Source organism: Compostimonas suwonensis (assembly GCF_002797855.1).
GTDB lineage: Bacteria > Actinomycetota > Actinomycetes > Actinomycetales > Microbacteriaceae > Compostimonas > Compostimonas suwonensis.
The window spans coordinates 627,900-742,547 of sequence record NZ_PGFB01000001.1; the positions used below are offsets into that span (position 1 = coordinate 627,900).

At 69.9% G+C, this 114,648-nt stretch carries 98 protein-coding genes and 3 tRNA genes (2 of these 101 running past the window's edge); 71 read left to right on the forward strand and 30 right to left on the reverse strand.

Annotated elements, in window-relative coordinates:
- Positions 1 to 2,461: the 3' portion of an efflux RND transporter permease subunit gene (locus tag CLV54_RS02740; RefSeq protein ID WP_100343404.1), read on the forward strand. It extends 1,241 nt beyond the left edge of the window; the window shows 2,461 of its 3,702 coding nt (coding positions 1,242–3,702); its start codon lies beyond the left edge, outside the window; it ends in the stop codon at positions 2,459 to 2,461.
- 4 nt (positions 2,462 to 2,465) lie between these two features.
- On the forward strand, positions 2,466 to 2,933 hold the full coding sequence (locus CLV54_RS02745) for an NUDIX hydrolase (protein WP_100343405.1): 468 nt from the start codon (positions 2,466 to 2,468) through the stop codon (positions 2,931 to 2,933).
- Between the two features lie 132 nt (positions 2,934 to 3,065).
- On the opposite strand, the gene CLV54_RS02750 is transcribed toward CLV54_RS02745, so the two are convergent.
- The gene (locus CLV54_RS02750; RefSeq protein WP_100343406.1) at positions 3,066 to 4,253 is read right to left on the reverse strand and encodes an alpha/beta hydrolase; all 1,188 of its coding nucleotides are present in this window, start codon (positions 4,251 to 4,253) and stop codon (positions 3,066 to 3,068) included.
- Positions 4,254 to 4,694: 441 nt separating this feature from the next.
- On the opposite strand from CLV54_RS02750, the gene CLV54_RS02755 reads away from it, so the two are divergent.
- Positions 4,695 to 6,875, forward strand: coding sequence for a DEAD/DEAH box helicase (locus tag CLV54_RS02755; RefSeq protein ID WP_100343407.1), 2,181 nt, complete (start codon positions 4,695 to 4,697; stop codon positions 6,873 to 6,875).
- Between the two features lie 126 nt (positions 6,876 to 7,001).
- On the opposite strand, the gene CLV54_RS02760 is transcribed toward CLV54_RS02755, so the two are convergent.
- Complete coding sequence (locus tag CLV54_RS02760; protein WP_100343408.1) at positions 7,002 to 7,439, reverse strand: nitroreductase family deazaflavin-dependent oxidoreductase; 438 nt, start codon at positions 7,437 to 7,439, stop codon at positions 7,002 to 7,004.
- A 6-nt stretch (positions 7,440 to 7,445) separates the two neighbouring features.
- Positions 7,446 to 8,219, reverse strand: a complete 774-nt coding sequence (locus CLV54_RS02765; RefSeq protein WP_100343409.1) for a TetR/AcrR family transcriptional regulator — start codon at positions 8,217 to 8,219, stop codon at positions 7,446 to 7,448.
- A gap of 107 nt (positions 8,220 to 8,326) precedes the next feature.
- On the opposite strand from CLV54_RS02765, the gene CLV54_RS02770 reads away from it, so the two are divergent.
- Both CLV54_RS02770 and CLV54_RS02775 read left to right on the forward strand, forming a co-directional pair.
- Entirely contained in the window at positions 8,327 to 8,722 is a 396-nt protein-coding gene (locus CLV54_RS02770; RefSeq protein WP_211294418.1) for a DUF952 domain-containing protein, read from the forward strand.
- A gap of 436 nt (positions 8,723 to 9,158) precedes the next feature.
- Positions 9,159 to 10,514, forward strand: coding sequence for a homocysteine S-methyltransferase family protein (locus CLV54_RS02775; RefSeq protein WP_100343410.1), 1,356 nt, complete (start codon positions 9,159 to 9,161; stop codon positions 10,512 to 10,514).
- A 149-nt stretch (positions 10,515 to 10,663) separates the two neighbouring features.
- On the opposite strand, the gene CLV54_RS02780 is transcribed toward CLV54_RS02775, so the two are convergent.
- On the reverse strand, positions 10,664 to 11,569 hold the full coding sequence (locus CLV54_RS02780) for an EamA family transporter (protein WP_100343411.1): 906 nt from the start codon (positions 11,567 to 11,569) through the stop codon (positions 10,664 to 10,666).
- A 140-nt stretch (positions 11,570 to 11,709) separates the two neighbouring features.
- Between CLV54_RS02780 and CLV54_RS02785 the strand changes: the two genes are divergently transcribed.
- The 3 genes from CLV54_RS02785 (at position 11,710) to CLV54_RS17660 (ending at position 13,998) form a co-directional block, all read left to right on the forward strand.
- On the forward strand, positions 11,710 to 12,342 hold the full coding sequence (locus tag CLV54_RS02785) for a hypothetical protein (RefSeq protein ID WP_100343412.1): 633 nt from the start codon (positions 11,710 to 11,712) through the stop codon (positions 12,340 to 12,342).
- Between the two features lie 97 nt (positions 12,343 to 12,439).
- A complete protein-coding gene (locus CLV54_RS02790; RefSeq protein WP_100343413.1) occupies positions 12,440 to 13,276 on the forward strand; it encodes a YcnI family copper-binding membrane protein in 837 nt (278 codons plus the stop codon).
- A 2-nt stretch (positions 13,277 to 13,278) separates the two neighbouring features.
- Entirely contained in the window at positions 13,279 to 13,998 is a 720-nt protein-coding gene (locus tag CLV54_RS17660; RefSeq protein ID WP_100343414.1) for a copper resistance CopC family protein, read from the forward strand.
- Positions 13,999 to 14,416: 418 nt separating this feature from the next.
- Here the strand turns inward: CLV54_RS17660 and CLV54_RS02800 are convergent, their stop codons facing one another.
- Positions 14,417 to 14,818: a sortase gene (locus CLV54_RS02800; protein ID WP_100343415.1), complete on the reverse strand. Its 402-nt coding sequence runs from the start codon at positions 14,816 to 14,818 to the stop codon at positions 14,417 to 14,419.
- A gap of 55 nt (positions 14,819 to 14,873) precedes the next feature.
- Positions 14,874 to 15,269: a DUF3224 domain-containing protein gene (locus tag CLV54_RS02805; RefSeq protein ID WP_100343416.1), complete on the reverse strand. Its 396-nt coding sequence runs from the start codon at positions 15,267 to 15,269 to the stop codon at positions 14,874 to 14,876.
- Positions 15,270 to 15,452: 183 nt separating this feature from the next.
- Here CLV54_RS02805 and CLV54_RS02810 point away from each other — a divergent pair, with 183 nt between their 5' ends.
- The 5 genes from CLV54_RS02810 to CLV54_RS02830 all read left to right on the forward strand — a co-directional run bounded on the left by CLV54_RS02810 (position 15,453) and on the right by CLV54_RS02830 (position 22,062).
- Positions 15,453 to 15,989: a hypothetical protein gene (locus CLV54_RS02810; protein WP_100343417.1), complete on the forward strand. Its 537-nt coding sequence runs from the start codon at positions 15,453 to 15,455 to the stop codon at positions 15,987 to 15,989.
- Between the two features lie 161 nt (positions 15,990 to 16,150).
- Complete coding sequence (locus CLV54_RS02815) at positions 16,151 to 16,516, forward strand: DoxX family protein (protein ID WP_100343418.1); 366 nt, start codon at positions 16,151 to 16,153, stop codon at positions 16,514 to 16,516.
- A gap of 175 nt (positions 16,517 to 16,691) precedes the next feature.
- Positions 16,692 to 18,809, forward strand: a complete 2,118-nt coding sequence (gene recQ / locus CLV54_RS02820; RefSeq protein WP_245861250.1) for a DNA helicase RecQ — start codon at positions 16,692 to 16,694, stop codon at positions 18,807 to 18,809.
- Positions 18,810 to 19,259: 450 nt separating this feature from the next.
- Positions 19,260 to 19,463: a hypothetical protein gene (locus CLV54_RS02825; protein ID WP_100343419.1), complete on the forward strand. Its 204-nt coding sequence runs from the start codon at positions 19,260 to 19,262 to the stop codon at positions 19,461 to 19,463.
- A gap of 316 nt (positions 19,464 to 19,779) precedes the next feature.
- Positions 19,780 to 22,062, forward strand: a complete 2,283-nt coding sequence (locus tag CLV54_RS02830; protein ID WP_245861252.1) for an acyl-CoA dehydrogenase family protein — start codon at positions 19,780 to 19,782, stop codon at positions 22,060 to 22,062.
- 226 nt (positions 22,063 to 22,288) lie between these two features.
- Here the strand turns inward: CLV54_RS02830 and CLV54_RS02835 are convergent, their stop codons facing one another.
- On the reverse strand, positions 22,289 to 23,881 hold the full coding sequence (locus CLV54_RS02835) for an MFS transporter (protein ID WP_100343420.1): 1,593 nt from the start codon (positions 23,879 to 23,881) through the stop codon (positions 22,289 to 22,291).
- A gap of 346 nt (positions 23,882 to 24,227) precedes the next feature.
- On the opposite strand from CLV54_RS02835, the gene CLV54_RS02840 reads away from it, so the two are divergent.
- From CLV54_RS02840 to CLV54_RS02860, 5 genes are all read left to right on the forward strand, one after another.
- A complete protein-coding gene (locus CLV54_RS02840; RefSeq protein ID WP_100343421.1) occupies positions 24,228 to 25,175 on the forward strand; it encodes an ABC transporter ATP-binding protein in 948 nt (315 codons plus the stop codon).
- Positions 25,172 to 26,002 carry an ABC transporter permease gene (locus CLV54_RS02845; protein WP_100343422.1) on the forward strand — a complete coding sequence of 277 codons (831 nt, stop codon included), beginning with the start codon at positions 25,172 to 25,174 and terminating at the stop codon, positions 26,000 to 26,002. Before CLV54_RS02840 ends, CLV54_RS02845 begins: the two co-directional genes overlap by 4 nt.
- Before the next feature lie 2 nt (positions 26,003 to 26,004).
- Entirely contained in the window at positions 26,005 to 27,411 is a 1,407-nt protein-coding gene (locus CLV54_RS02850) for a sensor histidine kinase (protein ID WP_100343423.1), read from the forward strand.
- A gap of 89 nt (positions 27,412 to 27,500) precedes the next feature.
- Positions 27,501 to 28,100: a response regulator gene (locus CLV54_RS02855; RefSeq protein ID WP_100343638.1), complete on the forward strand. Its 600-nt coding sequence runs from the start codon at positions 27,501 to 27,503 to the stop codon at positions 28,098 to 28,100.
- An 84-nt stretch (positions 28,101 to 28,184) separates the two neighbouring features.
- Entirely contained in the window at positions 28,185 to 28,715 is a 531-nt protein-coding gene (locus CLV54_RS02860) for a HEAT repeat domain-containing protein (RefSeq protein ID WP_100343424.1), read from the forward strand.
- A 518-nt stretch (positions 28,716 to 29,233) separates the two neighbouring features.
- On the opposite strand, the gene CLV54_RS02865 is transcribed toward CLV54_RS02860, so the two are convergent.
- On the reverse strand, positions 29,234 to 30,160 hold the full coding sequence (locus tag CLV54_RS02865; protein ID WP_100343425.1) for an NAD(P)/FAD-dependent oxidoreductase: 927 nt from the start codon (positions 30,158 to 30,160) through the stop codon (positions 29,234 to 29,236).
- Positions 30,161 to 30,225: 65 nt separating this feature from the next.
- Here CLV54_RS02865 and CLV54_RS02870 point away from each other — a divergent pair, with 65 nt between their 5' ends.
- The 7 genes from CLV54_RS02870 to CLV54_RS17765 all read left to right on the forward strand — a co-directional run bounded on the left by CLV54_RS02870 (position 30,226) and on the right by CLV54_RS17765 (position 39,833).
- Positions 30,226 to 30,780: a helix-turn-helix domain-containing protein gene (locus CLV54_RS02870; protein ID WP_100343426.1), complete on the forward strand. Its 555-nt coding sequence runs from the start codon at positions 30,226 to 30,228 to the stop codon at positions 30,778 to 30,780.
- A gap of 41 nt (positions 30,781 to 30,821) precedes the next feature.
- Positions 30,822 to 32,048, forward strand: a complete 1,227-nt coding sequence (locus tag CLV54_RS02875; protein ID WP_100343427.1) for a M23 family metallopeptidase — start codon at positions 30,822 to 30,824, stop codon at positions 32,046 to 32,048.
- A 281-nt stretch (positions 32,049 to 32,329) separates the two neighbouring features.
- A complete protein-coding gene (locus CLV54_RS17760; protein ID WP_211294419.1) occupies positions 32,330 to 35,323 on the forward strand; it encodes a metallophosphoesterase in 2,994 nt (997 codons plus the stop codon).
- Positions 35,324 to 35,437: 114 nt separating this feature from the next.
- Positions 35,438 to 36,415 carry a prolyl aminopeptidase gene (gene pip, locus CLV54_RS02885; protein ID WP_100343428.1) on the forward strand — a complete coding sequence of 326 codons (978 nt, stop codon included), beginning with the start codon at positions 35,438 to 35,440 and terminating at the stop codon, positions 36,413 to 36,415.
- A gap of 20 nt (positions 36,416 to 36,435) precedes the next feature.
- The gene (locus tag CLV54_RS02890; RefSeq protein ID WP_100343429.1) at positions 36,436 to 36,906 is read left to right on the forward strand and encodes a MarR family winged helix-turn-helix transcriptional regulator; all 471 of its coding nucleotides are present in this window, start codon (positions 36,436 to 36,438) and stop codon (positions 36,904 to 36,906) included.
- A 114-nt stretch (positions 36,907 to 37,020) separates the two neighbouring features.
- Entirely contained in the window at positions 37,021 to 38,112 is a 1,092-nt protein-coding gene (locus CLV54_RS02895; RefSeq protein ID WP_100343430.1) for a hypothetical protein, read from the forward strand.
- 89 nt (positions 38,113 to 38,201) lie between these two features.
- Positions 38,202 to 39,833 carry a hypothetical protein gene (locus tag CLV54_RS17765; RefSeq protein ID WP_100343431.1) on the forward strand — a complete coding sequence of 544 codons (1,632 nt, stop codon included), beginning with the start codon at positions 38,202 to 38,204 and terminating at the stop codon, positions 39,831 to 39,833.
- A 580-nt stretch (positions 39,834 to 40,413) separates the two neighbouring features.
- On the opposite strand, the gene CLV54_RS02905 is transcribed toward CLV54_RS17765, so the two are convergent.
- Complete coding sequence (locus CLV54_RS02905) at positions 40,414 to 41,109, reverse strand: FadR/GntR family transcriptional regulator (RefSeq protein WP_245861254.1); 696 nt, start codon at positions 41,107 to 41,109, stop codon at positions 40,414 to 40,416.
- A 111-nt stretch (positions 41,110 to 41,220) separates the two neighbouring features.
- Here CLV54_RS02905 and CLV54_RS02910 point away from each other — a divergent pair, with 111 nt between their 5' ends.
- Positions 41,221 to 42,501, forward strand: a complete 1,281-nt coding sequence (locus CLV54_RS02910) for an MFS transporter (RefSeq protein ID WP_100343432.1) — start codon at positions 41,221 to 41,223, stop codon at positions 42,499 to 42,501.
- A 58-nt stretch (positions 42,502 to 42,559) separates the two neighbouring features.
- Here CLV54_RS02910 and CLV54_RS02915 read toward each other — a convergent pair whose 3' ends face one another.
- Complete coding sequence (locus tag CLV54_RS02915; protein WP_245861256.1) at positions 42,560 to 43,480, reverse strand: aminoglycoside phosphotransferase family protein; 921 nt, start codon at positions 43,478 to 43,480, stop codon at positions 42,560 to 42,562.
- A 150-nt stretch (positions 43,481 to 43,630) separates the two neighbouring features.
- Between CLV54_RS02915 and CLV54_RS02920 the strand changes: the two genes are divergently transcribed.
- A complete protein-coding gene (locus CLV54_RS02920) occupies positions 43,631 to 43,855 on the forward strand; it encodes a hypothetical protein (protein WP_100343433.1) in 225 nt (74 codons plus the stop codon).
- Positions 43,856 to 44,012: 157 nt separating this feature from the next.
- On the opposite strand, the gene CLV54_RS02925 is transcribed toward CLV54_RS02920, so the two are convergent.
- Entirely contained in the window at positions 44,013 to 44,837 is an 825-nt protein-coding gene (locus CLV54_RS02925; protein WP_100343434.1) for an SDR family NAD(P)-dependent oxidoreductase, read from the reverse strand.
- 96 nt (positions 44,838 to 44,933) lie between these two features.
- Between CLV54_RS02925 and CLV54_RS02930 the strand changes: the two genes are divergently transcribed.
- Entirely contained in the window at positions 44,934 to 45,488 is a 555-nt protein-coding gene (locus CLV54_RS02930) for a TetR/AcrR family transcriptional regulator (protein ID WP_100343435.1), read from the forward strand.
- A 53-nt stretch (positions 45,489 to 45,541) separates the two neighbouring features.
- Here the strand turns inward: CLV54_RS02930 and CLV54_RS17665 are convergent, their stop codons facing one another.
- The 4 genes from CLV54_RS17665 to CLV54_RS02945 all read right to left on the reverse strand — a co-directional run bounded on the left by CLV54_RS17665 (position 45,542) and on the right by CLV54_RS02945 (position 50,992).
- Positions 45,542 to 45,685, reverse strand: a complete 144-nt coding sequence (locus CLV54_RS17665) for a hypothetical protein (protein ID WP_170061944.1) — start codon at positions 45,683 to 45,685, stop codon at positions 45,542 to 45,544.
- 202 nt (positions 45,686 to 45,887) lie between these two features.
- Positions 45,888 to 46,562, reverse strand: coding sequence for a GntR family transcriptional regulator (locus CLV54_RS02935; protein WP_100343436.1), 675 nt, complete (start codon positions 46,560 to 46,562; stop codon positions 45,888 to 45,890).
- Positions 46,559 to 47,494, reverse strand: coding sequence for a DMT family transporter (locus CLV54_RS02940; RefSeq protein ID WP_100343641.1), 936 nt, complete (start codon positions 47,492 to 47,494; stop codon positions 46,559 to 46,561). The genes CLV54_RS02935 and CLV54_RS02940 overlap by 4 nt, the downstream gene beginning before the upstream one ends.
- 102 nt (positions 47,495 to 47,596) lie before the next feature.
- Positions 47,597 to 50,992 carry a chitinase N-terminal domain-containing protein gene (locus tag CLV54_RS02945; RefSeq protein WP_211294420.1) on the reverse strand — a complete coding sequence of 1,132 codons (3,396 nt, stop codon included), beginning with the start codon at positions 50,990 to 50,992 and terminating at the stop codon, positions 47,597 to 47,599.
- A 495-nt stretch (positions 50,993 to 51,487) separates the two neighbouring features.
- On the opposite strand from CLV54_RS02945, the gene CLV54_RS02950 reads away from it, so the two are divergent.
- Both CLV54_RS02950 and CLV54_RS02955 read left to right on the forward strand, forming a co-directional pair.
- Positions 51,488 to 52,009 (forward strand): hypothetical protein, encoded by a 522-nt coding sequence (locus CLV54_RS02950; protein WP_100343437.1) that lies wholly within the window; start codon positions 51,488 to 51,490, stop codon positions 52,007 to 52,009.
- Between the two features lie 2 nt (positions 52,010 to 52,011).
- Positions 52,012 to 52,434, forward strand: a complete 423-nt coding sequence (locus CLV54_RS02955; protein ID WP_100343438.1) for a hypothetical protein — start codon at positions 52,012 to 52,014, stop codon at positions 52,432 to 52,434.
- 46 nt (positions 52,435 to 52,480) lie between these two features.
- On the opposite strand, the gene CLV54_RS02960 is transcribed toward CLV54_RS02955, so the two are convergent.
- Positions 52,481 to 53,137 carry a pentapeptide repeat-containing protein gene (locus CLV54_RS02960; protein ID WP_100343439.1) on the reverse strand — a complete coding sequence of 219 codons (657 nt, stop codon included), beginning with the start codon at positions 53,135 to 53,137 and terminating at the stop codon, positions 52,481 to 52,483.
- Positions 53,138 to 53,530: 393 nt separating this feature from the next.
- On the opposite strand from CLV54_RS02960, the gene CLV54_RS02965 reads away from it, so the two are divergent.
- The 3 genes from CLV54_RS02965 to CLV54_RS02975 all read left to right on the forward strand — a co-directional run bounded on the left by CLV54_RS02965 (position 53,531) and on the right by CLV54_RS02975 (position 57,989).
- Positions 53,531 to 54,733 carry an EfeM/EfeO family lipoprotein gene (locus tag CLV54_RS02965; RefSeq protein ID WP_100343440.1) on the forward strand — a complete coding sequence of 401 codons (1,203 nt, stop codon included), beginning with the start codon at positions 53,531 to 53,533 and terminating at the stop codon, positions 54,731 to 54,733.
- A complete protein-coding gene (efeB, locus tag CLV54_RS02970; protein WP_245861258.1) occupies positions 54,730 to 56,025 on the forward strand; it encodes an iron uptake transporter deferrochelatase/peroxidase subunit in 1,296 nt (431 codons plus the stop codon). Before CLV54_RS02965 ends, efeB begins: the two co-directional genes overlap by 4 nt.
- A 98-nt stretch (positions 56,026 to 56,123) precedes the next feature.
- On the forward strand, positions 56,124 to 57,989 hold the full coding sequence (locus tag CLV54_RS02975) for a phospholipase C (RefSeq protein ID WP_100343441.1): 1,866 nt from the start codon (positions 56,124 to 56,126) through the stop codon (positions 57,987 to 57,989).
- Between the two features lie 59 nt (positions 57,990 to 58,048).
- On the opposite strand, the gene CLV54_RS02980 is transcribed toward CLV54_RS02975, so the two are convergent.
- The gene (locus tag CLV54_RS02980; protein ID WP_100343442.1) at positions 58,049 to 59,002 is read right to left on the reverse strand and encodes an AraC family transcriptional regulator; all 954 of its coding nucleotides are present in this window, start codon (positions 59,000 to 59,002) and stop codon (positions 58,049 to 58,051) included.
- Positions 59,003 to 59,082: 80 nt separating this feature from the next.
- Between CLV54_RS02980 and CLV54_RS02985 the strand changes: the two genes are divergently transcribed.
- The 6 genes from CLV54_RS02985 (at position 59,083) to CLV54_RS03010 (ending at position 67,096) form a co-directional block, all read left to right on the forward strand.
- Positions 59,083 to 59,922, forward strand: coding sequence for an NAD(P)H-binding protein (locus tag CLV54_RS02985; RefSeq protein WP_100343443.1), 840 nt, complete (start codon positions 59,083 to 59,085; stop codon positions 59,920 to 59,922).
- Between the two features lie 2 nt (positions 59,923 to 59,924).
- Complete coding sequence (locus CLV54_RS02990; RefSeq protein WP_211294421.1) at positions 59,925 to 60,410, forward strand: anthrone oxygenase family protein; 486 nt, start codon at positions 59,925 to 59,927, stop codon at positions 60,408 to 60,410.
- A 47-nt stretch (positions 60,411 to 60,457) separates the two neighbouring features.
- Positions 60,458 to 61,738, forward strand: a complete 1,281-nt coding sequence (locus CLV54_RS02995) for an alpha/beta hydrolase (RefSeq protein WP_245861260.1) — start codon at positions 60,458 to 60,460, stop codon at positions 61,736 to 61,738.
- Positions 61,735 to 64,233, forward strand: a complete 2,499-nt coding sequence (locus CLV54_RS03000) for a bifunctional lysylphosphatidylglycerol flippase/synthetase MprF (RefSeq protein WP_100343445.1) — start codon at positions 61,735 to 61,737, stop codon at positions 64,231 to 64,233. Before CLV54_RS02995 ends, CLV54_RS03000 begins: the two co-directional genes overlap by 4 nt.
- A gap of 181 nt (positions 64,234 to 64,414) precedes the next feature.
- Positions 64,415 to 65,926 (forward strand): FAD-dependent oxidoreductase, encoded by a 1,512-nt coding sequence (locus tag CLV54_RS03005; protein ID WP_100343446.1) that lies wholly within the window; start codon positions 64,415 to 64,417, stop codon positions 65,924 to 65,926.
- 150 nt (positions 65,927 to 66,076) lie between these two features.
- The gene (locus tag CLV54_RS03010) at positions 66,077 to 67,096 is read left to right on the forward strand and encodes a ParA family protein (protein ID WP_100343447.1); all 1,020 of its coding nucleotides are present in this window, start codon (positions 66,077 to 66,079) and stop codon (positions 67,094 to 67,096) included.
- Between the two features lie 39 nt (positions 67,097 to 67,135).
- On the opposite strand, the gene CLV54_RS03015 is transcribed toward CLV54_RS03010, so the two are convergent.
- Entirely contained in the window at positions 67,136 to 68,104 is a 969-nt protein-coding gene (locus tag CLV54_RS03015; protein WP_100343448.1) for a sugar phosphate isomerase/epimerase family protein, read from the reverse strand.
- A gap of 209 nt (positions 68,105 to 68,313) precedes the next feature.
- Here CLV54_RS03015 and CLV54_RS03020 point away from each other — a divergent pair, with 209 nt between their 5' ends.
- From CLV54_RS03020 to CLV54_RS03055, 8 genes are all read left to right on the forward strand, one after another.
- Positions 68,314 to 69,015: a GntR family transcriptional regulator gene (locus CLV54_RS03020; RefSeq protein WP_245861262.1), complete on the forward strand. Its 702-nt coding sequence runs from the start codon at positions 68,314 to 68,316 to the stop codon at positions 69,013 to 69,015.
- Positions 69,016 to 69,164: 149 nt separating this feature from the next.
- On the forward strand, positions 69,165 to 70,232 hold the full coding sequence (locus tag CLV54_RS03025; RefSeq protein ID WP_100343450.1) for an isocitrate/isopropylmalate dehydrogenase family protein: 1,068 nt from the start codon (positions 69,165 to 69,167) through the stop codon (positions 70,230 to 70,232).
- A 31-nt stretch (positions 70,233 to 70,263) separates the two neighbouring features.
- Positions 70,264 to 70,695, forward strand: coding sequence for a VOC family protein (locus tag CLV54_RS03030; RefSeq protein ID WP_100343451.1), 432 nt, complete (start codon positions 70,264 to 70,266; stop codon positions 70,693 to 70,695).
- Between the two features lie 47 nt (positions 70,696 to 70,742).
- Complete coding sequence (locus tag CLV54_RS03035; RefSeq protein WP_100343452.1) at positions 70,743 to 71,474, forward strand: haloacid dehalogenase type II; 732 nt, start codon at positions 70,743 to 70,745, stop codon at positions 71,472 to 71,474.
- Positions 71,475 to 71,556: 82 nt separating this feature from the next.
- A complete protein-coding gene (locus tag CLV54_RS03040) occupies positions 71,557 to 72,588 on the forward strand; it encodes a Bug family tripartite tricarboxylate transporter substrate binding protein (protein ID WP_100343453.1) in 1,032 nt (343 codons plus the stop codon).
- Positions 72,581 to 73,111, forward strand: a complete 531-nt coding sequence (locus tag CLV54_RS03045) for a tripartite tricarboxylate transporter TctB family protein (RefSeq protein WP_100343454.1) — start codon at positions 72,581 to 72,583, stop codon at positions 73,109 to 73,111. The genes CLV54_RS03040 and CLV54_RS03045 overlap by 8 nt, the downstream gene beginning before the upstream one ends.
- A 2-nt stretch (positions 73,112 to 73,113) precedes the next feature.
- Positions 73,114 to 74,802, forward strand: a complete 1,689-nt coding sequence (locus CLV54_RS03050; RefSeq protein ID WP_100343455.1) for a tripartite tricarboxylate transporter permease — start codon at positions 73,114 to 73,116, stop codon at positions 74,800 to 74,802.
- A gap of 203 nt (positions 74,803 to 75,005) precedes the next feature.
- A complete protein-coding gene (locus CLV54_RS03055) occupies positions 75,006 to 75,284 on the forward strand; it encodes a hypothetical protein (RefSeq protein ID WP_100343456.1) in 279 nt (92 codons plus the stop codon).
- A gap of 83 nt (positions 75,285 to 75,367) precedes the next feature.
- On the opposite strand, the gene CLV54_RS03060 is transcribed toward CLV54_RS03055, so the two are convergent.
- From CLV54_RS03060 to CLV54_RS03070, 3 genes are all read right to left on the reverse strand, one after another.
- Positions 75,368 to 75,844 (reverse strand): SRPBCC family protein, encoded by a 477-nt coding sequence (locus CLV54_RS03060; protein ID WP_100343457.1) that lies wholly within the window; start codon positions 75,842 to 75,844, stop codon positions 75,368 to 75,370.
- Entirely contained in the window at positions 75,841 to 76,266 is a 426-nt protein-coding gene (locus CLV54_RS03065) for an ArsR/SmtB family transcription factor (protein ID WP_100343458.1), read from the reverse strand. Before CLV54_RS03065 ends, CLV54_RS03060 begins: the two co-directional genes overlap by 4 nt.
- A 444-nt stretch (positions 76,267 to 76,710) precedes the next feature.
- Positions 76,711 to 77,898 (reverse strand): Fic family protein, encoded by a 1,188-nt coding sequence (locus CLV54_RS03070; protein WP_245861265.1) that lies wholly within the window; start codon positions 77,896 to 77,898, stop codon positions 76,711 to 76,713.
- Positions 77,899 to 78,198: 300 nt separating this feature from the next.
- On the opposite strand from CLV54_RS03070, the gene CLV54_RS03075 reads away from it, so the two are divergent.
- Positions 78,199 to 78,375, forward strand: a complete 177-nt coding sequence (locus CLV54_RS03075) for a YegP family protein (protein WP_100343460.1) — start codon at positions 78,199 to 78,201, stop codon at positions 78,373 to 78,375.
- An 83-nt stretch (positions 78,376 to 78,458) separates the two neighbouring features.
- On the opposite strand, the gene CLV54_RS03080 is transcribed toward CLV54_RS03075, so the two are convergent.
- Positions 78,459 to 79,403 carry an SDR family NAD(P)-dependent oxidoreductase gene (locus CLV54_RS03080; RefSeq protein WP_100343461.1) on the reverse strand — a complete coding sequence of 315 codons (945 nt, stop codon included), beginning with the start codon at positions 79,401 to 79,403 and terminating at the stop codon, positions 78,459 to 78,461.
- 109 nt (positions 79,404 to 79,512) lie between these two features.
- Between CLV54_RS03080 and CLV54_RS03085 the strand changes: the two genes are divergently transcribed.
- Complete coding sequence (locus tag CLV54_RS03085) at positions 79,513 to 80,082, forward strand: TetR/AcrR family transcriptional regulator (protein ID WP_100343462.1); 570 nt, start codon at positions 79,513 to 79,515, stop codon at positions 80,080 to 80,082.
- A gap of 133 nt (positions 80,083 to 80,215) precedes the next feature.
- Here CLV54_RS03085 and CLV54_RS03090 read toward each other — a convergent pair.
- From CLV54_RS03090 to CLV54_RS03100, 3 genes are all read right to left on the reverse strand, one after another.
- Positions 80,216 to 80,288: transfer RNA gene (locus tag CLV54_RS03090), tRNA-Phe, on the reverse strand.
- A gap of 91 nt (positions 80,289 to 80,379) precedes the next feature.
- Positions 80,380 to 80,453 (reverse strand) — tRNA-Asp (locus CLV54_RS03095).
- A gap of 44 nt (positions 80,454 to 80,497) precedes the next feature.
- Positions 80,498 to 80,570: transfer RNA gene (locus tag CLV54_RS03100), tRNA-Glu, on the reverse strand.
- A 374-nt stretch (positions 80,571 to 80,944) separates the two neighbouring features.
- Between CLV54_RS03100 and CLV54_RS03105 the strand changes: the two genes are divergently transcribed.
- On the forward strand, positions 80,945 to 82,267 hold the full coding sequence (locus CLV54_RS03105; RefSeq protein ID WP_245861267.1) for a M23 family metallopeptidase: 1,323 nt from the start codon (positions 80,945 to 80,947) through the stop codon (positions 82,265 to 82,267).
- Complete coding sequence (locus tag CLV54_RS03110) at positions 82,260 to 83,597, forward strand: C40 family peptidase (protein WP_245861269.1); 1,338 nt, start codon at positions 82,260 to 82,262, stop codon at positions 83,595 to 83,597. Before CLV54_RS03105 ends, CLV54_RS03110 begins: the two co-directional genes overlap by 8 nt.
- A 105-nt stretch (positions 83,598 to 83,702) precedes the next feature.
- On the opposite strand, the gene CLV54_RS03115 is transcribed toward CLV54_RS03110, so the two are convergent.
- A complete protein-coding gene (locus CLV54_RS03115) occupies positions 83,703 to 84,197 on the reverse strand; it encodes an inorganic diphosphatase (RefSeq protein ID WP_100343464.1) in 495 nt (164 codons plus the stop codon).
- A 366-nt stretch (positions 84,198 to 84,563) separates the two neighbouring features.
- Here CLV54_RS03115 and tilS point away from each other — a divergent pair, with 366 nt between their 5' ends.
- From tilS to CLV54_RS03195, 16 genes are all read left to right on the forward strand, one after another.
- Positions 84,564 to 85,532 (forward strand): tRNA lysidine(34) synthetase TilS, encoded by a 969-nt coding sequence (tilS, locus tag CLV54_RS03120; protein WP_245861271.1) that lies wholly within the window; start codon positions 84,564 to 84,566, stop codon positions 85,530 to 85,532.
- A 47-nt stretch (positions 85,533 to 85,579) separates the two neighbouring features.
- Positions 85,580 to 86,131, forward strand: coding sequence for a hypoxanthine phosphoribosyltransferase (gene hpt, locus CLV54_RS03125; RefSeq protein WP_100343466.1), 552 nt, complete (start codon positions 85,580 to 85,582; stop codon positions 86,129 to 86,131).
- Between the two features lie 181 nt (positions 86,132 to 86,312).
- Positions 86,313 to 88,319 (forward strand): ATP-dependent zinc metalloprotease FtsH, encoded by a 2,007-nt coding sequence (gene ftsH / locus CLV54_RS03130; RefSeq protein WP_100343467.1) that lies wholly within the window; start codon positions 86,313 to 86,315, stop codon positions 88,317 to 88,319.
- Between the two features lie 8 nt (positions 88,320 to 88,327).
- Positions 88,328 to 88,903: a GTP cyclohydrolase I FolE gene (gene folE, locus CLV54_RS03135; RefSeq protein ID WP_100343468.1), complete on the forward strand. Its 576-nt coding sequence runs from the start codon at positions 88,328 to 88,330 to the stop codon at positions 88,901 to 88,903.
- A gap of 17 nt (positions 88,904 to 88,920) precedes the next feature.
- A complete protein-coding gene (folP, locus tag CLV54_RS03140) occupies positions 88,921 to 89,712 on the forward strand; it encodes a dihydropteroate synthase (RefSeq protein WP_100343646.1) in 792 nt (263 codons plus the stop codon).
- On the forward strand, positions 89,705 to 90,607 hold the full coding sequence (gene folK / locus CLV54_RS03145) for a 2-amino-4-hydroxy-6-hydroxymethyldihydropteridine diphosphokinase (RefSeq protein WP_245861274.1): 903 nt from the start codon (positions 89,705 to 89,707) through the stop codon (positions 90,605 to 90,607). The genes folP and folK overlap by 8 nt, the downstream gene beginning before the upstream one ends.
- On the forward strand, positions 90,604 to 91,071 hold the full coding sequence (locus tag CLV54_RS03150; RefSeq protein ID WP_100343470.1) for a DUF3180 domain-containing protein: 468 nt from the start codon (positions 90,604 to 90,606) through the stop codon (positions 91,069 to 91,071). Before folK ends, CLV54_RS03150 begins: the two co-directional genes overlap by 4 nt.
- Positions 91,068 to 91,601, forward strand: coding sequence for a PH domain-containing protein (locus CLV54_RS03155; RefSeq protein WP_425430254.1), 534 nt, complete (start codon positions 91,068 to 91,070; stop codon positions 91,599 to 91,601). The genes CLV54_RS03150 and CLV54_RS03155 overlap by 4 nt, the downstream gene beginning before the upstream one ends.
- Positions 91,598 to 93,286 carry a PH domain-containing protein gene (locus tag CLV54_RS03160; RefSeq protein WP_100343471.1) on the forward strand — a complete coding sequence of 563 codons (1,689 nt, stop codon included), beginning with the start codon at positions 91,598 to 91,600 and terminating at the stop codon, positions 93,284 to 93,286. Before CLV54_RS03155 ends, CLV54_RS03160 begins: the two co-directional genes overlap by 4 nt.
- A complete protein-coding gene (locus CLV54_RS03165) occupies positions 93,283 to 93,999 on the forward strand; it encodes a Rossmann-like and DUF2520 domain-containing protein (RefSeq protein WP_100343472.1) in 717 nt (238 codons plus the stop codon). The genes CLV54_RS03160 and CLV54_RS03165 overlap by 4 nt, the downstream gene beginning before the upstream one ends.
- A 53-nt stretch (positions 94,000 to 94,052) precedes the next feature.
- Positions 94,053 to 94,910 carry a pantoate--beta-alanine ligase gene (gene panC, locus CLV54_RS03170; RefSeq protein ID WP_100343648.1) on the forward strand — a complete coding sequence of 286 codons (858 nt, stop codon included), beginning with the start codon at positions 94,053 to 94,055 and terminating at the stop codon, positions 94,908 to 94,910.
- Between the two features lie 116 nt (positions 94,911 to 95,026).
- The gene (lysS, locus tag CLV54_RS03175; RefSeq protein ID WP_100343473.1) at positions 95,027 to 96,544 is read left to right on the forward strand and encodes a lysine--tRNA ligase; all 1,518 of its coding nucleotides are present in this window, start codon (positions 95,027 to 95,029) and stop codon (positions 96,542 to 96,544) included.
- A 44-nt stretch (positions 96,545 to 96,588) separates the two neighbouring features.
- Complete coding sequence (locus CLV54_RS03180; protein ID WP_100343474.1) at positions 96,589 to 96,789, forward strand: hypothetical protein; 201 nt, start codon at positions 96,589 to 96,591, stop codon at positions 96,787 to 96,789.
- A gap of 64 nt (positions 96,790 to 96,853) precedes the next feature.
- Positions 96,854 to 98,317, forward strand: a complete 1,464-nt coding sequence (cls, locus tag CLV54_RS03185) for a cardiolipin synthase (protein ID WP_100343475.1) — start codon at positions 96,854 to 96,856, stop codon at positions 98,315 to 98,317.
- A gap of 7 nt (positions 98,318 to 98,324) precedes the next feature.
- Complete coding sequence (locus CLV54_RS03190; protein ID WP_100343476.1) at positions 98,325 to 98,909, forward strand: DUF1349 domain-containing protein; 585 nt, start codon at positions 98,325 to 98,327, stop codon at positions 98,907 to 98,909.
- A gap of 487 nt (positions 98,910 to 99,396) precedes the next feature.
- Positions 99,397 to 102,513, forward strand: a complete 3,117-nt coding sequence (locus CLV54_RS03195; RefSeq protein ID WP_100343477.1) for a M14 family zinc carboxypeptidase — start codon at positions 99,397 to 99,399, stop codon at positions 102,511 to 102,513.
- Positions 102,514 to 103,150: 637 nt separating this feature from the next.
- Here CLV54_RS03195 and CLV54_RS03200 read toward each other — a convergent pair.
- Genes CLV54_RS03200 through CLV54_RS03210 form a run of 3 tightly spaced genes read right to left on the reverse strand, consistent with a single transcriptional unit; the run spans position 103,151 to position 105,031 of the window.
- Entirely contained in the window at positions 103,151 to 104,137 is a 987-nt protein-coding gene (locus tag CLV54_RS03200; protein WP_100343478.1) for a pirin family protein, read from the reverse strand.
- Positions 104,138 to 104,147: 10 nt separating this feature from the next.
- Entirely contained in the window at positions 104,148 to 104,378 is a 231-nt protein-coding gene (locus CLV54_RS03205) for a helix-turn-helix domain-containing protein (protein ID WP_100343479.1), read from the reverse strand.
- A complete protein-coding gene (locus CLV54_RS03210; protein WP_100343480.1) occupies positions 104,378 to 105,031 on the reverse strand; it encodes a hypothetical protein in 654 nt (217 codons plus the stop codon). Before CLV54_RS03210 ends, CLV54_RS03205 begins: the two co-directional genes overlap by 1 nt.
- 197 nt (positions 105,032 to 105,228) lie before the next feature.
- On the opposite strand from CLV54_RS03210, the gene CLV54_RS03215 reads away from it, so the two are divergent.
- The 4 genes from CLV54_RS03215 (at position 105,229) to CLV54_RS03230 (ending at position 114,342) form a co-directional block, all read left to right on the forward strand.
- Positions 105,229 to 107,754, forward strand: a complete 2,526-nt coding sequence (locus tag CLV54_RS03215) for an ATP-dependent Clp protease ATP-binding subunit (protein ID WP_100343481.1) — start codon at positions 105,229 to 105,231, stop codon at positions 107,752 to 107,754.
- A 268-nt stretch (positions 107,755 to 108,022) separates the two neighbouring features.
- Complete coding sequence (locus CLV54_RS03220; protein ID WP_100343482.1) at positions 108,023 to 108,532, forward strand: amino-acid N-acetyltransferase; 510 nt, start codon at positions 108,023 to 108,025, stop codon at positions 108,530 to 108,532.
- Between the two features lie 191 nt (positions 108,533 to 108,723).
- Positions 108,724 to 113,646, forward strand: coding sequence for an ExeM/NucH family extracellular endonuclease (locus tag CLV54_RS03225; protein ID WP_100343483.1), 4,923 nt, complete (start codon positions 108,724 to 108,726; stop codon positions 113,644 to 113,646).
- A 51-nt stretch (positions 113,647 to 113,697) separates the two neighbouring features.
- Entirely contained in the window at positions 113,698 to 114,342 is a 645-nt protein-coding gene (locus CLV54_RS03230; protein ID WP_100343484.1) for a hypothetical protein, read from the forward strand.
- A gap of 32 nt (positions 114,343 to 114,374) precedes the next feature.
- On the opposite strand, the gene radA is transcribed toward CLV54_RS03230, so the two are convergent.
- On the reverse strand, positions 114,375 to 114,648 hold the 3' end of the coding sequence (gene radA / locus CLV54_RS03235) for a DNA repair protein RadA (RefSeq protein ID WP_100343485.1). The gene runs 1,079 nt beyond the window's last position; 274 of the gene's 1,353 nt are visible here — the last part of the coding sequence; its start codon lies beyond the right edge, outside the window — the gene reads right to left on this strand; the stop codon is at positions 114,375 to 114,377.

The following is a 114,648-nucleotide window of genomic DNA, read 5'->3' on the forward strand; positions in this document are numbered from 1 at the left end:
CGCGGGGGCCGACCGCGCCAAGACGATCATCGAGGCCGTGCGCGAGGTGGCCGGCGCGATCACCGCCTCCACGATCACGACGGTCGCCGTCTTCCTGCCGATCTCCTTCGTCGAGGGCACGACGGGCGAGCTGTTCCGGCCCTTCGCCCTCACCGTCACGATCGCCCTGCTCGCCTCGCTGCTCGTGGCGCTCACGATCGTGCCCGTGCTCGCCTACTGGTTCCTGCGGCCGCCGAAGGCCCGCGCGCACTCCGCCGACCCGGCCGAGACGCCGATCGTCGAGCACGCTCCGGCGCTCGTCGGTGCTGGTGCCGGCGTCGGTGCGGGCGCCGCCGCCGCGGGCTCGGCGGATGCCGGCACCCGCCTGCTCGCCCAGACCGCGAACCCGGCCACGGGAGCCATCCCGACCGCCGGTTCTGGCGCGGGTGCTGCCCCCTCGCGCCGCGCACGCCGCGCGAGCCCGGCCGGCGCCGTCGACCTCGACGAGGTGCCCACCCGACTGCAGCGCGGCTACCTGCCGATCATCCGCTGGACCCTCAAACACGCCGCCGTCACCCTCATCCTCGCGGTGCTCGTGCTCGGCGGAACCATCGCCCTCGTCCCGAGCATGAAGACCAACTTCCTCGGCGACTCCGGCCAGAACACGCTGTCGGTCACGCAGACCCTGCCCGTGGGCACGAGCCTCGAGGCGCAGGATGCCGCGGCATCCGTCGTCGAGGGCAAGCTGCGCGACATCCCGGGCATCGAGACCGTGCAGCTGTCGATCGGCTCGAGCGGGAGCTCGCTGCGCGACGCCTTCGTGGGAGGCGGCTCGGGAACGATCAGCTACTCGATCACCACAGACCCCGACGTCGACCAGGTCGCGCTGCAAGACACCGTGCGCGCCGAGCTCAACGGCATCCAGGGCGCGGGCGAGGTCACCCTCGCGGCGTCGGGCGGCTTCGGCGCCTCGGGCGACATCGCGATCGACATCACGGCCAGCGACCAGGCCGATCTGCAGACCTCGGCCGACGCCATCCTCGACGCCGTCTCCGGCCTCGACGGCGTCAAGCAGGCCACGAGCAACCTGAGCGAGTCGCGCCCCTACATCGCCGTGACGGTCGACCGGGATGCCGCGGCCGCCGCCGGGCTCAGCGAGGTCGCGCTCGGCAGCATCGTCTCGCAGATCATGCAGCCCACGACGATCGGCTCCATCGTGATCGACGAGACGACTCTCTCGATCTATCTGCAGACGGAGAACCCGCCGACGACCGAGGACGAGCTGGCGTCCGCCCAGATCCCGACCATCGCCGGGCCCGTCGCCCTCGACACGCTCGCGACGGTCGAGCAGGTCGACGGACCCGCGACGATCACGACCTCGCGCGGCCTGCGCACCGCGACCGTCTCGGTGACGCCCAACAGCGAAGACCTGGGAACCGCGAGCGCCGAGGTCTCCGACGCCATCGCCGGCGTCGAGCTCCCGGGCGGCGCCTCGGCCGAGCTCGGCGGCGTCACGGCCGACCAGGACGAGGCCTTCCAGCAGCTCGGCATCGCGCTGCTGGCCGCCATCCTCATCGTCTACATCGTGATGGTCGCGACCTTCCGCTCGCTCCTGCAGCCGCTGCTGCTGCTCGTCTCGATCCCCTTCGCGGCGACCGGCGCGATCGGCCTGCAGGTCATCACGGGTGTTCCGCTCGGCGTCTCCTCGCTCATCGGCGTGCTTATGCTCATCGGAATCGTCGTGACGAACGCGATCGTGCTCGTCGACCTCGTGAACCAGTATCGAGACAAGGGGCTGGAGGTGCGCGAGGCGCTCGTGCTCGGCTCGTCGAGACGTCTGCGGCCCATCCTCATGACGGCGCTCGCCACGATCTTTGCGCTGCTGCCCATGGCGATCGGCCTCACGGGCCACGGCGGCTTCATCTCGCAGCCGCTCGCGCTCGTCGTGATCGGCGGGCTCGTGTCGTCGACGCTCCTCACCCTCATCGTGCTGCCCGTGCTGTACTCGGTCGTCGAGGGCCCGCGCGAGCGCCGCCGGATCCGCCGCGAAGAGCGCGCCGCCGCCGCTGCCCGGCAGGACGCCCCGAAGCCGCCGCAGCTCGCGATCGCCGCGGGTGTCGGCGCCGCCGCCGGTTCGGGTGCCGGTGCCGGTGCTGGTGCCGTCGCCGCCGGTTCCCCGACTGCTGATACGGCGATTCAGGCCGGCGTTTCCGATCCCTCGTCGGCCTCGTCGGCGATTCGGGCCGGCGACAACGGTGCCGATGTCACAAAGCCGGTATCAGAGGCATCCGAGGCGGCTGCCGGCGCAAGCCGGTCTGAATCGTCGTCGGAGCCGTCGGAGCCGTCGGAGCCGTCGGAGCCGTCGAGCCTTCCGGTCTCCGAGCCCGAGCTGCCGTCGGGTGACGGCGGCGAGGCGCCGGACGAGCCCGAATCGCCGTCGGACGGGTTCTCCGCTTCGCCCGACGAGAACCCGGAGAGGTAGCGCGATGGCGACACCCGATTTTGTGCTCGCCCTGCGCGAGAAGATCGGCAACGACCCGCTCTGGCTGTCGGGGGTCACAGCGGTGGTCGTCCGCGATGCCGAGGTGCTGCTCGTGCGTCGCGCCGACAACGGCGAGTGGACTCCCGTCACCGGCATCATCGACCCGGGCGAGCAGCCGGCGACCGCCGCGGCGCGCGAGGTGCTCGAGGAGGCCGATGTGGTCGCGGAGCCCACCCGCCTCGCCTGGGTGCAGGTGACGCATCCCGTCGTCTACCCCAACGGCGACCGCTCGCAGTACATCGACCTCGTCTTCCGCTGCGACTACGTCTCGGGCGAGCCCCACCCCGCCGACGGCGAGAACACGGATGCCGCGTGGTTCCCGCTCGACGCCCTGCCGCCCCTGTCGCCCAACATGCTCGAGCGTGTGCGCCGCGCGCTGCCCGCGACGGGCGAGGCCGCCTTCCTCCGCTGAACCGCGCGCCGGCCCCGCCGGCTCGGCGCGCCCTGTCCCGAGGTGTACTCGCCTACCCTCGTGGCACGCACGAATCCTCGTGGCACGCACAAATCCCCGTGGCACGCGACTTTCCACGTGCCCTGAGTGCTTTCACGTGCCCCGAGGGCGTTCGCCTGCGGCGAGGGCTCGGTGCAGGAACTCGGCGACGGCCGCGCGCATCGTCTCGTCGAGGATGCCGATCGAGTGGTCGGCGCCCGGGACGACCATCAGGCGCGATTCGACGCCCGCGGCGCTCAGGGCCGCCGCGAAGTCCTTCGACTGCGAGAGGGGCACGAACTCATCGAGCGAGTGCCCGATGAAGACGGGCGGGTCGCTCGCGTCGATGTGGGTGAGGGGAGAGGCATCCTTCGCCGCGGGGCAGTCGTCGAAGCTCTCGCAGCCGAGGTAGCTGAGCACGCTCAGCACGAGGCCGTCGGGGGCGTTCTCGAGGGCGGCGGCGCTCAGCTCGACGGGGCCGGAGAGCTCCGCGACGGCCGCGACCCGCGAGCCCTCGGTGAGCTCGCCCTCGCCGTCGAGCCCCAGGAGCGCGGCGAGGTTGCCGCCCGCCGAGCCGCCGAACGCCGCGATGCGGGTGGGGTCGATGCCGTACTCCTGCGCGTTCGCGGGCTCGCGCGCCCACTCGAGCGCGAGGCGCAGGTCGTCGAGCGCGGCGGGGAAGACGGCGTGGGGTGCGAGGCGGTAGTCGACCGAGAGCGCGACGAAGCCCTCGGAGGCGAGCCACTCGCAGACGCTGCGCCAGTCGGGGTTGCCCTTGTCGCCGCGCGCCCAGCTGCCGCCGTGGATCGACAGCACGGTCTCGCGGGCGATGCTCTGCTCCGTGTCGCCCGTGTCGCCCGTGTCGCCGGTGTCGCCGGTGTCGCCCGTGGCTGCGTCGCTTCGGTCTGTGCCGGCCTGTTCCGTATCGCCCGTGTCCGCGTCGCCGGGCCCGGGCGTCGACGATCCGCCCGGGCCTGCCGCAGATGCGTCGGTCGCGGGTGCGTTGGTCGCGGATGCGTCTGCCGCGACATCCGGGGGCGTGCACACGTCGAGGGTCAGCAGCACGCCGTCGTTCGAGGTGCCGTAGACCACGTCGGGGTCGACGGTGATCCCCGCGGGCGGTTCGAAGGTGCGGATGCCGATGCGCTCGCTCGTCGTGAGCTCGCTGTTCTCGGCCCCGGCCGCCGGCTGCTCGAGCTCGCGCACGCCCGTGTGGAAGCCGGAGAGCGCGATGACGCCGACCGCAGCGGCGAGGACGGCCGCGCTCGTCACGAGGACGGTACGTCGGGTTCGGGTCTTCATCGGGCTCCGTGGGGCGAAGGAAACTCCGGTTGCTCGCGGGGCGTCAGGAGTGTGACGAGCGTGGAGTGTGTGACGAGAGTAGATCACGTTTCGTCCGCGGCCAACTTTTCGCGGCATCCTGTGTGCTGTGGGGCTCTCAACAGGGATTCCGGGTGGTGGTGGAGGGTCGTGTCGTGCCCGCCCGCACGGCTGCCGCGAATCCCGTGCTGGTGTTCGGCGCCATGATCCGGTAACGTAGGTCGGTCGGCTCTAGACACCGCGAAATGTATCGCGGATGGGTTTGTAAGTCTGGTGGGCCGGTTTCGCAGCATTTCGCTGGCGAATAGTCACTGTATGTGAAACGGCCCCGGTCGAGGACTGCCCGGGATCTCAGTTGCGCAGCACCGAGAGTGCGTTCGCGTAGTTCTGCCATGTACCAAATCCCAACCCAGGAATATGTCTATGCCCAAGAACAAGAAGCCCGCCGGCGCACGCCCGGCCAAGAACTACGATCCCTCCTACGCCCGCGGCGGTCGCGGTGCGGCCAGCGCGGCCCCGAAGTCGGGAGCCCGCAGCCCCGGCCACCGTGGCTACCGCCCGGTGGAGGAGGTTCCGAAGAAGGCCCGCTGGAGCGCCGAGGAGCGCGCCGCGACCGGTCGCGGACCCCGCCGTTCCGACGGCGCCGCCGCCGAGACGCGCGCCCCGCGTCGCGAGTACGACGACCGCCCCGCACGCGGTGGCTACGACCGCGACGATCGCGCGCCCCGCCGCGACTACGGCGATGCCCGTCCGGCCCGCCGCGAGTACAACACCGCCGAGCGCCCGACGCGCAGCTTCGACCGCACGGACCGCACGGACCGCCCGGCCCGCACGGACCGCGCCACTGGTGGCGACCGCCCGGCTCGCGGCTACGATCGCGACGACCGCGCGCCTCGCCGCGACGCCGGCGCCGACCGCCCCGCCCGCGGCTACGATCGGCCCACGCGCAGCTTCGACCGCCCTGACCGTACCGATCGCCCGGCGCGCAGCTTCGATCGTGACGACCGTGCCCCGCGCCGCGACGCCGGCACGGATCGCCCCGCCCGCGGCTTCGACCGCGACCAGGCCCCGCGCCGTGACTTCGGCGCCGACCGCCCCGATCGCCCGGCCCGCCGCGAGTACAACACCGATCGCCCGGCGCGCGGCTTCGACCGCGACCAGGCTCCCCGCCGCGACTTCCGCGCCGACCGCCCGGCGCGCAGCTTCGATCGTGACGACCGTGCCCCGCGCCGCGACTTCGGCGCCGACCGCCCCACGCGCAGCTTCGACCGCGACGACCGCGCGCCCCGCCGTGACGGCGATCGCCCCGGCTTCCACAGCAGCGACCGCAGCTCCTCGCAGTTCTACCCGAGCCGCGACGAGAAGGCGCGTTTCACTCCGCAGGATGACGTCGTGCTCGAGCGCCTCGAGGCCGACGCGATCCTCGCGACCGACGTCGAAGGCGTGACCTTCGCCGACCTGGGCCTCGGCGGCAACATCGTGCGCGAGCTCGCCGAGCTCGGCGCCGCCCTGCCGTTCCCGATCCAGGCCGCGACGATCCCCGATGTGCTCGCCGGCAAAGACGTGCTCGGCCGCGGCCGCACCGGATCCGGCAAGACCATCGCCTTCGGCGCCCCGACCGTCGAGAAGCTCATGGAGAACGGCGGCGGCAAGCGCCGCCAGCCGGGCCGCAGGCCCCGCGCGCTCATCCTCGCGCCGACCCGTGAGCTCGCGCTGCAGATCGACCGCACCGTGCAGCCGATCGCTCGCGCCGTGGGCCTCTTCACGACCCAGATCTACGGCGGCGTTCCCCAGCACCGCCAGGTGGGCGCGCTGCAGCGCGGCGTCGACATCGTGATCGGCACCCCCGGCCGCATCGAAGACCTCATCGAGCAGGGCCGCCTCGACCTCAGCGAAGTCACCATCACGGTGCTCGACGAGGCCGACCACATGTGCGACCTGGGCTTCCTCGAGCCGGTGCAGCGCATCCTGCGTCACACCGCGGAAGGCGGACAGCGCCTCCTGTTCTCGGCCACCCTCGACAAGGGCGTCGCCACGCTCGTTCACGAGTTCCTCGTCGACCCGGCGGTGCACGAGGTCGCCGGCGAAGACCAGGCCTCCAGCACGATCGACCACCGCGTGCTCGTGATCGAGCACCGCGACAAGGGCGCCATCATCGAGCAGCTCGCCGACCGCAACGGCAAGACTCTCGTCTTCGCCCGCACACGCGCCTTCGCCGAGCAGCTCGCCGAGCAGCTCGACGACGCCGGCATCCCCGCCGTCTCCCTGCACGGAGACCTCAACCAGTCCCGCCGCACGCGCAACCTCGAGAAGCTCACCTCGGGTCGCGTGAACGTGCTCGTCGCCACGGATGTCGCAGCCCGCGGCATCCACGTCGACGACATCGACCTCGTGATCCAGGCCGACGCGCCCGACGAGTACAAGACCTACCTGCACCGCTCGGGCCGCACGGGCCGCGCCGGCAAGCAGGGCACGGTCGTGACCCTCATCCCGAAGCAGCGTCGTCGCCGTATGGACGAGCTGCTCGGCCGCGCCGAGATCGAGGCGGACTACGCCTCCGTCGTGCCCGGCGACGCGGTGCTGAGCGAGCTCGCTCGCCTCTAGCCGACCGTCGTCGCGCTGCGCGGCATCCTCGCGGCACGTAAAAGTCCCGCCGGCCCCTGAAATTTCACGGGCCGGCGGGACTTTTACGTGCCGCGACTTCTGCCGGGCGGGGGCGTGCCGCGCGACTCAGGCCATACGCGTGAGCACGAAGATCGGGATCGGCCTCTCGGTCTTCGTCTGGTAGTCGTCGTACGAGGGCCAGGTCGCGGCAGCCCGCTTCCACCAGAGCGCCTTCTCCTCGCCCGTGACCTCGCGGGCGGTGTAGTCGTGCTTCTCCGCGCCGTCCTGCAGCTCGACGTGCGGGTTCGCCACGAGGTTGTAGTACCAGACCGGATGCTTCGGGGCACCGCCGAGGGAGGCCACGACCGCGTACTCGCCCTCGTGCTCCACGCGCATGAGCGCCGTCTTGCGCAGCTTGCCGCTCTTCGCGCCCACCGAGGTCATGACGATGATGGGGCGGCCCTGCAGCGTGTTGCCTGCGGCGCCGTTGCTGCTCTCGAAGGTCTCGACCTGTTTGCGGGACCATTCGGCGGTTCCCGGCTCGTACTCTCCAGTCAATGGCATGGCTGTTCAGCCTTTCGTTGTGGTGTCAGCTCTATCCTCTCTCGAATCGTCGAGATCGAGGAGCCTCAGCACCTGTCGGGCCCGCCGCCGCGATGCCGGCAGCCCGGGTGCGGGGTCGAGGCCGAGCAGCCGTCTGCGGTGGGGCTCGCCGAGCAGCAGGGAGTAGAGCTGCTCGGCGGTGGCGGTGGCGGTGGCGGTGGCGGTAGTGGTGGTGGCGGCGCTGGTGCTGGCGGCGGTGTCAGCGGCGGTGGCGCGGTCGCGGGAGCCGCGGTCGCCGTGCGGCCCGAGGTGCTCGTGCAGCAGCGCGATCGTGCGCTCCGGCCCGTTCCGGTAGAAGTCGGCGGCGAGGGCGGGCGAGCGCACCGACTCGGCGACGATCAGCCGGTGCAGGCCGATGGCGTCGTCGGAGAGCAGTGTGTGCACGACGTGAGCCGCGACATCCTGCAGGGAGTCGTGATCGGCCGACGCGCGCAACCCGTCTTGCAGCGCGCTGATGGCCGCCGTGAAGATGCAGGCCTTGTCGCCGAAGTAGCTGTAGATCGTGCGTTTGCTCACATGGGCCGCCATCGCGATGTCGTCGAGGGTCGTCGCCTCGAAGCCCCGTTCGAGAAAGAGCCGCACGGCTGCGTCGAGCACGATCTGCCGTCGTCGAGCACGATCGCCGGATGCCGGCCGCCCCCGTTTCACGACCGTGGGAGCCGTGTGCGGGGCGGCGGTCGCCGCCGGGGCGCGGGTCGCGGGAGTGCCGGTCGCGGGAGTGGCCGCGGGTGCTCTGTCCATGAGTACAATGATACCGTTCAGTGTTATTAACCGTCACCACGGCCATCGACCGCCACCGAGCCCGACGGGCTCGCGCGACGCGGTCTCGCCGCAGACCGGGAGGAATCGTGCGCATACTGCATGTCGCCATCGCGGACGACTGGGAGGCCTGCCGCCAGTTCGGCGAGTACTCCGTGTCGACGAGGCACAAGACCTTCGACGACGTCGGGTTCATCCACGCCTCGACCGCCCGACAGCTCCGGGGCACGGTCGACCGGGTCTTCGGCGATCTCGGCCTCCCCCTCGTGGTGGCCGTCATCGACCTCGACGCGCTCGCGGCCGACGGCATCGAGGTGCGGTGGGAGGCGTCCGACGACGAGGTCTTCCCGCACATCTACTCGCCCATCCCCATGGATGCCCCGACCGTCGTCGCGGAGCTTCACGCCCTCCGCGGCCCCGACGGCTACGTGCTTCCCGACGTCTCGGCCTACGACGTCGTGGAGGAGGCGCCCCGGCTCGGCTGAGGAGGCCTGGTTGCCTGATTGTCTGGCGGCCTGGTTGCCTGGCGGCCTGGTTGCCCGGGAGGCGTCCGGCCGCTCCGGTGAAGTGCGGCCGGCCACGGTGATGGCGCACGAGACCCGGCGTCCGCTCCGGCGGGCTGCACTGCACGGCGTCCCGTTCCATCCGGGTGCGGCAGAGCTCGGTCCAGGTGCGGCAGAGCTCCGGCGGACGCCCGCGCGAACCCGCTGCCCGCCCGTCGCGAACCCACCGTGAACCCGCCGCGCGCCCACTGCGCACTCATCCCGCGCCCATCGCGAACCCACCGTGCACCCACTGCGCACCCACTCCGCCCCCCCACATCCGCCGAAAGTCGGCGGTTCCCGGGGGTTGTCCGCGGATTCCCCGAGGGTTACTCTGTGCGTGTCGGCGCGATGAGGCGCCGCTCACCCGATTCGGATCATGACTGATGCGCGCGGCATCCAGCCGCTTCTCGACGACGAGACCCTCGCTCTCAGCGACGGGGGCCTCGAAACCGCGCTCATCTATCTGCGGGGCATCGAGCTGCCGCTGTTCGCCGCCTGCGAGCTGCTGCTCACGCCCGAGGGGCGCCGCGAGCTCGCCGACTATTACGTGCCCTATGCGCAGCTCGCGGCAGACACCGGTCTCGGTTTTGTGATCGACACCGCGAGCTGGCGCGCGAACCACGACTGGCTCGAGCGGCTCGGCCACGACTCCGACGACGTGCGGAGGGTCAACCTCGCGGCCGCCGCGTTCGCGCGAGCCGTGCGCGACTGCTTCGCCGAGCGGGTGTCGCCTCTGCTGATCGCCGGCGTCGTGGGGCCGCGCGACGACGGCTACCGCCCGGGCCGGCTGCAGTCCACCGACGAGGCCGAGTGCTACAGCGCCGAGCAGATCCGTGCGCTCGCCGACGGAGGGGTCGACTTCATCAGCGCCCTCACCGTGAACTACGTCGACGAGGCGATCGGCATCGTGCGCGCCACCCGAGCGGTCGGCCTGCCCGCGGTCGTCTCGTTCACGGTCGAGACCGACGGCGCACTCGCCGGCGGAGCGTCACTCGGCGCCGCGATCAGAGCGGTGGATGTCGCGACCGACGCCTATCCCTCGTTCTACCTGGTCAACTGCTCCCACCCCACCCACCTTCCGCCCGAGCTGTGGCGGGGCGAGCCGTGGACGCACCGGGTGCGCGGCTTCCGGGCCAACGCCTCCCGGCGCAGTCACGCCGAGCTCGACGAGGCGCACGCCCTCGACGCGGGCGACCCGGCCGAGCTGGGCGAGCAGCTGCGGCGGCTGCGGCGGGCCATGCCGTGGCTCAGCTACCTCGGAGGCTGCTGCGGCACCGACATCCGTCACCTGACCGCGATCGCGCAGGCCTGCGTGCCTGCCGTGCCTTCGTCTGCGTCGGTCTCGCCCGGTGCTGCTCCGGCGTCCGCCTCGTCCGGTGCTGCTCCTGTCGTCGGTCCTGCTCCTGTCTCGTCTGACGCTGCTCCGGCGTCCGTCTCGTCTGGTGCTGCTCCTGTCGTCGGTCCCGCTTCTGTCTCGTCTGGTGGTGCTGCTCCGGCGTCCGCCCCGTTCGGTGCGGCTCCGGCGTCCGCATCGTCTGACGCTGCTCGGGCGTCCGCATCGTCTGGTGGTGCTCCTGTCGTCGGTCCCGCTCCTGTCGTCGGTCCCGCCCCCGTCTCGCCCGCCGCCCCCGTTTCTGTCGGTCCCCTCTCGTCCACTGCTGTTCCCGTTCCCGCCCCTTCTTCTCCTTCCCCTGCCGTTCCCACTTTCTCCCGCCCTTCGTCTGGTCGCTGATCCTGCCGCTGGGCTCACCGCTCACGACGGCGTGCCGACCAGGGCGGATTCCGTGACACGCGAGCTCGGCGGCATCCCTGTCGGGATGTCGCCGAATCGAGCCTGTTCCGTCGCCCGGCCGGGCCGAGCGCGGGCGTCGCGGATAGGCGTCAGGCGGTGGCGAGCAGCCCCGCGGCGCCGATCGCGAGAACGAGCCCCACCCATTGCACCGGGGCCACGCGCTCCTTGAGCACGATGCCGGCGAGGATGATCGTGCCCGCCGGGTAGAGCGCCGTGAGCACCGAGACGACGCTGAGGTCGCCCGAGCGCAGAGCGATGAGGAACACGACGTTCGCGAGGGCGTCGACGAGCCCGCAGCAGATCGCGAGCAGGAGGCCGGGGCGCCAGCCGCCCGACGCGGCAGCCGGTGCGGCGTCGGCCTCACCCGGCGACGCGAGCACGCGCGCCCGAGCTCGCAACCGCGCGACGAGCGCGAGCACCGCGACCGTGCCGAACATGATGACGCCGTTGACCGCGCGGTTGAGCACGAGAGGCACGAGCCCCGAGTCGGTGGGCGTCAGGTCGATGAGGATGAGGAAGACGCCGATCATCGCGCCCGAGCCGATCGCCATCAGGATGCCGCGCAGACTCGGTCGCACGGCTCCGCGTTCCGGCACGAACCCGACGAGCACAACGGCGACGAGCGCGACGCCGAGGGCCAGATAGCCGAGCGGCCCGAGCGTCTCCCCGCCGGCAAGCCCCCAGGTCATGGGCACGATCGCCGACACGACGGCGGTGAGTGGCGAGAGGATGCTCATCGGCCCGATCGCGAGGGAGGCGTAGAGCAGCGAGATCGCGAGCGCGCCGCTCACCCCCGACAGCCCGCCCCAGAGGACGGCGGCGGGCGACCAGGCCCCGCCGATGAACGCGAAGGCGATGAGCAGGCCCACGAGCCCGGATGCCGCGCCGATCGCCGTGACCCGGATCGGGCTGATGCGTTTCGACGCGAGGCCGCCCAGGAAGTCCGCCGCGCCGTAGACGAGGGCGCCGGTGAGTCCCAGCACAGCGGTGAACATCGGCTCAGCCTATCGGCGGCGGCTCGCTCCGGCCCGCCGCGGCCCGCTCGGGCTCGCTCCGGCCCGCTCCGGCCCGCTCGGGTCGCGTCGCGCGGAGTCACCCCAGTACGATGGGGGTTCTGACGAGCGGAGGTGAATCGATGGCCACACGGTGGGCGCGGTTCGCTCGCGGCTGGCTGGCCGCCGTCGTCGCGACGTTCGTCGCCGCCTTCTCGCACGCCGTCGCCGGCGGCGGGGTGCCGAGCGCCCTGGCGATCGTGCTCTCGCTCGCCTTCTCGGGCATGGTGTGCGTGGCGCTCGCCGGCCGCACGCTCTCGAGGGTCCGGCTCGCGGCATCCGTTCTGCTCAGCCAGCTGGCCTTCCACAGTCTTTTTATGCTCGGCGGTTCGACGCTGCGCATCGGCGGGGCGGTCGCGCACGACCACACCGACCCGATCGGCTCGTTCGAGAGCCAATTCGCGGCGCACAGCGCGGCGGCCGAGCACTCGCAGCACCTCGGGGGCGATCAGGGCATGGTGATGGCCCACGTCGTCGCCGCGATCCTCACCTTCTTCGCGCTCCGTCACGGCGAGCACGCCTTCTGGAGCCTCTTCGCGTCGGCGCGGCTGAGCCTCGGTGTGCTGCTCGACGCGTCGTTCGCGAACGCGCCGGTCGACGTTCCGCCGTCGGTGCCGTCCGCCGGCTTCCGGGTCTTCGTGCCCCGGGAGCTGCGTCTCGTTCTCTCCCGGTTGCGTCACCGCGGTCCGCCGCTCCGGCTCGCGCTCAGTCTCTAGCGCGCGCCCGTCCGTCATCCGTCGGCCGGGCGAGCGCCTGCGCGCAGCCCTCCGAACTGTTTGTGACGACCCCTTTACCTGGAATGAGACCCTTCCGATGACTGAATTCATCAACCCTGCTGCCTCCGCCAACCCGTCCGGCCCTGCCGGCGACCGCCCCGTCCGTCCGTCCCGCCGGGCGAAACGCTCCGGCCTGTCCACGAGCGTGAAGGTCGTGTCCGCTCTCGGCGCGGGTGCCGCTCTCGCACTCGCCGCACCGCTCGCCGCGAGCGCGCACGTCTCCGTGTCACCGTCGTCGACGGCTGCCGGCTCGAGCTCGATCCTGACCTTCTCGGTCGGGCACGGATGCGAGGGCTCGCCGACCACGAAGCTCACGATCGACATCCCCGAGGACATCCTCTCGGTGACACCGGTGATCAACCCGGGCTGGGACATCGAGAAGGTGACCGTCGATCTCGAGGTTCCCGCGACCGACAGCCACGGCGAGGCGGTCACCCAGCGCACGGGCCAGGTCGTCTACACGGCGAAGACCCCGTTGAGCGAGGGCTTCCGCGACTCGGTCGCCATGCAGGTCACACTGCCGGAGGGCGAGGCCGGCGACACGCTCGTCTTCCCCGCCCTGCAGACGTGCGAGGTCGGCGAGACCGATTGGGCCAACCTGCCCGAGGCCGGCTCGACCGAGGAGCCGGAGGATCCGGCCCCCATCGTGACGCTCACGGCTGCCGAGGCCGAGGGTGACGGCCACGGCGGCGGCCACGGCGGAACCGCCGAGACGGTCTCCGACGACCACGGCGACGAGGATGCCGCGGCCGCGACCAGCACGAGCACCGACGACGTGCTCGCCCGCGTGCTCGGTCTCTCCGGTCTCGTCGTCGGCGTCGTGGGTGTCGTCATCGCGATCGTCGCGACCCGTCGCCGCCCGGAATCGCGCTGATCGTGGGCGTCCCCGGAAAGCGCGCGACCATCGTCGGCGTCCTGACCGCGATCGCGGCCGCCGCCCTGCTGGGGCTCTCCGCGAGCCCTGCGCAGGCGCACAACTCCCTCGTCTCGTCGACGCCCGCCGCGGGCTCGGTCGTGACCGAGCAGCCGGGCACCTTCGTCATCACGACGAACGATACACTGCTCGATCTCGACGGCACGGGCGGCGGCTCGGCCATGCAGGTGAGCGGGCCGAGCGACGACGTGCGCTATTACGGGGACGGCTGCGCCTCGGTCGAGGGCGCCTCGCTCCTCGCCGACATCCAGCTCGGGCAGCCGGGCGAGTACACGCTCATCTGGCAGGTGGTCTCGACCGACGGGCATCCCGTCTCGAACGAGTTCACCTTCACCTGGGCGCCGGCGGCGGGCGTCGAGCTCGCCGAGGGGTCGGCGACGCCGCCGGTGTGCCCGGGATCCGAGGGCGAGGCGGGGGCGTCGAACGGCTCCGGCGACACGGATGCCGCGAACCCGGGCGATTCGGCGAACTCGGGCTCCACGGCCGAGCAGCCGTCGAGCGACGTGTTCTGGATCCTGGGCGCGATCGTGCTCGTGATCGTCGCGGGCGGTGTGACGCTGCTCGCGCTGCGTCGCAAGCCCGATGACCGCGCCTCAGGCGGCGCGCCGACGGGCCGAGGCCCCGAGGGGAGCGCCTCCGGAGGCACACCGCCCGAGGGGTGATCTGCGGGTCATCCGCGCCCGTCGAATGCGCCGATGTGTGCCGAGCGCGGGTTTGTTCTCGAGCGACGAGCATCTACGAGCCGCGCTCGAGAACAACCCCGCGCCCGACGTCTGACGTCCCGGTCGAGCACGGTTGGATGCCGAACGCGCGGGTGTGCCGGGCGCCGGTGTGCCGGGCGCGGGTGTGCCGGGCGCGGGTGTGTTCTCGAGCGACGAGCGTCTACGGGCTGCGCTCGAGAACAACCCCGCGCTCGAGAACAACCCCGCGCTCGGCGGTTACCCCGCGCTCGGCGGCAGCCCCGACCCCGAGCGCGAGCCCGACCCCGACCCCGAGCGTGAGACCCGAGCGCGAGACCCAACCCCGAGCGCGAGACCCGACCCCGAGCGTGAGACCCGAGCGCGAGGCGCGAGCGCCCTCCTATTCGGCGAAGAGCAGCGCGATCGAGGCGGCCCCGGCGAGCACTCCCGTGATGATGAGCACCCAGCCCGTGATGCGCACGGCGCGGCCGTCGTGGGTGGGGGTGTGGAAGCGGCAGCGCTCGGGATGCCGGTCGTCGTAGAAGATGACGAGGTCGTCGACATCCGGCAGCTCGGCGAGCTGGATCGGCGTGATCGGCAGCTCGTACAGCTCGCGGTCGGTCGCGAGCCAGCGCACCCGGAGGCCCTCCTCGTCGTCGATCACGGCGGCGCTCGTCTCGACCCAGCGTCGAGCGCCGATGCCGATCGAGATGCCGATGATCAGGAAGAGGGCTCCTGCGACGAGGCCGATCCAGGTGAAGAGCTCGACGATGAGGGATATCGCTGCCAGCCCGCTCGTCACCCTTCCGAGTTTAGGTCGTGCGAGGCAGGGGTCGCGTCAGCGCGCAGCCGTCGTGTCAGGAGTCCAGCGTGAAGACGAAGTAGGCGCCGCGGTCGTCGTGCACGATCCGGGCCCGGCCGGCGAACGCCGCGAAGTCGCCCGTGCCCGCGTTCGGGATGATGTAGCCGAACGCCGAATCATCGCTCGGATGCTGCAACGCCCCGTGATGCACGGTGAACGAGCCGCTCCGGCCGTCGTCGAGTGCCCCCGTGATGCGTTCCGCCGCGAGGTATCCGCGGCTCTCCTCGTCGCCCGAGTGGACGAAGTGCGCGATGCTCTCGCCCACGAGCCCTTCCGTGTAGCTCTTGCGCATCGTGACGGCGCCGATCCAGTCGCCGTCGAGGGCGGGCAGCTCCGCGTCATCCCAGCCGGTGACCTCGAAGCGCGCCGTGATGGTCTCTGTTCCGCTCATGCTCCTCACGGTACGTGCGCCGTTTTTTCGCGTCTTGAACTTTCACGACGACGCCCCGCCCCCGTCGCCGAGATGACGCGAATCGTTGCACAGCGGCTCGCCGGACGCGTTTTCACAACGATTCGGGTCATCTCGCTGACTCGGCTGAGGAGGCGGAGGTACGGTCGAGGGGTGTGGAGGCGGATGGCTGCGGCAGCGGGCGCGACGGGCGTCGCCCTGGCGATGACGTCGTGCATCGGGCTGCCTCGGGCGGCCTGCCCCGCGATCGGCTGGCTGAACACGGCGACCGTCGTCGTCGAGGATGCCGGCCACCTGGTCTCGCGCCTCGAGTTCTGCATCGACGAGGCCTGCCATTCCGCGCAGGGGCCCGAGGAGACGGTCCGTGGCGCGACGGGCGGTCCCACCACGACCGGCGCCCCCGGCGCCCACGCGGGGGACGACGCGGATGCCGCGACGGGGCCGGGTGCCCAGGCCGACTCGGGTGCCCAGGCCGACCCGGATGAGCAGGCCGACCCGGATGCGCCGGCCGCCGGCTCCACGCGGGTGTGGACGCTCGACCTCATGATGACGGCCCCGGACGAGGTGCTCGTGTGGGCCCTCGACGCGGGCGGCGACATCCTGCACGAGCAGAGTTTCGCGCTCGACTGGGCCCGCGTCGGCGGCTCGGAGGAGTGCGGCGGCCCGGCGCGCGCGGATCCGCTGTTCCTGACCGTCGGGTGATCGCCGAGTGGTCGCCGCGTGACGATCGGATGCCGGTCTCCCCGGTCGATCGAGGGCGTCGACGGTCGACGAGGGTGACGTGTCATCCGTGGTGTTCGTGATGCTGTAAGAAGGGATGGTTGCGGCAACCCGGCGCATCCCTCTCTCAACGAAAGGCGACCATGCTCATCGCAGCCTGGATTGTCACCGCTCTGCTCGCACTCGTCTTCCTCGGCTCCGGAGGGGCCAAGGCCTTCATCGCCAAGCCGAGGCTCCAATCGCAGATGGGCTGGGTGAACGACTACTCGGCGACCTCGGTGAAGGCGATCGGCATCCTCGAGATCATCGGCGCCTTCGGGCTCGTGCTGCCCGTCGCGACGGGCATCGCCCCGATCCTGACCCCGATCGCCGCTCTCGCCCTCGTCGTCATCATGATCGGCGCCACCGTCGTGCACGCGCGTCGCGGAGAGACGGCGCTCGCCATCTCCAACTCGGTGCTCGTGCTCCTGCTGCTGTTCGCGGCGGCCGCCTGGCTGTTCTGGGTCTGAGCGCGACGGGCGCGCTGGGCGCCGAGCGCGGTGGGTGCCGGGCGCGCTGGGTGCCGAGCGCGCTGACGACGTCTCCCCGCCGGTCGGGACGCTCCCGGTTTCCACAGGCTCGAGCGGCGGCCGGCCCGCCTGTGAGTGGCGGCCGGCTGTCAGCCGCGCTCGATAGACTCGCCCAGTGAGTTGGAACGCAGGCCAGTCGAGCGGGTCAGACCCCTGGGAAGACATCCCGTGGAACCCCGACGAGCTCGTGCCGCCCGACGAGTTCGAGCCGCCGCCCCCCGACGACGAGCAGTTCGCGGCATCCGGCCCTCGTGGTTCCTCCGGTCGCGCGGGGTCGCCGGGTCGTGCAGACTCGTCGAGTCGTGGCGGGTCGCCTGATCGCACGACGTCGAACCGCACAGCATCGAATCCCGCGGCGTCGAACCTCTACGAGCCGCACATCCCCGAGCCCGTCGAGCGCCTGCCGCGCCCGTCGACCCCGCTCGAGGCGCTCACGACGATCTTCGGCTACGACTCCTTCCGCGGCGACCAGGCCGCGATCATCGACCAGCTCGTGGGCGGCGGCGACGCGGTCGTGCTCATGCCGACCGGCGGCGGCAAGAGCCTCTGTTATCAGATCCCGTCCCTCGTGCGCGAGGGCACGGGCGTCGTCGTCTCGCCGCTCATCGCGCTTATGCAAGACCAGGTCGACGCCCTGCGCGCGGTCGGCGTGCGCGCCGCCTTCCTGAACTCGACGCAGGATGCCGCGACCCGCGGCCAGGTCGAGCGCGACTTCCTCGGCGGCGAGCTCGACCTGCTCTACGTCGCGCCCGAGCGGCTCTCCTCCGAGTCGACCAAGAAGCTCCTCGACCGCGGCACGCTCGCCCTCTTCGCGATCGACGAGGCGCACTGCGTCTCGCAGTGGGGCCACGATTTCCGCCCCGACTACCTCGCCCTCTCCGAGCTGGCCGAGCGCTGGCCGGCCGTGCCGCGCATCGCGCTCACGGCCACGGCCACGGCGGCCACGCACACCGAGATCACCGAGCGGCTGCGGATGAGCGAGGCGAAGCATTTCGTCGCGAGCTTCGACCGCCCCAACATCCAGTACCGCATCGTTCCGAAGGCCGAGCCGCGCAAGCAGCTGCTCGACTTCATCAAGACCGAGCACGCCGGCGACGCGGGCATCGTCTACGGGCTCTCGCGCAACACGGTCGACAAGACCGCGGAGTTCCTGAAGGCTCAGGGCATCGACGCCATGCCCTATCACGCGGGTCTCGACGCGGCGACGCGGGCAGCCACCCAGTCGCGGTTCCTGCGGGATGACGGCGTCGTCATCGTCGCGACGATCGCCTTCGGCATGGGCATCGACAAGCCCGACGTGCGCTTCGTCGCCCACATCGACCTGCCCAAGTCGGTCGAGGGCTACTACCAGGAGACCGGCCGAGCGGGCCGCGACGGCCTGCCCTCGACGGCGTGGCTCGCCTACGGGCTGCAAGACGTCGTGCAGCAGCGTCGCATGATCGACGAGTCGCCGGGCGACCTCGCCCATCGCCGCAAGCTGTCCGCGCATCTCGACGCGATGCTCGCCCTCTGCGAGACGGTCGGATGCCGCAGGGTCAACCTGCTCAGCTACTTCGGTCAGGCGAGCGAGCCGTGCGGCAACTGCGACACCTGCCTGGTTCCGCCGGAGACGTGGGACGGCACCGTTCCCGCCCAGAAGTTCCTCTCCACGGTCGTGCGCCTCAAGCGCGACCGCAACCAGAAGTTCGGCGCGGGTCATCTCATCGACATCCTGCGCGGAAAGCAGACCCCGCGCGTCGAGCAGTACGGGCACGACACGCTCACGACCTGGGGCATCGGCCAAGACCTGAGCGATGCGCAGTGGCGCGGCGTCGTGCGCCAGCTGCTCGCGCAAGACCTGCTCGCGGCATCCGGCGAATACGGAACGCTCGGCATCACCGAGGCGAGCACCGAGGTGCTCTCGGGTGCGCGCTCCGTGCACCTGCGTCGCGAGCCCGAGCGTACCGCGCGGTCGTCGCGCTCCTCCGGGTCGTCGCGCTCGCTCGCCACCGCCGACCTCTCGGCCGACGATGCCGAGCTGTTCGAGAAGCTGCGGGCCTGGCGCGCCGGCGAGGCCCGTGAGCAGGGCGTCCCGGCGTACATCGTCTTCGGCGACGCGACGCTGCGGGCCGTGGCATCCGCTCGCCCGTCCTCGCTCGACGAGCTCGACGGCATCACGGGCATCGGGGCGAAGAAGCTCGAGTCGTACGGCCAGAAGCTCCTCGACGTGGTCGGCGAGGGCTCGGAGTCGTGAATCGGATCGGTACCCGGCCGCGAGCCGCGCTACGGGCGATCGGCGAGCCGGGTCGTGGGGCGCACGCCGCATCGTGGTACGGCCGGCGAGCCGCACAGCGGGGCGATCGGCGAGCCGGATCGTGGGGCGAGCGATGAGCCGCGCCGCCGGTGGGCCCGCGAGGCGGTCAACGGGCGGGGTTGCGAGTCGGGCCGTGAGCCGGGCCGTGAGCGGACCCGTGAGTCGGGCTGTGAGTGGACCCGTGAGTCGGGCTGTGAGTGGACCCGTGAGCCGGGTCGTGAGTCGGACCGTGAGTCGGGCCGTGAGCGGACCCGCGAGTCGGGCCGTGAGCCGACCCGTGAGCCGGCCCGTGAGTCGAGCAGTGAACGGACCCGTGACTCGGGCTGTGAGCCGACCCGTGAGCCGGGCCGTGAACCGACCCGTGAGCCGGGCTCCGAGGAGAGGGACGCCGTGAAGAGCTGGAGCTTCGAGCGTCTTGCGCTCGTGGGGTTCGCGAGCAGCGCGCTGTGCGTGCTGCTGCTCATCGTGAACGCGGTCACGGGCAACGCCGCCGTCGCGGTGCTGCTGCCGATCGCGATCCTCGCCCTCGCCTTCGGCGGGTTCTGCTCGGTGCGCGCCCAGATCGTGCGCTCCCGCAACCGCCGCGGGTTCTGAACGGGCGGCTTTTCGGGCTGCTGCTGCGCTCGGACGCGACCCCAACCCGTCGCACCCTGCGTCGAGTCGCGCCGAATCGTCGTTCGGAGGCGCCGCAGACGACGATTCGGCGCGACTCGCGACGGGGTGGCGGGCATCCGGGCGGCTGTGGCATGTGCACAAACGTTCGGGCGGCGGTGGGCGGCTCGCTTGTCGTTTGCGCACGGGGGAGTTGGGCGCGCGCGGCATCCGTCTTAGCGTGGGAGGCACGGCATGCCGGTAGAGCCGTGCGTGCGCTGTGCCGTTGAGAACTGCGCTGTTCAGAGGAGAGTTGACGATGGTCGACGCCACGACGAAGAAGACCGCCACTCCGCGCCAGAAGGCCGGGCGGAAGACGAGCCCGGACGCGGCGAGCCCCGCGAAGGCGAGCCCCGAGAAGGCGAGCCCGCAGAACCCCGACGAGGCGACGGCCGCGGCCCCGAAGACCGCGGCGGGCCTCGCCCCGGCCCGCACAGCCGCGGATCGCGAGACCGCCGCGAGGCAGACGGCCGTCGAGAAGAGCGTGGATCGCGAGCTCGCGCGCACCGAGCCCGCCGCCCCCGCCGACGAGCCCCGCGTCGACGTCGAGGCGCTCGGCCGCCAACTGCTCGGCCGCTGGGCCGACATCCGGATCTCCGCCCGCGAGGTCGCCGGCCGGCCCGAGATGCAGAGCGTGCCCGGGCTGTCGATGGCCGAGCACCGTGAGCGCGTGCTGGGTCAGCTCAAGCTGCTCGTCGACAACGGGCAGGTGCACCGCGCCTTCCCGGTGAGCGTCGGCGGCCAGGAGGATCACGGCGGCAACATCGCCGGCTTCGAGGAGCTCGTCGTCGCCGACCCGTCGCTGCAGATCAAGTCCGGTGTGCAGTGGGGGCTCTTCGGCGCCGCCGTTATGCACCTCGGCACGCAGTCGCACCACGAGAGGTACCTGCCCGCGATCATGAGCCTCGAGGTCCCTGGCGCGTTCGCGATGACCGAGACGGGCCACGGCTCGGATGTCGCGAGCATCGCCACGACCGCGACGTACGACCCCCAGGCGCAGGAGTTCGTCCTCGACACCCCGTTCCGCGGCGCCTGGAAGGACTACCTCGGCAACGCCGCGCTGCACGGCAAGGCCGCCGTGGTCTTCGCGCAGCTCGTGACGCAGGGTGTCAACCACGGGGTCCATGCCTTCTACGTGCCCATCCGCGATGCCGACGGCGTCTTCCTGCCGGGCATCGGCGGCGAGGACGACGGCCTCAAGGGCGGTCTCAACGGCATCGACAACGGGCGCCTGCACTTCAGAGGCGTGCGCATCCCCCGCACCGACCTGCTCAACCGCTACGGCGACGTCGCGGAAGACGGCACCTACTCCTCCCCGATCGCGAGCCCGGGCCGGCGCTTCTTCACGATGCTCGGAACCCTCGTGCAGGGACGTGTCTCGCTCGACGGCTCGGCGGTCGCGGCATCCAAGGTCGCCTTGCAGATCGCGATCACCTACGGCAGCCAGCGCCGCCAGTTCACGGCCGCGAGCGACACCGACGAGGAGGTGCTGCTCGACTACCAGCGCCACCAGCGCCGGCTCTTCCCGCTGCTCGCGACGACCTACGCCGCGAGCTTCGCGCACGAGCGCTTCCTCGTGAAGTTCGATGAGGTCTTCTCGGGCAAGGCCGACACGGATGACGACCGCCAAGACCTCGAGACGCTGGCCGCCGCGCTCAAGCCTCTGTCGACCTGGCACGCCCTCGACACCCTGCAAGAGGCCCGCGAGGCCTGCGGCGGCGCGGGTTTCCTCGCCGAGAACCGGCTTACCGGGTTACGAGCCGACCTCGACGTCTACGTGACGTTCGAGGGCGACAACAACGTGCTCCTCCAGCTCGTCTCGAAGCGCCTGCTCACCGACTTCAGCAAGAAGTTCGCGAAGGCGGACACGGGCGCGCTCGCCCGCTACGTCGTCGAACAGGCCGCCGACCGCGCCTACCACGGCACGGGCCTGCGCAGCCTGGCCCAGACGGTCAAGGACTTCGGGTCGACCGCGCGCTCGGTCGAGCACCTGCGCGAGCCGGGCGTTCAGCGCGAGCTGCTCACCGACCGGGTCGAGACGATGATCGCGGATGCCGCGGCCAAGCTCCGTCCGGCATCCAAGCTGTCCAAGAAGGATGCCGCCGCGCTCTTCAACTCGCAGCAGAACGAGCTCATCGAGGCCGCCCGCGCCCACGGCGAGCTGCTGCAGTGGGAGGCGTTCACGGAGGCGCTCGACGAGGTGGCCGACCCGCCGACCAAGCGCGTGCTCACCTGGGTGCGCGACCTCTTCGGCCTGGGCCTGGTCGAGAAGCACCTCGCGTGGTACCTCGTGCACGGACGGCTCTCGCCGCAGCGGGCCCAGGCCGTCTCGGCGTACATCGATCGCCTGATCGCGCGGCTGCGTCCGCACGCGCTCGATCTCGTCGACGCCTTCGGCTACCGCCAGGAGCACCTGCGCGCGGCGATCGCCTCGGGTGCCGAGGCCGAGCGCCAGTCCGAGGCGCGCGAGCACCAGCGCGCCCAGCGCGAGAGCGGCACGGCCCCCGTCGACGAGAAGACCCTGCGCGCCGCGAAGCGCTAGCGCGCGGCATCCGCTGCCCCTCCTCCCCCGCCCTACCCACCTACGCACGTACATACTCAAAACGACGGAGATTTCCACCGTAACGGCCCGTTTTCGCCCGAAACGCGACAAAACAGCGGGAATCTCCGTCGTTTTGAGTAACGGACGAGGAGAAAGGGTCGGAGGGGTCGGAGGGGTCGGGGTGTTGAGCGCGCGAGCCGTCGTGCGCGTTCGGCATCCGTGAGCGCTATGAGTCCGCGCGTGTGTAGCTTTCGCGCAACTCGGCCTCCTTCTGGCGGCTGGGGAGGCCGAACCAGACGACGACCGCGCCGATGACGATCGCCACCGCGCCGATGAGGTAGGCGCCGAGCGATCCGGCGACCAGGCTCTGGCGGGCGGCTTCGAGGATGTCGTCGGAGTACTGGGGGTATTGGGTCGCGACGTGCGCGGCGGAGGCGAAGGATGCCTGAAGCGCGCGGGTGACATCCGGGCCTATGCTGCTCGCCGCCCCGCTGGATGTGAGCACGTCGGCGAACGCCGTGGCGAAGCCCCCGGCGAGCACCGCCCCGAGGAGGGCCTGCATGATCGAGCCGCCGAGGTCGTTCTGAAGGTCGGATGTCGCCGACGCCATCCCGACGCGGCGCACGGGGGTCGTGCTCGTGAGCGAGCGCGAGGAGGCCGTGATGACGAACGCCGCACCGGCGCCGATGACGAAGAAACCGATCCCGATGAGCCAGTACGGCGTGCCTTCGCGCCACGCGAGCATCGTGAGGAACGCGACGATGATGAAGGCATAACCGACGAGCATGGTTCCTCGTGTGCCGGACGTGATGACGATGCGAGCCGACACCGGGGCCATGAGGATGAGGCCGACGGCCGCGGGTATGACGGCGGCGCCGGCGCCGAGCGGTGTGTAGCCGAGGATGTTCTGCATGAACTGCTCTCCGACGAACATCGCGCCGATGAGGGACCCGAACGCGATCGTTCCCGCGAGTGCCGGCACCCAGAACAGGCGCCGTCGGGCGACCGACAGGTCGTAGAGCGGGTTCTTCGCGACCCTCTGCCGCCACAGGAAGAGCCCGATGAACACTACGGCGCCTCCGATGAGCACGCCCCCGACCGTGCCGCCGCCGGGAGCGAGGACAACGCCGATTCCGAGCACCAGCGCGGCGATGCCGATCGTCGAGAGGATGCCGCCGAGGTGGTCGACGGGCTCGGTGGACTCGTCGACGTGCGACGGCACGGCTGTCATGATGAGGATGATCGCGACGATCGCGACGGGGATGCTCAGCAGGAACGCGACGTTCCAGCTGGAGATCGCGAGGACGCCGCCCGCGACGACGCCGCCCGCGACACTCGCCATGCCGCCGAGGCTCGCCCACAGTGCGATCGCGCTCGTGCGCTTGGGGCCCTCCGCCCAGAGCGCCGTGATGAGCGACAGGGTCGTCGGATACGCCATGCCCGCGGCGAGGCCCGTGAACACGCGCGCGCCGATGAGGATCTCGATCGTCGGCGCGAAGGCGGACAGGAGGCTCGCGACGATCGTGAGCACCATGCCGATCAGCAGGAGCTGCTTGCGGCCGAAGCGGTCGGCGACCGCGCCGAAGTACAGCACGGACATGGCCAGCCCGAGCCCCGTGCCGAGGCCCACGAGATTCAGCGCCGTCTGGGACGCGTCGTAGCTCATCCCGATCGCGGGAAGGGCGACGGTGGCCGCGGCGAAGTTGATGTTGCAGACCACGGCTGCGATGAGGAGCGCAGCGAGCACGAGTCCTGCGCGAGGGGGGACACCCGCCCGGGGACCGTCGGCGTTGCGTGCAGAGACGGCAGCGGTGTTCACGGCGGAAGGCTCCTCGATGATCGGATGCGGCGCACTGTTTTCTCCTCGAAAGATAGCGTATTTCCGCCCGAGGGAACGATCTCGCCTCGATGATCCCGCCCCTCTCCTCCCTACTCAAAATGACGGAGATTCCCGCCGCAGCGGCTCGTTTTCGCCCGAAATGCTCTATGACGGCGGGAATCTCCGTCGTTTTGAGTAGGCACGGGGAGGGAGGGGCGGGCGGTGGTACCTGAGTACCAGCGGATGCCGCGAGGAGGGGCCGCGCGACGGACGCGGTGCGGCATCCATTCTCCGTACTGTCGAAGAGTGCCACGAACGGCACTCTCGCAGAAACGAAGGTGATCGAATGATCGAGGCTGAGCTGCTCAGCAAGAGGTACGGGTCGAAGACGGCCGTGGACGGCGTGACGTTCACGGTGCAGTCCGGCAAGGTCACGGGCTTCCTCGGGCCCAACGGCGCCGGCAAGTCGACGACGATGCGGATGATCGTGGGGCTCGACCGGCCCACCGCCGGCCGGGTGACCGTCAACGGGCGCCCCTACGTGGAGAGCCGCGCCCCCCTGCGCGAGGTCGGTGTGCTGCTCGACGCCAAAGCCGTGCACACCGGTCGCAGCGCCTACAACCACCTGCTCGCGATGGGCGCGACCCACGGGATCGGCGCGGCCCGCGTTCGCGAGGTCATCGAGCTCACGGGGCTGCAGTCCGTCGCGCGCAAGCGGGTCGGCGGCTTCTCGCTCGGCATGGGACAGCGCCTCGGGATCGCGGCCGCCCTGCTCGGCGATCCCCAGACGCTCATCCTCGACGAGCCCGTCAACGGACTGGACCCCGAGGGCGTGCGCTGGGTGCGCACCCTCGTGCGATCCCTTGCGGCGGAAGGCCGCACGGTGCTGCTCTCCTCGCACCTCATGAGCGAGATGGCCCAGACCGCCGACCACATCATCGTGCTGGGGCGCGGCCGGATCATCGCCGACGCCCCCGTCGGAGACATCGTGGGCGGCGCGAGCCAGCTCACCGTGCGCGTGCGCACGCCCCACGCGAGCGAGCTCACGGCTCTGCTCGCCCTCCCGGAGGTGCGCGTGACGAGCGTCGAGCAGGGTCTGCTCGACGTGAGCGGCATCTCCGCCGCCGACATCGGCGACCGCGCCGCTCGTGCGGGCATCGCCCTGCACGAGCTCACCCCTGTCACCCGTTCCCTCGAGGAGGCGTACATGTCGCTCACGGAAGACGACGTCGAATACCGCACACAGTCCATGCTCGAGACGCAGGACCTCCCGTCGCAGGGGGTGGCACGATGACCGCCGCGGTGGGAGTGCAGCCCCGGGTCGCGGCATCCGCCCGCCCGTGGCGACTGAGCTTCGGGGGCGTGCTGCGCTCGGAGTGGATCAAGATGCGCAGCCTGCGCTCGACCGTCTGGTCGTACGTCATCATCATCGCGATCTCGATCGGCATGGCTGCGCTCATGAGCTCGACGGCGGGATCGTTCGCCTCCGAGGTTCCGGCCTCGGAGTACAACACCTTCGTGCTGCAGGCGTCGACCTTCGGGATCTTCTTCGGGCAGCTCGTCGCCGCCGTTCTCGGTGTGCTCGTCATCAGCGGCGAATACTCGACCGGCATGATCCGCTCGACGCTCACCGCCGTGCCGGGGCGGCTCGCCGCCCTGTGGGCCAAGGCCATCGTGTTCGCGGTCGCGACCTTCGTCGTCGGCCTCGTGAGCGTCGGTCTGAGCCTCGTGATCGCGGCTCCGATCCTCGGCGGCTTCGGCATCGAGGCGGATCTCTCCGACCCGGCCCTCTACGGCTCGCTCGTGAGCGCCGCCGCGTACCTCGCCCTCATGGGCGTGCTGTCGCTCGGGATCGGCACCGTGCTGCGTGCGGGGGCCGGCGGCATCGCGGCATCCCTCGGCCTCATCCTCGTGGTGCCGATCATCGTCTCGATGATCCCGGCCGACTGGGCGAGCGATCTGTCGCCCTATCTGCCCTCGAACGCGGGGCAGGAGATGTTCGGCCTATCATCGATGGGTGGTGGCAACCTCGAGGTCTGGCAGGACTGGCTCGTCGTTCTCGGCTGGGTCGCCGTCTCGATGATCGGCGCGGCCGTCGCGCTCAAACGGAGGGATGCCTGACCGTGGTCTCCAGCGAATCCCCGACGGCCCGGCTCGCGGCGAACCCCGCAGCCGACGCCGCCGGGGATTTGCGGCTTCCCAAACCACCGGGGGTCATCCGGCAGTTCTTCGCGCGGCATCCGTGGCTCGTCGACTGGGCCCTCGTCGTTCTGTACTACCCGCCGGCCGCCATCACGATCCTGGTGCTGAGCACCGACGTCTCGGCCGGCGTGGCGCTGCTCAACCTCGTCTACATCACCGGCGGCGCGGCGGCGCTGCTGTTCCGCCGCGCCCTGCCCGTGCTCGCGCTCGCCGTCTCGACCGTCGTCTTCCTGATCGCTGACCCCGACTTCAGCTCGCTCGCCATCCTGCCCTTCGCCATCGCCCTCTACGCGGTCGCCGTGTACGAGAGCGTGCGCGCCGCGTGGTGGGGCTTCGGGGCGTCGTCGCTCGCCGTCATCCTGGGCACGATCCTGCAGTCGCTCCACAAGACCGCGCCCTGGGTCGGCGACGCCGGCCCGATGATCATCGTGATGATCATCGCCACGCTCGTGGGCATCAACATCGGCAATCGCAAGAGATACGTCATGGCCCTGCTCGACCGCGCCGCGCAGCTCGCGCGCGAACGCGACCAGCAGGCCGAGCTCGCCGCCGCGGCCGAACGCGCCCGCATCGCCCGCGAGCTGCACGATGTCGTCGCGCACAGCCTCTCGGTGATCGTGGCGCTCTCCGACGGCGCCGAGGCGATCGCCGATCGCGACCCCGCACGATCCCGGGCCGCCATGCGCCGGGTGTCGGATGCCGGCCGCACCTCCCTGCAGGAGATGCGACGCCTGCTCGGGGTCATGGGCGGAACCGACGACGAGGGCGGTCAGCCGCTGCGGCCCCAGCCCGGCATGGTCGACCTCGGCGACCTGCTGCAGACCTACCGCTCGGCCGGTCTCCCCGTGCGCTTCGAGACCGAGGGCCACACCCCCGAGGAGCCGGGCCTGCAGCTCGTCGTCTACCGCATCGTGCAGGAGTCGCTCACCAATGTGCTCCGCTACGCGAGCGGTGTGAGCGCCGTCGTCGTGCGCGTCGTGTCGACCGAGGCGAGCATCATGGTGTCGGTGCGGGACGACGGCACGGGCACGGCGCAGCTGTCGCAGGGGCTGGGGCGGGGCATCCTGGGCATGACCGAACGTGCGGCCCTGTACGGTGGAACGCTCACGGCAGGACCGGAGCCCCCGCGGGGTTGGCGGGTGTATGCGGCGATACCGCTGCCGGGCGGGGCGGGTGCGGGGGATGGCGCCGGCGAGACCGGCGATGCGGACGCGGATGCTCCTGCGGCGTCGGCGGCGGCCGCTGCCGCTGAGATCGAGGCCGCTGGGGCCGCGACCGACGTCGACGCCGACGTCGCGACGCAAACGGACGGGAAGGGCGACGAGTGAGCGATCGACGAGAGACACACGAGCCGGAGGGTCGCGACATCCGCGTGCTGCTGGTCGACGACCAGGCGCTGCTGCGGGTGGGGTTCCGGATGGTGCTCGACGCGGAGGAGGGCATCGACGTGGTCGGCGAGGCGTCCGACGGGGTCGAGGCCGTCGAGCTCGCGGCGCGCCTGCGACCCGACGTCGTGCTCATGGACGTGCGGATGCCGCGACTCGACGGCATCGCGGCGACCGAGCGCATCGTGGCCGCCCAGCCTGCCGCCCGCATCATCATCCTGACGACCTTCGACCTCGACGAGTACGCCTTCGGCGGGCTGCGGGCTGGCGCGAGCGGGTTCCTGCTCAAAGACGCCCGGCCGGCCGAGCTCGTGGCCGCGATCCGCTCGGTCGACCGCGGCGACGCCTCGATCTCGCCGCGGATCACCCGCAAGATGCTCGACCTCGTGGTTCCCCAGCTCGCCGGCGAGGAGCCCGACTCCGAGCAGCTGCGTCTGCTGGCCACGCTCACGGAGCGCGAGCGCGAGGTCCTCGTCGCGGTCGCGGGCGGCCTCTCGAACGCCGAGATCGCGGAGCGCTTCTTCCTCTCCGAGTCGACGGTCAAGACCCACGTGAGCCGCGTGCTGCTCAAACTGGGCCTGCGCGACCGGGTGCAGGCCGTCATCTTCGCCTACGAGCAGGGCCTCGTCTGACCCCGAGTAGACGCGAATCGGGGGTCCAGAGGCCTCTGGACCCCCGATTCGCGTCCACTCGGGGGGAGGGTAAGTTGGGGGACCATGGATGAAACCGAGTTCCTCGACCTTCCGCTCGCCGATCGTCTCGCCGTGGCGGTGGAGGGGTCGAGCGAGATCGCGGTGGTCCGGCGCGCGCTGCAGCTGATGGCGGGGCGGAACCCGGGCGACGACTTCCTGCTGCTCGTCGGCGGGCACCACGCGCAGGGCATCCTCGACGGCGCACCGCCGCTGTACTGGCCGGAGGTGTGGGGCACGCGAGCGCTGTTGTACGTGTGGGCGGAGTCCGCGGCATCCGCTGTGATCGCGGGCCTCGGCAACCAGGCCTGGCGGGTGCGCGAGATGAGCGCCAAGGTGATCGCGGAGCGCGGCGTCGAGGCCGCTGCCGAGCTCGCCGAGGCGACGACCGACGCGAACGCCCGTGTGCGTGCGGCGGCCGTGCGCGGTCTGGTCGCGCTCGGCGCCGACGACCAGCGCGACGCCATCACGGCACGGCTGCGCGACCCTGACAAAGAGGTCAAGCAGGCGGCCCGCCAGGCGCTCGACGCCTTGCGCCGCATTCAGGGCGACTCATAGAAAACACAAGCCCGTGTAAAGAACGGAACAGAAACCAGGCCTATTCAATCCGGTTCGGAGGTCCTGGACTCTGCTTCAGAACTTGTGATCCTTGAAGGACCGCGGGAAGTGGCGAGGATGGCTCTCAATGACGTCGCGCACTTGGAATGAGTGGTCGGACGTCCGTGTCGAGTATGGGCGGAGTCCCGCGCCACTAGGTGAACTCGTTGATTTTCGGGCGCGCCGGGTTCTCAAATTTCACCATGATCTTGAGGAGCCGATCCGAATGCTTGGGATGTCTGGTCTCTCGATGACCTGATCGGGGCATATGTGCTCAGAGGCACTATTCACGATGGGATCGACGTCCTCCCGCAGAAAGGCTGCGACGCTTGATGGGCGGATCGAAGCAGATCGCTGTATCGCACTCGGACGCTGCGGGGATCCATGGTCCAGCCAGGGAGGCGCGCGGTCTTATCTCCTTCAAGCCCGGCCAGTCGGCGCTACACCAGATGCGTGTGCGGCGACCGTCGCTTAAGCCCCTACCTGAGGTCGGCGACGGCGCGGTCGAAGTCCTCGGATGCCAGCATCGCGTTCGCGCCGGCCCCGGCCATGGATCCGGCGCCCATCGATACGGGCACGTTCGCGAACGGGGCGATGACGTTCCCCGCGGCGAAGACGCGCGGATGGCTCGTCGCGCCGCGCAGGTCGACCTCCAGTGGCGCGCCGGGCTGGTCGGTGCGTGCCAGCGACAGATCCGCCGCGAAGTCGAGGTCGATGGCGGGGGCACCGCCGGTGAAGAGCGCGTCGAGCGTGTGCTCCTCTCCGATGTCGGTCGTGATCACGAGCGCGTCGTCGCGGCGGCTCGCGTCGCGCACCGCCGCAGGGACGAGACGGACGCCCCGGGCGGTCAGCCGAGCAGACGCCTCGTCCGTCAGCGGGTCGACGCCGGCGGTGAATGCGGTCACGTCGTCGGAGAGCTGACGCACGAGTTCGATCTGGTGCAGGCTCATCGGCGACGTCGCCAGCACCCCGAGTCGGCCGCCGGCGACCTCCCAGCCGTGACAGTAGGGGCAGTGCAGCACGGTCCGTCCCCATTCGGCGTGGAGCCCGGGCACCTCGGGGAGGTCGTCGAGGATGCCGGTCGCGATGATGATCACGCGGGCGAGGTCGACCGTGCCGTCCATCTGCGAGATGCGCAGGCGATGGCCCTCATCGGCTATGCCGGCCACGGCGCCGGTGGCGATCTCGACGCCGTACGCGCGCGCTTCGGCGCGGCCCTTCTCGAGCAGCCGAGCCGGGTCGAGGCCGTCGTGGCCCAGCACGCCGTGCATCTGCGCGGCGAAGCGATTGCGCGGCAGCCCGGCGTCGATCACCAGTGTGCGGCGGCGCGAACGCCCCAGCATCTGCGCCGCGCTGAGGCCCGCAGCTCCGCCGCCGATGATCACGGCATCCCATTCGTTCGTCATGGACCTAGACTCGTTCGGAGCGATGAACATGGCAAGCCTACTTGCGGAAATGGCAAGATTGATAAATGGATGCCTCGCTCGAACAGATTGGACCCCGCCTCCGTGCCGCACGCAGGGGGCGCGGATGGACGCTGGAGGAAGCTGCGGCACGGGCCGGAATGTCGTCGAGCACGCTGTCGCGCCTGGAGTCGGGCAAGCGCCAGGCGTCGCTGGAGCTGTTGCTCCCGCTCACTCGGGCACTCGGCATCCGCATCGACGATATTCTCCCCTCGACCACCGGCGACCCACGCGTCCGCCGGGCGATCGAGCGGCGAGACGGGATGGTCGTCGCCCCGCTCACGCTCGAGAGCTCACCGGTGCAGACCTACAAGGTCACCTTCCCGCCCGTGCCCGAAGCGCCGTCGCCCCGGATCCACGACGGATACGAGTGGCTGTACGTCCTCAGCGGCCGTCTCCGCCTCGCCCTCGACGACCACGAGCACATCATCGCGCGTGGCGAGTCGGTCGAGTTCGACACCCGTGTCCCGCACAGCCTCAGCGCGACGGAGGACGGGCCGGCCGAGGTGCTCAGCATCTTCAGCGCCGCGGGAGAGCGGATGCATACACACGGGACCTCGTGAGTCAACTCGCCGGGCGTTGCCCCGGCTGGGACAATGGGCGGATGAGTTCGCGCGGCCGCTACCGAGGTGTCGCCCTCGTCGCACTGGCCACGGCCCTCACCCTCACCGCCTGCACCACCGACTCGCAGCCGGCGCCGCCCACGCCCTCACCCACGCAGGCCGCCTATTCGGCCGAGCAGGACGCCTACTCGCCCATCACAGTCGATGTGACGAATGATCCCGTCCCGGTGAAGGCGACCGACGGCCGCATCCACATGGCTTACGAGCTGCTGATCACGAACGCCACGTCGGGCGATGTCACGATCGAGTCGGTGGATGCCGTGGCCGGCTCGAGCACGCTGCAATCACTCTCGGGCGACCAGCTACCGGCGCTCTTCCGCACGATCGGCACCGGTGGCAGCGCGCCCGTTCTCGCCGGCGGCCAGCGGGGCATGGTGTGGATGGACGCCGTCGTCGACACGGAGGCCGATGTGCCGCTGTCGATCGACCACGTCATCACCGTACGGGCGGCTGAGGCGCATCCGCCGGTCTTCGACACGGTCACCGAGGTGCGGGCCCCTCGAGTGCCGGTCGATTCGACGCCGGCGGTGCGCATCGGCCCGCCCTTGAGCGGACCGAACTGGCTCGACGCCAACGGCTGCTGCGAGCTCACTCCGCACCGCGCCGCCGTGAGCCCCATCAACGGCGCCTTCAACGTGCCCGAGCGCTGGGCGATCGACTACGTGCAGCTCACCGACACGAATGCGCTCTTCAACGGCGACCCCGCGAGCCTCGACAGCTACCCGAGCTACGGCCGCGACATCCTCGCCGTCGCCGACGGCCCGATCGTGGCGATGACGACTGATCGCCCCGAACAGGTGCCCGGCACTGCGCCGACCGGTCTCACGCTCGACGAGTACGGCGGCAACTACATCGTGCAAGACATCGGCGGTGGCCGCTTCGCGTTCTACGCCCACCTGCAGCCCGACAACCCCCAGGGTCTCGCAATCGGCCAGACGCTGCGCCGCGGCGACGTGATCGGCCTGCTCGGCAACACCGGCAACTCGGATGCCCCTCACCTGCACTTCCACGTCATGAGCTCACCGAGCCCGCTCGCCTCCAACGGCCTCCCTTTTGTCATCGACGGCTTCACGCTCCAGGGCGAGGTGCCGACCGCGGACGACCTCGACAAGGCCTACGACGGAACGCCCTACCCGATCGACACGGCCCACGCGGGCGAGCGCACCGACGAGGCGCCCCTCGTGCGCACCCTCATGAGCTACGAGTAGCTCGACGTCGCCACTGAGACGTCGCCACTGGAACGTCGCCATTGAGAGGACTTATCCCCTCTCCTCTCGGCGCGAAACCGGCGCACGAGCAACGGTGTGCGTCATCTCGCCGCCTGGCGACGAGTAAGGCGTGATATATCACACGAGCGTGACGGGGAGACCGCAGACCGTTCACCTGTGGCTCACCCGGTCTTCGTCTAGGGGTTCCCTATGAAGCGCAGTGTGGACAGTCGGCCGCATCATGGCCGACACCACCACGCTATCGAGAGGACCCTATTCACATGGGTACACCCCGCACGACACCGCGACGCCCCGCATGGGCCGCGGCGGCCGTCGCAGCGACACTGGTCGCCGGACTGGTCCCGGTCGTGGCGGCTGCGCCGGCATCCGCCGCAGTCGTTCCCACCTTCGCCTCGGCGGTCAGCGCCTCCGACGCGAAACCCGAGCGAGTCATCCTCACCCCGAGTGAGCACGCCGATGTCTCGCAGTCGTTCACGTGGCGCACCGGTGCATCCGTGATGGACGGCACGGTCAGCATCCGCAAGGTCGGCGAGACCACCTGGCGCACCGTCGACGCCCGCGTCAACGAGGAGCTGCAGAGCAACGGCGTGCCGACCCGCACGCACTCGGCCACGATCGACGGCCTCACCGCCGCGACCGAATACGAGTACTTCGTCGGCACCGGTGTCGTCGACGGCCCCACCGCGAGCGAGGCCTACACCTTCACGACGGCCGGCAAGGCCGGCGACGAGTTCCAGTTCATCTACTTCGGCGACGCGCAGAACGAGATCGAAGAGAAGTGGGCTCCTGTCGTCAAGCAGGCCTTCGACCGCTTCCCCGAGGCCGTCGGCACCGTCAACGCCGGTGACCTCGTCAACACGGGCGGCAACGACGGCGAGTGGACCGAATGGTTCGGCGCCATGGACGGCTACAGCCAGACCCGCAACGTCATCGCCGCACCCGGAAACCACGAGTACGGCGGAGACGACTTCCTCAAGGTCTGGAAGTCGAACTTCGAGTACGACGCCAACGGCCCGCGGGCGGATGTCGCGACCACGCCCACAGAGGGCATGAGCGACGGGCAGAAGCAGCTCGCCGCCTACGAGGCGCAGATGGAGAAGGCGCTCGCCGAGACCGCCTACTACACCGACTACCAGGGCGTGCGGTTCATCTCGCTCAACGCCAGCCGCGAGCAGGCCGTCGCGCTCATGACGCCGGCCGACCTGCCCGAGTGCAAGATCGCGTGCCCGAACCCCACCCAGCTCTGGCTCGACATGCAGGCGAAGTGGCTCGACTCGATCCTCGTCGACAACCCCAACAAGTGGGCCGTCGCCGTCTTCCACCAGCCCGTCTTCTCGACGGCCGAGGGACGCGACGAGGTCGACGTGCGCGAGACCTGGCTTCCGGTCTTCCAGCGCAACGACATCGACCTCGTGCTCATGGGCCACGACCACACCTACGGCCGCGGCTTCGTCGACGCGGATGCGACCGACACCCCCGGAATGACCACCGGCCCGGTCTACACCGTCGCCGTCTCGGGCCCGAAGTACTACGAGATGCAGCCGGAGGACAACAACGTCTGGACGCAGAACGGCGCCTCGATGGTCACCCGTGCGGCCCACACCTCCACCTTCCAGGGGATCACGGTCTCGAAGGACCAGATCCGCTACGAGTCGATCATCGGCGCGAAGTGGGACGACGAGTCCACCACCGACAAGGCCGTGGGCGACACGCTCGACGCCTTCACGATCACCAAGTACGACAACGGTGAGAAGTACGTGACCGAAGACGGCGTGGCGATCCCGGAGCCGAGTGAGCCGCAGGATCCGACCGACCCCAGCGAGGAGCCCGCCGCTCCCGAGGAGCCGGCCGGAACGCCGGCCGATGTCCCGCTCGGCCACGAGGTCATCGACGAGTTCGACGCCTCCGCCGCGACCGTCCCCGGCCCGACCACGGTCAACCCCACCACGGGTGTCGTGTACACGGCCGACAAGGAGTCGGGACTCATCGAGGCCGTCGACCCGGAGACGGGCGAGGTCATCGACTCGTTCTCGGTCGGCGAGTCGGTTCAGGACATCGCCTTCGACGCGGCGTTCAACGGCATCCTCGTCGCCCAGGGCGGCACCAGGATCGCCTCGTACCTCACGAACCCGGCGACCTTCGGCGTTCCGTACATCGCCCCGATCCCCGCCGGCGCGCCGGTGAAGTCGCTGCAGTACGACGGCTTCCGCGGCCTCGTCTTCGTGGGGCTCGCGAACGGTGCCATCATCACGCTCGATGAGGACTTCGAGGTGTCCGGCCAGTTCAACGCCGGCCCCGCCTTCCAGAGCATGCGCCTCGACGACATCACGGGCGTTCTCTACGTGACCTTCGCCAACCAGGCGGACGGCCAGGTCGGCCTGCGACTCTACGAGACGCGCAACGACATGAACGTGCTCAAGGAGTTCGAGCTCGACCGTGCCGCCGGCCCGCTCGACATCGACATGGTCACGGGCCTCGCCTATGTGGGTCACACCTCGGCCGCGGCCGGCCAGGGCGGCCTCTCGGTCATCGACGTCGTTCACGACACGGTCACCCGCTACAGCGGCGAGGCCTTCGGCAGCGCCATCAGCGGTGTCGGCGTGAACGCGAAGGCCGGCATCGCCTACCTCGCGAGCTCGGCGAAGGCCCCCGCGCCGATGATCGTCGTCGGCCGCCAGCAGGCGCCGAGCGTCGTCTCGTCGCCCGTCGCCCAGACCGTGGATGCCGGTGCCACCGTCTCGTTCACGGCCGAGGGCTCGGGCGTTCCCGCCCCGACCGTCGCCTGGGAGTCGCGTGCCGCCGGTACCGACAGCTGGGTGCCCGTCGAGAACGCGGCCGCTCGCGCGACCTCGTCGAACACGCTCGAGGTCGTCGCCTCGGAGGAGATCCACGGCACGCAGTACCGCGCGGTGTTCACCAACACGATCGCCGGCGAGCAGTACTCGACCGTCAGCGCCACGGCCACGCTGCGCATCGCCGGATTCGTCCCGGAGGACCCGACCGACGAGCCGACCGACGAGCCGACCGACGAGCCGACCGACACCCCGTCCGACACCCCGTCCGATGAGCCGACCGACGGCCCGAGCGAGACCCCGGCCCCGGCCGACCCCGCCGGCGACTCGACCGACAAGCCCGCCGGTGAGCTCGCATCGACCGGTGTCGAGCCGTGGGGCATGGCGCTCGCCGCCCTGCTGCTCCTCGTCGCCGGTGCGCTCACGGTCGTGGTTCGCCGCCGCCGCGTGACGCAGGACTAGTCGTACAGCACCATCCCGAACAGCGGGGCTGCACGCGGAACTCGCGTGCAGCCCCGCTGCCGTTCGACCGGGTGTGAAGCGTCACACATCACAGCTTTCGGCTAGGCTCGGCCCATGCGCAGCTACTACCCGGAAATCGAACCCTACGACTCGGGCATGCTCGACGTCGGCGACGGCCAGCAGATCTACTGGGAGGTCTCGGGCAACCCCGAGGGCAAGCCCGCGGTCTTCCTGCACGGCGGGCCCGGCGCCGCGACCGCCCCCAACCACCGCCGGGCGTTCGACCCCGACAGGTACCGCATCGTGCTGTTCGACCAGCGCGGCTGCGGCAAGAGCACCCCGCACGCGAGCGCTCCGGAAGCGGACCTCAGCACCAACACGACCTGGCACCTCGTCGCAGACATCGAGAAACTGCGCGAGCACCTCGGCGTCGACCGCTGGCTCGTCTTCGGCGGCTCCTGGGGCAGCACCCTCGCCCTCGCCTACGCCGAGACCCATCCGGATCGTGTGAGCGAGCTCGTGCTGCGCGGCATCTTCACGGTGCGGCCGAGCGAGCTCGACTGGTTCTACGAGGGCGGCGCGTCGGCGATCTTCCCCGAGCAATGGGAGGGCTTCCTCGAGCCCGTCGACCCGGCCGATCGGGGTCACCTCATCCGCGCGTACTCCGAGCTGCTCAACGACCCCGACGACTCGGTCGCCGAAGCCGCGGCCGTCGCCTGGGCGAAGTGGGAGTCATCCGCCATCACGCTCCTGCCCAACTCCGGGGTCGTCGACTCGTTCACCGAGCCGCGTTTCGCGCTCGCCTTCGCGCGCATCGAGAACCACTACTTCATGAACGGCGGGTTCCTCGACGAGGAGGAGCAGCTCATCCGCAACGCCCCGCGGCTGCGCGACATCCCCTCGGTGATCGTGCAGGGCCGGTACGACATCTGCACCCCGCCCTTCACGGCCTGGGATCTGCACAAGGCCTGGCCCGAGGCCGAGCTGCAGATGATCCCGGATGCCGGTCACTCCTTCGACGAGCCCGGCATCCTCGACGCGCTCATCACGGCGACCGACCGCTTCGCCGGGGGCTCGACGAGCGCGTCGTGACCGGTCGCTAGATTGGACCCATGAGCATTGCCAAGTCCGGTCGCGAGCGGCCGGGGGCGGACGCCGCGGCCGATCCGATGGCGCAGTGGCCCACCGGTCGCCTCCTCTCCACGGCGTCGCGGCTCGTCGAGCACGCCTGGGGAGACGCCCTCGACGAGCTCGGGCTGACCCACGCGGGCCTCATCGTGCTGCACTTCCTGGAGGCCGGCCCGCTCAGCCAGACCGACCTCGCGGCGCGCGCCCGCGTCGAAGATCAAACGATGTCGCGCACCCTCGAGCGGCTGCAGCGAGAGGGCTACGTGACCCGGGGGCAGGATCCGCTCGACCGCCGTCGCAGGATCGTGTCGATCACGCCCGACGGCGTCGCGGTCTGGCGGCAGGCGCGCACCCTCGAGGCCGACGTCTTTCCCGAGATCCCGAACGGCGAGTCGTTCCGCGCGGTGCTCCTGAGCATCATCCAGTCGTCGTCGGCCAAGCGCTGGGCTCCGTAGGAGACGCTCGCAATCCCTGATCAGGTGCTAATTGCGCGGCGGGGGCTAGTGGTTCCGTCCCCGACGTCCTACCCTCGGAGGAGGGACATCGGTGCGCACCGGGGGGTGAACGCAATGGAGCAGTCGCAGCATCCGACCTGGGCGACGCCCGTGCGGCTCGCACTCGGTGTGGCCGCCGCCGCATTCGCGTTGACCGTTCTGGGTCTCGCCTTCGGCTCCTCGTCCGCTTCCGCCTCCGACGGCCACGACAGCCCGTCGCCGCTCGGCGGCCTGAGCTCGGGTCTGAGCTCCACCGTGCAGGATCTCGGCGACACCGTGGGGTCTGTCACGGGCGCCGTCGACGGAGTCGTCGATGACGTCGTGGGCCTCGTCGATCCGGTCGTCGCGAGCGTTCCCGAGCCGGTCGGTCCGGTGCTCTCACCCGTGACGGAGGTCGTCGACCAGCTCGCGGCCCAGCAGCCGGCGCAGGCGATCGTGACCCCCGTGGCAGAGGCGGTCGACGGCATCGTGGGCGGGCTTCCCGTCGTCGGTGACATCGTCGGCGATTCAACCGTGCAGGATGTCGCGGCACCTGTCACCGGCTCGGTCGACGGCGCGCTCACCGACGTGGCCGACACGCTCGCCCGCACCGGCAGCGACCCCGTTCTGCCCGGCCTCCCGGGCGCCCCGGACGGCGGCCTCCCGGGTCTCCCCGGCGGCGGTGCCGGCGAGCCGGGCAGCGGGATCCCGGGGCAGCCGGGAACGCCCGAACCCTCCGACGGCTCCGGCTCCGGCTCCGGCTCCGGCCAGCCGGGGAGCACCCCCGGATCGACGGCTCCGGGAGCGCCGCCCGCAGGGATCTCGGGGGCTGCAACCGGTGCCGCGACATCCGCGGAGCTCTTCTCCTCCGCCCAGATCTTCGCCGAGCGGGTCGCGTCGAACGCGCCCGCCGGCACGACTCCGGGGTCGTCGTCAGCGCCCGTGCCCGAAGGTGTGCCGGGTTCGCCCGGTGCGCCGGGATGGCCGGGCCATGGGGGCCCCGTGACTCTTCCCGCGCCTCCGGGCTCGGGTTCCGGCGCCGGCAGCGGCGGTGCGGGCGGAAGCGTGCCCGCGGACGCCGCGACCGGCGCCCTGTTCGCCTCGCCCGCCGGTGCGCTGTTGCCGCGCGCCGGCGACGACATTCTGCCGGTCTCACCGGCCTACGGCTTCGACTCGACTCCCGATTAGTGAGGTGAGGTCTGCCCTCTCGCGGTGGACATCACACGGAACATCCCCTGACGGGGAACCCACATCACTGATCAAGGAGTTAGAGAACCATGAAAAAACTACTGTTGAGAGGCCTCTACTGCGGCCTCTTCGTCGGGGGGCTGTCGCTTCTCGGCGCGGGCGTGGCGAATGCCGCGGAGTCGTCGGGAGACGACGCGATCCTCTCGGGAAGCCAGGCCGGCCTCTCGGTGACGATTCCCATCGACCTGGGCGGCAACGCCATCAGCCTGCTGGGCGACTCGGAGTCGAGCGACTCCGAGATCGCCGAGCCGCAGCCCGCAGCATCCGCACCCGCGGCGGCGCCGGAGACCTCCGGCGACGACTCGGTCGGCTCGGGCTCGCAGGCGATCGTGGATGTCGAGATCCCCATCGATCTCGGCGGCAACGCGATCAGCCTCCTCGGCGACTCGTCGAGCTCCGGCTCGACGGTGGCCGGTGAGGATCCCGCTCCCGCAGCCGAGCCGGCGGCCCCGACGGCCCCGACCACCGGAGGCGACGACTCGCTCCTGGGCGGGACGCAGGGGATCGTCGACATCGGGGTTCCGGTGAACCTCGGCGGCACCGCGATCTCGCTGATCGGGGACTCCTCCTCGGAGGGCTCGGCCGTGGCATCCGGCTCGGGCGGCTCGGGCGCACCGACGACCTCGGGTGACGACGGCATCGCGGGCGGCACGCAGCTGCTCCCGGTCGTCGACGTTCCGGTCACGGTGGGCGGCACCGCGATCTCGCTGATCGGGGACTCCTCCTCGGAGGGCTCGGCCGTGCAGCCGGGTTCGGGCGCGGCGACGGGCTCGGGCTCGGGCGGCGCGGCGACGTCGGGTGACGACGCCGTGCTCGGCGGCACACAGATCGGCGGCGGTGCCGGCATCCCGGTGACCGTCGGCGGCAACGCCGTCTCGCTCGTCGGGGACTCCTCGTCGAGCGATTCGGCCGTCGGCGGCGGCTCGGCCGGAACGGGAACCGGCGCGGATGCCGGTGGCGCGGCGACCTCGGGTGACGACGGGGTTCTCGGCGGCACCCAGATCGCTCCCGTCGTGGGCCTGCCGGTGACGGTGGGCGGCAACGCGATCTCGGTCGTGGGCGACTCGTCGTCCGACGGCTCGAGCGTCGAGCCGGGCACCGTCGGCGGCCCGCTCGGCGGGACCACCGGCGGGGACGACGGCCTCCTCGGCGGCACGCAGCTGCTCCCCGTCGTGGGCCTGCCGATCACGGTCGGCGGCAACGCGATCTCCGTGATCGGCGACAGCGACACGGGCGGATCGACCACCACGCCGGGCGAGCCCGGTGAGCCGGGCGAGCCCGGTGAGCCGGGAGACCCGGGAGACCCTGGAGACCCTGGAGATCCTGGTGATCCTGGTGATCCTGGTGATCCTGGTGATCCTGGTGACCCTGGGGACCCCGGAACCCCTGGTGATCCTGGGGACCCCGGGACTCCCGGTGACCCCGGGACTCCTGGTGACCCCGGCACCCCGGGAACCCCCGGCGACCCGGCCGCTCCGGCCGGTGATGGTGACGTCGTGGTGATCTCGAACGCGGCCGACTCCGGCTCGTCGTCCGAGGTGCTCGCCGAGACCGGAGTTCCGGCGACTCCCGCCCTGGGCGCCGTCGCACTCCTGCTGCTGCTCGGCTTCGCCTTCGTGGCGCTCGCTCGACGCACCCGCACGGGGCGCAGCCACCGCTAGGAGCGAATACCCGCTGGCCGGGTCCGTCGGCTGATCCCGACGGGCCCGGCCCGGCCTGCGTGCATGGCGGGCACCCGCCTCCGCCCCTGCCCTCCGCCGAGGTCGTCCTCCTCTCGAGCGCGGGTTTGTTGCCGGGCGACGAGCGTCGGTGGGCCGCGGTCGCGAACAAGCCCGCGGTCGATACCTGTGCTCGCGGAGGAGGCCGTGCTCAGTCCCCGGTGCTCGGCGCTGAGGATCGCGACTCCCCGGGGCGGGCCACGTCGCGGGATGCCGAGCGGGGGTTTGTTGCTGAGCGACGAGCCTCGATGGGCCGCGGTCGCGAACAAACCCGCGGTCGGATATCTGTGCTCGCGGAGGAGGCCGTGCTCAGTCCCCGGTGTTGGGTGCTGAGGATCGTGTCTCCCCGGGGCGGGCCACGTCGCGGGATGCCGAGCGTGGGTTTGTTGCCGGGCGACGAGCGCCGGTGGGCCGCGGTCGCGAACAAACCCGCGGTCGCGAGAAAAGCGGCGGTCGCGAACAAACCCGCGGTCGCGAGAAAAGCCGCGGTCGCGAACGGACGCCGCACGCGGCGGCTTCGGCGCTAGAGCGAGGCGAGCAGCTGCGTGAGCAGCGAGTGGGCGATGCGCCCGGCCTTCTCGTCGTCGCCCGCGACGACCGCGAGCACGAGCTCGTCGTGCTCCTCGTTGTGGTCGTTCTCGCCGTGCACGATGTTGCTCTCGATCTCCTCCCGCATCGTGTCGACGAGGCTGTCGTAGACCTCGAGGTAGAGCGGGTTGTGCGCCGCGACGACGATCGCGCGGTGCAGCGCCAGATCGGCCGCGACCTGCTCGTTCACCGCGCCGGTGCGCCAGGCCGTGCGCCGGCGCTCGGCGGCCGCGGTCAGCAGCTCGACGTCGGCGGAGTCGCGCCGACGGGCCGCGAGCGAGGAGGCCGTGACATCCAGCGCCTGACGCAGCTCGAGGATGTCGCGGCGCTGGGCCGGCCCGATGTGCTTGGCGAGCGCGCTGCCGAGGCTCGAGGTCGCGGTGACGTAGGTTCCGGAGCCCTGGCGGCGCTCGAGCAGGCCGTCGTAGACGAGGGCCTGGACGGCTTCGCGCACGGTGTTGCGGCCCGTGCCGGTCATCTCGGCGAGCTCGCCCTCTGTGGGGATCTTCGCGCCGACCGTCCACTCCCCGGCGGTGATCTTGGCGCGCAGCTCTTCGGTGACCTGACCGATGAGCCCGACCCTGCGCACGGCGTGCAGGCGTCCGTTCCGATCGGGGCTTGGCATATTCATCCGGTCATCCTATGATTTGTTCACCGCTGCGATTGTATTTTCGCAGATCGTCTCCGGCCGGGGGCGAATGCGGTGCAAAGCCCCAGGATACGAGCAGACGGAGAAGCCTGCATGAGCACGACCACGGACCAGCCCGCCGCCCTCGCGAAGCTCCCGCTGTGGAGGGGCCGTGTGCTCATCGGCCTCGGCATCGTCTTCGCGGCTTTCAACCTGCGCCTCGCCGTCACCTCCTTCACCCCGCTGCTCGAGACGATCGGCGCCGACATCGGCTTCGACGCCGCGATCGCCGGGGTGCTCGGCATGATGCCGCCGGCCGCGTTCGCGGTGTTCGGAATCCTGACCCCGCTCGTCGCCCGCCGAACCGGGCTCGAGCGCCTCGCCCTGCTCGCCATGGTCATGGCCGGTGTCGGCCTGCTCGCGCGCGCCTTCGTGAGCGACGCGCTCTCGCTCGTGCTGCTCTCGGCCCTCGCGCTCGGTGGCGCGGGCATCGGCAACGTCGTCATCCCGCCTCTGCTCAAGCGCTACTTCGCCGACCGGGTGGCGACCATGAGCACGATCTACGTGACGCTCCTGCAGCTCGGGGCGCTGCTGCCCGCCGCCATCGCCGTCCCGCTCGCGAACGAGTTGGGCTGGCGGGCGTCCATCGGCCTGTGGTCGATCGTGGCCTTCGCCGCCGCGCTGCCGTGGATCGGCGTGCTGCTGAGCCGCCGAGGCGCTCGGGTGCGGGCGGCGCGGGCCGGTGCGACGGCGGATGCCGCGACCGGCGGGCCCGCGACATCCGCCGTTCGCGGCAGCGCCTGGCGCTCGTCGCTCGCGTGGGGCATGCTCGGCATGTTCTCGATGACCTCGCTCAACACCTACGTCGTCTTCACCTGGCTGCCCGCCGTGCTCTCGGATGCCGGCCAGACCCCTGAGTTCGGCGGGCTCATGCTGTCGCTCTTCTCGGTGCTCGGGCTCGCCGCCGCGCTCGTGGTGCCCGGCTTCGCGTCGAAGCTCAGCAACCTGTTCCCCTTCGTCGCGGTGAGCGTGCTGTTCTACGTCGCCGGCTACGCAGGGCTGTTCTTCGCGCCGACCGCGGCACCCGTGCTCTGGGTGCTGCTCGTGGGCATCGGGCCGTACACCTTCCCGCTCTCGCTCGCGCTCATCAACCTGCGCACCCGCACCCCGGAGGGCTCGGCCGCGCTCTCGGGCTTCACCCAGGGCGTCGGCTACCTCGTGGCCTGCCTGGGGCCGCTGCTGTTCGGCGTGTTCCGCGAGGCCTCGGGCGGCTGGGGTCTCTCCTTCGCCCTGCTCGGGGTGTCGCTCGTGATCTTCGTCGTCTCGGCCTGGGCGGCGTGCAAGCCGCGCATGCTCGAGGACGAGTGGATGCCGCGCCCGGCCGTGCGCGGCTGACAGCACGCACCACGGGGCCGGCGGCACTGTTCCTTCCGGCTCACGCCGTCGTTCCGGCTCACGCCGCGCGGCGGTGGTCGTCGAGCACCTCGGCGAGCACCCGCCGCGCCTCGGCGACCGTTCGTTCGGCGGCGTCGGCGGGCGCGTCGACCTGGCCGGCGAGGGTGATGAGCGACTTCCAGAGGGCCCAGCCGCGGCCACGGGCCCACGTCGCCTCGTCGAGGGCGAGCTCGGCGCGGAAGGCCTCGCGGCTGTCGCCGGTGAGCATGGTCCAGGCGATCGTCGTGTCGCAGGCCGGATCGCCGACCCCGGAGCATCCGAAGTCGAGCACGGCGGCGAGACGCCCCTGCCGCACGAGGAGGTTGCCCGCTGCGACGTCGCCGTGGAACCACACGGGCGGGCCGGCGAAGGGGGAGTCGAGAGCCGCCTGCCACACGGCCCGGGCATCGGCGGGGACCCGGTCGCCCAGAACGGCGAGGGCTCGCCGGGTCTCGTCGTCGTAGACCTCGAGCGGGGCGCCGCGGAATGCGGAGTGCGCGCCGGCGGCCGGGCCGTCGGAGGCATCGATCGCCCGGAGTGCTCGAAGGAAGCCGGCGAGCTCGGTGGCGAAGACGAGGGGGTCGCCGAGGGGCGCGATGCTCGCGGGCTCGCCCTCGATCCAGCCGTAGACCGACCAGATGAAGGGGTAGCCCGCGCCGGGCTCGCCCTGAGCGAGCGGCGCGGGGATCGGCAGAGGCAGCCGGGGCGCGAGCGCGGGCAGCCAGCGGTGCTCCTTCTGCACCTGGGGCACGTAGCCCCGGCCGCTCGGCAGCCGCACGAGCAGCTCGTCGCCGAGGCGGAAGGTGCGGTTGTCCCATCCGCTGTGCTCGACCGGGCGAACCGGCAGCCCGGCCCAGCGCGGGAACTGCGACCCGATCAGCCGGGCCACGAGCTCGTCGTCGACCAGGGCGCGGATCTGCTCGTCGCTCATCTCGCTCATCCGCTCCAGTCTGGTCAGCTCGCCGGCGGCGCGCAAGACAGCGGATGACTCGTGCCCGATCGTGCGGGAGACGCGCGGGGGTGCGGGACGGAGAGCCGAGGCGTAGCGTGGGCGCAGACATCCATTCGATGCACGGCTCGGGAGGAAACCATGACCGACATCTCCGGATTTGTGGGGAGCGAGTTCCCCGACGACGCGCGGACCCCGGTCGGGCGGTACGACCCGGCCCTCGTGGGAGAGGAGGAGGAGCTCTACCTCGACCGCGACGAGGAGGACGAGGACGCCGCGCCGTTCCCCTCGGACGAGCTGAACAACCTGGGCTCGTCGGGCGATGCCGACGGCGACGGCGACGACCCGGACGACGACATCCAGTAGGCACCTGAGTGGTGTGGGAATATCCCCACATCGGAGGTTGTCATGCCTACTCTCAACGCCCGAAAGCTCCAGGACATAGCGGCGGTGGTCAAGGCCGCGCGGGAAGACGGACGTTGAGTCGTTGTTGCGGCATGGCGCTCCATCCGGTGCTTTGACCTCAGTAGTCGACCGAGCGGCCGAGCTCGGCCCAGCGCCTGTCCTCGTCGGCGAGCCTCTGCATGCCGGCGGCGATCATGTCCACGGCGTCGCGCCCGAGCGCGAGGTGCAGGGGCGGCTCGTCCATCGCGGCGACCTCGATGAGCACCCGCGCGACCTTGGCCGGGTCGATCGGCTCGCTTCCGTTGACCTCGCGCAGGTGCCGCGCGAGCGCGCCGACGGTCGCGTCGTAGCGCTCGGCGAAGGCGGGGATCTCCATCGAGGAGCCGGCCCAGTCGGTGCGCATCGCACCCGGCTCGGCGAGCGTGACCTTCACGCCGAGGGAGGCGGTCTCGGCGGCGAGCACTCCGGAGAAGCCCTCGACCGCGAACTTGGCGCTCTGGTAGGCGGCGATGCCGGGCGCGTTGAAGCGGCCGCCGATCGAGGTCACCTGGATGAAACGACCGGAGCCGCGCTCGACGAAGTGCGGGAGGGCCGCCTTCGTGACGTGCACGGTGCCGTAGAAGACGGCATCCATCTGGGCTCGGAAGTCGTCGAGGTCGACCTCTTCGATGGGCGCGATATTCGCGTAGCCCGCGTTGTTGACGACGACGTCGAGGTGGCCGAAGCGGGTGATCGCGGCCTGCACGGCCTCGTCGGCCCGTGCTCGGTCGGTGACGTCGAGGGGCAGCACGAGCATCCGTTCGCCGTGGCGTTCGGCGAGCTCGGAGAGCGAGGCTGTGCTGCGCGCGGTCGCGACGACCCGGTGGCCGGCGGCGAGGGCCTCCTCGACGACCGCGCGACCGAGACCGCGGGAGGAGCCGGTGACGAACCAGACCTGAGACATGTTTCCTTCTTTCAAACGAACAGTTAGTTAGGTGTCTGCTCAGTACAGCACGAACGTCGCCCCTAATCAACTAAACAGTTAGGTTAGAATCGTTCCATGGCACGAGACTCGCAGGAGACCAGACGACGGCTGCTGGATGCCGCAACCCGCGAGTTCGCCGAGCGCGGCATCGCCGGGGCTCGCGTCGACCGCATCGCCGACTCCGCCGGGGTCAACAAGTCGCTCATCTACACCTACTTCGGCAACAAGGACGGCCTCTTTGACGCCGTCTTCAGCGCGATGATCGACAACACCGTGAGCGAGGCGCCCTTCGACGCGATGGACGTGCCCGGCTACGCGGGCAGGCTCTTCGACCAGTACCTCGAGCGCCCCGAGGTGCTGCGTCTTGCCGTCTGGGATCGGCTGGAGCGCGACGGCGTCGGGGGCGAGCTGGGCCGGGAGGTCACGGCGCGCAAGCTCGCGTCGATCGAGGCCGCCCAGGCGGCGGGTGCACTCACCTCGAAGCTCGAGCCGGAAGAGCTGCTCGGCGTCGTCACGTCGATCGTCGGCATGACGACGCTCGCGACCCCGCGGGTGCGCGAGCTCGACGACGAGCAGCGGGCCGTGCTGCGGGCGAAGATCGTGAAGGCGGTCACCGTCGCGCTCGACTGAGCGGCGCGCTCCCCGAGCGCAGAACGCGCTCGGGGAACGCTGGGCGATACGGTCTAGCGCTTCTTCGCGTTGGCGCTCGAGACGATGCTGCTGTCGTTCGATGCGGTGTCGCTCTTCGCCTTCTTGTCGGCGCGCTTCTCTTTGAGTGAACGTGCCGCCGGTTTCGCGACTGCTTTTCGTGCTGATTTTTCGGCCATGATGCTCCCATCGTCGAGAGTCCGAGTGGCTCTGTGGCTCCTGACGCTACGCAGTTCCGAGCGCAAAGTCTCTTCGTGTGGCCTTTTGGGGGCAGATTGGTCGGAAAGTCGCCTCTAGAGCCGCGGGTGCCGGCCGATCCGCTCGCCGGGCGGGGCCACGCCGCTCGTTGACCGAGGGCCACGCCGCTCGCCGACCGAGGGGTCATCCCGCTCGCCGCGACGCGAGGAGCAGCTCCGTCGAGTGCGCGATGTGCTCCCGCACCGCGAGCTCGCCGCGCTCCTGAACCTCGGCGAGCAGCCGCCGGTGCTCGTCGACGAGGCCTGCCGGGCTGTAGTGCGGCCGCACGTGCAGCAGCAACAGCAGCATCTCGCCGTCGAGCCCGCGGTGGGCCTCGGCGATGCGCGGGCTCGCCGCGGCATCCACGAGGGCGCCGTGCACGCGGGAGTGCGCCCGCTCGACGGCGGTCCAGTCGTCCGGATGCCGCGCGCAGACCTCCGCGAGCTCGTCGAGCGCCGCGTCGATCGGCGCCGTGACCGCGGCCGGCCAGGCTCGCCCGGCGTACCGCTCCCGCAGCAGGCGCACGGCCTCGCCCTCGAGAGCGGTCCGCAGCTGCTGCAGCGCGATGAGGGCGTCGTGGTCGAGGGCTGCGACCCGGATGCCGCGATAGGGCGCCGCGGTCGCGAGCCGTGTCGCGACCAGCAGGGCGAGCGCGCTGCGCACCGTGTGCCGCGAGGCGGAGTACTCGGCGGCGAGGCTCTGCTCCCGCAACGGTTCGCCGGGCGCCAGCTCGCCGCCGAGGATGCGCTCGCGCAGGCGCTCGGCGAGCTGCTCGGCGAGGGTCGGGCCGGGAGGGGCGTCGCGGCGCCGCGGGCTCACGGGAGCACCTCGCCCGGCCTGCGTCGCGCGGGAACCGCGAGGATGACGAGGCCCGCCGCGAGGACCACGAGACCGAGCACCGCGGTCGCGGGCAGCCGCTCGCCCAGCACGAGGATGCCGAGAAGGCTCGCGGTGAGCGGCTCGGCGAGGGTGAGGGTCGAGACCGTCGCGGCGGGGAGGGCGGCGAGCCCGCGGGCGAAGAGCAGGTAGGCGAGGGCCGTCGTGACGAGTCCCAGCCACAGCGCCATCGCGACCCCGGGGCCGGTCGCGAGCCAGCTCGTGTCGGTCAGGAGGAGAAGGGGCAGGCTGAGGGCTGCCGCGACCCCGAAGACGCCGCCCATGGCCCCGATGGGAGTCCAGCCGCGGTTCAGCAGGGCCTTGCTCGCGAGGGTGTAGACCGCGTAGGAGGCGCCGGCGGCGAGGGAGGAGAGCAGCCCCGCGGGGTCGACGGCCGAGCCCGCGGCATCCGTCACGCCGCTCAGCAGCGCGACCCCGACCGTGGCCACGATCGTCGCGACGAGCCAGATCGCACCCGGGAAGCGCCGGGTGAGCGCCCACTGGAGGGCGCCCGTGATGACGGGAGCCGAGCCGAGCGCCACGATCGTTCCGACGGCCACCCCGTTGACGGCCGTTCCGAGGAAGAAGGCCGGCTGGTAGGCGAGCACCCCGAGGGCGCCGACCGCGACGAGCGCCCCGGCCGGCAGGGTGCGGGTTCCGGCGCCTCGGGTGACGGTGGGGCGGATGCCGCGACCTGCGCCCGCGCGCGACCGCAGCAACGCGACACCGGCGATGGCCGCGAGCGCACCGCCGCCGATGAGGATGCGCGCCGCGCCGACCGAGAGCGACGAGGCATCCGCGGGGCCGAAGGCCTGGGCGGTTCCCGTGGTGCCGAAGCACAGCGCGGCGAGGAGCACGCAGAGGATGGCCACCATGCGGAACATTGTTACACAATCACGCCGGATGCGATAGCGGCAGGGTCAGCGAAAAGGCGCCGGGGCCCCGCGATCGCCCGCGAGACCCCGACGCCGGCGAACTCAGGAGACCGTCACCTCCAGAGGCCGGCTGGTCGTGGTTCCGGCCGGGTTGGTGAACTCGACGGTGTACTCGTAGCTGCCGGCGGTCTTGCCGGCGACCGGGAGCACGGCTCGCTGGGCCTGCGGGCTCGCGGTGGCGAGGGTTCCCTCGGCCACGACCTGCCCGTTCTCGAGGAAGCGGTAGGAGCTCGCGTTGGTGCCCCACCACAGGTTCGCGGTCACGGTGTAGTCGCCGTCGCCGTCCCAGTTGTCGGAGCTCAGCGTGGGCGAGCCCGGGTTCGCGTCGCGCACCGTCACCGTGAGGGGCCCGACCTCCCGAACGCCCTTCGAGTTGACCAGCTCGCCCGTGTAGACGTAGCTGCCGTTCGCACGCCCGGTGATCAGGATGCCGGCGTGCTGAGCAGCCGGTGTGCCCGGGGTGAGCGGGGTCGCCCCGACGAGCTGCCCGTTCTCGAAGAGACGGAAGGAACTCGCGTTCTCACCCCACCACAGGTTCATCGAGACGGTGTAGTCGCCGTCGTTCAGGCCCGTGTCCCAGCCGTTGTCCGAGCTCAGCGTCGCAGACGCGGGCAGGGCCGCCGCGCCGTCGTCCTCGGGCTCGCCCGGCTCCTCGGGCTCCTCCGGCTCTCCGGGCTCCTCGCTCGCCGTGATCGTCCAGTCGTCGAAGTCGTAGACGACGGAGCGGTCGTCGACAGTGGCGGTGAAGACCGAGCCGAGCTCGTCCTGCTGCAGCCACGGGGTGTCGAAGAGCTTGTAGGAGTCGTAGTCGATCGCCACGTCGTTCACCTTTGCGGCTCCGGACGGTGCCGCCGCCGCGTTGTCGAAGGTGAGGTCGAGGGTGTCCCCGTTCAGGCCCTGGTAGACGAGACGCGGGTTGGTCTCGTCGATGTGGCTCGCATCGACGCTCGTGCCGGCGATCGCCGCCGCGAAGTCGTCGAGGCTCGCGTAGTCGGCGGCGTCAGCGGTCTCGAGCACCCAGCCGTTGCGATCCGCCTGGCTGCGCAGGATGTCGTAGCTGTAGCTGAGGCTCGCCGTGGGGTGGGTGCTCGAGGTCGTCTTGACCTTGTTGGCCGGGTCGTTCGGCGTCTGGTGGTACCAGGTGGCCGGCTTGAGCAGCTGGTACGCGAAGTACACCGATCCGGCGTCTGCGAGCACCCAGTCCCCGACCTCGCGACGCTCCACGATCGAGCCGTTGGCGGGGAACATGGCGTTGATGAAGTTCGTGGTCTGGTCGCCCGAGGACTTGTAGACCCCGATCGCCGTTCCGCCGTTCTGCATCACCCGGTGGTTGGCCGGCTGGTTGTACGAGCCGATCGAGGCCGTGCCCTGGTCCATCGAGAGCCGGAACAGCGGGTTCGCGGCATCCGAGTGCCAGCGCAGTACGAGCGGCTGGTCCTCGATCCAGTTGTCCACGCGGCGGTACTGCACCTCGGTGCCGAGGCCCCAGGTGGGCTTGACGTAGCTCGTGCGGTAGATGTCCATCGCCCGCCCGCTCGAGTTCTGCAGGTTCGTCTTGTGCGAGGTGTAGTCCTTGTCGGTCATCCGCCCGATCTCGACCGCGAGCTCCGGCGGCGTGTAGTCCATGCCGGGCCAGGTGACGAAGCCGAGGTACTCGAGGTTGGGCCGGTATGCGGCCGGCGCCGTGTTGTCGGACTCGCCGACGCCCAGCTGCTGGCGGTGCGCGCCGAAGTAGCTCCACGCGAAGGCGGAGTGGTCGCCGGGCCGCCAGGTGGGGTCGTTCGTCGACGACTGGTCGCCTTTGCTGCGGCTGAGCGAGGAGATCATGTAGCCGTCGATCCAGTCGTTGGCCCACTCGAACCACATGACGTCCATCGCCATCTTGGCCTTCTGGCGCAGGGCCTCGTCATCCGACCACTGGTAGAGCGCGTTGAGCCCGAAGTAGGTCATGAAGGTGTACTCGGGGCTCTGGTACTCGGCCCAGCCGCGGTGCACGCCCGCGTCGATCATCTCCTCGATGGGCGCCTGGGTGACGGCCTGGAGCGCTTCGCCGGAGTTGCCGTTCAGATCGACGACGTCGGGGAAGTACTGCCCGACGAGGTAGCCCGTGACGTAGTTGGCCATCCGCAGGTTCTCGGTCTGGTTGAGCTTGCCGTAGGCGTAGTCGGCGAAGTAGCCCTTGACGTGATCGACCATGGCCGGGCTGAACTGGTCGCCGACCATGAGGTAGGAGTACATCTTGGAGACCGACTTGTACTGCTCGGCGTCGTAGAGCTGGAACTGGGTGTCGAGCTTGGCGAGGTTCGTCGCGACGTTCTGGCCGTCGGCGAGCTGCGCGGTGTAGGCGGCGACGTTGATCGCCCCGCTCTCCTCTTTCATATCCTTGGTCTTCTGCCAGAGCCAGCCGAGACGGGTCTCCGTCGTGCCGGGGAACGGCGCCGGGCTCTCGGGCACATAGGGGCCGGTCGTCACCCGCAGCGGCGCGCTCGGCGGGCTCGCGTTGCCCGAGACGTCCTTCGCCCTCACCGTGAAGTCGTAGCTCGTCGCGGGCATGAGCGAGCCGATGAGCGCGAAGGTCGTCGCGGCGCTCGAGGAGGCGACCAGGTAGCCGTCGCGGTAGACGTCGTAGCCGGCGACGGCGACGTCGTCGGTGGCCGGCGCCCAGGAGAGCGTGAGGCCGCCCGCGTTGACGCCCGAGCTCACGAGCGCGGTCGGCGCGGTGGGCGGGTTGGGGTCGACGAGCAGCGGCACCTCGTAGATGCCGATGTCGTCGATCAGGAGCGCCTCGTCGGTGCCGGTCGAGTCGACGCGCACCTGGAAGCCGAGCTCGACGGTCGAGATGGTGCGGACGCCGCCGTTGGGAACGATCCTGAAGCGGTAGCTGGGGATGTCCGCCTCGCTCACGAGGCTCAGGTCCCCGCTCGTGGAGGTGTAGGCCGCCGTGGTGGTCACGCTCGTCGAGGGCACCGGGAAGCGCGGCACGTTGACGTTGTCGAAGTTGCCGAAGGTGAGCTGGGCGTAGAGATCCTTCGCCACGGGCTTGGTGCTCGCCGCGCTGCGGGCGAGCTCGTACTGGAGCACGAAGTCGACGGCCGGGCTGCCGGCCGGCTGACGATAGACCTCGTTGATGCGGTCCTTGAGCGCGCCGGTGCTCCACCTCTTGTAGAAGTAGCTCGCGACGGCGGCGCCCTGCGCGGAGTCGCGCAGCTCGACCGCCGGGTCGCCGTCGACGTCGACGATGGTCTGCGTGGCGCCGGAGGTGGGCACGAAGACCGAGAAGTCGGCGACCCCGCCGTCGAAGGTCGTGTCCATGTCGGCGGCGAGCAGGTTGACGGGCGGTGGTGGTGGTTCTTCGGCGTGCGCGGCGGTCGTCGGTAGCGCCAGGAGTGCGACGATGCACACGGGCACGAGTGTTCTGATCAGACGTTTCACGGTCATCCCTCTGGTTCGTCGGTGAACTGCGGTGGTGAGCCGGCGGGCGCCGGCCCGGGGTGCTAGATCGGGTTGTCTCGCGGAAGAGCGGTTCGGGTGGCAGAGGGCGGCGAGCGCCTCGCGCCACCGCCCCATGGGCTCAGGATGTCGTCGGTCCGATGGAGGCCGAGCGGAGGAGGCTGACGGGCGGTGGCGGGTCGATCGCCGGCACGGCTTGTCGCCCGCGCCGCTGTCGCCCCGAAGGGAAGCGCCGCGGTGCTCAGCGGCACCAGGGTGCTCGGAAGGCGTTTCACGGTCGTCCCCTCGTTCGTCGTCGAACTGCTCGGGGCCCATGTTAGACAACGTTGTCTTAAAGTGGAAGGGCCGTGGGAAAACTCGTGGCGCACGATGTTCGTCGGGGCGCATCGAACATCGCGTGCCACGACGATGGCGGTGCGCCGCGAGCGTGTGCGGCATCCGAGCCTGCCGCGTGCCTTGTTCGGGTCACACGGGCCTGCGATAATGAGCGTCGCGCCGACGCTCGGCGCGACGCTCACAGTGAGGATGGCCATGGGTCTGTTCGGCAAGGCGAAAGACGCGTTCGGCGGCACCGGCGGCACCGGCGCGGGCAACGATTGGGCCGCTCAGGCCGCCGCGGCCCAGGAGTTCGCCAACAAGGCGATGCAGGATGCCGGCTACACCGACGGATCGCCCGTCACCATGGCGAACGCCGGCTCCGTGTCGGCGCAGGCGTCGGCCGACCACGACGTGCTCAACGCCTACGGCCAGGAGCTCAACCGAATCATCGCGATCGGGGCCGACGGCGACTCCGTCATCCGCAGCGTCGTCGACACCGGCGAGCGCACCGCGGGCAACCCGTGGTATCAGCTCGAGGTCGAGGTGACCCTTCCCGGCCGGGCCCCCTACACGGTGAGCAAGCGCGAGATGGTGCCGCCGCAGTTCCTCGCGAACTACGCGGAGGGCACCGCGCACACCGTCAAGGTCGACCCCGCCGACCCGAACGCGATCGCCCTCACGAGCTGACCGTGGGGGTCTTCCACGATCTCTTCCGGCTCGGCAGAGCGGGGGTCAAACAGTCGCTCGATACCGACTATGCGGCGAACCTCAAGCAGTCGGCCGATCTCGCCGAGCAGTTCGCGGGTCTGCAGCCGGGCGAGGTCCCCGCCGGCTACGGGGCGCCCACCGCGAACCCGTTCGACAACCTCCGGATGCACGCGGGCATGATCCAGGGCTCCGGAACCGTGGTGGCGCTCGCCGACAACGGCACGAAGCTCGGCGACACGACCGTCTACGCCGTCGACCTCGACATCACGCTGCCCGGGCAGCAGCCGTACCGCACCGTCTACACGACCGTCATCGCGCAGTCGGCCCTGCCGAACTGGCAGCCGGGCTCGATGATCACGCTGCGGGTGAGCCCCACCGATCCGCACTCGGTCATGCTCGGCTGACGCGCCGGCCGTCGCCGGGCGCCGCGAACGGATGCCGGGGCATCCGCTAGTCGACGACGACGCCCAGGTGTGCGGCGAACAGCGGCGCGAGCAGGCTCAGCTGCCACTCGTCGATCGTCGTGCCCTTCATCCCCTCGATGCCGCTGATCGCCGAGAACTCGCTCGTGCGCAGGTCGACGTCTGCGCAGTTCGCGCGGGTCAGGTCGAGGGTGCCGATCCGGCAGTTCGAGAGGGCCACGCGGGTCGCGCGCACGCCGCCGAGGTCGAGGTCGGTGATCGTGCAGTCCTCGATGAGCACGTTGACGAGGCGCGAGGTGCGCAGGTTGAGGAAGTCGATCTTGCCGCCCCGGATGTGCACCGACTCGAGCTCGGAGTCGAAGAGCTCGGCCGAGCCCCAGCGCGGGGTGTCGACGAGGATGTCGCGCCAGCTGGTGCGCGCGGCGAGCAGGGTGGGCGCGAAGGTCGAGCTCAGCACCGTCTCGGAGAACCGGGATCCGCGCAGCTGGGTGTCGTCGAGGGTCGCCGCCGTGAGCACGCACTCGGAGAAGGCGATGCCGCTGAGGTCGCGGCCGCTCAGCTCGGCGTCGTCGTAGCGCTCGCCGACGTGTTCGCCGTGTGCCCGCAGCAGCGCGGCATCCCCCGCTCGTGTCTCGATGTCCGTGAGCTGGGTGGCGGTGGAGGAGAGCCGCGGGGCCTGTGTCATGGTGCCAGGGTGGCCTGTCGGGCGAGCCACGTCAAACTGCTCTCACCCGGCGCGGATGGCGCGCGGGAAAAGAGCGCGGGAAAGAGTGCGGGAAAGCGCGCGGATGACGCGCGGGCGAGCGCTCGGCGGGCGCAGAGGAGCCTCAGGGGAGGCGCTGGGAAGACCCATAGGCTGCGAATCGCGTGTCCCCCGAACGGTGGCCACGAAGTGAGACGCGGATGAACGTTCGGTGAACCCGGGTGAATGTTTCTTAGTTGATAGCAACTAAATATCTTCGAAGCGTAACTTCGTGCCTGTCGGCCGACGAGCAGGGCTCGCGGCCGCCTCGGCAGCCGCGGAGAAACCGGTGCCGGCACGCCCTCGTACACGCCCACCGAAGGATCCCTCCCCTCCATGTCGCGACTGTCCACCCGCCAGAGCCTCGGAATCGTATTCGGCATCGTGGGGCTCGTCATCGTCGTCGGCGTAGTCGCGACGATCGTCACGCGGCCCGCCGCGACCTCGGCGGCGGAGGCGGGAACGGTCTCGATCAGCATCGGCACCGACCGCTGCGCCCCCGAGTGGACGAGCAGCGACGGGGGACCGCTCACCTTCTCGGCGACCAACACCTCGATCGCCCCCATGGAGCTGTACCTCGTGAACCCGCAGGACGACTCCGTCTACGCGGAGCTCGAAGGCATCGGCTCGGGCGCGACGCAGAACCTCGACGCGGTCATCGGCGACGGCGACTACCGATTCGCCTGCCTGCCCGACGACGGCGCCGCCGTCATGGGGCCGACGGTGACGATCGCAGGCTCCGGTCAGGAGTCCGGACTGACCCCGGCCATCGCCCCCGTCACGGGTGCCGACCTCACGCAGCCGATCGCCGACTACCAGTCCTGGATCGCGGGCCGGCTCCCCGCCCTCCAGACCGATGTGCGCACCCTCGACGCGGCGATCGCCGCGAACGAGGTCGCGACCGCCCGGGTGGCCTGGATCACGGCGCACACCGACTACGAGGCCCTCGGCGCGGCCTACGGAGCCTTCGGCGACGCCGACGGCGCCATCAACGGCACTCCGGCGCCCGGTCTCACCGCGCTCGATGATCCGGATCTGACCGGCTTCCACAAGATCGAGGCCCTGCTCTGGTCGGGTGCGGCACCCGCCGACGCCGCACCCGCCGCCGATCGGCTCGTCGCCGACGTCGACGGTCTCGCGGGCGACTGGGAGAACGCCCGCATCGCACCGCTCGACATCGGCCTGCGCGCCCACGAGATCCTCGAGAACGCGATCGAGTTCGAGCTCACCGGGGCCACGGATGCCGGCTCCGGCAGCTCCCTCGCGACGATCGACGCCAACCTCACGGGCACCCGCGGCGCGCTCGACCCGCTGCGCACGATCCTCTCCGATCGCGGCTACGACCTCGACGAGACCGACAGCTGGCTCGACCGCTCGACCCGGCTCGTCGAGTCGTTCCGCGCGGCCGACGGAAGCTGGACGCCCCTCGCGCAGCTCGACCCGCAGAGCAGGCGCACCCTCGATGCGACGCTCAGCCAGACGGTCGAGCTGCTCGCCCCGATTGCCGCGATCTGCGACGTAAGGAGACCCGTATCGTGACCGCGACCACACCGCCCGTGCCCGGCGATCAGGAGGAAGGCGGCGCCGACCGCCCGGGCCGCGGCTTCAACCGGCGCAACTTCTTCTCCGGGGTGATCGGAGCCGCCGTCGCGGCGCCCGTCGCGCTCGGCAGCGCCCAGGCCGCGATGGCCTCGAGCCCGACGGGCGCCCCGACGACGGATGCCGCGGCCGGGCCCGCGAGCTACCCCTTCGAGGGCGAGCACCAGCAGGGCATCCTCACCCCGGCCCAGGCGAGCAGCGCCTTCATCTCCTTCGACGTGACCGCGGCGAGCCGCGGCGAGCTCGCCGACCTCATGCACACGCTCACCGAGCGCTCCCGCTTCCTCACGGCGGGCGGCTCGCCGGCCTCCGTCGGCATCACGGCGCCGCCCTCCGACTCGGGGGTGCTCGGTCCGCAGGTCGTCGCCGACGGGCTCACGATCACGACGTCGGTCGGGGCGTCCCTCTTCGATGCCCGTTTCGGCCTCGCCTCGAAGAAGCCGTCGAAGCTGCGCGCCATGGAGGACTTCCCCAACGACTCGCTCGATCGCGCGCGGTGCGACGGCGACCTGCTGCTGCAGATCTGCGCGCACAACTCCGACACCGTCATCCACGCGGTGCGCGACATCGCGCGGGCGACCCGAGGCGCCATGCAGGTGCGCTGGCGTCAGGACGGCTTCGTCTCGCCGCCCCGCCCGAGCGGCACCCCGCGCAACCTCATGGGCTTCAAAGACGGCACGAGCAACCCCGACGTGAGCGACGCCGCCGAGATGAGCGACCTCGTCTGGGCGGATGCCGGCGAGCCCGCGTGGGCCGCCGGCGGCACGTACCACGTGGTGCGCGCCATCCGCATGCTCGTCGAGTTCTGGGATCGCGTGAACCTGCACGAGCAGGAGAGCATGATCGGCCGGCGCCGAGACTCCGGCGCCCCGCTCAGCGCCTCGGGCGAGTTCGACGACCCGCACTACGAGCTCGACCCCACGGGCGAGTCGGTGTCGCTCGGCGCCCACGTGCGCGCGGCCAACCCGCGCACGCCCGAGTCGGCCTCGTCGCGGATGCTCCGTCGCGCCTACAACTACAGCGGCGGGCTCGACAGCAACGGCAACCTCGACATGGGGCTCATCTTCGTGACCTTCAACCAGGATCTCGAGCGGCAGTTCGTCACCGTGCAGAAGCGCCTGGCCGACGAGCCCCTCGTCGACTACATCAAGCCGTTCGGCGGCGGCTACTTCTACGCGCTCCCCGGCGTCACCGACTCCGGGGACTGGCTCGCGAGCGGACTGCTCGCCTGAGCCGCGTACGCCCCCGCCCGCCCGCACCCCCACAGACCTCTCCGAATGAACCACCTGCACCTCCACGTTTGAACCGCCTTCGAAGAAAAGAGAAAGCAATGTCCCCAGCCATCAGCGACCGCAGCCGCGGTCGTTCCCGGCGTCGCGCGGGTTACGCCGCGGCATCCGTTCTGGCGCTCGCCGGACTCGGGTCGTTCATCTTCTCGGCCGGTGGCGCCTTCGCCGCCGAGCCGGCGGACAACTCTGCCGACACGGCGACCCCCATCAAGCACGTCGTCGTGATCTTCGACGAGAACATCTCGTTCGACCACTACTTCGGCACCTATCCCGACGCCGAGAACAACGAGGGCGAGACGCCGTTCACGGCGGCGGCCGGAACGCCGACGCCGAACAACTACGTGTCGCACCCCGAACTGCTGACCGACAACCCCAACAGCGTCTCGCCCACGCGTCTCACGCCCGACCAGGCCGTGACCTGCTCGCAGAACCACAACTACGTTCCCGAGCAGCAGGCCTTCGACGGCGGGGCGATGGACGAGTTCCCGGAGTTCACCCAGGCCGCATCGGGCTGCGCGACATCCGCCAACAAGCAGTACGACGCCTCGGTCATGGACTTCTACGACGGCAACACCGTCACGGGAATGTGGAACTACGCCCAGAACTACACGATGAGCGACAACAGCTGGGACACGGTCTTCGGTCCGTCGACCCCGGGCGCCCTCAACCTCATCTCGGGCCAGACGCACGGCGCCACCGCCGTGGACTCGGTCACGGGCGCCCCCGTCTCGGGCACCACGACGGTCAGCTCGCCCGACGCCGATGGCGTGGGAACGATCAACGGCGACCCGGATCCCTTCTTCGACGACTGCTCCGACAACAGCCACACCACGACCTCGGCGCTCGCCAAGGTCGAGGGCAAGAACATCGGCGACCTGCTCAACGACAAGGGCGTGACCTGGGGCTGGTTCCAGGGCGGCTTCGACCCGACCACCCCGTGGGACGGCACCGCCGGGCACTTCGCGAACTGCCAGGGCACGACGCACTCGACCATCGCCGGTGTTCCCGCCGTCGACTACTCCCCGCACCACTCGCCGTTCGAGTACTACGAGTCGACGTCGAACCCGCACCACCTCGCCCCCGCCTCGGATGACGAGATCGGCCACAACGGCCAGGCCAATCACAACTACGACCTGACCCGCTTCGACACCGCCCTCGAGACCGGCAACGTGCCGGCCGTCTCCTTCCTCAAGGCGGCTCAGTTCCAGGACGGCCACGCCGGCTACTCGAACCCGATCGACGAGCAGCACTTCGTCGTGAACGAGATCAACGCGATCCAGTCCTCGGACATCTGGCCGAGCACCGCGATCGTCATCGCCTACGACGACTCCGACGGATGGTACGACCACGTGGCCCCGACGATCCTCAACGGCTCGGACGACCCGGCCGTGCAGACCGCCGGCGACCAGCCGCTGTGCTCGGATGTCACGGCGATCGCAGGCGGCTACGCGGACCGCTGCGGCCCCGGCCCCCGCATCCCGATGATGCTCATCTCGCCCTTCACGACGCCGAACACGATCAGCCACGACCCCGTCGAGCAGACCTCGGTGCTCAAGTTCATCGAGGACAACTGGCAGACCGGTCGCGTCGGCGACGCCTCCTTCGACGAGCGTGCGGGCGCGATCGACGGCATGTTCGACTTCGACGACCCGCAGCAGCGGGCCGTGCTGCTGAACCAGGACGGCACGGTCGACCAGATCGTCGACGTCGACGTTCCGGTGCCGGGCGGCACGCCGACGCCCGAGCCCTCGACGAGCGCCGGCTCCACCCCCACCCCGGCTGCGACCGCCGGTGGCAAGGAGCTCGCCGCGACCGGTTTCGAGGCCGGCGGGATCGCCGCCGGAGCACTGCTCCTCGTCGCCGCCGGCGTCGTGGTGTGGTTCGTGCGCCGTCGCAAGACCGCGTAGCCCCGCTCACACGTCGGGCCCGCCGGGACACCCTCCCGGCGGGCCCGACGTCCGTTCGGTCAGGCGTGCAGCGCGCGGGCCCGGTGCTCGCGCGGGCTCACGCCGCGCGCCCGCTTGAACGCGGTGCTGAGCGCGAAGGCGCTCCCGTAGCCCACGTGGCCCGCGACGGAGGCGACGGTCTCCTGGGGGTCGTGCAGCAGATCGGCGGCGAGGGCGAGCCGCCACTCGGTCAGGTAGGCGATGGGGGTCTCGCCGACGACCTCGGTGAAGCGCCGCGCGAAGGTCGCGCGTGAGACCCGGCTGCGCCTGGCCAGCTCGTCGACGGTCCACGGGTGCGCGGCGTCGCTGTGGATGAGTCGCAACGAGGTGCCCACGACCGGGTCGCTGTAGCCGCGGAACCACGCCGGAGCCTCGGCCGTCGGCTGGGAGAACCAGGAGCGCAGGCCCGCGATGAGCACGAGGTCGAGCAGCCGGTCGAGCACGGCCTCCTGCCCGGGGTCGTCGCGCACGATCTCCTCGGCGAGCAGGGGCACGAGGGGTGAGCCCGTCGGGCCGCGCGGCACGACGAGCAGAGGCGGCAGCGCCGAGAGCAGGCGCCGGCTGATCTCCCCCTCGAACTGATAAGTGCCCGTCAGCAGGGTCGTTCCCCCGTCGGGGCTGTTGCCCCAGCTGCGCACCCCGAGCTCCCGCATCGTCGTGAGCTCGGAGCCGTCGGGCGCCGTGCAGAGCTGCCCCGGGTGGATGATGACCTGCGGCGGGGTGGTCGCGCGGTCGGCGACGGTGTACGAGTCGGGGCCGCGGAGGATCGCGACATCCCCCTGGCCGAGCGTTGTGGCCGCGCCCGTGTCGGACGCCTCGTCGGGCACGATGACCGCGGTTCCGCTCACCACGGCCACCACCGTGAGCGGGGCGCGGTCCTCGATCCGGATCGACCAGGGCGGGTCCATGATCGAGCGCAGCAGGAAGGCGCTGTGAGCGCGGGGGCCGGCGAGAAGGCCGCTGATGGCATCCATGATCGCAGAGTATACGATCGCTTATGTTTTTGCGACCATCGACTATGGATCGTCTCATGGATGTCGCGTTGACTCGTGACATGACAACACCAGCCACTCACACCAGCACACTGACCACCCTCGTCGTCGGCGCCGGCAAGACCGGCCGCAGGATCGCCGATCGCCTCCGCGGCGCCGAGGTGCCGCACCGTCTCGCCTCCCGTTCCGCCTCCGTGCCCTTCGACTGGGACGACCGCGAGAGCTGGGCACCCGCGCTCGACGGAGCACAGGCCGTGTACCTGAGCTTCGCCCCCGACCTCGCGGTGCCCGGCGCCTCGGAGACCGTCGGCGCGCTCGCCCGCCAGGCCGTCGACTCCGGAGCCCGCCGCCTGGTGCTGCTCTCGGGCCGCGGCGAAGCCGAGGCGCAGGAGGCCGAGAAGGCGGTGCAGGATGCCGGGGCCGAGTGGACGATCGTACGGGCGAGCTGGTTCGACCAGAACTTCAGCGAAGGCCACCTGCTCGACCCGCTGCTCACGGGCACCCTCGCGCTGCCCGTCGGCGAGGTCGGCGAGCCCTTCATCGACGCCGACGACATCGCCGAGGTGGCCGTGGCCGCACTGACCGAGGCCGGTCACGCGGGGGAGCTCTACGAGGCGACCGGCCCCCGGCTGCTCTCCTTCGCCGAGGCCGTCGCCGCGATCGCCGCCGTGAGCGGCCGCGAGCTGCGCTTCGAGTCCGTGGATCTCGCCGCCTACCGGGTGGAGCTCGAGCGGGAGCAGGTTCCGGCCGAGGTCGTCGAGCTGCTCGGCTACCTCTTCTCCGAGGTGCTCGACGGCCGTAACGAGAGCCTGGGCGACGGGGTGCAGCGGGCGCTCGGCCGGCCGCCGCGCGATTTCGCCGAATTCGCGCGGGCGGCTGCGGCATCCGGGGCCTGGGCGTGACGATGGACGCCATGACCGTGCTGCCGACCGTGCTCGTGATCGCCGCCGCGGTGGGCAGCGCGGTCGTCGGCGGGGTGTTCTTCGGCTTCTCCGCTCTCGTGCTGCCCGGGCTCGCGCGGATCGAGTCGCGATCGGCGGTCGCGGCCATGCAGGCGATCAACGTCGTGGCCGTGCGCCCGCCGCTGATGCTCGCGCTGTTCGGCACGGCTCTCGTGAGCGCGGCCGTTCTCGTGCTGGCGTTCCTGCCCTGGCAGACGGGCTCGGCCTGGCTGATCGCGGGCGCCGTGATCTACCTCGCCGGCGTCGTCGGCGTCACGGGCGCGGTCAACGTGCCCCTCAACAACGCCCTCGCCGCACGGGATACGGCCCACCCCGAGACAGCGGCGCTCTGGGCCACGTACCTGCGCCGCTGGACCCGAGCGAACACCGTGCGCGGCTGGGCGGGCGCGCTCGCCGCCCTCGCCTTCCTCCTCGCTCTCATCGTCTGATCGGCCGCCGCACAGGAGTGCACAGGAGCGAGGAGTAGACAGGCTCCGTGAACGAGATCCTGGACGCCGGCATCGTCGGCCCCCGCGCCCTTCTGGGGCTCGGGGGCGTCTGCGTCCTCGTGCTCGCCGTGCTCCTCGTGCCCTGGCGCAGGCATGGCGGCTCCGCGATGCGCCGGCTGCTGTGGTCGGGCGGCGCGGCGGTCACCGGCGCGGTGGTCGGCTGGGTGCTCCTCTGGCTCGTGGGGGATGTGGCGAACGTCTTCGGCGTCGTCCTCTCCGTGCCGACCCGGCTGTGGGTGATCGGCGCCCTCGCGGGGATCGGCATCGCCGTGACGGCGCTCGTGCGCGGCGGCTGGGGGCGACGGGTCGTCGGCATCGTCGCCATCCCGCTCCTGCTGCTCACGGGAGCGGCCGGCGTCAACGCGGTCTACGGTCAGTTCCCCACGCTGCGCGCCGCGCTGGGGATCTCGCGTTACCCCGAGCTCGACCCCACGCCGGATCTGGCCGCGGTCCCCGCGCGCGGCGAGGTCGGCCGGGTCGTCATCCCCGCGACGACCTCCGGCTTCCCCGCCCGCGATGCCCTCGTCTACCTGCCGCCGGCCGCGCTCACGACGAACCCTCCGAGCCTGCCGGTCGTACAGATGATGTCGGGCCAGCCGGGCAGCCCGGAAGACGTGTTCGGCGCCGGTCATCTCGCCGGCATCCTCGACTCCTACGCCGCCGCCAACGACGGCGTCGCGCCCATCGTGGTCGTTCCCGACCAGCTGGGCGCCCCCGACAAGAACCCGATGTGCGTCGACTCGCCTCTCGGCGATGCGGCGAGCTACCTCACGATCGACGTGCCCACGTGGATCCGGTCGACCCTGCACGTCGATCCGGCGCCGGGCGGCTGGGCGATCGCGGGCTTCTCGCAAGGCGCGACGTGCGCGATCCAGCTGGGGGCGGCGCATCCGGAGCTCTACGGCACCGTCTTCGCGGTGTCGAGCGAGATTCGGCCGACCCTCGGCAACGACGCGACCACGATCGAGCAGGGCTTCGGAGGGGATGCCGCAGCCTACGCGGCCGCGGCGCCGACGGCGATCCTCGCCCGCAACGCGCCGTACTCCGACTTCACGACGATCTTCGCGGTGGGCGCCGACGACGCGCAGTACCTCGATTGGGCGACGACCCTGGATGCCGCGGCGGCCGCGGCGGGTGCGACCAGCAGCCTCCTCGTCTCCCCGGGCACGGCCCACGACTGGTACACGGTGCAGTACGCCTGGCGGAGCACGCTGCCCACGCTCATGGAGCGGCTCACGCTCGGGCCCACGAGCGGGGGCGGGGGATGAGGGGCCCGGCCCGCGTTCTCGTGGGCGCACCGTTCTCGCTCGCCTACGCCGGGGTCCTGATCCTGATGGCGGCCGCGACCGGGATCGTGCACGGCCCCGGGCACGGCCTGCGCTCCGTCGTCGGCGTGGGCTACGAGGCCGTGGTCGAACAGGGGCACTGGTGGTCGCCGCTCAGCGCGGTGCTCTTCGTCGACAACGGCGCGCAGCTGATCGTCGCGGTGCTCGCCGTGCTCGTGGTGCTGGGCTCGGCCGAACGGCTCATGGGCACGGCGCGCACGGTGGTGGCGGTCATCGTGCCCACGGTCGTCGGAACGGGGCTCGGAGTCCTGCTGCAGTCGCTCGGCGTCGCCCGCGGGGAGTTCTGGTCGCGGGGAGTGGAGAGGCTCGGCGCCGTGGACCCGTTCACGGCGATCGCCGGGGCCGTGATGTGCGCGAGCTGGTTCGCCGGGCCGCTCTGGCGTCGCCGCATCCGTGTCGTCACCGTCGCGGTCGTGCTCGTCTTCCTGCTCTACTCGGGGCAGCCCGACGACCTCTACCGCCTCCTCGCGGCGCTCGTCGGTCTCGCGCTCGGCGCGCTCCTGCGGCGCGGGCCGCTCGAGCGCGGCTGGCGTCGCAGCTCCCACCACGAGACCCGCACGCTCCTCGCGGCCGTCGTCGGGGTGCTCGCCGTCGGCCCTGCCGTCACCCTCCTCTCCGGCGCCCGTTTCGGCCTGCTCTCGCCCCTCGGCCTGCTCATCGACCAAGACATGCCCACGGCCCGCAACCTGCTCGACCGGTGCCTCGTGGGCGACGTGACGCCGCAGTGCGTGCACGAGCTCACGATCGAGCGGGGTGGCGGCATCGGCCCCGTGCTCGTGAGCGTTCTCCCGCTCGCGATCCTCGTGGTCGCCGCGATCGGCCTCGCCCGCGGCAGCCGGTTCGCAGCAGAGCTCACGATCGTCGTCAATGTGGCGCTCGCAGCGCTCGCGGCCTGGTACTTCGGGTTGCTGCCGGCGACCGGTCAGCCGTATCTCTGGCATCCGGCATCCGCCCGTTACCGAGAGGTCGCGGTCGTGCTCGTGGTCTCCGCGGCTGTGCCGCTCATCGTCGCGGTCGTCGTCGCGCTGCAGGTGCGGAGGTTCCCGGTGCGCAGCGCGCCGGGGCGCCGTCGGCGTTTTGTGCTCGTGGTGATCGCGGCGTTCGTTCTGCTCGCGGGGCTGTACGTGAGCCTCGGCTGGCTGCTGCGCGACCGCTTCCGCCCTCCCGTGCATCTCGCCGACCTGCTCGCGGACGCCCCCGAGCGGTTCATCCCCGTGGCGTTCCTCCGGCTCGAGCGGGTGGAGTTCCTGCCGGGCGACTGGATGACGGCACTGCTGTACCACTGGGTGGGGCCGTTGTTCTGGCTCGTCGTCGTGGTGGCGGCGGTGCTCGTCATCCGCTCGGGATCGGCCGGCGCCCACGTCGACGGGCAGCCGGGCCGGCTGCGCGGGCTCCTGCACGGCGGGGGTGGCGGCTCGCTCGCGTTTATGACGACCTGGATCGGCAACACCCTGTGGTTCGACTCCACAGGGCGCGTCGCGATCGCCTACCGGGTCGTCAACCGGGTGGCGCTCACGGTCTCGGAGCCGGTGGGCCCGCGCGAAGCCGAGGGAGGGGACGCCGAGCGCGCGGTCGCCGAGTTCTCGGTGATGTGCGACGACCGCGGCTGGACCCCCGTCTTCTACAGCGTGCACGAGAGCTGGCGCCCCGTCTTCGAGCGGATGGGCTGGCAGCTGACGGGAGTGGGGGAGGAGACGGTGCTGCGCCCGCGTTCGTGGAGCACGACGGGCAAGAAGTGGCAGGACATCCGCAGCTCGATCAATCGCGCGGAGCGCGCGGGTGTGCGCGCCGAATGGCTGGCGTACCACTCCCTCACCGTGCGGCAGGCGTCGCAGATCTCGGCGATCTCGGAGCGCTGGGTGCAGGAGCGCGGGCTCCCCGAGCTCGGGTTCACACTCGGCGGCCTCGACGAGCTGCGCGATCCCGAGGTGCGGCTTATGGTCGCGATCGACGGCGACGACATCGTGCACGCCGTGACGAGCTGGTTGCCGAGCTACCGCGACGGGATCGTCGTCGGCTGGACGCTCGACTTCATGCGGCGCAGCCCCGACAGCATCAAGGGCGTCACGGAGTTCCTCATCGCCCGCACGGCGGAGATGCTGCGTGAGGATCCGGCGATCGAGTTCCTCAGCCTCTCGGCCGCGCCTCTCGCCCAGCGTCCGGACGGCAACGAGGGGCAGGGCGTCGTGGCGGACCTCCTCGACTTCCTCGGGCGCAGCCTCGAGCCGGTCTACGGCTGCCGTTCCCTCTTCGATTTCAAGAGGAAGTTCCAGCCGGAGCTCCAGCCCCTGTACATGGCGTACCCCGACCCGCTCGCGCTCCCGGCGATCGGCCTCGCCCTCGCCCGCGCCTACCTGCCCTCGGTCTCCCTGCGATCGGTCACGGCCGTGGTGCGCTCAGCGCCCTCGCGCGGGTGACCGTCGTCGTCCCCTCGCGCGAGCGACGAGACGACGGAGCGGTGTCAACCGCCTTGCGAGCAGGAGGTGCGGGGGCGATGATCGGAGGGTCCGGCATCCGCGAGAGATGCGACACAGCACCTGGATGCAGGCGATGGCGCCGCACAGAGGCGGGTGACGAGACCGGAAGGAGTGTGACGCCATGCAGTCGATCTGGCTCCGGCACGAGCGACCGACCCGGGCGACTCCGTTCGCCGAGGGGCAGAGCTATGACGATGTGGTCGTCGGCGCGGGGATCACGGGCCTGTCGACGGCTCTCATGCTCGCGGAGCGCGGGCGGAAGGTCGCCGTGCTCGAGGCGCGCGCGGTCGCGGCGGCGACGACCGGCAACTCGACCGGCAAGCTGAGCCTCTTGCAGGGCACCCGTCTCTCGACGATCGCCCGCGATCATCCGCGGGGTCTCGTCTCCGCCTACGTCGACGCGAACCGCGACGGTCTCGAGTGGCTGACCGCGTTCTGCGAGCTCGACAGCGTGCCGATCCAGTTCAGGGATGCCGTGACCTACGCCGAGACGGCCGAGGGCGTGAGCGCGGTCGATGCCGAGTTCGAGGCCGCGTTCCAGGCCGGGCTGCCGGTGACGAGGCAGGATGACGCGGGGCTGCCGTTCCCCACCCGGGCCGCCGTCCGTCTCGCCGGCCAGGCCCAGATCGATCCCGCCGAGGTGGCCGACGCCCTCGCCGCGCGCTTCGTCGCGGAGGGCGGTGTGCTGCACGAGGGCGTTCGGGTCACGGGGGTGCACGCGGGGCACGGGGGCTCCGCGACCTCCGCGGGCTCCGCCTGCGTCGTGCGTACCTCGGAGGGCGAGCTGCATGCGGGCGACGTCGTGCTGGCGACGGGCACGCCGATCCTGGATCGCGGACTCTACTTCGCCAAGCTCACGGCGCACCGCTCGTACGCCCTCGCCTATCCCGTCGAGTCGCGGCTCTTCGACGACATGGGGCTCTCGACCGACGCGATGACGGTCTCGCTGCGGCAGCTCGAGGCCGAGGGCGAGGAGTTCGTCCTCGTCGGCGGCAACGGGCACGAGGTCGGGCGCTCGCAGCCGACCTCGGAGCGCATCGCCGAGCTCGACTCCTGGGCCCGCTCGCACCTCGCGGTCGGTGCGCCCGCCTTCGTCTGGTCGGCGCAGGACTACGAGTCGGCCAACCTCGTGCCCTTCGCGGGAAAGCTGCCGCGCGGTCGGGGCCACGTCTACCTGGCGACGGGTTTCGCCAAGTGGGGGCTGACGAACGGTGTCGCCGCCGCGCTGCGCATCTCGGCGGAGATCCTCGGCGACCCGCCGCGCGCCTGGGTGCGCACGATCGGAACACGCCTCACCCTGCCCTCGGATCTCGGCCGCGGCATCGGCGCCAACGCGGCCGTGGGGATGTGGGCGGCTCGCGGCTGGTGGCGGGCGATCACGGCGGGCGGGTCGCCGGAGCGCCCGCCGGAGGGCGAGGCGCGGGTCGTCACGCATGCCGGGCGCCCCACGGCGGTCTCGACGATCGGGGGCCGCTCCTGCGCCGTCGACGCGGTCTGCCCGCACCTCGGCGGGATCGTCGCCTGGAACGATGCCGAGTCGTCGTGGGACTGCCCGCTGCACGGCTCGCGGTTCGCGGCCGACGGCGAGCTGCTCGAGGGCCCGGCGACGCGCGGCCTCACCCGGCTGCGCTGAGCAAACTATAGGAAGCCGCTTCAGCCTTGATGTCTCTCGCGGTTAGCCCTCACTGAGCAAGTTGTCCATCCGTACGTCCATTTTGGACGCATCTATGGTATTTTTGAATCTCATTCTGGTCAGGTGGGCCATTCTGGTAAAGGAGTTCACATGGTGATCTATGCGTTCTGGAATAACAAAGGTGGCACGGGAAAAACGAGTCTGATTTTCCAAAGCCTCACTTTTTACGCTCATCAGCATCCCGATGAGCGCATTCTTGCGGTGGATGTTTGTCCTCAGGCGAATCTCTCTGAACTTCTATTCGGTGGGCTGACGAATAACGGCTCAGAAACTTTATTGATGCGTCAGGGTGAAATTCCCCGCCGTACGATTGGTGGATACTTCGAGAAGCGTCTCCCATCCCCGTTCACCATTCCGGCTTTTGACGCCCATGACTACATCTCTCACCCGGTCGATTACAACCCCGCGATCCCTGAAAATGTGGACTTGATCGCTGGAGATCCTTTGCTTGAGCTCCAGTCGAACGCCATCTCGACTTTGTCGAGCACTCAACTTCCGGGGACGAACGCCTGGCTTGCTGTGATCGATTGGCTTCGGGATCTGATTGCAACGGTCGGGGATGAATATGACACGATATTCATTGATTCGAATCCCTCGTTCTCTATTTACACTCAGATCGCTCTTTCATCGGCGGACCGTCTTGTCTTGCCGGTGATGGCGGATGATTCATCTCGTCGCGCCATTCAGAATGCTTTCTCATTGGTGTACGGGCTGAAGTTGCCTTCGGAGATCTATTCGCGGTATGCCTTCGCAACGCGACTCGCGGAGGTTGATCGCGAGCTGCCTAAGGTTCACATAATTGCGAAGAATCGCCTTACGCAGTACATGGGGGCGGCATCGGCCTACGCCGCGGTCCTTCGTTCGATTGACAACGATGTGACAGCCTTGCTTAAGAACAATCCGGAGATGTTCTCATTTGAGAAAACCGAGGACGGCGTTGTCGATATTCGAGATTTTCAAACTACCGGGGTTGTTGCGTTTGCGCGCGGCTACCCGCTGTTCGCCCAGCGTCCTGGCCGATTCGATGTGATGGGGAAGAGAGTGCGAGTTGACGGGGAGTATCTCGCAAACTCTGTGGAAGCGGTGCAGAACCTCGTTGACATGCTGTGATAGGTCAGTAGTGTCGCACTGACCTTTTGTTCCTGCCGCTCAGGCGAGCTGGGCGACGAGGCTCCGGCCGGGCGTGTAGTCGCCGCGCTGGGGGAGGATCCTGCGCAGGTAGGCCTGGTTGGCGGCGCTCACGCTGAGGCCGTCGCCGCCGTAGTGCTCGCAGCAGATGACGCCCTGGAAGCCCACGGAGACGGCGAGGGCCACGGCCTCGCGGTAGTTGACGAGGCCGGCCTCGAGGTAGGCCGGCACGGCGGTCACGGTTCCGGCCTCGCGCTGCTCGTCGCGCGAGTAGTTCTTGACGTGCCAGTAGTTGGCGTAGGGCAGGGTCGTGCTCGCGATGTCCCACCAGTCCTCGATGGGGCGGTGCAGGCGGATGAGGTTGCCGATGTCGGGGTTGAGCCCCACATTGGGCAGCCCGATGTCGGTCACGAGCCGCACGGCGGACTCCGAGCTGCCGAGGTAGGTGTCCTCGTAGAGCTCGAGCGAGAGCTGGAGGCCGAGCTCGGCGGCGTGCTGCCCCAGCTCGCGGAAGCGCGCGACGGCGAGCTGCCGGGTGCCCGCGTCATCCGGGTCGACGTGGCCCTGACCCGTCCAGAACCACAGGCGTTCGCGCTGCTCGGCGGTGAGCGGCTGGTGCAGGCTCGCGCACACGGTGCGAGCGCCGAGCGCGGCGGCGGCCTCGAGCATCCGGTGGGCGTGGTCGAGGTTCTGCGTGCCGTGCTCGGCGTCGATGACGCTGCGGCGCACGATGTTGGCCGTGGGGGTGCCGAGGCCGGCCGCGCGCGCGGCCGCCCCGAACTCCTCGAGGCGCGAGGGGGAGAGGTCGGCGATGCTCACCCAGCTGTCGGCGAGCTCGACGTCGTCGAAGCCCGCCGCGGCGACCTCCTCGAAGACGCGCAGCCAGGTCTCGGCGGGGGCGTCCTGCGCCCGCACCCCGTCGATGCGCGAGACGGCCGGATACTGCAGGAGGGCCGCGCAGATCGGCCACGTCGTCGCTGAGAGCGCCATCGCTGTACGTCCTTGTCTCGCTCTCGTGCGGAGCGGTCGTTCCCGGCCCGGGCGAGGGTGCCGACGAGCAGCCGCGGATGCCGCGACTCGCCGCCGCACGAGTGGTGCGGATACCGGGCCCCCGGGAGGGGTTGTCCGGTACCATAGTGTGATCGGCGGATAGCCAACTGTCAAGAGTTTATTGTCAACAATTTGCAAAGGACTGATGAATGGGGATTTCCGAGGTCAGCCGACCCCTGGTCATGCAGCCCGCCCTCTCGCAGAACGTCGTCGACATCCTGCGGGAGATGATCACCAACGGCACCCTGTCGGCCGGTGAGCACCTCAAAGAGGCCGAGATCGCACTCACCCTCGGCGTCAGCCGCGGCCCCGTGCGCGAGGCGCTCGCCCAGCTCGCCAACGAGGGGCACGTCGAGCTGCGCCGGCACCGCGGCGCCTTCGTCAGCCATCTCACCCGGCGCGACGTGCACGAGGTGTACAGCCTGCGGCTCGCGCTCGAGCGGCTCGCCGTCGAGCGCGCGGCCACCCACATGACCTCCGAGCAGCTCGCGCAGATGGATGCCGTGCTCGAGCTCATGAAGCACGTGCCCGACGACTACACCCCCGACCAGGCGGTCGAGCTCAGCCTCGCCTTCCACGACCTCGTCTACGAGGCGGCGGACCACCAGCGGCTCTCCCGTTCGTGGCAGTTCATCCGCAGCCACGTCGCGTTCTTCCTGCACACCCGCAACTCGGCGCACCACGACTTCCTCGACGTCGGCTATCGCGAGCACAAGCTCATCCGCGACGTGCTCGCGGCGGGGGATGCCGCGGGGGCGGTCGCCCTCATCGAGGAGCACATCCAGGGCCCGTACACGTACCTGCTCGCGGATCTGCCGGAGGACTCGAGCGAGTCGCGACGTATCGACTGACCCACCGACCGATCCGGGCGATCCGCCCGGATCGCTGATTTCCCGGGGTTCTTTGTCCTGTCGTGAAAATTGTCAACAATAAACTCTTGACAGTTATCTGATGGCGACACAAGAATGGGCGAGTCCGATCGACTCACCCAGGAGAACTCTTGAGCACATACACAATCGTCGCCCTTCCCGGTGACGGCATCGGCCCGGAAGTCACCGAGTCCGCCCTCGCCGTCACCCGTGCGGCGCTCGCGGCGCACGGCGGCGTCGATCTCGAGGTCGACGAGCACGAGGCGAGCGCGCAGCTCTGGCAGCGCACCGGAGTCGCCCTGCCCGACGAGACGCTCGAGGCCTCCCGGGAAGCGCACGCGATCCTCATGGGCGCGATCGGGCTCCCCGAGGCGCGGCACCCCGACGGGCGCGAGGTCAACGGCGACGTCATCCTGAAGCTGCGCTTCGAGCTCGACCTCTACGCGGGCATCCGCCCCATCCGCTCCTTCCCCGGGGTCGCGACGCCGCTCGCCTCGGGCGAGCCCATCGACTACGTCATCGTGCGCGAGAACATCGAAGGCCTCCTCGCCTCCAACGGCACCAACATCCGCGAGGAGGTCGCGAGCGACACCCTCATCGTCACCCGCACCGGCACCCGCAAGGTCTCCGAGATGGCGTACCGCCTCGCCGAGCGCCGGGCGGGCAAGCGCACCGTCGCCTGCGTCGACAAGTCCAACGCGATCGCCGCGTACGCCTTCTTCCGCCGGGTCTTCGACGAGGTCGCCGCAGGCCACCCCGAGGTGCGCCCCGACTACGTCTACGTCGACGCCATGACCGCCTACCAGGTGCTCAACCCCCAGCGCTTCGACGTCGTCGTCACCGAGAACCTCTTCGGCGACATCATCTCCGACCTCGGGGCCGCCACCGTCGGTGGGCTCGGGCTCGCGGCATCCGGAGACGTCGGAGACGACCACGGCATGTTCCAGCCCAGTCACGGCTCGGCCCCCGACATCGCCGGCCGCGGCACGGCCAACCCGATCGCCACGATCCTCTCGGCCGGCATGATGATGGACTGGCTCGGCCGGCAGCACGACGACGACGCAGCCGTCGAGATCGGGCGCAATATCGACCAGGCCGTCGTGAAAGTGCTCGCCGACGGCTCCGTGCGCACCCCCGACCTCGGCGGCAGCGCGTCATCGGCCGAGGTCACCGCGGCCGTGATCGCCGCCCTGGACTGACGCCCGCCCCGACGGAGAAACGGAAACCCCGATGACAACGCAGTCACCGAGCAGCACGAACCGCGTAGACCACGTCGGCGTCGTCGTGCGCGACGCCGACGTGACCATCGACTGGTACACGAGGTCGTTCGGCATGGTCGTCGTGCACGACCAGCTCATCCACGGCGACGACCAGAACGTGCGCCTCGTCTTCCTGGCCCCCTCAGCGGATGCCGCACCCGACGCCACGGCCCTGCAACTGGTCTCGCCCATCGCCGACGGGCCCATCGCCCGCCACCTCGCCGAGCACGGCGAAGGCCTCCACCACGTGTGCTTCGCGGTCGACGACATCGACGCGACCCTCGTGGCGATCGGCGACGGCGAGACCCGCCCGTTCGTCGGCGGGCGCGGCCGGCGCTGCGCCTTCCCGATCGGGGTGCCCGACCGGGTGCGGCTCGAGCTCGTCGAGGACGACCCCGCATGACACAGGCCACTATCCCACAACACCGCATTGCGAGAATGGAAGAACACATGCCCACTGGACCACGAGGTCCTCTCTCCGAGGTCAAGGCCCTGACGTTCGACGTCTTCGGAACCGTCGTCGACTTCCGGAGCAGTATCATCGCCGAGGGCCACCGCCTCGCCGAGAAGCACGGCTTCGAGGTCGACTGGCCCGCCTTTGCGGACGCCTGGCGCGCCGAGTACCGGCCCGCCATGGACAGGGTCATGGCCGACGAGTCGAGGTGGCTCAACGTCGACTCGATCTACCGTGAGGCGCTCGACATGCTGCTCGAGAAGTTCGACATCCGCGGTCTCACCGAGGAGGAGAAGGTCGAGCTCAACCTCATCTGGCACCGTCTGGAGCCGTGGGGCGACTCGGTGCAGGGCCTCGAGCGACTGCGCAAACGATACATCCTCGCGACCCTCTCCAACGGCAACGTGCGTCTGCTCGTCGACCTCGCCCGCCACGCGAAACTGCCGTGGGACGTCATCCTGAGCTCGGAGATCGCGCGCGCCTACAAACCCGATCCCCGCACCTACCAGTCGGCCGTCGACTACCTCTCGCTGCAGCCGCACGAGATCATGATGGTCGCCGCCCACCAGTACGACCTGCGCGCGGCTCAGAGCCTCGGCTTCCGCGCCGCCTTCGTCATGCGCCCGCTCGAGCACGGACCCGCCGTGAGCGTCGACCTGACGATCGACGACTCCTTCGACGTCGTCGCCAACGACATGGTCGACCTCGCCCGCCAGCTGGGTCTCTGAGAGCCGGCCGGATGAGAACCAGTCTTCGAACCCCCATCGCACAGCACAACAACGTGGCCCAATCCAAAGGAGGAGCTAGCCCATGTCCCTTGTCCCCATCCTGAAATCGCGGAAACTCCGCGCGACGCTCGCGATCGGGGTGGCCGCGGCATCCGTGGTCGCTCTGAGCGCCTGCCAGGCGAACGCTGGCGCCGATGCCGACGCGTTCCCCTCGGAGCCGTTCACCATCACCGTGCCCTCCGGCCCCGGCGGCGGTCTCGACCAGCTGGGCCGCTCGGTGCAGCTCGCCCTCACCCAGTCCGGGCTCGTGAAAGACAACATCCAGGTCTTCAACAACCCGGGCGCGGGCAGCATGCTCGGCCTCAACCAGTTCGTGCGCGAGGAGGAGGGCGACCCCTACCAGCTGCTCGCCGTGAGCGCCGTGCTCCTCGGAGCCGAGAAGACCTCCGACATCGACGTCACGCTCGAAGGCGACACGACGCCGATCGCCGAGCTCGCCTCCGAATACCTCACGATCGCGGTGCCCAAGGACTCGCCGTACAAGACGATCAGCGACCTCGTCGACGCCCTCAAGAAGGACCCGAGCGGCGTCAACATCGTCGGAAGCGTCGCCGGCAGCCTCGAGCAGGTGCTCATCGGGCTGCTCGCGCAGTCGGAGGACATCGACCCGACCGAGATCACCTACGTTCCCTACGAGAACGCGAGCGAGCAGGTCACGGCACTGCTCTCCGGAGACGCGGATGTCTCGGTCATGGGCATCTCGGAGATCCTCTCCCAGCTGCAGGACGGCTCCGTCGTGCCGCTCGTCGTCTCGAGCCCCGAGCGCATCGAGGGCATCGACGCCCCGACCTTCGGCGAGGCTGGCCTCAGCGAAGACCTCGCGATGGCCAACTGGCGCGGCATCGTCGCCCCGCCCGGCATCACGGACGAGCAGCGCGACCAGGTCGTCGACCTCATCTCGCAGATGCGCGAGACCGACGAGTGGCAGGAGATCCTCACGGCCAAGTCGTGGGCCGACACCTTCAAGGGCGGCACGGAGTTCGGCGACTACATGAACGCCGAGTCGAAGCGGATCGGCGACGCCCTGAAGGGGCTGGGCTTGATCGATGGCTGATTCCGAATCCGCGGAGTCCCCCGCCGTCGTCGAAAGACGGCGGCGGGGGAGCCGCCGGGAGCTCGTGATCGTCGCGATCTTCCTGCTCGTGATCTCGGTGGGCATCGGCATCACGTCGATCCAGCTCGCGGCGCGGCGGGAGTTCCAGCCCGACAGCTCGGGCACCTTCCCCCTCATCGTGGGCGGCGGGCTCCTCCTGTTCAGCATCCTGTTCCTCTTCGAGACGCTCAAGCCCCGTGACGACGGCTACCTCGAGGCCCACATGGCGTCGGAGAAGTCCTCCACGCGCATGCGGGTCGTGGTCTGGGTCGTCCTCGTGCTCCTCGGCTACGCCGCGATCGTCGCCCTCGTCGGCTACACGATCGCCACCGCCGCGCTCTTCATCGTGGTCTCGCGACTGCTCAACGAGAAGCGCTGGTGGCTCAACATCACGGTCGGCGTGCTGCTCGCCGCCGCCATCTACTTCGGCTTCACGCTCCTGTTGGGCGTCAAGCTCCCCGCCGGATTCCTGGGGGTGATCTGATCATGGATGACGCGTTCCTCAACCTGATGAACGGCTTCCTCACCATCCTGCAGCCGCAGTACCTGCTCTACGGGGCGGTCGGCGTGCTCATCGGCACCTTCGTGGGTGTGCTGCCCGGTGTGGGCCCGCCCCTCACGATCGCGCTGCTGCTGCCGCTGACCTACAGCTTCGAGCCCACGGCCGCCTTCCTCGTCTTCGGAGGGATCTACTTCGGCGCGCTCTACGGAGGGTCGATCACCTCGATCCTCATGAACACGCCGGGGGAGTCATCCGCGGTCGTCACGGCGATCGAAGGCCATGCCATGGCGAAGTCGGGCAGAGCGGGCGTCGCCCTCTCGATCTCGATCATCGGCGCCGTGATCGCGGGGACCATCGCGACCCTCGGGCTGACGTTCCTGAGCCCCGTGATCGCCGGCATCGCGAGCTCGCTGCGGGCGACGGACTACTTCGCCCTCATGCTGTTCTCGTTCGCGAGCGTCACGGCGCTCGTGGGCAAGTCGATCGTCCGCGGCATGCTGAGCCTCTTCATCGGGCTCTGGGCCGGTCTCATCGGCATCGACTTCGTCAGCGGCGACGCGCGGTTCACCTTCGGCATCCCGCAGCTGAGCGACGGCATCAACGAGGTGCTCGTGGTCATCGGCCTCTTCGCCGTGGGCGAGGCGCTCTACGGCAGTGCGCGGGCGATGGCCGGCGGCCAGACGCTCGTTCCCCTGAACGGCCGCTTCTGGCCGAACAGGAGCGAGGTCAAGCGGGTCTGGAAGCCGTGGCTGCGCGGCTCGGGGCTGGGCTTCGTGTTCGGGGCGCTCCCGACCGGCGGCGCCGAGATCCCGACGTTCCTCAGCTACGGCCTGGAGCGGCGGCTCTCGAAGCACAAGAACGAGTTCGGAAAGGGCGCGCCGGAGGGCATGGCCGGACCGGAGGCCGCGGCATCCGCCTCGTTCTCGGGTGTCATGGTGCCGCTGCTCACGCTCGGCATCCCGACCTCGGCGACCGCGGCGATCCTGCTGTCGGCGTTCCAGATCTACAACATCCAGCCCGGGCCCCGGCTGTTCGAGTCGAGCGGGACGATCGTGTGGCCGCTCATCGCGAGCTTCTACATCGGCAACATCCTGCTCTTCGTGATCAACCTGCCGCTCATCCGGCTCTGGGTGAAGATCCTGAAGATCCCGACGCCGTTCCTGTACGCGGGCATCCTGGTCTTCGCGACCCTGGGCGTCTACAGCATCAGCAACAGCTTCGTCGACCTGATCGTCGTGTACATCATCGGCATCGTGGGCCTGCTGATGCGCCGGTACGACTTCCCGATCGCCCCGGCGATCCTGGGCGTCATCCTGGGGCCGCTCATGGAGACCCAGTTCCGGCGGGCGCTCGAGCTCGGCGAGGGCAGCTTCCTCGTCTTCGTCGACCGGCCGTTCAGCGCGATCGTGATCGCGCTCGCGATCGCCGTGATCCTGCTGCCGATCCTCAGCCGGCGGTTCAGCCGTGCGAAGGACGTGGTGGAGGAGAACGACGTGGCGGCTCTGATGGAGGCGACGGCGACCAAGGAGCTCGACGGGGGCGCGGATGCCGCGGGGCAGGAGCCCGGCGCGGGCACCCCGGTCGCGCCCGGCGCCGAGGAGGCCGAACCCTCCGCGCCGCCGACGCGCAGCCGCATCCCGTTCCTGCACAGGAACAAGCGGCGCGACGAGTAGGCGCCTCCCGTACCACGGCCCCGGCCCCCGATCCTCCTCCAGGACCGGGGGCCGGGGCCGTGTGCTTTCGGCGGCCTGTGCAGGGGCTGCCCGGCGCCATGCTCGGCCGCCTGCCCGGCGGCCCGTAAGGATTGCGTTAGGAGTTTTCACAAAATTGTGAAATCAACGTAACGTCGCCTCCACGGACACCATCATCGAGGCCCGTGGCCTCGACAGGCGATTCGGCCGAGTGCGTGCGCTCGACGGTCTCGACCTCACCGTCGCGGCGGCTGCCGGACGACCCGTGGAGCCGGGTCGTCACGAGCTCGAGCCCCGTCTACGTGATGCTCGCGGTGCTCGCGGAGTCGGCGCTGCCGGCGATCGACGACCCGGAGTCGCCCGCAGCGGCCCGTGTCACCGAGATGGCGCGGTTCTACCGATTTCTCGAGGTGCGCCTGCCCGAGCTCATGGCGGAGTGGGAGACGATCCGCACGGCGGAGTGAGCCTCGGCTCGGCGGGCCGCGATCGGTCGGCTCGGACCGCGGGGCCGCTCGACCCGCTCAGACCGCGGGGCCGCTCGACTCGCTCAGACCGTCGCGCCGACGAGCCGTCGCAGCTTGACGAAGGCCGTTCCCCAGCCCTCGATCATGCCGTCGAAGGTCGGGGCCGCCTCCGTGAGCACCCGGTTCACGACCGTCATCACGGTCTTGCCCTGGAGCTCCTCGAGGGTCACGGAGAGGGTCGACGGAAATCCGCTGTCGGGGTGGGCCTCGAGCTCGAAGTGGCGCGGCGGCTCGACGACGACGAAGACGCTGTGACTCGGGAACTCGGCCCCGTCGTCATCCCGCACCATGGTCGCCTTCCAGGAGCCGCCCACCTGAGGCTCGACCTCGACAGTGTTCCTGGGTGTGTGCAGACCCTTGGGCCCCCACCACCGGGCGAGGTGGTCGGGATCGGTCCAGGCCTGGAAGACGAGCTCGGCGGGTGCATCGATCACGCGGATCATCACGAGGGAGCCGTCCTCGATGACGTCGGAGTCTGCGGGCAGGGAGTTGATGGTCATCGTTCGTCCTCGTCTGTGTCGGTTGTGCGTGTCGGTGTGGTCGTGCGTGTCGTGTCGGCCGTGCGGTCGCCGTGCGTGTCGTCGAGCGGATGCCCCGACTCCTCCTGCACGCGCCGCAGGTGTTCCGCCAGCCGGTCGAAGCTCGAGCCGAGGAACCGCCGGTAGGTCTCCAGATAGGCGTTGACCTCGGCGAGGGGCGCGGGCTCGAGGCGGCTCGTGCGCCATTGCGCGCTGCGGCCCCGCGAGATGAGCCCGGAGGTCTCGAGCACCTTGAGGTGCCTGGAGATCGCGGGCAGCGAGATCTCGAAGGGCTCGGCGAGCTCGGTGACCGTCGCCTCGCCGTCCGCCAGCCGCGCCAGGATCGCGCGTCGCGTCGGGTCGGCGAGGGCCGAGAAGGTGAGGCTCAGCGTGTCGGTCGCCATTGTTTTACCTCTCAGTTAATTAACGTTCTGGTTAAATAATAGCTCGATCGACCTCGATGTCAATCCCCGTATGCCTCCACCGCCCCAGAGCAGTGCCCTCTGGCCGTGGCCGAGAGCGCAGGTTTCGGGGTGACGCACGGAGTCCATCGCTCGGATACGCCATACCTGGCTCGAATCTGCACTCTCAGGCGTCACTGGGCATCTCGTACGGCCGCTCACCCCGTCGTTCGCCGGTGAACGGGGTCCGCGGTGTCAGTCATCGTGCGAAGCGCACGGGCCGGCTGCTTTGTCCGGTCGCCGGCCGCGACGGCCCGGTTACGTCACCGTGTGCAGGTTCATAGTGCTCGTCGCGACGCCGGTCGAGAAGAGCTGGTCGAGCGAGACGTTCTGCTCGTACAGCCAGCTGTAGAGCACTGACCACCACGCATCAGGGGCCAGGGCGGCTCAGACCCGTCCGCGACGTGCGCGCTCGGCGAAGCCGTCGAGCGCCGAGATGATCTCTGAGGCCTGCCAGAGGCGATAGCGTCGGCCGCCGCCCGTCTGGGTGAGGACGCCGGCCTCGACGAGGCGATCGATCGCGGAACCCGCGGTCACCGTGCTCACTCCCAGTCGCTCCGCGACGATGGCGGTGCTGACGACGGGCTGCGCGAGCAGTAGATCGAGCAGGCGATGCACGGACGAATCGGTGCGTGCCCGTATCCCGCTCGCCCAGCGAGCCCGTGTGGCAGTGATGTCATCGGCGAGCCGGCGACCATTGCTCACAGCAGCGAATGCCGCGTTCGTCATCGCGTGCACGATCGCGTCGACATCGCCGTCTCGATAGTCGGTTAGTGCCTCGAAGTACGCTTCTGGCTCGTGCAGAAGACCTGCCGACACGGGTACGGTCAGGTTGCGGGTCAGACCGCCGCGACGAAGCATGGAATGGATCAGCGCGCGTCCCGTGCGGCCATTGCCATCCGGGAACGGGTGGATCGTCTCGAACTGGGCATGCGCGATGGCAGCTTGTGCCAGCACCGGCACGTCCGTGCGATCTATGAAACCGAACAGATCGTCCATGAGTTCGGGCACTCGGTCGTGGTGAGGGGGTACGAACTGCGCGGTGTGCGGCGAGATTGCGCCACCGCCGATCCACACCTGCTCCTGTCGCCACTGTCCGACCATGCTCGGCGCCGACGCGGCCAGTAGTGCGTCGTGCATGCCGATCACGGCGGATTCGTCGAGCTGCATACTGAGGCGCAGCGCAGCATCCATCGCCCGCACATTCGCCACCACCAGCACCGCGTTCTCGGAGCGGGCCGCGCCGATGCTCGCGAGCGCGATCTGCTTCGACCCCGCGGTCAGGTTTTCGATCTCGGAGCTGGACGCCGACTCGGTGCGCAGCAGGATCGACGCAAACGGTGCGACCAGGATGCCCGCCTCGGCGTCGAAGCGCGCCAGCTCGGCGCTCGCCTCGTCGGATGCGGCCAGCACTTCCGGTTCGAGCACGACGTCGGTCTGCCCGATCAAGGGTGGGACTGCAGCCTGGTACTCATTGGTCAGTCGTCGCAACTGACGACGGGATGTGATCTCGTCACCGCTGCGTTGCCAAGGTCGTGTCTCGTATCCGATGGCGGGCCAATACTGCATATCCATGTGCATGGTTCATTCTAAGCAAAGGATCATGGAATATCCTTTACTTAGAGTCATCACCATCATGAGTGCCACCAGATGTGAGGGCTCAACGCTTCGCGCGGGGTGGGGAACGTCTCGGTCTTTATCGGCTCCGTCTCCCTATTTTACTTCTCGGTTAATTAATGTTCTGGTTAAATAATACACACGTCGCTCATCCTGTCACGTGAAAGTTGCCGCCGGGGCTATGGCGACATGCTGAAGGGGTACTACTGTTCAATCACTGTGCGCAGCGCGGTTCGAACCAGCGACAAAGGAGTTGCAATGGCCACCTTCGAGCTCTACCGAGACAAAGCGGGCGAATACCGGTTCCGCCTCACGGCCGCCAACGGCCAGACGATCGCCGTCTCCGAGGGCTATGCCTCGAAGTCGGGCGCCGAGAACGGCATCGAATCGGTGCGCACCAACGCTCCCATCGCCACCGTCGACGATCAGACCTGAGCCGGCCGCCCTCGCGAGTCGCGCCAAACCGTTCTTCCGGCGCGTCTATAGGACGATGTGGCGCGACTCGCGAACGCGCGTGGTCAGGGGCGTGCCGCGCGGAGACGGTCGAGCGAGACCTCCCAGAGGCGCTCCGCCTTCTGCGGGTCGAGGGCGTAGGGGGCCACTCCGCGGCGGATGCCCGGGGTGAGGGGCTCGGCCTCCTGGCAGTCCTCGAAATAGCGGCCGCTCACGCCCTCGACGAGCGGTGACGCGGCCAGCAGAATGGATGTCGCGGCACCCTGCTCGACCGTCTTCTCCGAGGTGCCCGTTCCGCCCGCGGGGTCGAACGACGCGGGCGGGACATCCATATGCCGGCTCAGCCCGGTGCCCCAGATCCGGCCGGGGTTGAGGGCGTTGACCGTGATGCCGTCGGCGGCCCATCGTTCGGCCGCCGCGACCGCGAACAGGATGTTCGCCGTCTTCGACTGGCTGTAGGCCGCCCACGGGTCGTAGGGGTGCCGGAGGAAGTCGATGTCGTCGAACAGCACCTCGCCGTTGATGTGCCCGACCGAGCTGACGACGACCACGCGTGCATGCCCCGCGCGGGCGAGTGCCTCGTGCAGACCGGTGATGAGGGCGAAGTGTCCGAGGTGGTTGGTGGCGAACTGCAGCTCCCACCCTTCCGCGGTTCGCAGCTCCGGGGTGGCCATGATGCCGGCGTTGGCGATCAGGATGTCGAGCGCTCCCGTCCAGCCGGCGACGAAGGCGGCGACCGACCCCTGGTCGGCCAGGTCGAGCGCGGCGACCAGCACCTTCTCGCTGCCGGTGCTCGCGCTGATCTCGGAGGCGACCCGCCGTCCCGCAGCGGTGTCGCGAACGGCCAGGGTGACCTCCGCCCCGGCGCTCGCCAGGGCCCGGGCCGTCTCGACGCCGATTCCGGATGCCGCTCCCGTCACGATCGCGCGTCTGCCTGCGAGCTCCACCCCGGCGATCACCTCCGCGGCGGTGGACTGCGCTCCGAACGGTGTCGTGATCCTGGTGCTCATGGTCTCTCCCTCTGTGTGCGCGGAGCGCTATGCTCATATGTGGAGCCGCATCCGCTTATTTGTCGACCATAAGCGGAGCCTGCTCCGTTTGCAAGGAGAGGAGCCGATCATGACGCCCACGGATGCCCGGGGACTGCGCGCGGACGCGCAGATCAACCGCGACAGACTGCTCGACGCGGCCGCCCAGGCGTTCGCCCGCGACGGCGCCGACACCTCGCTCAAGGCGATCGCGCAGCAGGCCGGGGTCGGCATCGGCACCCTCTACCGACGTTTCCCGACGCGCGAAGACCTCATCGAGGCGAGCTACCGCAACGAGACCACCAGGCTGTGCGAGAGCGCAGCACGGCTGCTCGAGACCGCGACGCCCGTCGACGCCTTGCGTGCCTGGATGGACAGCTTCGTCGACTACATGCTCACCAAGCACGGGATGTCGGATGCCCTGCCCAGCATCCTCGCATCCCGTGAGGGGCTCCGCGCCGCCAGCCGCACGATGCTCCGCGACGCGATCGCCACACTGCTGGACGCGGGAGTCGCGACAGCCGCCCTCCGCGACGACGTCGCCGCCGACGACGTGATGATGGCGCTCGGCGGCGTCACCCTCATCGCCGGCGCCGAGCATCAGCGCGAGCTCGCCGCCAGGCTCCTCGACCTGCTGATGGCCGGCCTCGTCCGTCGCTAAGCGGCGAGGCTCCGGGCTCCGGCTGCGAGTCGCGCCACATCGTTCCTCCGACGCGCGTGACCGACGATTCGGCGCGACTCGCGACCGCAAAAATGAAAAAGCCCCAAGACGGCGAGATCTTGGGGCGATTCCGTGGCTCCGACCGGCATCGATCCGGTGACCTTTCGATTTTCAGTCGAACGCTCTACCAACTGAGCTACAGAGCCATCAGACATCCGTGATTCGAAGCTGGGCGTCGAGAGACGGCGTCTATAAGACAGTATGGCCCACCCTTTCGGATGGGCCGAACGTGTCTTGCGACCCTGACGGGACTTGAACCCGCGACCTCCGCCGTGACAGGGCGGCACGCTAACCAACTGCGCTACAGGGCCTCGATGTGAAGCTATTCAATTGTATGTGTTTTGTATGTGTCTAGTGACCCCAACGGGATTCGAACCCGTGCTGCCGCCGTGAAAGGGCGGTGTCCTAGGCCACTAAACGATGGGGCCGTCACGTTGCAAGCCGCATGACTTCCGACGCACAAGCATACGGTCAGTGATCAGTTTAACCAAACCGAGCGGGGATGGGCGGCGGGGGATCCCGCGACGAGCCAGAAATCAACCGGGCTTTGCTCGTCTGCGGGGTTAGCCTCGCCTCAGCACTCGCGAGAACCGACCCCGCTGGTCAGTCCACGTAGCCCCCCAACGTGCGGGTGCTGGGCAATTCGCCATGCGGTGGTTACTGTTAACGGTGTTAACACTGTTACTGGAGTGAACGGAAGTGACGCGTTTCAGGGAGCGCGAAGCGGCCGTTCGGGCACCTCGGTGCCCGTCAGCGGCAGTGAACGAGCTGGGGAGCCATGGATCGCACAGGAACAATCAGGGTGAGACTCCGCAGACTCGCACGCCTGAACCGCACCGGGTCGACCCGGCCGCTCAGGCCGCGCCGCCGGCTGTTCCCGGTCGCGATGGTCGCCGTCCTCGGCATCGCGCTGACGGGCGCCATCGCGCAGCCGTCGTTCGCGGCCGACTACCCCAGCTGGGATGACGTGCAGGCGGCGAAGAACAACCAGGCCGCCGGCGAGGCCGCCGTCGCCAACATCAAGAACCTCATCGGCCAGCTGCAGACGCAGGTCGAGCAGACCCAGGCCGAGGCCGAGAAGCGCGGTCTCGAGCTGCAGGTGGCCGAGCAGAAGCTCTTCGACGCCGAAGACCGCGCCACCACGATCCAGGAGCAGGCCGACACGAGCCAGGCCCAGGCGGATGCCGCGACCCAGCAGGCCGGCCGCCTCGCCGCCCAGCTCTACCGCGCGGGCGGCGGCGACCTGAGCGTCAACATCTTCCTCGACGGGGAGCGACCCGGCGGCCAGGCCGACGAGCTGCTCGCGAAGCTCGGCAGCATGAGCAAGCTCGTCGAGCGCAGCAGCAGCATCTACGACGCGGCGCAGATCGCCCAGAACACAGCCGCGTCGATGAGCGCCCAGGCCGAGGTCGCCCGCGGTGAGCGCGAGCAGCTGCGTGTCGCCGCTCAAGACGCGATGGATGCCGCGAACGCCGCCGCCGAGGCCGCCGCCGCCGCTCTCGCCGAGCAGCAGGCCCAGCAGATCACGCTCGAGGAGCAGCTCAAGGCGCTCCAGGACACGACCGCGAAGACGGTCGCCGAGTGGCAGAAGGGCGAGGAGGAGCGGCGCCAGCGCGAGCTGGAGGCCGCACGGCTCGCCGCGGCATCCGGTGGTGGTGGCGGGGGCAGCGGCCCCGGCCCCGGGCTTCCCGGCGGCTACATCAGCGACTCGGGCTGGGCCGTGCCGGGCGCAGGACGCATCACCGACGGCTTCGGCGGTCGCGGCGTCATCTGCACGGGCGGCGGCTGCAGCAGCAGCAACCACCGCGGCACCGACATCGGAACGGGCTGCAGCGCCCCCATCTACGCGGCGCACTCGGGCACGGTCATCTCGGCCGGCCCCTACGGCACCTACGGCAACTGGATCCTCATCGACCACGGCGGCGTGCAGACCGGTTACGCGCACATCCGTCCGGGCGGCATCTTCGTGAGCGTTGGCCAGCAGGTCGAAGTCGGGCAGAATATCGCCAGTAGCGGCACGACGGGCGCGTCGACGGGCTGCCATCTGCATTTCGAGGTTCGCATCAACGGAACACCCGTGAACGCAGTGCCGTTCATGGCAGAGAGAGGCGCGGGACTTGGCTAACAGGAAGCGTACGACCGGTCGGATCACTCCGACCCAGGTGTTCGGCGCGGTCGCTGTCGGGGCTGTCACGGCGAGCATCGGGATCGTGGGTCCCGCGTTCGCCGACGAGGACTACCCCTCGTGGAACGACGTGCAGAACGCCAAGAAGAACGAGGCCACCAAACAGGCCGAGATCGAGAACATCACGAACCTGATCGGCGGGCTGCAGGCCGCGTCCGACGAGGCGGCCAAGCAGTCGGCGATCGCCGCGGAGGCGTACCGCACGACGAAGGACGCCCTCGACGCCGCGACCGAGCGCGAGACATCCCTGCGAAGCCAGGCGGATGCCGCCGCGGCCAAGGCCAAGACGTCGAAGATGCGTGCCGGGCTCCTCGCCGCCCACCTCGCCCGTTCCGGCGGCAAGGACATGTCGCTGAACCTGTTCGTGAACGGCGAGCAGGCCGACGACCTGCTCTACCAGCTGGGCACGATGAGCAAGCTCAGCGCCCAGTCGGAGACCATCTACACGCAGGCGATGGCCGACCGCAACGAGGCCCAGTCGCTCACCGACCAGGCCGGCGTCGCGAAGACGGAGCGCGAGAAGCTCGAGGTCGAGGCGCAGGCGAAGTTCGACGCGGCGAACGCCGCGGCGCAGTCGGCGAACGCCCAGCTGTCGGCGCAGGAGGCGAAGTCGTCCGAGCTCATCGCGCAGCTCGCCGAGCTCAAGGACAGCACGGCGGAGACGGAGCGCGAGTACCTTGCCGGTGTGGAGGCCCGACGGCCCGTCATCGTGCCCGACCCGCCCGCAAGCGGCGGCGACGGCAACACGGGCGGCAGCTCCGGCGGAGGCAACGGCGGCAATTCCGGTGGCAACGGGGGCGGCAACTCCGGCGGAGGCGGGGGTGGTGGCGGCAACGGCGGCGGCAACTCCGATCCCGGCCCCGGCCCCGGCCCGGTGGCCCCGCCGAACACGAGCGCGGTGGAGACGGCGATCTGGTTCGCCGAGCAGCAGCTCGGCGAGACGTACGGGCTCGGCGGCTCGGGCCCCGACATCTGGGACTGCTCGGGCCTGACCCGTGAGGCCTACGCCGCGGCCGGAATCTCGATCGGCACCCACTCGGCGACGAACCAGTACCGCACGATGCAGGCCCAGGGCAAGCTCGTGCCGTTCTCGCAGCGGCAGCGCGGCGACCTCATCTTCTGGGGCGGTGGCGGCGACTACTACCACGTCGCGATCTACGTCGGTGGCGACCGGATCATCGAGGCGGCCGATTACGGCAAGCCCGTGCGCAACTACTTCATCTGGGGCATGGGCGACGTGGCGTCGTACGTGGGGCGTCCCTCGGCGTAGGCCGCGGCATCCGCTCGTTCGACTCGGGCGACGGGACCCAGACGACGGGTCGGACGCGAAAAAAGGGCGAGCCGCGAGGCCCGCCCTTTTTCGTGCCGCCGCGTTCTAGTGGTCGCCCTCTTCGGCGAGCTTCACGATGCCGGCCTGCACGATCGCCTCCGCCTCTGCGGCGTCGCCCCAGCCCTCGGTCTTGACCCACTTGCCGGGCTCGAGGTCTTTGTAGTGCTCGAAGAAGTGCTCGATCTCCTTGCGGGTGTACTCCGGGATGTCGGCGATGTCCTGGATGTGCGCCCAGCGCGGGTCTTTCGCCGGAACCGCGATGACCTTGGCGTCGGAGCCGCCGTCGTCGGTCATGTTGAAGACCGCGACGGGCCGCACCGAGACGCCCACGCCCGGGAACAGCGGGTAGTCGAGCAGCACGAGCACGTCGACGGGGTCGCCGTCGAGGCCGAGCGTGTTCTCGAAGAAGCCGTAGTCGGTGGGGTAGACGAAGGTCGTGAAGAGCACGCGGTCGAGGAACACCCGGCCGGTCTTGTGGTCGACCTCGTACTTGTTGCGGCTCCCCTTGGGGATCTCGATGACGGCGTCGTATGCGGCCATGGGGTGTTCTCCTCTGCGCTTCTGGTGCTTCTGCGTGCTCGGTGGGCTGCGCGTTCGGCGACTCGCGTGACGGAGCCTGCGCGGCTCGAATAACGTTACTGGATGCATCCTGATCGCCGCCCTCGCCTGACGCCCGCGATCGCCGACGTGCGCCGGGCCGTGCGCGACGCCCTCGCATCCGCTCGCCTCGGCGCCCACCTCGCTGCTCATCTCCCCGCGCACTCGTCTCTCCCTCCTCACCCGTCTCTCCCTCCTCATCCGTCCCCCCTTCCTCACTCATCCCTTCCTCCTCAAAACGACGGAGATTCTGCCGATTCCGGGCGTTTTCTGCCAGAAACCGCCGCTGAGGGCGAAAAGTCCGTCGTTTTGGGCGGGAGCGGGAGCGGGGGCAGGGGCGGGAGCGGTGGGGAAGAAGAAGAGGGGGGGCTCGTGCTCGTGGCGCTCAGCGGCGGCCCCGACTCGCTCGCGCTCGCGGCGGCGACGGCCTTCGAGGCGCCGCGGGCCGGCATCCGCGCGGGCGCCGTGGTCGTCGACCACGGTCTGCAGGCCGGGTCGGCGGATGTCGCGGCGCACGCCGCTCGTCAGGCCCGCGCGCTGGGGCTCGACCCCGTGCTCGTGCGCACGGTCGCGGTGGGCACCGGTCCGGGCGCCGGCGGCCCGGAGGGCGCGGCCCGAGCCGCCCGCTACCGGGCTTTCGACGAGGCCCGAGCCGAGACGGGCGCGAGTCACGTGCTCGTGGCGCACACGCTCGACGATCAGGCCGAGACGGTGCTGCTCGGCCTCGCCCGGGGGTCCGGCCCCGCGAGCCTGCGAGGTATGGCGCCGGCGACCGGGCCGTACCTGCGCCCGCTGCTCGGCATCCGCCGGCAGACGACGCACGCCTTCTGCGCCGACTCCGGGCTGGAGCCCTGGCACGACCCGCAGAACGACGACCCGGCCTTCACCCGCGTGCGTGTGCGCCGGACGGTGCTGCCGATGCTCGAGCGCGAGCTCGGCGGGGGCGTCGCCGAGGCGCTCGCCCGCACGGCCGAGCAGCTCCGCGAGGACTCCGACGCGCTCGACGACATGATCCTCGAGTTCGTCGAGGAGATCTGCGAGCCCGCGGAGGCCGGCATCGCCGTTTCGGTGGCGGCGCTCGAGGCGAACCCGCCTGCGCTGCGGCAGCGCATCATCCGCTATGTGGTCGAGAGCGAGTTCGGGGTGTCGATCGACCGGGGCCACACGATGCAGGTGGCCCGGCTCGTGACCGACTGGCACGGCCAGAAAGCGCTCGATCTTCCAGGGGTTAGAGTGTTGAGGGTCGGCGGCCTGATCGTTTTCTCGGCCGCCGAGTAGCGGGCCGCCCGGCCTGCGAACCCCAGAGCGAAGGGCCCGCTGCACCCATGGATTCGAGCGATCTTCCCGGCGATCTTGCGAAAATGCTCGTGAGCGAGGAGCAGATCCGCGCTCGCCTCGCCGAGATGGCCCGCCAGATCGAGGCGGACTACGAGGGCAAGGACCTGCTGCTCGTCGGAGTGCTCAAGGGCGCCGTCATGGTGATGGCCGATCTGGCCCGCGAGCTGAAGCGGCACATCGACATGGACTGGATGGCTGTCAGCTCGTACGGCACGAGCACGCAGTCCTCGGGCGTCGTGCGCATCCTCAAAGACCTCGACACCGAGATCGCGGGCCGCAACGTGCTCATCGTCGAGGACATCATCGACTCCGGGCTGACGCTCTCGTGGCTGCTCGAGAACTTCGCATCCCGCGGCCCGGCGTCGGTCGAGGTGTGCGCGCTGCTGCGCAAGCCGGATGCCGCGAAGGTTCACATCGACGTCAAGTACGCGGGCTTCGAGATCCCCAACGACTTCGTGGTCGGCTACGGCCTCGACTACGCGGAGAAGTACCGCAATCTGCGCGGCGTCGGGGTGCTCGCGCCGCACGTCTACGAGTAGCCCCCTTTTTCTCTCGTTCTTCTCAAAACGACGGACATTTTGTTCCTGAGGGGGCGAAAGGCCGATTTTCGGGCAGAATTCGGCGAAATCTCCGTCGTTTTGAGTGGAGAAAAGGGGTTCATTACGCCCACGGCAAACACGCAGGCCCCGCCCAGTGCCGCCGCGGTAACCTTGCAAGACCATGAACGTCAAGAAGATCTTCCGCGGCCCCATTCTCTACATCGTGCTCGCGGTCATCGCCGTGTGGATCGGGTCGAGCCTGATCACGATGTCCGGCTTCCGGGAGGTCAGCACCCAGAAGGGGCTCGAGCTGCTCGGCGACGGCAACGTCGACACCGTGAAGATCGTCGACGGTGAGCAGCGCGTCGACATCACCCTCACCCAGCCCGACGACGAGTTCGGTAAGCAGGTGCAGTTCTACTATGTGGCACCGCGCGGCGCCGAGGTCGTCGACGCCGTCAACGACTCGAACCCGAAGACCGACTTCACCGACGAGGTGCCGCAGCCGAACTGGTTCCTCTCGGCGCTCGGCTTCCTGCTCCCGATCCTGCTGATCGGCGTGTTCTTCTGGATCATGCTCTCCGGCATGCAGGGCGGCGGCAACAAGGTCATGCAGTTCGGCAAGTCGAAGGCGAAACTCGTCTCGAAGGAGACACCGAAGGTCACCTTCGACGACGTCGCCGGCTCCGACGAGGCCATCGAGGAGCTCGAGGAGATCAAGGACTTCCTCAAAGAGCCCGCGAAGTTCCAGGCCGTCGGCGCCCGCATCCCCAAGGGCGTCCTGCTCTACGGCCCTCCCGGAACCGGCAAGACGCTCCTCGCGCGCGCCGTCGCCGGCGAGGCCGGCGTGCCGTTCTACTCGATCTCGGGCTCCGACTTCGTCGAGATGTTCGTGGGCGTCGGCGCGAGCCGCGTGCGCGACCTCTTCCAGCAGGCGAAGGAGAACTCGCCCGCCATCATCTTCATCGACGAGATCGACGCCGTCGGTCGCCACCGCGGCGCCGGCATGGGCGGCGGCCACGACGAGCGCGAGCAGACCCTCAACCAGCTGCTCGTCGAGATGGACGGCTTCGACGTCAAGACGAACGTCATCCTGATCGCAGCGACGAACCGCCCCGACATCCTCGACCCCGCCCTCCTGCGCCCGGGCCGCTTCGACCGTCAGATCGGCGTCGACGCCCCCGACCTCCAGGGCCGCAAGAAGATCCTCGAGGTGCACGGCAAGGGCAAGCCGCTCGCGAAGGGCGTCGACCTCGAGGTGCTCGCGCGCAAGACGCCCGGCTTCACGGGCGCCGACCTCGCCAACGTGCTCAACGAGGCCGCGCTGCTCACCGCGCGCTCGAACGCCCAGCTCATCGACAACCGCGCCCTCGACGAGGCCGTCGACCGCGTGATGGCCGGCCCGCAGAAGCGCACCCGCGTCATGAAAGACAAGGAACGCCTCATCACGGCGTACCACGAGGGCGGACACGCCCTCGCCGCTGCGGCGATGCGCAACACCGACCCCGTGACCAAGGTCACGATCCTCCCCCGCGGCCGCGCGCTCGGCTACACCATGGTGCTGCCGCTCGAAGACAAGTACTCGATCACCCGCAACGAGCTGCTCGACCAGCTGAGCTACGCCATGGGCGGCCGTGTCGCCGAGGAGGTCGTCTTCCACGACCCGACCACGGGCGCGTCGAACGACATCGAGAAGGCGACGTCCATCGCCCGCAAGATGGTCACCGAGTACGGCATGAGCGCGAACGTCGGCGCCGTGAAGCTCGGGCAGTCGTCGGGCGAGATGTTCCTCGGCCGCGACATGGGCCACCAGCGCGACTACTCCGAGCAGATCGCCGAGCGCGTCGACGCCGAGGTGCGGCTGCTCATCGAGCAGGCGCACGACGAGGCGTGGCAGGTCATCAACGACAACCGCGACATCCTCGACCGCCTGGCGACCGAGCTGCTCGAGAAGGAGACGCTCGACCACGACCAGCTGGCCGAGATCTTCAAAGACGTCAAGAAGCTTCCCGAGCGCCCGCAGTGGCTGTCCAGCTCCTCGCGGCCCATCTCCGACCTTCCCCCCGTCGTCGTGCCCTCCCGGGCGCCGATCGACCAGGGTGCCGTCGACGGTGGCGTCGAGTCCGAGCCGCCGGTCGTGAAGCCCACCCGCAGCCGCCAGACCAAGCCCCGCCCCGCGACCGCGTAGGTTCGATCGTGTCCGGTGTCGACAGGGCGCGTGTCGAAGCTGCCGTGACCGAGCTCCTCCTCGCCATCGGGGAGGATCCGGCGCGCCCGGGGCTCGAGTCGACCCCGCGCCGGGTCGCCGAGTCGTACGCCGAGTTCTTCGGCGGTCTCGGCGAAGATCCGCTCGAGCACCTGCGCGACGCGGTGCCCCTCGGCGACCACGTCGGCGAGCTCGTGCTCGTGCGCGACATCTCGTTCCGCTCGATGTGCGAGCATCACCTGCTGCCCTTCGTGGGCACAGCCCACATCGCCTACCTGCCGAGCACCCGGATCGTCGGCCTCGGCCGGCTGCCCAAGGTCGTCGACACCCTCGCCACCCGGCCCCAGCTGCAGGAGCGGCTGACCGAGCAGATCGCCGACACCCTCGTGGCGGGGCTCGAGCCGCTCGGCGTGCTCGTCATCCTCGAGGCCGTGCACGGCTGCGTCACGACTCGCGGCCCGCGGCAGATCAACAGCTCGACGGTCACGATCGCGAGCCGCGGCGCCCTCAGCGAGCCAGCCGCGCGTGCCGAGCTCATCGCGCTCGCCACGAGGGGCACCGAGTGACGGCACGCACGCTCGTCATGGGCATCGTGAACGTGACGGCGGACTCCTTCAGCGACGGGGGGCGGTACTTCGAGACGGATGCCGCGATCGCCCACGGTCTCGAGCTCGCACGTGCCGGAGCCGACATCCTCGACATCGGCGGGGAGTCGACCCGCCCGGGTGCCGCCCGGGTCGCCGCGGCCGACGAGCAGGCCCGGGTGCTGCCCGTGATCGCCGCGCTCGCCGACGCCGGCCTCGTCGTGAGCGTCGACACCATGAACTCCGAGACGGCGCTCGCCGCCGCGCGTGCCGGTGCCTCGTACATCAACGACGTGTCGGGCGGGCTCGCCGACCCGGCCATGCCGGCGGCCGCGGCATCCACGGGCCTGCCGTTCATCGCGATGCACTGGCGCGGCCCGAGCGACGTCATGACCTCGCTCGCCCACTACGACGACGTGGTCGCCGAGGTGCGCAGCGAGCTGCTCGACCGGGTGCGCACGCTCACGGAGGCGGGGGTGGCCCGCGACAAGCTCGTGATCGACCCCGGTCTCGGCTTCGCGAAGCTCGCCGAGCACGACTGGCGGCTGCTCGCCCATCTCGACGCCTTCACCGAGCTGGGGCTGCCCGTGCTCGTCGGCGCCTCGCGCAAGAGGTTCCTCGGGCCGCTGCTGCCGGCGGGAGCGCCCGCGTCCGATCGCGACGCCGTCACGGCCGTCGTGAGCGCCCTCGCGGCGCAGGCGGGCGTGTGGGCCGTGCGGGTGCACGACGTCGCGGCGACCCGATCGGCCCTCGACGTCGTGGAGGCATGGCAGGGTGGTATGCGTGACTGACCAGGATTCGATCACGCTCACCGGATTGCGCGTGCACGCCAACCACGGCCTCTACGACTTCGAACGCCAGAACGGGCAGGACTTCGTCGTCGATGTGACCGCATGGCTGTCGCTGCTCGCCGCAGGCTCCACTGACGACATCGCCTCGACCGTTCACTACGGCGAGCTCGCCGTCGAGATCCACGACGCCGTGGCGGGCGAGCCCGTCGACCTCATCGAGACGCTCGCCGAGCGCGTCGCCCGGACCGTGCTCGCTCACGACCCCGTCGAAAGGGTGCGGGTGACCGTGCACAAACCGGACGCACCGATCTCGGTGCCCTTCGAGGATGTCGCGGTCACGATCGTGCGCCCCCGATCCGAGCATGCCGTGCTCGCACTCGGCAGCAACCTCGGCGACCGCGAGGCGACGCTCCGAGCCGCCGTGAACGATCTGGACGCGGTCCCCGGCATAACGGTCGACGCGTTCTCCCCGCTCTACGAGACCGACGCCGTGCGCCCCGACGGCGTCGACCCGGATGCCCCGGCCTACCTCAACGCGGTCGCGCTCGTGCACACGAGCCTCACCCCGCACGAGCTGCTCGCGGCGACGGGGGCCATCGAGCTCGCCCACGGGCGGGTGCGCGACGTCCACTGGGGCGATCGCACCCTCGACATCGACATCGTGAGCTACGGCTCGCTGCGTTCGAGCGACGAGACGCTGACCCTGCCGCACCCCCGGGCGGCCGAGCGCGACTTCGTGCTCGTGCCGTGGCTCGACGTCGACCTCCGCGCGGCGATCCCGGGCGTCGGCTCCGTGGCCCGGCTCGTGGCGGGCCTCGGCGGCCCGGGTGCTGGCGGCCCCGGCGGTCACGACGTCTCCCTGCGGCGCTACACCGGGGCGGGTGAGCCCCGATGAGGCGCACGCACGCCACACCGGTCATCGGCCTCGGGGCGATCGGTCTCGTCGTCGGCTTCCTCGCCGAGCTCGCGGCCGCCGCGGCGGGCCAGGCCATCTTCATCCCGCCCGTCTCGCTGCCGGTCACCCTCATCGCGATCGCGGCCATCGTGGTGGGCTTCGCGGTGCCCATCCGCCGGGCGACGCACGGCCACGGCCGCCGCGTCGACCCGTTCCGAGCCATGCGCGTCGCGCTGCTCGCGAAGGCCTGCAGCCTGGCCGGCGCACTGCTCACGGGCGCGAGCCTCGGTGTGCTCATCTACCTGCTGAGCCGCTCGGTGATCCCCGGAGTGGGCTCGATCGTGCTGGCGGCGGTGACCGTGGCGGGTGCGGTCATCCTCCTCGTGGGCGGCCTCGTGGCCGAGCACCTGTGCACATTGCCGCCGGGAGGCGACGACGATCCGGCGGCCGGGGGAGCAGCGTGAGCGACGACAGCACGAGCAGGGCGACCGGCGAGACGGTGGACGTCTCGGCAGGCGGTCTCGGCCCGGTCGGCGTCGACTGGAAGCGGGTCTCGCCGAAGTACGTCGTCGTGGAGGTCGTCGGCACCCTCATCACGGGCGTCGTGATGGGATTCCTCGCCTCGCTCTTCATCTGGCTCTGGCCGGTCTGGTGGGGTGTGCCGGCGCTCGCCGTCGTGGTCGTCATCGCGGTCGTGAGCCTCGTGATCGCGCCGCGCCGGGTGCGCTCGATCGGCTACCGCCTGCGCGACGACGACCTGCTCTTCCGCCGCGGCATCATGTTCCAGCGCGTCGTCGCCGTGCCGTACGGGCGTATGCAGCTCGTCGACATCAACCGCGGCCCGGTCGGCCGTGCGCTCGCACTCGCCGACCTCAAGCTCGTGACGGCCGCGGCGTCCTCGGCCATCTCCATCCCGGGCCTGCCGGAAGCCGACGCCGTCGAACTGCGCGACAGCCTCGTCGAGCTGGCGGAGAGCCGCCGGGCGGGGCTGTGACCTCGCCCCGGCCGCCACGGCTCGCGGATGCCGCCGAGCCCGCGCTCATCGACGGCGAATGGCATCGGCTGCACCGGGCGACCCCGCTGCTGAAGGGCGGCATCGCGCTCGTCGTCGTGGCCGGCGTCATCATCGCGAACCTGCGCGAGCGGCTCATCGACATCTTCTTCAACGTGCCCGAGTACGACGGCGACCCGATCACGCGCATCTACGAGCGCGGACTGGCCGGCTGGGCGCTGCTCGCCGTGCTCGTCGTCGTGCTCATCGCGGTGGTGGCCTTCTACTTCTCATGGCGGATGCACACCTTCCGGGTCGGGTCGGAGTCGGTCGAGGTGCGCAGCGGCATCCTGTTCCGCACCCACCGCAAGGCGAAGCTCGACCGCATCCAGGGCATCAACGTCGCGCGGCCCCTGTTCGCGCGCATCTTCGGGGCGGCGAAGCTCGAGGTCAACGTCGCTGGGCAGGACGCGAACGTGCAGCTCGCGTACCTGCGCTCCGACCTGGCCGACGGGCTGCGTCGCGACATCCTGCGTCTCGCATCGGGAGCCCGCACGCTCCCGGCCGATGCGACGGCCGAGGGCGCGGGACTCGCCGAGGGCGCGGAGGCGCCGGGCGCCGAGGGCGTCGCGGGCGACGGCACCGCGCGGCCCGGTCTCGTCACGCGCCGGGTCAACGAGTTCCTGGCCCCCGAGCTCGACCCGGATGCCGCGCCGCCCGAGTCGGTCGTCACGATCCCGCCCGGGCGCCTCATCGCCTCCATCGTGCTGAGCGGCTTCACGATCTTCCTCATCGTCGCGATCGGCGTGATCGTCTACGGCACCTCGCACGGCTACTACGTGCTGCTCTTCGCGCTGCTGCCCGGCATCCTGGGCTCGGCCGGGTACTACTTCTCGCGCTTCACGAAGTCGCTGCGCTACAGCATCGCCGGCACGGCGGACGGCGTGCGGGTCGGCTTCGGCCTGCTCTCGACGAGCAACGAGACGATCCCGCCCGGCCGCATCCACGCGATCGGGGTGCAGCAGCCGCTCATGTGGCGCCCCTTCGGCTGGTGGCAGGTGCGCATCAACAAGGCCGGGCACTCCTCGGCCCAGGGCGCGGCGGGGCAGGCGAACACGACGACCCTGCCCGTCGGCACCCTCGACGACGTCGAGCGGGTGCTCGCCCTTGTGGCGCCTTCGCTCAGCGCCGAGCAGCGCGAACGGCTCGTGCGCGGGGCCCTGCGGTCGAAGGGGGCCGACGAGTTCACGAACGCCCCGAGGCGGGCGGCCTGGATCCGCCCGTTCTCGTGGAGGCGCACGGGGTACTTCATGACGGAGGGCGCTGTGATCGTGCGCCGGGGCGTGGTCTGGCGGGAGCTCGTTATCGTGCCCCTCGCCCGGGTGCAGAGCGTCGGCATCGAGCAGGGCCCGATCAAGCGCGCGCTCCGCCTCGCCGCCGCGAACGTGCACGTCGTCGCGGGGCCGGTCTCGACCCGCCTGGGAGCGATCGACGCCCAGCTCTCCGCCCGTTTCTTCGAGGATGTCGCATCGGGCGCCGTCGAGGCCGCCGGCGCCGACACCAGCCACCACTGGGGCCGGGCCGAGGCCTCCGGGCCGGGTTCGGACGTCGTCTCGCCTCCCGGTTCGCCTCTCGCCGCGCCTTCCGCCCCGGACGCCCCCGCTCGCCGGGACGGGAGCCCGGAGTGAACGCCGCACAGCGTGCCGGGCGTCTCGGCATCGGCATCATCGGCGCCGGCCACGTCGGCCCCATCCTCGGCGCCGCGCTCGCCGGGGCGGGGCACGCGATCGTGGGCATCTCCGCGATCTCGGAGTCGAGCCGCGAGCGCGCCGACGCGATCCTGCCGGGTGCGCCGATCCTGACGGTGCCGCAGATCGTCCAGCGCAGCGAGCTCGTGCTCATCGCGGTGCCGGACGCGGAGCTCGAAGGGCTCGTGGCGGGGCTCGCCGCGGCATCCGCCTGGCAGGCCGGCCAGCTCGTCGTTCACACCGCCCCGGGCTTCGGCTTCGGAGTGCTCGCGCCCGCGCTGGCCGCCGGCGCGATCCCGCTCGCGATCCATCCGGCTCTCGCCTTCACGGGCACGAGCGTCGACCTCGCCCGTCTCGCCGAGAGCTATTTCGCCGTGACCGCGCCGGGGCCGGTGCTGCCGATCGGGCAGGCCCTCGTCGTCGAGATGGGCGGCGAGCCCGTCATCGTCGAGGAGGGCGACCGGCCCGCCTACGCCGAGGCGATCGCCACCGCCACGAGCTTCAGTCGGGCGATCGTCGGCCAGGCCACCGGGCTGCTGGCTCAGATCGGCGTCGAGCAGCCGGGGCGCTTCCTCACCTCGCTCGTGCGCTCCTCGGTCGACAACGCCCTGGGGCTCGCGGGCGGCCCGACGACGGCCCCTGACCCGTTCTGAGGCCCGTTCTGAGGCGTTCCGCCCCGTTCGACCCGATAGCATCGAGAATCGTGATCACCACCGTTGCCGAGCTGCGTGAGCGGCTCTCCGAGGCCCGTGCGGATGCCGCGACCCACGGCCGAGCCGAGCCGCCCATCGCCTTCGTGCCGACCATGGGCGCCCTGCACGACGGCCACCTGGCTCTCGTGCGGCGCGCGAAGCAGCTCGGCGGCAGCGTCGTCGTCTCGATCTTCGTCAATCCGCTGCAGTTCGGCGCCGGGGAAGACCTCGATCGCTATCCCCGCACCCTCGAGGCCGATCTCTCCGCCCTCGACGCGGAGGGGGTCGACCACGTGTTCGTGCCGAGCGTCGAGGAGATGTACCCGGCGGGTGCGCCCACCACACGAGTGACGGCCGGCCCGGTCGGCTCGCTCTTCGAGGGCGCCGCCCGCCCCGGTCACTTCGACGGCATGCTCACCGTCGTCGCCAAGCTCGTCAACATCGTGCAGCCCACGGTCGCCCTCTTCGGCCAGAAGGATGCGCAGCAGGTCTTCCTCGTGCGCCGGATGGTGGCCGACCTCAACCTGCCGCTGCGGGTCGAGGCCGTCCCGACGGTGCGCGAGGCCGACGGTCTCGCGCTCTCGAGCCGCAACCGGTACCTGGGCGCGAACGAGCGCCGCGCGGCCCGGACGCTGTCGCTCGCCCTCGAGGCCGCCGAGTCGGCGGCCGACGGCGGAGTCGACCGCGCGGTCGCCGCCGGGCAGTCGGCGATCATGGGCGAGACGCTGGCTAAACTGGATTACCTCGTCGTCGTCGATCCCGCGAGCTTCCAGCCGGTCGGCGACGACTTCCGCGGAACGGCGCTCGTGATCGTCGCGGCGGTCGTGGGCGGCACCCGGCTCATCGACAACGCGGCGATCCAGCTCACCTGATCCGCTCCTTCGACCGAGCCGCACCAGAACCCACAACCAAGACCCACACCAGAACCCACAACCAGAACCTTCGCCAGAAGGGCGCTCGGGCCCGGCCCGCGGCGCGGAGAACGCACATGGCCGAGACGCCCCCCACCGAGCACGACGAACCGACAGCGGAGGAGATCTCCGAGCAGAAGTCGGTGCGCCTGGCCAAGCGGGAGCGGCTCATCGCCTCGGCGCAGAACCCCGGCGGCGGCGCATATCCCGTGACGGTTCCCGTGACCCACACCATCCCCGACATCCGCGCCCGCTTCGGCGAGCTCGAGGCGGATGCGACGACCGGCGAGACGGTCGGGGTCGCCGGCCGTGTGGTCTTCCTCCGCAACACGGGCAAGCTCTGCTTCGCGACGCTCCAATCCGGCGACGGCAGCCGTGTGCAGGCCATGGTGAGCCTCGCGCAGGTGGGCGAGGAGTCGCTCGCCGAGTGGAAGGATCTCGTCGACCTGGGCGACCACGTCTTCGTCTCGGGCGAGGTCATCTCCTCCCGCCGCGGCGAGCTGTCGATCCTCGTGCAGAGCTGGCAGATCGCGACCAAGGCGCTGCTGCCGCTGCCCAACCTCCACAACGAGCTGAGCGACGAGAACAAGGTGCGCAGCCGCTACCTCGACCTGATCCTGCGCGAGCAGGCCCGCCGCAACGTCATCGAGCGCGCCACGACCATGGTCTCGCTCCGCAGCACCTTCACCGATCTGGGCTTCATCGAGGTCGAGACCCCCATGCTGCAGACCATGCACGGCGGCGCGGCGGCGCGGCCCTTCGTCACCCACAGCAACGCCTTCGACATGGAGCTCTTCCTGCGCATCGCGCCCGAGCTCTTCCTCAAGCGCGCCGTCGTCGGCGGCATCGACCGGGTCTTCGAGATCAACCGCAACTTCCGCAACGAGGGCGCCGACTCGACCCACTCGCCCGAGTTCGCGATGCTCGAGGCCTACGAGGCCTACGGCGACTACAACTCGATCGCCGACATCACCCAGCGCCTGATCCAGGATGCCGCGCTCGCCGTCTCGGGAAGCCACGTGGTCACGTGGGCCGACGGCACCGAGTTCGACCTCGGCGGGGAGTGGGATCGGATCAGCATGTACGACAGTCTCTCGGAGGCGGCCGGCATCCCGATCACTCCGCAGACCTCTGTGGAGGAGCTGCAGGCGCTCGCCGACCGTGAAGGGGTGGAGGTGCCTCTCGCCAACCACGGCAAGCTCGTCGAGGAGCTCTGGGAGCACTTCGTGAAGGGCTCGCTCACGAAGCCCACCTTCGTGCTCGACTTCCCCGTCGAGACGAGCCCGCTCACGCGCGCGCACCGTTCGATCGAGGGCGTCGTGGAGAAGTGGGATCTCTACATCCGCGGCTTCGAGCTGGCCACGGGCTACTCCGAGCTCGTCGACCCGGTCGTGCAGCGCGAGCGCTTCGTCGAGCAGGCCAAGCAGGGCGCGGCGGGCGACGTCGAGGCGATGCGCGTCGACGAGGAGTTCCTGCGGGCCCTCGAATACGGCATGCCGCCGTCAGGCGGGATGGGCATGGGAATCGACCGGCTGCTCATGGCGCTCACGGGTCTCGGCATCCGCGAGACCATCCTCTTCCCCCTCGTCAAGTAGCTCACGGCCCGCTCACCGCCCGAGCGGCGTATCCTGGAGGGGTTATGGACGATTTCTGGACCAACGCGCTCTGGTCGCTCGCGCCGACGGTACTCGTCGGGCTCATCTTCTGGATGATCATGCGCTCGATCCTCCGAGCCGACCGCACCGAGCGCAAGGTGTATGCCAAGGTCGAGGCCGAGGAGCGCGCGAAGCTCGGCCTGCCGCCCGCGACCGGCGGCGCGGAAAACCCGCCCGCGGTCTGAGTGCCGCTACTGTTGCACTGAGCCGCCCGGTTCAGCTCGACTCGACAGCAGGGGTTACCGTACGATGACGCCCGAAGCGACCACGATCTGGATCGTCGTACCGCTCCTGATCGTCGATTTCATCATCCGCGTGGTGGCGATCATCGTGGTCCCCCGCAACCGCCGCCCGACCTCGGGCATGGCATGGCTGCTCGCGATCTTCTTCATCCCGTACATCGGTGTCATCCTCTTCCTGCTGATCGGCAGCACGAAGCTGCCGAAGCGCCGGCGCGAGAAGCAGCTCGAGATCAACACCTTCATCATCGACAGCACCGAGGGCATCGAGCGCGTGCGCCGCGACCACCCGTGGCCGCCGTGGCTCGAGTCGGTCGTGCACCTCAACCGCAACCTCGGCGCCATGCCGCTCGTGGGCGGCAACCACGCGAGGCTCATCGGGGGTTACTACGAGTCGTTCCAGTCGATGATCGACGAGATCGACAAGGCCAAGCGCTACGTGCACGTGGAGTTCTACATCCTGTCGCTGGATGCCACGACCGGCCCGTTCTTCGACGCGCTCGAGGCCGCGATCGGCCGGGGCGTGACGGTGCGGGTGATGATGGACCACATCGCCTCTTTGCGTCAGCCCGGCTTCACGGACACGAAGAAGCGGCTCACCGCCATGAAGGCGGACTGGCGCCTGATGCTGCCTGTGCAGCCGTTCCGGGGCCGGTACCAGCGCCCCGACCTGCGCAACCACCGCAAGCTGCTCATCGTCGACGGCACCGTGGGTTTCATGGGGTCGCAGAACATCGTCGACCGCAGCTACAACAAGAAGTCGAACATCAAGCGCGGCCTCAAGTGGCAAGACCTCATGACGCGCGTGCAGGGCCCGATCGTCGCGGGTCTCAACGCGATCTTCATCACCGACTGGTACAGCGAGACCGACGAGCTGCTCACGCGCGAGACCGAGCCAATCGTCGACGAGGTGACCGCCGACACGCTGGACTGCCAGATCGTGCCGAGCGGGCCGGGCTTCGAGGGCGAGAACAACCTGCGACTGTTCCTCGCGCTGCTGTACTACGCGCAGGATCGCATCATCATCACGAGCCCGTACTTCGTTCCCGACGAGTCGATGCTCTATGCGATCACGACGGCCGTGCAGCGCGGCATCGTCGTCGAGCTCTTCGTCTCCGAGATCGGCGACCAGGCGCTCGTCTACCACGCTCAGCGCTCCTACTACGAGGCCCTCCTGCGCGCGGGCGTGCGCATCTGGATGTACAAGGCGCCCTACATCCTGCACGCCAAGCACTTCACGATCGACGACGACGTGGCCGTGATCGGGTCGAGCAACATGGACATGCGCTCCTTCAGCCTCAACCTCGAGGTCTCGATGATGGTGCGCGGCCGTTCCTTCGTCGACGAGATGCGCGAGGTCGAGCAGCGCTACCGTGACGACAGCCGTGAGCTGACCCTCGAGGAGTGGATGCGTCAGCCTCTCCGCTCGACGATCCTCGACAACCTCGCCCGCCTGACCTCGGCCGTTCAGTAGGCCCCGGATGTCGCGCACCGGGGTGGAGTGGTCGAGCGGTGTCTGGACGCACGAGCCGGTCTCCGCCGTCGAGCAGGGCGGCGATCTGCTCGTGACCGCCGTGGAGGGCAGCGACGCCTGGCGTCACACCTCCTACGGCTTCGTGCACGACAGCGAGCACACGCTCGTGCGCGAGCTGCCGGATGCCGCGGCCGTCGAGGTCGCGTTCACGGTCGGCTTCGAGGCGCAGTTCGACCAGGCCGGCGTCTTCCTGCGGGTCGACGACGAGAACTGGATCAAGGCGGGCGTGGAGTTCGCCGACGGCTCTCCGCAGCTGGGCGCCGTGGTCACACGGGGCTCGTCGGACTGGTCGGTCGCGCCCGTGCCGGAGTGGGCGGGCCGGGTCGTCACCGTGCGGGCGAGCCGTTCGGGGGATGCCGTGACCGTACGGGCCGCGGTGGAGGGCGAGCCGTTCCGCCTCGTGCGGGTGGCGCCGCTGCCGCCCGGTGCCGTCGTGCACGCGGGCCCGTTCTGCTGCGCGCCCACGAGGGCGGGACTCGTCGTGCGCTTCCACGAGTGGGCGGTCACGGAGCCCGACGGCTCGCTGCACTGACCCGACCCTCGCCGCCGACCCGAGCACATCGACCCGAGCGCATCGACCCGACGATTCAATCGACCCGGCGGCTCGTCGGCTCGGCGGCCCGACTCTTCGGGAGGAGTTCATTCCCCGTTGTCAGTCGATTCATAAGAACGAGGAATAACGAGTTCTTTCGCGGGGCGACACATGTGCGTAACATGCGACGCATAGCGTTTTCACTGGAGAAGGCACCCGGCGCTCGGCCGAGCTACACGCAGAGGGCGCCGTTCTGGCGTGCCCGGCCTAAAATTCTCGCGCAATAATCGCGCATGGAAATTGTGAAGTACGCATTATTTTTGCGAATTCAGACGAATATCGCCATGCGATTGCGTGCAAACTGTTTCCTACGCACAATTGTACACTTGCGGCATCCTGACCCCCTGATGCCGGGGCGACGCTCGACACCCCCGATCGTGGCCGGAAGCACTCGTACCAGTTCGTTAGTCCCATCGAATGGAGAACCATGACGTTCAAACGCGTCCTTGCGGGCATCGGAGTCACCGTCCTGTCGGCGGCAACTCTCACGCTCGGCGCCGACGTGGCATTCTCGGCAGAGAATCCGTCCGCACCGCCGGTCGTCGTACCGATCTCGACGACGATCACCCCGCCCACGAGCTACCCCGTGCAGCACGACCTGCCCGTCGTGCCCGACAACCCCAACGACGCCTCGATCAACCGCGGCGCGATCCCCTACGACGAGATCGCCCCCAAGATCAACAGCCTCATGGACTACAGCAACCGGGTCTCGGCCCAGGTCGTCGGCCAGTCGGCCGGGGGCAAAGACATCTACCTCGTGACCGTCACCGCCCGTGAGACGCCGGAGCAGACCGCCCAGCAGCTCGCCTGGCGCGACAAGATCAAGCACGACTCCGCCGCCGCCGCGACCGACACCGCTCTCAAGGCGGGCTACAAGATGCCGATCTGGTTCAACGGCAACATCCACGGCAACGAGTGGGAGGGCACCGACGCGACCCTCAACTACATCGACTTCCTCGCCAAGGACACCTCGCCGGAGACAGCGGAGCTGCTCGCCAACTACCGCCTGTACTTCACGGTGACGAACAACCCCGACGGCCGTGTCGCGGGTCAGCGTCCCTCCGACTCGGGCTTCGACATCAACCGCGACATGATCACGGGGGCGACCCCGGAGTCGACGATCATCCGCGACCTGTCGGCGATGATCCAGCCGACGTTCTTCTTCGACCTGCACGGGTACACCGGCATCCTGCAGATCGAGCCCTGCGGCCCGCCGCACGGTGAGAACTACGAGTACGACCTCTTCCTGCCGTACGCCTACGACGCGGCGCTCGCCATGGAGAAGGCCGTCGTCGAGGCGAACATCCCGGGCAACACCTACCAGGACGAGAACGGCAACCCGACGCTCGAGAACACCGGGAAGGTCTTGATCCCCTATCGCGACATCCGCGCGGGATGGGATGACTGGCCCCCGATCTTCACGCCGCAGTACGTCGCCTACCAGGGCGCCATCACGAACACCGTGGAGCTCCCGCTCGGCCGCAGCAGCGTCGTCGAGACGAACAAGGCCAACTCCGCTGTCGACGTCCAGGTCGCCGGGGTCGTCATCAAGTCGGCCGTCGACTACGTGGTCGAGAACACGGCTCCCGCCCTCGACAACCAGATCGAGATCTTCCGCCGCGGCTCGGCGGGTGAGCCGCAGCGCTCCATCCCGGCCGACGTCGAGGCGGGGGACTTCCCCGGCCCGACCGAATGGACCGAGATCTGGGACGAGACCGACATCTACAACGCCGAGTTCCCGCGCGCCTACGTCCTGCCCATGGGCGAGGGTCAGCGCTCGGACACCGACGCGATCGCGCTCGTCGACCAGCTGCTCGCGAACGGCGTCGAGGTGAAGAAGACGACGGCGCCCTACACGGCGAACGGCACGACGTACCCCGCCGGCTCGTACCTCGTCGACATGCACCAGCCGCTGCGCGGGATGGCGAACGTCTTCCTCGCGAACGGAACGGACATCTCGGAGCGCGTGCCCGACATGTACGACATCTCGGCATGGAGCCCGGGCCTGCTCTGGGGCGCGACGGTCGACGCCGTCGGCAGCACCACCGACCCGGCCCTCGCGGTCGCGACCGAGGTCGTGAAGGAGACCGCCCCCACGGGCACCGTCCCCGCAGCGGGCAGCTACCTCGAGCTCGAGCTCGAAGGCGTCTCGGAGTACCAGGCCGTGAACTACCTGCTCGAGAACGACATCGCGGTGTCGACGTTCGACGACGGCTCGATCATCGTCGGCCCTGAGGGCCACGACGCTGCCGCCGCCGTCGCGCAGGCGTACGGAGTGCAGTTCGAGGCGAGCGACGGAACCCGTCTGCTCGAGGAGGAGGCCCGCGGGCTCGACGACCTGACGATCGGCTACAGCGGCACGCAGGACGAGCGCGTGTCCCTCACCAAGCTCGGCTTCGACGACCTCGTGCAGGTCACGAGTGCGACGATCACGGCCGGCACGGTCGACCTCAGCACGATCGACGTGCTGTGGCTGGGGGCGAGCCTCAACTTCAACGGCCAGCAGCAGGCCGGCAAAGACAAGGTCACCGCCTACCTGGCGACGGGCAGGGGTGTCGCGGGCAAGGGCACGGCCATCTCCGGCTTCGCCTCGACCTTCGGCCTCGTCACCGCCACGGCCACGAGCGGCACGAGCGGATCGAACGGCATCGTGTCGGTCGACACGCCCGACGACGGCCTCTTCGGGCCGTACGAGCAGGACTCGGCCTTCGTCTACCCGGCCGTCTGGTACACCGGTCTCGGTGAGAACGCCACGGTCGAGCAGCGCTACGCGAGCGAGGACACCTTCGTCTCGGGCCACTGGGTGAGCTCGGAGGGGCGTTCGTACACGGATGCCGCGGGCCAGGCGTCGATCGTCTCCGCCGAGGCGGCGACCGGCAGCAAGGTCGTGATGTTCGGCACCTCGCCGAACTACCGCGCGCACCCGATCGGCGGCTTCAGCCAGATCGCCCGGAGCCTCTTCTGGGTCGGTCCGGAGGGCGCCGAGGTCACGGAGCCGGTCATCACGACTCCGACTCCCACCGCCGAGCCGACCGAGGAGCCGACGGAAGAGCCCACGGAGGAGCCCACGACCGAGCCGACCGACGAGCCGACGACCCCGCCCACCGGCGGAGCCGTGACCCCGGTCGACGAGTCGGAGCTCACGGATGCGGCGAAGGCGGGCGTGACGGTGTCTCCGTCGAAGACCGCTGCCGGCACATCCGTCACGGTCACCGTCGGAGCGGATCACGCGGGTGACGAGGTTTCGGCCTGGCTCTACTCGACGCCCGCCACGCTGGGCGAGCACGCGGTGAGCGCGTCGGGCACGTTCGGGGTCACGATCCCGAGCGACACCACGACGGGGCACCACAAGCTCGCGGTGCTCGACGCCGAGGGCGCGCTCATCGGCTGGGCTGAGATCGAGATCACGGCGCCCGCGGGCCTCGCCTCGACCGGCTTCCAGGCCGGCGGCATGGTCACCCTCGCGGTTCTGCTGCTGCTCTCGGGCGCGGCTGTCGTGATCGTCATGCGATCGAGGAGGGCCCGCCCCGCCTCGCGCGGCTAGGGTCTGACGCCACGAGGGCGGTGCCGGTGCGAGTCTCTCGCGCCGGCACCGCCCTCGTGTGTCCTCGCCTCGTGTGCCTCATCCTCGCCCATCCTCATCCTCGCCCATCCTCGATAACGCCCAAATGGCCGTTGTCGAGAATGCTGAACGGCACTTCGGCGTAGGTCGTCGGGCCATATCGCGCAAATGGACGCATCCTTTTTCGTCTCCACCCCCTAGATCCAGGCCTGCCATCGTTCGGTCGTCTCATCCACGAGGCCGCTCATCGACACACGCCAAATGGTTCGTATCCGACATCCACAACGGCCAAATGGCGGATGTCGATGGACGTTTTGACGCAAGTGGAGTACGCGTCCGTCTCGCGGCGGAGGAATGGAGAGCCGGTCACGTGCGAGGTGCCGTACCCGCATCCTCACGTACGACTCGCGCCATATCGTCCCTCGATGCGAACAGTTTGGCCGATGTGGGATGGGCGGAACAGCCAAATGGCGTCAATCGAGGACGGGGAGGAAAGGGAGGGGTCGAGGACAGGGAAGGGTGACGGGGAAGGATGCTGGGGAAGAAGGAAGAAAGGGAAAAGGAAGAAAAAGGGAAGAAGGGAGGGGTGGAAGACGAGGCCCAGGCCCGGAGTCCCGCCCTACGCGCGCGGCTTGAGCCGCACCGTCGGCAACTCGGGCGCCGGCAGCGCCGAGCCGTCGTACGAGGGGATCGCCCCGAATCGGCCGTGCGGATCCTCGCCGGCGATGACCTCGGCCTGCCACTGCCGCCGGAACTCGACGACCTCCTCGTGGCTGCGGCCGATGAAGTTCCACCACATGACGATCTGCTCGCCGAACGGGACCCCGCCGACGAGCAGCACGCGCGCCGGCGCATCCGTCTCGGCCTCGAGGCGCAGCACGGAGCGGCCGGTGTCGACGTAGGCGAGCTGCGAGGGCTCCGCCCAGGTGCCCTCGACGCGCACGCGCCCGGTGTCGGCGAGCACCCCGTGCTCGAAGGACGCGTCGACGGGCAGCTCGATCCGTGCGCCCGCGGGCAGGTCGATCTGGGCGCCGACGAGGGGCGTGAACGCGGATGCCGCCGAGCCGACCCCGAGCAGCGTGCCGACGATGACGCGCACCGTGGCCCCCTCGAACCACACGGGCTGCGGAACGTGGTGCTCGAAGAACGGCTCGTGGTCGCGGGCGCCGTCGGGCAGCGCGACCCACAGCTGTGCCCCGTGCAGGCTCGTGGTCGCGGCCGTCGACACCTCGGAGTGGCTGATGCCGCGCCCCGCCGTCATGAGGTTGAGCTCGCCGGGCCGCACCATGGCGTGGCTGCCGACGCTGTCGCGGTGCTCGATCTCGCCCGCGAACAGCCAGCTCACCGTCTGCAGGCCCGTGTGCGGGTGCGGCGGAACCTGCATCGCGCCGGCATGGTCGACGGGATCGGGGCCGTAGTGGTCGATGAAGCACCAGGCGCCGATCGTGGAGCGGGCGCGCTGGGGCAGGGTGCGGCGCACGCTCATGGCGCGGGGGCCGCCGAGCGGCACGTCGCGGGGGAACAGGATCTCGACGCCGGTCGCGGCATCCGTCTGCGCGGCGGCGCGCACGACCGTCTCCGCCGGCCGTTTCTCGAGGTTGCTCACAAGGGGAATCCTACGACCGCACGAGCAGCTCGCCCACCTCGCAGTCGAGCGCCTCGCAGATGGCCGCGAGGGTCGAGAAGCGGATGGCGCGTGCGCGGTCGTTCTTCAGCACCGAGAGGTTCACGATGCTCACGCCGACGAGGCCGCTCAGCCGTGTGAGCGTCATCCCCCGCTCGGCGAGCAGCTCGTCGAGCCGGCAGTGGATGCCGCTGAGCTCCGCGTCCGCGTCGGCGTGCGGCACTACACGAGCCCTTCGGTGTCGCGCTGCATCCTCTCGCCGACGTTGAACGCGAAGGCGACCGCCGCGACGCCGAGGCCGATCGTGAGCCAGGTGCCGGGGAAGTCGAAGCGGTAGGCCGTGCCGAGCGGTGTCGTCGTGCTGCCGCCCGTGATCTCCTGGGTGACGAGCGTGTTCGCCCAGGTGCTGAAGAGCTCGACGCCCGAGCCGAAGACGATGAGGGCGAAGGCGGTGACGGCGAGCATGATCGTCATAGACCGCACGAAGGGGCGCCGCCGCAGCACCCGCAGGCACAGGAAGACGACCGAGCCCCCGACGGCCAGGATCATGAGGAGGCCGAGCACGTTCTGCAGCGAGACGAGCCACGCGACGGCGGGACTCACGTGCGAGACGGTGAGCCAGACGTCCGTCGACCGCGAGGCGGTCTCGACGACGGCCGTGCCCGTGGAGGGGAAGGGCAGGGAGGGGGTGGTGAAGCCGCCGGGCAGCTGGAAGGTCCAGATGTCGTCGGCGAGCTTCTGCCTCAGCGAGAGGAAGGCTCCCGTGACGGTGAGCGCGAGATAGAGCACGGAGAGCATGATGATCGCTCTCAGGATCACGCGCTCCACGGTCGTGAGTGCGCGGCGGGCGATGGCGGCGGGGCTCAGAACGGACATGGCAACCTAACGATTATCGATATTAACGAATATCGTTAAGTTACGACTCCGGATGCCGGGAGTCAACCCTGCGTCGTGCGGGCGGCCGCGGCATCCGTAACGCCCACGGCGAACAGGGGACGTATACCCGGCCTCCCGTCGTTACCATCTTTGTAAGCGGCGCCGACCTCTGCCCCGGCACCGCGCAAGGAGTGAAGATGTTCGAGAGATTTACCGACCGTGCCCGCCGCGTCGTCGTCTTGGCCCAAGAAGAGGCCAAGATGCTCAACCACAACTACATCGGAACCGAGCACATCCTGCTCGGTCTCATCCACGAGGGTGAGGGTGTAGCCGCGAAGGCGCTCGAGTCCCTGGGTATTTCGCTTGATGCCGTGCGCGAGCAGGTGCAAGACATCATCGGCCAGGGCCAGCAGCAGCCGACCGGCCACATCCCGTTCACGCCACGTGCCAAGAAGGTGCTCGAGCTCAGCCTCCGCGAGGCTCTGCAGCTCGGCCACAACTACATCGGAACCGAGCACATCCTGCTCGGCCTCATCCGTGAGGGCGAAGGCGTGGCAGCGCAGGTCCTCGTGAAGCTCGGCGCCGACCTCAACCGCGTGCGCCAGCAGGTCATCCAGCTGCTCTCCGGCTACCAGGGCAAGGAGCAGGTCGCCGTGGGCGGCAACGAGCAGGCCGGGCAGCAGGCGGGCTCGCAGATCCTCGACCAGTTCGGCCGCAACCTCACCCAGGCCGCGCGCGACAACAAGCTCGACCCGGTGATCGGCCGCGAGAAGGAGATGGAGCGGGTCATGCAGATCCTCTCCCGCCGCTCCAAGAACAACCCCGTGCTGATCGGCGAGCCCGGCGTCGGCAAGACCGCCGTCGTCGAGGGCCTCGCCCAGGCCATCGTCAAGGGCGACGTGCCCGAGACGCTCAAAGACAAGCAGCTCTACACGCTCGACCTCGGCTCGCTCATCGCCGGAAGCCGCTACCGCGGCGACTTCGAGGAGCGCCTGAAGAAGGTCACCAAAGAGATCCGCACCCGCGGCGACATCATCACCTTCATCGACGAGATCCACACCCTCGTGGGTGCGGGCGCCGCAGAGGGCGCGATCGACGCGGCCAGCATCCTCAAGCCGCTCCTCGCGCGCGGCGAGCTGCAGACGATCGGCGCGACCACGCTCGACGAGTACCGCAAGCACTTCGAGAAGGATGCCGCGCTCGAGCGCCGTTTCCAGCCCGTGCAGGTGCACGAGCCCACGCTGCCCCACACGATCAACATCCTCAAGGGGCTCCGCGACAAGTACGAGGCGTTCCACAAGGTGTCGATCACCGACGGCGCGATCGTCGCGGCGGCCAACCTGGCCGACCGCTACGTCGCCGACCGCTTCCTGCCCGACAAGGCCATCGACCTGATCGACGAGGCCGGCGCCCGCCTGCGCCTCTCGATCCTCTCCTCGCCGCCCGAGCTGCGGGAGTTCGACGAGAAGATCCAGGCCGTGCGCGTCAACAAGGAGGCCGCGATCGAGGAGCAGGACTTCGAGAAGGCCGCGGGCCTGCGCGACGAGGAGAAGAACCTCCTCGGCGAGCGTCTGCGCCTCGAGAAGCAGTGGAGGGCCGGAGAGGTCAAGACCACGGCCGAGGTCGATGAGGGACTCATCGCCGAGGTGCTGGCCCAGGCCACCGGCATCCCGGTCTTCAAGCTCACCGAAGAGGAGTCCTCGCGGCTCATCTTCATGGAGCGCGCCCTGCACCAGCGTGTCATCGGGCAGGAGGAGGCCATCTCCGTGCTGGCCAAGACCATCCGCCGCACGCGTGCCGGCCTCAAAGACCCGAAGCGCCCCAGCGGCTCGTTCATCTTCGCCGGCCCCACGGGCGTCGGCAAGACCGAGCTCGCCAAGGCGCTCGCCGAGTTCCTGTTCGACGACGAAGACGCCATGATCGCGCTCGACATGAGCGAGTACGGCGAGAAGCACACCGTCTCGCGGCTGTTCGGCGCCCCTCCCGGGTTCGTCGGATTCGAGGAGGGCGGCCAGCTCACCGAGAAGGTGCGCCGCAAGCCGTTCAGCGTCGTGCTCTTCGACGAGATCGAGAAGGCCCACCCCGACATCTTCAACTCGCTCCTCCAGATCCTGGAGGAGGGCCGGCTGACGGATGGCCAGGGCCGGGTCGTCGACTTCAAGAACACCGTGATCATCATGACGACCAACCTCGGCACGAAGGACATCACGGGCGGTCCCGTCGGCTTCCAGATCGAGGGCGACACCGCCACCGGCTACAGCCGTATGAAGGGCAAGGTCGTCGAAGAGCTGAAGAAGCACTTCAAGCCCGAGTTCCTGAACCGCGTCGACGAGACGATCGTGTTCCCGCAGCTCAGCAAGGACGAGCTCCTGCAGATCGTCGACCTGTTCATCAAGCGGCTCTCGGACCGCCTGCTCGACCGCGACATGACGATCAAGCTCGAGCTCGCCGCGAAGGAGCAGCTCATCAAGGTGGGCTTCGACCCGGCGCTCGGCGCACGGCCTCTGCGCCGTGCGGTGCAGCACGAGATCGAAGACGCACTGAGCGAGCGCATCCTGCACGGCGACCTGAACGCGGGCGACCACGTGCACGTCGACTTCATCGACGGCGAGTTCGTCTTCACGACGACGCAGCGGGCGGATGCCGTGGGCGTGGGCATCAACGCCAGTGCGGCACTCGGCACCGGAGCTGCCACCCCCGACCTCGCGGCCGCGGGCGAGTAACGCTCCTCGAGCACCCTCACAGGGGCCGGTCCTTCTCGGACCGGCCCCTTCGTCGTTCCTGCACCCCAGCTCCTGCACCCCAGCTCCTGTTCTCAAACCTGTACTCACAACGACGGACTTTTTGCCGAATACGGCCCTGATTGAGGCGAAAGACTCCACTTCCGGCAGTTTCTCCGTCGTTTTGAGGGGTGACGGGTGAGGGGTGAGGGGGTGGCGGAGGAGGGAGGGTGTGGATGTCGCATCCGAGAGCCGGGGTTACCCTGGAAGGATGCCGACCGAATACCAGGTGCGCCGCGCGCGCACGAGCGACGTCCCACGCATCCAAGCGCTTGTGGAGCCTCTCGTGCAGCGACGAATCCTGCTCGGCAAAGACGCGGTCGTCTTCTACGAGGCCGTGCAGGAGTTCCGGGTCGCGGAGCTGCCCTCGGGTGAGCTTCTCGGCTGCGGCGCCCTGCACGTTCTGTGGGAGGATCTCGGCGAGGTACGCACTCTCGCCGTCGGCGATGCGTGGCTCGGCACGGGCGTGGGTCACGCCCTTCTCGACCGCCTCGAGTCCGACGCCCGGGAGCTCGGGCTCAGCCGCCTGTTCTGCCTGACCTTCGAGACCCAGTTCTTCGGGCGCCACGGCTTCGAGCCGATCCCGGAGTCGATCGTCGCACCGGAGGTCTACGCCGAGATGGTGCGCTCGCCCGACGAGGGCGTCGCGGAGTTCCTCGACCTCTCCCGGGTCAAACCGAACACGCTCGGCAACACCCGCATGCTCAAGCACCTCTCCTGAGGCCTGTGCCCACGGCTCGTCCGCCCTCGTCCGAGGATCACCTCCCCGCCCCAGGCCCACATATGAGCAAAGTTGTGTTTGGTTCGCACTTGGCCCTCGTTCGGGTGCCATTAACCTTTTAGACTCCTCGATGTCACGTCATGCGCCTTAGCTGAATAGACGTGGTTTCAATCGACTGGGGAGTTTTTTCGATGACGAATTCTGTTCGACGACTAAGGAGACTCGGCGTCGCCGCGCTCGTGGGGATGGGCCTCGTGGCCGCGCCTCTCGCAGTGATGCCGGCCCTGGCAAGCACCGACGGCACGGGTGTCGTCATCAACGAGGTGTACACCAAGGGCGGTAGCGCGGGCGCACCGTTCAACAAGAAGTTCGTGGAGCTCTACAACCCGGGCGACGCAGCGGTCGACCTGAGCGGATGGTCGCTCCAGTACCGCAGCGCGACCGGCACGGCCATCAACGGGGTGGCGCCGCTCAGCGGAACCGTCGCAGCCGACGGCCACTTCCTGCTCCAGATCAACGGCAACGGCACCACGGGCGCCGCGCTCCCGACCCCCGACCTCGATCTCGGCGGCACGCTCAACCCCTCCGGCACGACGGGCACGCTCGTGCTCGCGAAGACGACGAGCGCCGTCACCTTCGGCACGGGCTCGGTGACCGGCCAGGCCGACATCGCCGACCTCATCGGCTTCGGCGCCTCCAACGCCTTCGAAGGCGCCGTCAAGCCCGTCGACGGACCGAACGGCACCCCGAACTCCCTCACCCGCACGAACTTCGCCGACAGCGACGACAACGCGGCCGACTTCGTCTCGACGACCACGGTGACCCCCGAGAACGCCGCGAGCGACGGCGGCAGCGGCGAGCCCACGGACGAGCCCACCGACGAGCCGACGGATGAGCCCACCGACGCACCCGGCGACGTGATCACGATCGCCGAGCTCCAGGGCACGCAAGACGTCTCGGCCAAGAACGGCCAGACCGTCACGACCCGCGGTCTCGTGACCGCCGCGTACCCGACCGGCGGCTTCAACGGCTACTACATCCAGACCCCGGGCACGGGAGGCGCACTCGACCTGGCTGCGCACACCGCATCCGACGCCGTCTTCGTCTACTCCGCCAGCACCGTCTCGCAGGTCGCCGTCGGCGACTACGTCGAGGTCTCCGGCGCTGTGAGCGAGTTCAACGGCCTCACCGAGCTCACCGTCCCCTCGGCGGCCGGTCTCGAGAAGCTCGACGCGAGCACGGTCACGCCGGTCGCACCCGCGACGGTGAGCTACCCCGCGGATGCCGCCAAGCGCGAGTCCCTCGAGGGCATGCTGCTCGCACCCCAGGGCCCCTTCACGGTGAGCGACAACTACGACACCAACTTCTACGGCGAGATCGGACTCGCGGCCGACACGACGCCGCTCTACAACCCGACCGTCAAGGGTGCCGTCGGCTCCGCCGACTACCTGGCCGCGATCGCGCGCAACGCCGCGATCGGGGTCGTCCTCGACGACGGCGCGAGCACCAACTTCAACAGCGCGGCCAACAAGAGCAAGCCGCTTCCCTACCTGTCGACGACGGCCCCCGTGCGCATCAGCGCTCCCGTGACCTTCACGAAGCCCGTCGTGCTCGACTACCGCAACAACGTGTGGAAGTTCCAGCCCACGACCGAGCTGACCCCGGCCAACGCCGCGACCGTCCAGCCGGCCACCTTCGAGAACACCCGACAGGATCACCCGGCAGATGTCGGCGGCGACATCCGTCTCGCGACCTTCAACGTGCTGAACTACTTCAGCACCACGGGCGACGAGATCCCCGGCTGCACCTTCTACAACGATCGTGAGGGCAACCACATCGCTGTGAGCGGCGGCTGCGACGCACGCGGCGCGGCGAACGAGGAGAGCTTCCTCCGTCAGCAGTCGAAGATCGTCGACGCGATCAACGGCCTGGGAGCGGATGTCGTCTCCCTCGAGGAGATCGAGAACTCGCTCAAGTTCGGCAAGGACCGCGACGACGCCCTCTCGAACATCGTCGACGCCCTCAACGCCGACCTCGGCAGCGAGGCATGGGACTACGTGCGCTCGCCCGCCGTGCTGCCCGCCGATGAAGACGTCATCCGCACGGCCTTCATCTACAAGAAGGACACGATCAAGACGGTCGGCGACGCGAAGATCCTGACCGACTCGCCCGCGTTCACCAACGCCCGCGAGCCGCAGGCCCAGGAGTTCGAGACGGTCGAGACCGGCGAGGACTTCGTCGTCGTCTCGAACCACCTCAAGTCGAAGGGCAACAGCACGCCGCCCGCCACCGGCGACAACGCCGACACGGGCTCGGGCACGGGCGCCTTCAACGGCGACCGCACCCGCCAGGCCACGGCTCTCGTCGCCTTCGCCAGCTCCTTCGCGACGGCAGCCGGAACCGACAGGGTCTTCCTCGTCGGCGACTTCAACTCCTACGCCAAGGAAGACCCGATCGCGGTCGTCGAAGGCGCCGGATACATCAACCAGGGCGCCAAGAGCGGCAAGGAGACCTACGCCTTCGACGGCGCGATCGGCTCGCTCGACTACGTCTTCGCCTCGCCGTCGGCCGACGCCATGGTGACCGGCACCGACGTGTGGAACATCAACTCGGTCGAGTCCGTCGCCCTCGAGTACAGCCGCTACAACTACAACGCGCTGAACCTCTACGCCGCCGGTCCCTTCCGCTCCTCCGACCACGACCCGATCGTCGTCGGCCTGCAGACTGAGGACGCGAACGCGCCGGTCGAGCTCAACCTGCTGAACATCAACGACTTCCACGGTCGTATCGATGCCAACACGGTCAAGTTCGCCGGCACGGTCGAGAAGCTGCGTGCGGCCGCGGGCGAGGAGAACACGCTGTTCCTCTCCGCCGGAGACAACATCGGCGCCTCGCTCTTCGCCTCCTCGTCGCAGCAGGACCAGCCGACGCTCGATGTGCTGAACGCTCTCGGCCTCCAGGCCTCGGCGGTGGGCAACCACGAGTTCGACCAGGGCTTCTCCGACCTCGACGGACGGGTCAGCGACGAGGCGGACTTCCCGTACCTCGGCGCGAACGTCTACGAGAAGGGCACCCAGACCCCGGCTCTGCAGGAGTACGAGACCTTCGAGGTCGACGGCCTCACGGTCGGCGTCATCGGCGCGATCACGCAGGAGACCCCGTCCCTCGTGTCCCCTGCCGGTGTGAGCACCCTCGACTTCGGCGACCCGGTCGACGCGGTCAACCGCGTCGCGGCCGAGCTCTCCGACGGCGACGAGGCGAACGGCGAAGCCGATGTCATCGTGGCCGAGTACCACGAGGGCGCGGGCGCGGGCATCCCGGACGGCGCGACCCTCGAGCAGGAGATCGCCGCAGGCGGGGCCTTCGCCAAGATCGCGACGCAGACCTCGGCCGATGTCGATGCGATCTTCACCGGTCACACCCACAAGCAGTACGCGTGGGAGGGCCCGATCCCCGGTGTGACGGGTCAGACCCGTCCGATCGTCCAGACCGGCAACTACGGCGAGAACATCGGCCAGATCACGCTGACGGTCGACCCGGCCACGGGTGACGTGACCGCCCACACGGCCAGCAACGTGGCTCGCACGACAGACGCCGATGACGCGCTCGTCGCCGCCTACCCGCGGGTCGCCGACGTGAAGACGATCGTCGACGCCGCTCTGGAGCGGGCCGACGAGGTCGGCAGCCAGCCGGTCGGGTCGGTGTCGAAAGACATCACCACCGCATTCGCCGGCGGCAGCTACGTCGACGGGTTCTACACGGGCGGCCTCCGCGACGACCGGGGATCCGAGTCGACGCTGGGCAACCTCGTCGCCGACTCGCTCGTCGCGTCCCTCGGCTCCGACGAGCGTGGTGGCGCTCAGATCGGCGTGGTGAACCCCGGCGGTCTGCGCGACGAGCTGCGCTACGAGCCCGACGGCACGATCACCTTCGCCGAGGCGAACGCCGTGCTGCCCTTCGTCAACAACCTCTGGACCACGACCCTCACCGGTGCGCAGTTCAAGCAGGTGCTCGAAGAGCAGTGGCAGCGCGACGCGGACGGCGCCACGCCCAGCCGCCCGTATCTGGCTCTGGGGCTCTCCGACAACGTGAGCTACACGTACGACGAGACCCGTGAGCGCGACGACCGGATCACCTCGATCACGATCGACGGCCAGCCGATCGACCTCGCGGCCTCGTACCGCATCGGGTCGTTCAACTTCCTCCTGCAGGGCGGCGACAACTTCTGGACCTTCGCCGACGGAGCCGACACCAAGGACTCCGGTCTCATCGACCGGGACGCCTGGATGCAGTACATCGGCGACAACAGCCCGCTGTCACCGTCGTTCGACCGCCGCGGGGTCGCGGTCAGCGGCATCCCGACGGAGTCGGTGCAGACCGGTTCGCAGGTGACCGTCGACGTCTCGAAGCTCAACCTCACCTCGCTCGGCAGCCCGGCCAACACCGAGCTGACGATCAGCTGGCCGGGCAGCGACGCGGAGTTCGCTCCCGTCGCCGTGTCGGCGGAAGGCTCCGCTCAGGTCACGGTCACGGTTCCCGAGGATGCGGCCGGCTCGGCCGGCTTCGTGCTCACGGCGACCGAGTCGGGCACGGTCGTGCGGATTCCGCTGACCGTCGTCGCAGGCCCGGGAACCGGGACGGGCGAGCCGCAGGAGCAGCCGGTGGCGGCTGACGAGTCGGCCATCACTCCGGAGCTCGAGAACCAGGTCACGATCCCGGACCGCGAGTACAAGGCCGGCGACACGGTTGTGGTGACCGTGGGCGCCGAGCACGCCGGCGAGTGGGTGTCGGTGTGGATCCGTTCGACCCCGATCAGCCTCGGCTGGCACCAGGTCAACGCGGAAGGCACGGTCACGGTGACCCTGCCCGCCGATGTTCCCACCGGTGAGCACCGCCTCGTCGTGCAGGCCGCCGACGGAAGCGTGATCGGCTGGACGGCGATCACGATCGTCGCCGACTCGGGTTCGACGCCGCCGCCGACCTCGGGCCTCGCCTCGACGGGTGCGAACGTGGTTCCGTGGATCGTCGGTGGCGGCGTCCTGCTGCTGCTCGGCGCCGTGGCCCTCATCCTGGGTCTGCGCCGCCGCAAGGCAGGCGGGGTGCAATCCGAATAAACGCCTGAGGCAATACCGGCGGCGCCGGTGAACCTGACCTAGCCTGGGGTCATGTCGACGATCAAGAATCCCGTCGGCCCCCAGCCGAGTAAGGTTTACTGGCGCCGCCGTATTGTTGTGGGGCTCGGACTGCTGGCCGTGATCGTCATCGTCGTGCTGATCATCGTGCGACCGGGCTCGGGCGGCGGCTCTCCGACACCGGCCGCGACGACCACGATGACGTCGACGCCCACCGATCCTCCGGTGCCGAGCACCTCCATCCCCACGGACGCCGTGCAGGTCGACGGCGAACCGTGCGATCCGGCGAACGTGCAGGTCGCCGCGATCACGGATGCCGACAGCTACGACCCGGGTGTGCTGCCGCAGCTCTCGCTGAGCATCACCAACTCGGGTGCCGTGTCGTGTGTGATCGACGCCGGCACGGCCGCGCAGGTGTTCACCATCACGAGTGGCGATGAGCAGTACTGGACGTCGACGGACTGCCAGACCGACCCGGTGAGCACCGAGGTGACGCTCGAACCGGGTCAGACCTTGAGCTCGAGCGTTCCCGTGCAGTGGGACCGCACACGGTCCGCAGCCGACACCTGTGACGCGACCGATCGCGAGCAGGTGACCGGCGGGGGAGCGTCGTACTTCCTCACCACGAGCGTCGGCGGCATCGAGTCGCCCGAAGCGAAGCAGTTCCTGCTCAACTGACGCCCCGCCCCGCCCCGCTCGCGGCAGGCGGGTCAGGCCGGGCGGAACTCCGCGCCGAGCTCGGCCGCCGCCTGCACGGTGTCGATCGCCCCGCGGAGCGTCGTCGCGGAGTGGTCGACGATGCGGGTGAAGCCGAGGCGCACCGCCTCGTTGCCGCGTTGGCGCAGGAAGCCGACCTCGCGGATCTCGCCCGCGAGGCTCACCTCTCCGAAGGCGACGACGTCGTGCGGCACGGCGACGTCGAGGGCGGCCGTGGCGATGGCGATGCCGATGGCGAGGTCGGCCTCGGGCTCGCTGAGGCGCACA

Excerpts from the sequence above, each read along its gene's own strand:
- CLV54_RS02745 (WP_100343405.1), top strand. The coding sequence starts at position 2,466 with ATGGCGACACCCGATTTTGTGCTCGCCCTGCGCGAGAAGATCGGCAAC.
- CLV54_RS02920 (WP_100343433.1), top strand. The coding sequence starts at position 43,631 with ATGACCGACATCTCCGGATTTGTGGGGAGCGAGTTCCCCGACGACGCG.
- CLV54_RS02845 (WP_100343422.1), top strand. The coding sequence starts at position 25,172 with ATGACCGCCGCGGTGGGAGTGCAGCCCCGGGTCGCGGCATCCGCCCGC.
- CLV54_RS03220 (WP_100343482.1), top strand. The coding sequence starts at position 108,023 with ATGCCGACCGAATACCAGGTGCGCCGCGCGCGCACGAGCGACGTCCCA.
- CLV54_RS02855 (WP_100343638.1), top strand. The coding sequence starts at position 27,501 with ATGGTGCTCGACGCGGAGGAGGGCATCGACGTGGTCGGCGAGGCGTCC.
- CLV54_RS02960 (WP_100343439.1), bottom strand. The coding sequence starts at position 53,137 with ATGACACAGGCCCCGCGGCTCTCCTCCACCGCCACCCAGCTCACGGAC.
- CLV54_RS02860 (WP_100343424.1), top strand. The coding sequence starts at position 28,185 with ATGGATGAAACCGAGTTCCTCGACCTTCCGCTCGCCGATCGTCTCGCC.
- CLV54_RS02940 (WP_100343641.1), bottom strand. The coding sequence starts at position 47,494 with ATGGTGGCCATCCTCTGCGTGCTCCTCGCCGCGCTGTGCTTCGGCACC.
- CLV54_RS02925 (WP_100343434.1), bottom strand. The coding sequence starts at position 44,837 with ATGTCTCAGGTCTGGTTCGTCACCGGCTCCTCCCGCGGTCTCGGTCGC.
- CLV54_RS02840 (WP_100343421.1), top strand. The coding sequence starts at position 24,228 with ATGATCGAGGCTGAGCTGCTCAGCAAGAGGTACGGGTCGAAGACGGCC.
- CLV54_RS03230 (WP_100343484.1), top strand. The coding sequence starts at position 113,698 with ATGTCGACGATCAAGAATCCCGTCGGCCCCCAGCCGAGTAAGGTTTAC.
- CLV54_RS02980 (WP_100343442.1), bottom strand. The coding sequence starts at position 59,002 with ATGGATGCCATCAGCGGCCTTCTCGCCGGCCCCCGCGCTCACAGCGCC.
- CLV54_RS17765 (WP_100343431.1), top strand. The coding sequence starts at position 38,202 with ATGAAAAAACTACTGTTGAGAGGCCTCTACTGCGGCCTCTTCGTCGGG.
- CLV54_RS02975 (WP_100343441.1), top strand. The coding sequence starts at position 56,124 with ATGTCCCCAGCCATCAGCGACCGCAGCCGCGGTCGTTCCCGGCGTCGC.
- CLV54_RS03070 (WP_245861265.1), bottom strand. The coding sequence starts at position 77,898 with ATGGATATGCAGTATTGGCCCGCCATCGGATACGAGACACGACCTTGG.
- CLV54_RS02945 (WP_211294420.1), bottom strand. The coding sequence starts at position 50,992 with ATGACCGTGAAACGTCTGATCAGAACACTCGTGCCCGTGTGCATCGTC.
- CLV54_RS03195 (WP_100343477.1), top strand. The coding sequence starts at position 99,397 with ATGACGTTCAAACGCGTCCTTGCGGGCATCGGAGTCACCGTCCTGTCG.
- CLV54_RS03040 (WP_100343453.1), top strand. The coding sequence starts at position 71,557 with ATGTCCCTTGTCCCCATCCTGAAATCGCGGAAACTCCGCGCGACGCTC.
- CLV54_RS03005 (WP_100343446.1), top strand. The coding sequence starts at position 64,415 with ATGCAGTCGATCTGGCTCCGGCACGAGCGACCGACCCGGGCGACTCCG.
- CLV54_RS03045 (WP_100343454.1), top strand. The coding sequence starts at position 72,581 with ATGGCTGATTCCGAATCCGCGGAGTCCCCCGCCGTCGTCGAAAGACGG.
- CLV54_RS03010 (WP_100343447.1), top strand. The coding sequence starts at position 66,077 with ATGGTGATCTATGCGTTCTGGAATAACAAAGGTGGCACGGGAAAAACG.
- CLV54_RS02985 (WP_100343443.1), top strand. The coding sequence starts at position 59,083 with ATGACAACACCAGCCACTCACACCAGCACACTGACCACCCTCGTCGTC.
- CLV54_RS03050 (WP_100343455.1), top strand. The coding sequence starts at position 73,114 with ATGGATGACGCGTTCCTCAACCTGATGAACGGCTTCCTCACCATCCTG.
- CLV54_RS03065 (WP_100343458.1), bottom strand. The coding sequence starts at position 76,266 with ATGGCGACCGACACGCTGAGCCTCACCTTCTCGGCCCTCGCCGACCCG.
- CLV54_RS02905 (WP_245861254.1), bottom strand. The coding sequence starts at position 41,109 with ATGAATATGCCAAGCCCCGATCGGAACGGACGCCTGCACGCCGTGCGC.
- CLV54_RS02765 (WP_100343409.1), bottom strand. The coding sequence starts at position 8,219 with ATGGACAGAGCACCCGCGGCCACTCCCGCGACCGGCACTCCCGCGACC.
- CLV54_RS03075 (WP_100343460.1), top strand. The coding sequence starts at position 78,199 with ATGGCCACCTTCGAGCTCTACCGAGACAAAGCGGGCGAATACCGGTTC.
- ftsH (WP_100343467.1), top strand. The coding sequence starts at position 86,313 with ATGAACGTCAAGAAGATCTTCCGCGGCCCCATTCTCTACATCGTGCTC.
- CLV54_RS03030 (WP_100343451.1), top strand. The coding sequence starts at position 70,264 with ATGACAACGCAGTCACCGAGCAGCACGAACCGCGTAGACCACGTCGGC.
- CLV54_RS02810 (WP_100343417.1), top strand. The coding sequence starts at position 15,453 with ATGGCTGCGGCAGCGGGCGCGACGGGCGTCGCCCTGGCGATGACGTCG.
- CLV54_RS02990 (WP_211294421.1), top strand. The coding sequence starts at position 59,925 with ATGGACGCCATGACCGTGCTGCCGACCGTGCTCGTGATCGCCGCCGCG.
- CLV54_RS02790 (WP_100343413.1), top strand. The coding sequence starts at position 12,440 with ATGACTGAATTCATCAACCCTGCTGCCTCCGCCAACCCGTCCGGCCCT.
- CLV54_RS02815 (WP_100343418.1), top strand. The coding sequence starts at position 16,151 with ATGCTCATCGCAGCCTGGATTGTCACCGCTCTGCTCGCACTCGTCTTC.
- CLV54_RS02890 (WP_100343429.1), top strand. The coding sequence starts at position 36,436 with ATGAGCATTGCCAAGTCCGGTCGCGAGCGGCCGGGGGCGGACGCCGCG.
- CLV54_RS03080 (WP_100343461.1), bottom strand. The coding sequence starts at position 79,403 with ATGAGCACCAGGATCACGACACCGTTCGGAGCGCAGTCCACCGCCGCG.
- CLV54_RS02760 (WP_100343408.1), bottom strand. The coding sequence starts at position 7,439 with ATGCCATTGACTGGAGAGTACGAGCCGGGAACCGCCGAATGGTCCCGC.
- CLV54_RS02875 (WP_100343427.1), top strand. The coding sequence starts at position 30,822 with ATGAGTTCGCGCGGCCGCTACCGAGGTGTCGCCCTCGTCGCACTGGCC.
- CLV54_RS02755 (WP_100343407.1), top strand. The coding sequence starts at position 4,695 with ATGCCCAAGAACAAGAAGCCCGCCGGCGCACGCCCGGCCAAGAACTAC.
- hpt (WP_100343466.1), top strand. The coding sequence starts at position 85,580 with ATGGATTCGAGCGATCTTCCCGGCGATCTTGCGAAAATGCTCGTGAGC.
- CLV54_RS03085 (WP_100343462.1), top strand. The coding sequence starts at position 79,513 with ATGACGCCCACGGATGCCCGGGGACTGCGCGCGGACGCGCAGATCAAC.
- CLV54_RS02930 (WP_100343435.1), top strand. The coding sequence starts at position 44,934 with ATGGCACGAGACTCGCAGGAGACCAGACGACGGCTGCTGGATGCCGCA.
- CLV54_RS03225 (WP_100343483.1), top strand. The coding sequence starts at position 108,724 with ATGACGAATTCTGTTCGACGACTAAGGAGACTCGGCGTCGCCGCGCTC.
- CLV54_RS02950 (WP_100343437.1), top strand. The coding sequence starts at position 51,488 with ATGAGCGTCGCGCCGACGCTCGGCGCGACGCTCACAGTGAGGATGGCC.
- CLV54_RS03035 (WP_100343452.1), top strand. The coding sequence starts at position 70,743 with ATGCCCACTGGACCACGAGGTCCTCTCTCCGAGGTCAAGGCCCTGACG.
- pip (WP_100343428.1), top strand. The coding sequence starts at position 35,438 with ATGCGCAGCTACTACCCGGAAATCGAACCCTACGACTCGGGCATGCTC.
- cls (WP_100343475.1), top strand. The coding sequence starts at position 96,854 with ATGACGCCCGAAGCGACCACGATCTGGATCGTCGTACCGCTCCTGATC.
- CLV54_RS02965 (WP_100343440.1), top strand. The coding sequence starts at position 53,531 with ATGTCGCGACTGTCCACCCGCCAGAGCCTCGGAATCGTATTCGGCATC.
- CLV54_RS02785 (WP_100343412.1), top strand. The coding sequence starts at position 11,710 with ATGGCCACACGGTGGGCGCGGTTCGCTCGCGGCTGGCTGGCCGCCGTC.
- CLV54_RS17760 (WP_211294419.1), top strand. The coding sequence starts at position 32,330 with ATGGGTACACCCCGCACGACACCGCGACGCCCCGCATGGGCCGCGGCG.
- CLV54_RS03015 (WP_100343448.1), bottom strand. The coding sequence starts at position 68,104 with ATGGCGCTCTCAGCGACGACGTGGCCGATCTGCGCGGCCCTCCTGCAG.
- CLV54_RS03020 (WP_245861262.1), top strand. The coding sequence starts at position 68,314 with ATGGGGATTTCCGAGGTCAGCCGACCCCTGGTCATGCAGCCCGCCCTC.
- CLV54_RS03150 (WP_100343470.1), top strand. The coding sequence starts at position 90,604 with ATGAGGCGCACGCACGCCACACCGGTCATCGGCCTCGGGGCGATCGGT.
- CLV54_RS03060 (WP_100343457.1), bottom strand. The coding sequence starts at position 75,844 with ATGACCATCAACTCCCTGCCCGCAGACTCCGACGTCATCGAGGACGGC.
- CLV54_RS02775 (WP_100343410.1), top strand. The coding sequence starts at position 9,159 with ATGACTGATGCGCGCGGCATCCAGCCGCTTCTCGACGACGAGACCCTC.
- CLV54_RS02915 (WP_245861256.1), bottom strand. The coding sequence starts at position 43,480 with ATGAGCGAGATGAGCGACGAGCAGATCCGCGCCCTGGTCGACGACGAG.
- CLV54_RS03115 (WP_100343464.1), bottom strand. The coding sequence starts at position 84,197 with ATGGCCGCATACGACGCCGTCATCGAGATCCCCAAGGGGAGCCGCAAC.
- CLV54_RS03000 (WP_100343445.1), top strand. The coding sequence starts at position 61,735 with ATGAGGGGCCCGGCCCGCGTTCTCGTGGGCGCACCGTTCTCGCTCGCC.
- CLV54_RS02895 (WP_100343430.1), top strand. The coding sequence starts at position 37,021 with ATGGAGCAGTCGCAGCATCCGACCTGGGCGACGCCCGTGCGGCTCGCA.
- CLV54_RS02910 (WP_100343432.1), top strand. The coding sequence starts at position 41,221 with ATGAGCACGACCACGGACCAGCCCGCCGCCCTCGCGAAGCTCCCGCTG.
- folP (WP_100343646.1), top strand. The coding sequence starts at position 88,921 with ATGGGCATCGTGAACGTGACGGCGGACTCCTTCAGCGACGGGGGGCGG.
- CLV54_RS03215 (WP_100343481.1), top strand. The coding sequence starts at position 105,229 with ATGTTCGAGAGATTTACCGACCGTGCCCGCCGCGTCGTCGTCTTGGCC.
- CLV54_RS03210 (WP_100343480.1), bottom strand. The coding sequence starts at position 105,031 with ATGTCCGTTCTGAGCCCCGCCGCCATCGCCCGCCGCGCACTCACGACC.
- CLV54_RS02865 (WP_100343425.1), bottom strand. The coding sequence starts at position 30,160 with ATGACGAACGAATGGGATGCCGTGATCATCGGCGGCGGAGCTGCGGGC.
- CLV54_RS02830 (WP_245861252.1), top strand. The coding sequence starts at position 19,780 with ATGGTCGACGCCACGACGAAGAAGACCGCCACTCCGCGCCAGAAGGCC.
- CLV54_RS17665 (WP_170061944.1), bottom strand. The coding sequence starts at position 45,685 with ATGGCCGAAAAATCAGCACGAAAAGCAGTCGCGAAACCGGCGGCACGT.
- CLV54_RS02780 (WP_100343411.1), bottom strand. The coding sequence starts at position 11,569 with ATGTTCACCGCTGTGCTGGGACTCACCGGCGCCCTCGTCTACGGCGCG.
- CLV54_RS02750 (WP_100343406.1), bottom strand. The coding sequence starts at position 4,253 with ATGAAGACCCGAACCCGACGTACCGTCCTCGTGACGAGCGCGGCCGTC.
- CLV54_RS03180 (WP_100343474.1), top strand. The coding sequence starts at position 96,589 with ATGGACGATTTCTGGACCAACGCGCTCTGGTCGCTCGCGCCGACGGTA.
- lysS (WP_100343473.1), top strand. The coding sequence starts at position 95,027 with ATGGCCGAGACGCCCCCCACCGAGCACGACGAACCGACAGCGGAGGAG.
- CLV54_RS02805 (WP_100343416.1), bottom strand. The coding sequence starts at position 15,269 with ATGAGCGGAACAGAGACCATCACGGCGCGCTTCGAGGTCACCGGCTGG.
- CLV54_RS02870 (WP_100343426.1), top strand. The coding sequence starts at position 30,226 with ATGGATGCCTCGCTCGAACAGATTGGACCCCGCCTCCGTGCCGCACGC.
- CLV54_RS03190 (WP_100343476.1), top strand. The coding sequence starts at position 98,325 with ATGTCGCGCACCGGGGTGGAGTGGTCGAGCGGTGTCTGGACGCACGAG.